Source organism: Acidovorax benzenivorans, assembly GCF_028680575.1.
GTDB lineage: Bacteria > Pseudomonadota > Gammaproteobacteria > Burkholderiales > Burkholderiaceae_C > Acidovorax > Acidovorax benzenivorans.
Window position 1 is genome coordinate 1 of the sequence record NZ_JAPCKI010000010.1, and the last position, 100641, is coordinate 100641.

Annotated in this window: 80 protein-coding genes and 1 pseudogene; 30 read left to right on the plus strand and 51 right to left on the minus strand. The window is 63.7% G+C overall.

From position 1 onward, the window contains the following. Both OIN59_RS16660 and OIN59_RS16665 read right to left on the minus strand, forming a co-directional pair. Positions 1-126 (minus strand): annotated as a pseudogene (locus OIN59_RS16660) (5-dehydro-4-deoxyglucarate dehydratase); the annotation flags it as partial. A 48-nt stretch (positions 127-174) separates the two neighbouring features. Next, positions 175-1146 (minus strand): Bug family tripartite tricarboxylate transporter substrate binding protein, encoded by a 972-nt coding sequence (locus tag OIN59_RS16665; RefSeq protein WP_274112193.1) that lies wholly within the window; start codon positions 1144-1146, stop codon positions 175-177. Between the two features lie 378 nt (positions 1147-1524). Between OIN59_RS16665 and OIN59_RS16670 the strand changes: the two genes are divergently transcribed. Both OIN59_RS16670 and OIN59_RS16675 read left to right on the plus strand, forming a co-directional pair. Then, positions 1525-2622 carry a lactonase family protein gene (locus OIN59_RS16670; protein WP_274112194.1) on the plus strand — a complete coding sequence of 366 codons (1098 nt, stop codon included), beginning with the start codon at positions 1525-1527 and terminating at the stop codon, positions 2620-2622. A 100-nt stretch (positions 2623-2722) separates the two neighbouring features. After that, complete coding sequence (locus OIN59_RS16675; RefSeq protein WP_274112195.1) at positions 2723-3715, plus strand: Bug family tripartite tricarboxylate transporter substrate binding protein; 993 nt, start codon at positions 2723-2725, stop codon at positions 3713-3715. Positions 3716-3785: 70 nt separating this feature from the next. Here the strand turns inward: OIN59_RS16675 and OIN59_RS16680 are convergent, their stop codons facing one another. Beyond that, positions 3786-4085, minus strand: a complete 300-nt coding sequence (locus tag OIN59_RS16680; RefSeq protein ID WP_274112196.1) for a helix-turn-helix domain-containing protein — start codon at positions 4083-4085, stop codon at positions 3786-3788. Between the two features lie 254 nt (positions 4086-4339). Here OIN59_RS16680 and OIN59_RS16685 point away from each other — a divergent pair, with 254 nt between their 5' ends. Continuing rightward, on the plus strand, positions 4340-6376 hold the full coding sequence (locus OIN59_RS16685; protein WP_274112197.1) for a tetratricopeptide repeat protein: 2037 nt from the start codon (positions 4340-4342) through the stop codon (positions 6374-6376). Positions 6377-6410: 34 nt separating this feature from the next. On the opposite strand, the gene OIN59_RS16690 is transcribed toward OIN59_RS16685, so the two are convergent. The 8 genes from OIN59_RS16690 to OIN59_RS16725 all read right to left on the minus strand — a co-directional run bounded on the left by OIN59_RS16690 (position 6411) and on the right by OIN59_RS16725 (position 14261). Then, on the minus strand, positions 6411-6737 hold the full coding sequence (locus tag OIN59_RS16690; RefSeq protein WP_274112198.1) for an EthD family reductase: 327 nt from the start codon (positions 6735-6737) through the stop codon (positions 6411-6413). 114 nt (positions 6738-6851) lie between these two features. Further along, positions 6852-8696 carry an ABC transporter ATP-binding protein gene (locus OIN59_RS16695; protein ID WP_274112301.1) on the minus strand — a complete coding sequence of 615 codons (1845 nt, stop codon included), beginning with the start codon at positions 8694-8696 and terminating at the stop codon, positions 6852-6854. 106 nt (positions 8697-8802) lie between these two features. Next, complete coding sequence (locus OIN59_RS16700; RefSeq protein ID WP_274112199.1) at positions 8803-9270, minus strand: CopD family protein; 468 nt, start codon at positions 9268-9270, stop codon at positions 8803-8805. Positions 9271-9404: 134 nt separating this feature from the next. Then, entirely contained in the window at positions 9405-9728 is a 324-nt protein-coding gene (locus tag OIN59_RS16705) for a hypothetical protein (protein ID WP_274112200.1), read from the minus strand. An 18-nt stretch (positions 9729-9746) separates the two neighbouring features. Next, positions 9747-11144 (minus strand): sensor domain-containing protein, encoded by a 1398-nt coding sequence (locus tag OIN59_RS16710; RefSeq protein ID WP_274112201.1) that lies wholly within the window; start codon positions 11142-11144, stop codon positions 9747-9749. A gap of 105 nt (positions 11145-11249) precedes the next feature. Continuing rightward, positions 11250-12116: an isocitrate lyase/PEP mutase family protein gene (locus OIN59_RS16715; RefSeq protein WP_274112202.1), complete on the minus strand. Its 867-nt coding sequence runs from the start codon at positions 12114-12116 to the stop codon at positions 11250-11252. 35 nt (positions 12117-12151) lie between these two features. After that, positions 12152-13183 carry a Bug family tripartite tricarboxylate transporter substrate binding protein gene (locus OIN59_RS16720; protein ID WP_274112203.1) on the minus strand — a complete coding sequence of 344 codons (1032 nt, stop codon included), beginning with the start codon at positions 13181-13183 and terminating at the stop codon, positions 12152-12154. A gap of 100 nt (positions 13184-13283) precedes the next feature. Next, a complete protein-coding gene (locus OIN59_RS16725) occupies positions 13284-14261 on the minus strand; it encodes a Bug family tripartite tricarboxylate transporter substrate binding protein (protein WP_274112204.1) in 978 nt (325 codons plus the stop codon). Between the two features lie 204 nt (positions 14262-14465). On the opposite strand from OIN59_RS16725, the gene prpR reads away from it, so the two are divergent. Beyond that, complete coding sequence (prpR, locus tag OIN59_RS16730; RefSeq protein WP_274112205.1) at positions 14466-16424, plus strand: propionate catabolism operon regulatory protein PrpR; 1959 nt, start codon at positions 14466-14468, stop codon at positions 16422-16424. A 219-nt stretch (positions 16425-16643) separates the two neighbouring features. On the opposite strand, the gene prpF is transcribed toward prpR, so the two are convergent. Genes prpF through OIN59_RS16750 form a run of 4 tightly spaced genes read right to left on the minus strand, consistent with a single transcriptional unit; the run spans position 16644 to position 22151 of the window. Next, positions 16644-17903, minus strand: a complete 1260-nt coding sequence (gene prpF / locus OIN59_RS16735) for a 2-methylaconitate cis-trans isomerase PrpF (protein WP_274112206.1) — start codon at positions 17901-17903, stop codon at positions 16644-16646. Positions 17904-17913: 10 nt separating this feature from the next. Beyond that, positions 17914-20562 carry a Fe/S-dependent 2-methylisocitrate dehydratase AcnD gene (gene acnD / locus OIN59_RS16740; RefSeq protein WP_274112207.1) on the minus strand — a complete coding sequence of 883 codons (2649 nt, stop codon included), beginning with the start codon at positions 20560-20562 and terminating at the stop codon, positions 17914-17916. A 33-nt stretch (positions 20563-20595) separates the two neighbouring features. Further along, the gene (prpC, locus tag OIN59_RS16745; protein ID WP_274112208.1) at positions 20596-21759 is read right to left on the minus strand and encodes a bifunctional 2-methylcitrate synthase/citrate synthase; all 1164 of its coding nucleotides are present in this window, start codon (positions 21757-21759) and stop codon (positions 20596-20598) included. Further along, positions 21756-22151, minus strand: a complete 396-nt coding sequence (locus OIN59_RS16750; protein WP_274112209.1) for an acyl-CoA thioesterase — start codon at positions 22149-22151, stop codon at positions 21756-21758. Before OIN59_RS16750 ends, prpC begins: the two co-directional genes overlap by 4 nt. Positions 22152-22284: 133 nt before the next feature. Here OIN59_RS16750 and OIN59_RS16755 point away from each other — a divergent pair, with 133 nt between their 5' ends. From OIN59_RS16755 to OIN59_RS16780, 6 genes are all read left to right on the plus strand, one after another. Then, positions 22285-23748, plus strand: a complete 1464-nt coding sequence (locus tag OIN59_RS16755; RefSeq protein WP_274112210.1) for a short-chain fatty acyl-CoA regulator family protein — start codon at positions 22285-22287, stop codon at positions 23746-23748. Between the two features lie 271 nt (positions 23749-24019). Further along, entirely contained in the window at positions 24020-27112 is a 3093-nt protein-coding gene (locus tag OIN59_RS16760) for a bifunctional diguanylate cyclase/phosphodiesterase (RefSeq protein WP_274112211.1), read from the plus strand. Between the two features lie 364 nt (positions 27113-27476). Then, positions 27477-31001 (plus strand): chromosome segregation protein SMC, encoded by a 3525-nt coding sequence (gene smc, locus OIN59_RS16765; protein ID WP_274112212.1) that lies wholly within the window; start codon positions 27477-27479, stop codon positions 30999-31001. A gap of 22 nt (positions 31002-31023) precedes the next feature. Then, complete coding sequence (locus tag OIN59_RS16770) at positions 31024-32142, plus strand: cell division protein FtsZ (RefSeq protein WP_274112213.1); 1119 nt, start codon at positions 31024-31026, stop codon at positions 32140-32142. 14 nt (positions 32143-32156) lie between these two features. Further along, a complete protein-coding gene (gene ligA, locus OIN59_RS16775) occupies positions 32157-34310 on the plus strand; it encodes an NAD-dependent DNA ligase LigA (RefSeq protein ID WP_274112214.1) in 2154 nt (717 codons plus the stop codon). A gap of 115 nt (positions 34311-34425) precedes the next feature. Next, a complete protein-coding gene (locus OIN59_RS16780) occupies positions 34426-36720 on the plus strand; it encodes a penicillin-binding protein 1A (protein WP_407655113.1) in 2295 nt (764 codons plus the stop codon). Between the two features lie 49 nt (positions 36721-36769). On the opposite strand, the gene OIN59_RS16785 is transcribed toward OIN59_RS16780, so the two are convergent. The 3 genes from OIN59_RS16785 to OIN59_RS16795 form a co-directional block, all read right to left on the minus strand. Continuing rightward, on the minus strand, positions 36770-37021 hold the full coding sequence (locus OIN59_RS16785) for a DUF1737 domain-containing protein (RefSeq protein WP_274112215.1): 252 nt from the start codon (positions 37019-37021) through the stop codon (positions 36770-36772). An 8-nt stretch (positions 37022-37029) separates the two neighbouring features. Continuing rightward, positions 37030-37581: an NUDIX hydrolase gene (locus OIN59_RS16790; protein WP_274112216.1), complete on the minus strand. Its 552-nt coding sequence runs from the start codon at positions 37579-37581 to the stop codon at positions 37030-37032. A gap of 110 nt (positions 37582-37691) precedes the next feature. After that, positions 37692-38387 (minus strand): fumarylacetoacetate hydrolase family protein, encoded by a 696-nt coding sequence (locus OIN59_RS16795; RefSeq protein ID WP_274112217.1) that lies wholly within the window; start codon positions 38385-38387, stop codon positions 37692-37694. A gap of 130 nt (positions 38388-38517) precedes the next feature. On the opposite strand from OIN59_RS16795, the gene OIN59_RS16800 reads away from it, so the two are divergent. The 3 genes from OIN59_RS16800 to OIN59_RS16810 all read left to right on the plus strand — a co-directional run bounded on the left by OIN59_RS16800 (position 38518) and on the right by OIN59_RS16810 (position 40687). Beyond that, positions 38518-38973, plus strand: coding sequence for a MarR family winged helix-turn-helix transcriptional regulator (locus OIN59_RS16800; protein ID WP_043566498.1), 456 nt, complete (start codon positions 38518-38520; stop codon positions 38971-38973). A 113-nt stretch (positions 38974-39086) separates the two neighbouring features. After that, entirely contained in the window at positions 39087-39755 is a 669-nt protein-coding gene (gene maiA, locus OIN59_RS16805; protein ID WP_274112218.1) for a maleylacetoacetate isomerase, read from the plus strand. Then, on the plus strand, positions 39752-40687 hold the full coding sequence (locus OIN59_RS16810; RefSeq protein WP_407655114.1) for a polyphenol oxidase family protein: 936 nt from the start codon (positions 39752-39754) through the stop codon (positions 40685-40687). Before maiA ends, OIN59_RS16810 begins: the two co-directional genes overlap by 4 nt. Here the strand turns inward: OIN59_RS16810 and OIN59_RS16815 are convergent. Further along, a complete protein-coding gene (locus OIN59_RS16815) occupies positions 40607-40948 on the minus strand; it encodes a hypothetical protein (protein ID WP_274112219.1) in 342 nt (113 codons plus the stop codon). The genes OIN59_RS16810 and OIN59_RS16815 overlap by 81 nt on opposite strands. Positions 40949-41071: 123 nt before the next feature. Here OIN59_RS16815 and OIN59_RS16820 point away from each other — a divergent pair, with 123 nt between their 5' ends. The 3 genes from OIN59_RS16820 (at position 41072) to phbB (ending at position 45043) form a co-directional block, all read left to right on the plus strand. Next, complete coding sequence (locus tag OIN59_RS16820; protein ID WP_274112220.1) at positions 41072-42775, plus strand: PHA/PHB synthase family protein; 1704 nt, start codon at positions 41072-41074, stop codon at positions 42773-42775. Positions 42776-42845: 70 nt separating this feature from the next. After that, entirely contained in the window at positions 42846-44024 is a 1179-nt protein-coding gene (locus OIN59_RS16825; RefSeq protein WP_274112221.1) for an acetyl-CoA C-acetyltransferase, read from the plus strand. 281 nt (positions 44025-44305) lie between these two features. Continuing rightward, entirely contained in the window at positions 44306-45043 is a 738-nt protein-coding gene (gene phbB / locus OIN59_RS16830) for an acetoacetyl-CoA reductase (RefSeq protein WP_274112222.1), read from the plus strand. A gap of 490 nt (positions 45044-45533) precedes the next feature. Here the strand turns inward: phbB and OIN59_RS16835 are convergent, their stop codons facing one another. From OIN59_RS16835 to dapC, 9 genes are all read right to left on the minus strand, one after another. Then, positions 45534-47573, minus strand: a complete 2040-nt coding sequence (locus tag OIN59_RS16835; RefSeq protein ID WP_274112223.1) for an ABC-F family ATP-binding cassette domain-containing protein — start codon at positions 47571-47573, stop codon at positions 45534-45536. Between the two features lie 151 nt (positions 47574-47724). Beyond that, the gene (locus OIN59_RS16840) at positions 47725-49119 is read right to left on the minus strand and encodes a DUF2142 domain-containing protein (protein ID WP_274112224.1); all 1395 of its coding nucleotides are present in this window, start codon (positions 49117-49119) and stop codon (positions 47725-47727) included. Positions 49120-49170: 51 nt separating this feature from the next. Beyond that, the gene (locus OIN59_RS16845) at positions 49171-49458 is read right to left on the minus strand and encodes a DMT family transporter (RefSeq protein WP_274112225.1); all 288 of its coding nucleotides are present in this window, start codon (positions 49456-49458) and stop codon (positions 49171-49173) included. Between the two features lie 64 nt (positions 49459-49522). Beyond that, positions 49523-50512 carry a glycosyltransferase family 2 protein gene (locus tag OIN59_RS16850; protein WP_274112226.1) on the minus strand — a complete coding sequence of 330 codons (990 nt, stop codon included), beginning with the start codon at positions 50510-50512 and terminating at the stop codon, positions 49523-49525. Positions 50513-50520: 8 nt separating this feature from the next. Then, on the minus strand, positions 50521-51459 hold the full coding sequence (prmB, locus tag OIN59_RS16855) for a 50S ribosomal protein L3 N(5)-glutamine methyltransferase (protein WP_274112227.1): 939 nt from the start codon (positions 51457-51459) through the stop codon (positions 50521-50523). After that, the gene (gene dapE / locus OIN59_RS16860) at positions 51456-52649 is read right to left on the minus strand and encodes a succinyl-diaminopimelate desuccinylase (RefSeq protein ID WP_274112228.1); all 1194 of its coding nucleotides are present in this window, start codon (positions 52647-52649) and stop codon (positions 51456-51458) included. Before dapE ends, prmB begins: the two co-directional genes overlap by 4 nt. A gap of 159 nt (positions 52650-52808) precedes the next feature. Next, entirely contained in the window at positions 52809-53972 is a 1164-nt protein-coding gene (locus OIN59_RS16865; protein WP_056062628.1) for a PilT/PilU family type 4a pilus ATPase, read from the minus strand. A 68-nt stretch (positions 53973-54040) separates the two neighbouring features. Then, positions 54041-54874 carry a 2,3,4,5-tetrahydropyridine-2,6-dicarboxylate N-succinyltransferase gene (dapD, locus tag OIN59_RS16870; protein WP_108625548.1) on the minus strand — a complete coding sequence of 278 codons (834 nt, stop codon included), beginning with the start codon at positions 54872-54874 and terminating at the stop codon, positions 54041-54043. 16 nt (positions 54875-54890) lie between these two features. Beyond that, positions 54891-56096 carry a succinyldiaminopimelate transaminase gene (dapC, locus tag OIN59_RS16875; RefSeq protein ID WP_274112229.1) on the minus strand — a complete coding sequence of 402 codons (1206 nt, stop codon included), beginning with the start codon at positions 56094-56096 and terminating at the stop codon, positions 54891-54893. 159 nt (positions 56097-56255) lie between these two features. Between dapC and OIN59_RS16880 the strand changes: the two genes are divergently transcribed. Continuing rightward, entirely contained in the window at positions 56256-57743 is a 1488-nt protein-coding gene (locus OIN59_RS16880) for a methyl-accepting chemotaxis protein (RefSeq protein ID WP_274112230.1), read from the plus strand. Between the two features lie 71 nt (positions 57744-57814). Here the strand turns inward: OIN59_RS16880 and rsxB are convergent, their stop codons facing one another. From rsxB to OIN59_RS16895, 3 genes are all read right to left on the minus strand, one after another. Further along, positions 57815-58519: an electron transport complex subunit RsxB gene (rsxB, locus tag OIN59_RS16885; protein WP_274112231.1), complete on the minus strand. Its 705-nt coding sequence runs from the start codon at positions 58517-58519 to the stop codon at positions 57815-57817. After that, a complete protein-coding gene (locus tag OIN59_RS16890; RefSeq protein WP_274112232.1) occupies positions 58516-60120 on the minus strand; it encodes a polyhydroxyalkanoate depolymerase in 1605 nt (534 codons plus the stop codon). Before OIN59_RS16890 ends, rsxB begins: the two co-directional genes overlap by 4 nt. Positions 60121-60326: 206 nt before the next feature. Beyond that, entirely contained in the window at positions 60327-61415 is a 1089-nt protein-coding gene (locus tag OIN59_RS16895; RefSeq protein ID WP_274112233.1) for a GTP pyrophosphokinase, read from the minus strand. A 224-nt stretch (positions 61416-61639) separates the two neighbouring features. Here OIN59_RS16895 and OIN59_RS16900 point away from each other — a divergent pair, with 224 nt between their 5' ends. Then, positions 61640-64474, plus strand: a complete 2835-nt coding sequence (locus tag OIN59_RS16900) for a bifunctional diguanylate cyclase/phosphodiesterase (protein ID WP_274112234.1) — start codon at positions 61640-61642, stop codon at positions 64472-64474. Between the two features lie 68 nt (positions 64475-64542). Here the strand turns inward: OIN59_RS16900 and dusA are convergent, their stop codons facing one another. Together dusA and OIN59_RS16910 are read right to left on the minus strand one after the other, a co-directional pair. Beyond that, a complete protein-coding gene (gene dusA, locus OIN59_RS16905; RefSeq protein ID WP_274112235.1) occupies positions 64543-65568 on the minus strand; it encodes a tRNA dihydrouridine(20/20a) synthase DusA in 1026 nt (341 codons plus the stop codon). Between the two features lie 289 nt (positions 65569-65857). After that, a complete protein-coding gene (locus tag OIN59_RS16910) occupies positions 65858-66052 on the minus strand; it encodes a hypothetical protein (RefSeq protein WP_274112236.1) in 195 nt (64 codons plus the stop codon). A gap of 321 nt (positions 66053-66373) precedes the next feature. On the opposite strand from OIN59_RS16910, the gene OIN59_RS16915 reads away from it, so the two are divergent. Beyond that, entirely contained in the window at positions 66374-66961 is a 588-nt protein-coding gene (locus tag OIN59_RS16915; RefSeq protein WP_274112237.1) for a lysophospholipid acyltransferase family protein, read from the plus strand. On the opposite strand, the gene OIN59_RS16920 is transcribed toward OIN59_RS16915, so the two are convergent. Further along, a complete protein-coding gene (locus OIN59_RS16920) occupies positions 66962-67411 on the minus strand; it encodes an Lrp/AsnC family transcriptional regulator (protein ID WP_274112238.1) in 450 nt (149 codons plus the stop codon). A 170-nt stretch (positions 67412-67581) separates the two neighbouring features. Here OIN59_RS16920 and OIN59_RS16925 point away from each other — a divergent pair, with 170 nt between their 5' ends. Further along, the gene (locus tag OIN59_RS16925) at positions 67582-68703 is read left to right on the plus strand and encodes a saccharopine dehydrogenase family protein (protein ID WP_274112239.1); all 1122 of its coding nucleotides are present in this window, start codon (positions 67582-67584) and stop codon (positions 68701-68703) included. Between the two features lie 22 nt (positions 68704-68725). Here OIN59_RS16925 and OIN59_RS16930 read toward each other — a convergent pair whose 3' ends face one another. Beyond that, a complete protein-coding gene (locus OIN59_RS16930) occupies positions 68726-70582 on the minus strand; it encodes an AMP-dependent synthetase/ligase (RefSeq protein ID WP_274112240.1) in 1857 nt (618 codons plus the stop codon). 203 nt (positions 70583-70785) lie between these two features. After that, positions 70786-71421, minus strand: coding sequence for a GntR family transcriptional regulator (locus OIN59_RS16935; RefSeq protein WP_274112241.1), 636 nt, complete (start codon positions 71419-71421; stop codon positions 70786-70788). A gap of 127 nt (positions 71422-71548) precedes the next feature. On the opposite strand from OIN59_RS16935, the gene scpA reads away from it, so the two are divergent. From scpA to OIN59_RS16970, 7 genes are all read left to right on the plus strand, one after another. Further along, the gene (gene scpA, locus OIN59_RS16940) at positions 71549-73717 is read left to right on the plus strand and encodes a methylmalonyl-CoA mutase (RefSeq protein WP_274112242.1); all 2169 of its coding nucleotides are present in this window, start codon (positions 71549-71551) and stop codon (positions 73715-73717) included. 5 nt (positions 73718-73722) lie between these two features. Then, complete coding sequence (locus OIN59_RS16945; protein ID WP_274112243.1) at positions 73723-74451, plus strand: hypothetical protein; 729 nt, start codon at positions 73723-73725, stop codon at positions 74449-74451. Next, positions 74448-75479 carry a methylmalonyl Co-A mutase-associated GTPase MeaB gene (gene meaB, locus OIN59_RS16950; protein ID WP_274112244.1) on the plus strand — a complete coding sequence of 344 codons (1032 nt, stop codon included), beginning with the start codon at positions 74448-74450 and terminating at the stop codon, positions 75477-75479. Before OIN59_RS16945 ends, meaB begins: the two co-directional genes overlap by 4 nt. A gap of 35 nt (positions 75480-75514) precedes the next feature. Continuing rightward, complete coding sequence (locus OIN59_RS16955) at positions 75515-77047, plus strand: acyl-CoA carboxylase subunit beta (RefSeq protein WP_010458871.1); 1533 nt, start codon at positions 75515-75517, stop codon at positions 77045-77047. Positions 77048-77065: 18 nt separating this feature from the next. Further along, complete coding sequence (locus OIN59_RS16960) at positions 77066-77518, plus strand: PH domain-containing protein (RefSeq protein WP_274112245.1); 453 nt, start codon at positions 77066-77068, stop codon at positions 77516-77518. Between the two features lie 22 nt (positions 77519-77540). After that, positions 77541-79589 (plus strand): acetyl-CoA carboxylase biotin carboxylase subunit, encoded by a 2049-nt coding sequence (locus tag OIN59_RS16965; RefSeq protein WP_274112246.1) that lies wholly within the window; start codon positions 77541-77543, stop codon positions 79587-79589. Between the two features lie 119 nt (positions 79590-79708). Further along, positions 79709-80179 carry a VOC family protein gene (locus OIN59_RS16970; RefSeq protein ID WP_274112247.1) on the plus strand — a complete coding sequence of 157 codons (471 nt, stop codon included), beginning with the start codon at positions 79709-79711 and terminating at the stop codon, positions 80177-80179. A 183-nt stretch (positions 80180-80362) separates the two neighbouring features. Here OIN59_RS16970 and OIN59_RS16975 read toward each other — a convergent pair whose 3' ends face one another. Next, entirely contained in the window at positions 80363-80620 is a 258-nt protein-coding gene (locus tag OIN59_RS16975; protein ID WP_274112248.1) for a hypothetical protein, read from the minus strand. Between OIN59_RS16975 and bioB the strand changes: the two genes are divergently transcribed. Further along, a complete protein-coding gene (gene bioB, locus OIN59_RS16980; protein ID WP_274112249.1) occupies positions 80613-81677 on the plus strand; it encodes a biotin synthase BioB in 1065 nt (354 codons plus the stop codon). The two genes, OIN59_RS16975 and bioB, sit on opposite strands and share 8 nt — an antisense overlap. Before the next feature lie 99 nt (positions 81678-81776). On the opposite strand, the gene OIN59_RS16985 is transcribed toward bioB, so the two are convergent. The 14 genes from OIN59_RS16985 to OIN59_RS17050 all read right to left on the minus strand — a co-directional run bounded on the left by OIN59_RS16985 (position 81777) and on the right by OIN59_RS17050 (position 97105). Further along, positions 81777-82967, minus strand: coding sequence for a response regulator (locus tag OIN59_RS16985; protein ID WP_274112250.1), 1191 nt, complete (start codon positions 82965-82967; stop codon positions 81777-81779). Then, positions 82960-86073, minus strand: coding sequence for a hybrid sensor histidine kinase/response regulator (locus tag OIN59_RS16990; RefSeq protein ID WP_274112251.1), 3114 nt, complete (start codon positions 86071-86073; stop codon positions 82960-82962). The genes OIN59_RS16985 and OIN59_RS16990 overlap by 8 nt, the downstream gene beginning before the upstream one ends. A gap of 29 nt (positions 86074-86102) precedes the next feature. Then, complete coding sequence (locus tag OIN59_RS16995; RefSeq protein WP_274112252.1) at positions 86103-86648, minus strand: molybdopterin-dependent oxidoreductase; 546 nt, start codon at positions 86646-86648, stop codon at positions 86103-86105. A gap of 137 nt (positions 86649-86785) precedes the next feature. Further along, complete coding sequence (locus OIN59_RS17000; protein ID WP_274112253.1) at positions 86786-87148, minus strand: carboxymuconolactone decarboxylase family protein; 363 nt, start codon at positions 87146-87148, stop codon at positions 86786-86788. Positions 87149-87206: 58 nt separating this feature from the next. Continuing rightward, entirely contained in the window at positions 87207-87398 is a 192-nt protein-coding gene (locus tag OIN59_RS17005) for a YgaP family membrane protein (RefSeq protein ID WP_274112254.1), read from the minus strand. A gap of 85 nt (positions 87399-87483) precedes the next feature. Beyond that, the gene (locus OIN59_RS17010) at positions 87484-87864 is read right to left on the minus strand and encodes a rhodanese-like domain-containing protein (protein WP_274112255.1); all 381 of its coding nucleotides are present in this window, start codon (positions 87862-87864) and stop codon (positions 87484-87486) included. Between the two features lie 39 nt (positions 87865-87903). Then, positions 87904-88350, minus strand: a complete 447-nt coding sequence (locus tag OIN59_RS17015) for an OsmC family protein (RefSeq protein WP_274112256.1) — start codon at positions 88348-88350, stop codon at positions 87904-87906. 52 nt (positions 88351-88402) lie between these two features. Further along, positions 88403-89263: an MBL fold metallo-hydrolase gene (locus OIN59_RS17020; RefSeq protein WP_274112257.1), complete on the minus strand. Its 861-nt coding sequence runs from the start codon at positions 89261-89263 to the stop codon at positions 88403-88405. A 66-nt stretch (positions 89264-89329) separates the two neighbouring features. After that, the gene (locus tag OIN59_RS17025; RefSeq protein ID WP_274112258.1) at positions 89330-89623 is read right to left on the minus strand and encodes a rhodanese-like domain-containing protein; all 294 of its coding nucleotides are present in this window, start codon (positions 89621-89623) and stop codon (positions 89330-89332) included. 40 nt (positions 89624-89663) lie between these two features. Next, positions 89664-91073: a TolC family protein gene (locus tag OIN59_RS17030; protein ID WP_274112259.1), complete on the minus strand. Its 1410-nt coding sequence runs from the start codon at positions 91071-91073 to the stop codon at positions 89664-89666. Positions 91074-91086: 13 nt separating this feature from the next. Further along, on the minus strand, positions 91087-91296 hold the full coding sequence (locus tag OIN59_RS17035) for a YgaP family membrane protein (protein ID WP_274112260.1): 210 nt from the start codon (positions 91294-91296) through the stop codon (positions 91087-91089). A gap of 77 nt (positions 91297-91373) precedes the next feature. After that, positions 91374-92660: an NAD(P)/FAD-dependent oxidoreductase gene (locus tag OIN59_RS17040; RefSeq protein WP_274112261.1), complete on the minus strand. Its 1287-nt coding sequence runs from the start codon at positions 92658-92660 to the stop codon at positions 91374-91376. 43 nt (positions 92661-92703) lie between these two features. Beyond that, positions 92704-96033 carry an efflux RND transporter permease subunit gene (locus tag OIN59_RS17045; RefSeq protein WP_274112262.1) on the minus strand — a complete coding sequence of 1110 codons (3330 nt, stop codon included), beginning with the start codon at positions 96031-96033 and terminating at the stop codon, positions 92704-92706. A gap of 1 nt (position 96034) precedes the next feature. Further along, on the minus strand, positions 96035-97105 hold the full coding sequence (locus tag OIN59_RS17050; RefSeq protein WP_274112263.1) for an efflux RND transporter periplasmic adaptor subunit: 1071 nt from the start codon (positions 97103-97105) through the stop codon (positions 96035-96037). Between the two features lie 92 nt (positions 97106-97197). On the opposite strand from OIN59_RS17050, the gene OIN59_RS17055 reads away from it, so the two are divergent. Together OIN59_RS17055 and OIN59_RS17060 are read left to right on the plus strand one after the other, a co-directional pair. Continuing rightward, positions 97198-97536: an ArsR/SmtB family transcription factor gene (locus OIN59_RS17055; RefSeq protein ID WP_274112264.1), complete on the plus strand. Its 339-nt coding sequence runs from the start codon at positions 97198-97200 to the stop codon at positions 97534-97536. Positions 97537-98012: 476 nt separating this feature from the next. Continuing rightward, a partial coding sequence (locus OIN59_RS17060; RefSeq protein ID WP_274112265.1) for a M10 family metallopeptidase occupies positions 98013-100641 on the plus strand: 2629 nt, incomplete at its 3' end.

A 100641-nucleotide genomic window follows, 5' to 3' on the forward strand; every position in this document is an offset into this window, starting at 1 on the left:
GGGGGCCAGCCACTCCAGGCGCTCGATGTAGGTCTTGGGGCGGAAGTTGCCCTGCTCGTCAAAGTCGGTGATGGGGAAGGACAGCAGGCCGGAGCCCATGATGGATTTGAGTTCTTGCGGGGTCATGTCAGTGCGGGGGGTTAACAGGAAAATGGAGAAGCGGGAGCAGGGGGCTCAATCCAGCTTGATGTTGGCGGCCTTCACCACGCTGGCCCAGCGCGAGCGCTCCTTGGCGAAGAACTGGTCTTGCTCGGCGGGGGTCATGGTCACCACCTCGGCGCCCTGGCCAGCCAGGCGGGAGCGGATCTCCGGCGCGCGAATGGCGGTGATGAGCGCCTTGTTGAGCTTTTGCACCACGGCTTCTGGCGTGCCACGCGGCACCAGAATGCCTTGCCAGGTGCCCGACTCGAAGCCGGGAACGCCCTGCTCCGCAATGGTGGGCACGTCGCCGATCAGCGGCATGCGCGTGGCCTTGGAGACGCCCAGCACCTTGAGCTTGCCGTTCTGCACCTGGGGCAGGGTGGCCAGCATGCCGTTCATCAGCACCTGGGTCTGGCCCGCCACGGTGTCCTGGATGGCGGTGACGCCGCCCTTGTAGGGGATGTACTGCCAGCGTGCACCGGCGGCTCGCTCCAGTGCCACACCTGCGACGTGGGGGGCGCTGCCGGTGGCGGTGACGGCAAAGTTCAGGTCGTTCTTTTTCGAGTACGCCACCAGTTCCTTGAGATTGCTGACCGGCACCGAGGGGTGCACCACCAGCAGGTGGGGCGAGTAGGCCAGCATGGTCACGCCGCGCAGGTCCTTGGATGGGTCGAACGACAGCTTGGTGTAGACCGATGGGCTAATCGCCAGCGCGCCCACGTCGCACAGCAGCATGGTGTAGCCGTCGGGCTCGGCCTTGCTGACAAAGTCAGCGCCCAGGTTGCCGTTGGCACCGGGTTTGTTTTCGACGATTACCGATTGCTTGAGCGCCTCGGACATGGCCTGGCTGATCGAGCGCGCAATGATGTCCGAGCTGCCTCCTGGCGGGTAGGGCACCACGATGCGCAGGGTCTTGCTGGGCCAGTCGGCGGTCTGTGCCGTGGCGGATGCCGCAGCCAGTGCGGCGGTACAGGCCAGGAGGAGGGCGCGACGTTGCAGGCTCATGAATTGTCTCTGTGTGTTGATGTTGTTAGTCATCGTACAACTAGGCCGAGAAAAATACAACCTATCCTCTGAGTGTTCCTGGTGCATTCAATGGAATTCCAGGGTTTGTACTGAGATTTGCAGGCGTAAATTGCGCTTGAAAGCTCCGTTTGGAGTGGGTTCCAAAGTCCCGTATCACTTCGGGTAATCCCTTTCCCCGTCCATGCCAGACCTGAGTAAGAATGCGAGTCTTGTTGTATGACGACATATCACAAGCGTCTGATGCACCGTCGATTTTCCACCCTTCAGGTGGCTTCTAAGCCGCGCAGCCGAACCACAGCAACCACGATGGCCAGCGCACTTCGGAGCCGCAGTGCAGCCACTACCAGAGGACTTTGCATGACCATCGCATTTCGCATCCGCCGCCGGGCCGCTCCCGTGGTGCTGGCCGTCACTGCCGTGCTGGGCGCGCAGGTGGTGCAGGCCGCCACCTGGGTGTATGTGGCCAATGCCGACAGCCAGGATGTGTCTGTTCTGGAACTGGACCGCACCGCAGGAACGCTCAAGCCGGTGGACACCACTGCGCTGGGCGGTACCGCCATGCCCATGGCCGTCAGCCCGGACAAGCGTGTTCTGTATGTGGCGCTACGCTCGCAGCCGTTTCGGGTGGTCAGCCTGGCCATTGACCCGGCCAGCGGCAAGCTGCGCAAGCTGGGCGAGGCGCCACTGGCGGACAGCATGGCCAACATCGACACCGACGCCACCGGGCGCTGGCTGTTTGCGGCCTCCTACCCTGGGCACAAGATCACGGTCAACAGCATCGGCAAGGATGGGGTGGTGGGGGCTGTGCAGCAACTCATCCCCACCGCGCCCAACGCGCACGCCATCCATGTGGACGCGGCCAACCGCCATGTCTTTGCCACCAGCCTGGGTGGCGACCACCTGGTGGCCTGGAAGTTCGATGCCGAGACCGGCAAGCTCACTGCGCACGAGCCCGCGCTGACCCCGGTGGCGCCCGAAAAGTCCGGCCCCCGCCACTTTGTCTGGAGCCGCGACCAGCGCCACCTGTATCTGCTGGACGAGCTGGATGCCGCCGTGCATGTGATGGCCTACGACAAGGAGCGTGGCACGCTGCGCCCGCTGCAACGCTCCACCGCATTGCCTGCTGGCTTTACCGGCAAGCCCTGGGCTGCAGACATTCACCTGTCGCCTGACGGTCGCACGCTGTATGCGTCCGAGCGCACCTCCAGCACGCTGAGCAGTTTTCGCGTTGATGCCACCACCGGCCAGCTTCAGCCCCTGGGCCAAGTGCCCACTGAAAAGACTCCGCGCGGTTTTGCGGTGGATGCATCGGGCCGCTTCCTTATCACTGCAGGACAGGAGTCTCACCATGTCGCACTGCACACCATTGACGCAGTGACGGGGCTTCCCGGCATACCCACCCGCATTCCGGTGGGCAAGAACCCCAACTGGATCGAGATCGTCGATATGCCCTGAGCGAGTAAGGGCGTGGGTTCACGGGCTGCACCGACAACACGGCCTTCGCAGGCCCCCTCGCTCATCGTCCCCCCTTTTATTACCCCTAGGAGACAAACACATGCAACGCAGAACCCTGGTCCAATCCGCAGCCCTGGCAGCCGCAGGCGCGCTGACGGCGCTTCCCGCCATGGCCCAGACCACCTGGCCCACCGGCAAGCCCATCAGCTACGTGGTGCCCTTTGCAGCGGGTGGCACCACCGATACCCTGGCGCGCCTGATCGGCCAGCAACTCGGCACAGCCCTGGGCACCACGGTGGTGGTGGAGAACAAGGGCGGTGCGGCAGGCAGCATTGGCTCTGAGGCGGCCGCGCGCTCGGCCCCGGATGGCTACACGCTGCTGGGCGGTACCGTCAGCTCGCATGCCATCAACATCAGCCTGTACCCCAAGCTGGGCTACGACCCCATCAAGTCGTTCAGCCCCGTCACGCTGATCGGCACGAACCCGGTGGTGCTGGTGGTGTCCGCCGCAAGTCCCTACAAAACCTTGAAAGACGTGCTGACGGCCGCCAAGGGCAAGCAGGGCGGCTTGTCGTCGGCGTCGGCTGGCACAGGCAGCTCGCAGCACCTAGCGGTGGAGCTGTTGGCCTACAAATCGGGCGTGAAGTTCACGCACATCCCCTACAAGGGCAGCGGCCCCGCCATCCAGGACGTGATCAGCGGTCAGGTTGACATGATGTTCGACACCACCGTGGTGGCCGCCCCCCACATCCAGAGCGGCAAGCTGCGCGCCATTGCGGTCACATCGTCCAAGCGCCTGGCTTCCATGCCCGATGTGCCCACGGTGGCAGAGTCGGGTGTGGCCGAGCTCAAGGACTTTGAGGTGCAGTCCTGGCAGGCTGTCTTTGTGCCTGCGGGCACACCCACCCCTGTGGTCAGCCGCCTGCACGACGAGATCCGCAAGATCCTCGCCCAGCCCGACATGCAGACCCGCCTCAAGGGTTTTGGCATGGAGCCAGCCGACATGAATGTGACCCAGATTGCCGCGTTTCAGAAGGCTGAGGTCGAGAAGTGGGCGCAAGTCATCAAGGCCGCCAACATCAAGGTGGACTGATCGCCCGGGCGACCCCTTTTTTTCCCTGTAGAGACTTGGCGGAACTGCCTTCGGGCCGTTCCGCCTTTTTTTATGGGGCTGTGGTGGGTTGTGCGCGGGCGGGTGCGTCCGCTGATGGGGAGCGCGGGGTGAGCACGAGATCGGGATGCTGCCCGGTGAGCAACAGAAACATCGCGAACACCGGTCCCTGCATGTTGCGCTCGTCGGTCATGCTCTCCAGCGCCTGCCAGGTGCGCGACTGCACGCCGCCCCGGCTGCCGGTCTGCAGTGGGTAGCCCATGAGTTCGGCCGCTTGCGCCTGGCTGAGCCCGGCTGCAACGCGCGCGGCCTTGAGCTGCTCGCCGGTGGGCACAGGCATCGCAAGGGCCATGACAGAAAGTGGTGGTGTGGACATGAATTGCTATAAAAAAAGGAGCTTATGGCGTATGAAATACCGGCGCTACAGCCCATTCTTACCCAAAAAATGGAAGTCGCTATCCGAATGTGGTGCTGACACATCACTGGACAAAACAGAGAAGTGCCGCAGCGCATGCTGGCGGGGGGAGCTTCTAGAATTTGCTCTCATTTGACGAGCGTCAACACCCACAACAAGCCGCATTTCGAGCGGCATCCGAGGAGGGAGCCGTGAGTTACACCATCCAGATCTGGGCAAAGCCCGCCGATTGGCCGTGGCCCACCACCAAGGCCGAGGCGGACGCGCAGTACGAGCGTGCGGAGGCTGGCCCCAAAGTGCCGCTGAACCCCAAGTACGCAGCATGGGCCCAGGCCGTCGAGCAACGCTTTCCCGGGTTCTGGGACATCTACCTCGGCGACCCTGAAATCACCGACCCGACCTTCGGCGTGGGCATCAACACCCGCTTTCCGGATTGGGGTCCGCCGTTTGACGATGGCTGGGAGCAGGCGGCCCGCTTGGGCCTGAATCTGTATGACCCACAAAGTGGCGTGCACTACCTGGCCAATGGCGACGCCCCTGAGGAGCCCGACTTGCAAATGCGCCATGCATTACGTGCGCGGCAGGCGGGCGATGACGCCAAGGCCTGGGCCGAGTACCGGCGCGGGGCCGCGCGGGGCAACTCCCATGCGCTGTATGCGCTGGGCCGGGCCTTGCGATTTGGCACCATGGGCCAGCGCAGGCATTTCGATCTGGCGGCTGCCCTACAGCTCATGGGCGCGCACGATGCGGAGACTCGCAAAGACGCCCAAGCTTTCTACGAGCGCTTTCCGGACAAGGCCAAGGTCCGCGTTCAGGCTCTGATGGCACGGCTGAAGGCCGCCCCGGGCGAGACACTGCTGCAGATCGTGGACGAAGAACGCAAGGCAGTCGATGACGCTGTGGCCCGCAGCGAGCAACTGGCCTTGTGCTCGCGCAAGCGCATTGAAGCTGCAGACGCCCTGGAGCCCGCAGCGGCCCAGGGCCACGAGGTGGCAGCCTTTCTGCAGGCGCTGGAGACTGTGATCGGCTGGGAGCAGCCCAACTACGAGAACGCGCGCTCCTGGTGCCAGCGCGCGGCAGACTGGGACCATGAACCCGCCAAACGCCTGTTGGCCGTGATGTTCGAGCGCGGCTGGGGCGGACCGGCGGACGCCCAGCAGGCCGCCAAGTGGAGCGCCGCCGCGCAAGCGCAGCGGCAGCGAGCGCAACAAAAGAAGCAGGCCCAGGAAGCGTCCGAATCGCCCAGCGGCCTCAGCCTGGCGCCCATGGCTGCGGCCTCGTCTGCACCAGGTACCGCAGCGCCCCTGGTGTGGACTGGCAACCCCTTGCGCGACCTGCCTGGCTGGTACGCCCGCGAGGGAGACCCGCACGCTGCGTTCCACCTGGGCACCAGCGACGAGCATGGCCGCTATGGCGGCCCCGTGAACCTGGCTCAGGCCCGCGCCTGGTACGCCCAGGCGGCCGAGGCAGGCCACGCCGACGCCACCTACAACCTGGGCACGTTCATCGAAAGCGGCAAGGGCGGCCCCAAGGACGCGCTCGTGGCCAAGGCCTTGTTCATGCTGGCCAACACGCGGGGCACCACCATGCAAGTGGCCGACCTGCGCCTCGAGCCGCAAGAGCAGGGGCCCGTGCGGGCGCTGGTGATGGCACTGCGCGAGCCGGGGCGGCTGCGTGCCGTGCTGCAAGAGCGGGGACTCGCACCGAACCTGTCGGCGCCTGGTGGGACAGCCGCCAAGGCGGTGGGTGCAGCGGCAGCGGCGGGTCTGTCCGCAGGCGAGTGGGGGCGGGGTGACGGAGCCCAGCCCTCACCAGCCACAGCCAGGCCGCCCCAGCCCCAGACTTCGCGCTCGCAGGCTCCCAGGCCCTCACGCAGCCGCACGGGTCAGACACATCGCAGCGATGAAGGAGACGAAGACGATGCGTATGAAGATTCCCGCTACGGGCGCTCCACCTCTGCGTTTGCCTGGCACCTGGGTCATGCGGCGCTGGGCATCGGTGTGGCCAACGGGGCATTGCTGATGGCGTTCTTCAAGCCCGGAGCCAGCTTTCGCATGGGCATGTTGGTGCTGGGCCTGATCGCCGCGCTGGGCGCCTGGCGCACGGCGCGCGACTTTGACTGGTCGCCCCTGGCGCGCGCGGTGGTCGCCGCGCTGGCCGCCATCCCTTTGCTGGGCATGGGCGTGTGCCTGGGCCTGCTCTTCAAGGCCTTGCGCGAACGCGGGTAGTGGCGGACCCAACCACCGCATACCCCCGAGGCAGTCAGGCGGTCACAGGGTGCTCCAGCATCTGCGCAAAGTACGATTCGGGCTGGATGTTGGTGTAGTTGGGAATGTCTGCCGACAGTTCGGTCATCGTCGCCTTGGCGGCCGTTTGGGCCTGCTTCAGGTCGCTGAAGAACGCGTTGGTCAGCGCCACGATCTGGCCAGGGCGCGGCTCGCCAGGGTAGAGAACACGGTCGCTCTCCAGCCGCACCAGGCCCAGCGGCTGCAATGCTGCGCGGGCGATGCGCATGTGCTCGGAGTGGTAGTAGTTGTGGTTGAAGGTGGCGCCTTCACGCCAGCGGTAAACGGCGGTGACTTTGATCATCAGTGCGATTCCATCCGGTGGTTGAAACCCGCCACCGTAGGGACAACACACCCGCCGCACAGCCGCGTGCGCGACAGCGTGTCGCCCATGCGGCTCGTGTCCGTCCTCGCCGACTCAGTCTTCTTCCGATTCGCCCAGGAACCCGCCGCTCTGGTGGCCCCACAGCCGGGCATACACGCCGCCCTGGCCCAGCAGCTGCGCGTGTGTGCCTTCTTCCACAATGCGGCCCGCGTCCATCACGATGAGGCGGTCCATGGCGGCAATGGTGGACAGGCGGTGGGCAATGGCGATCACCGTCTTGCCGTGCATCAAGCCGTCCAGGCTTTGCTGGATGGCCGCTTCCACCTCGGAGTCGAGCGCGCTGGTGGCTTCGTCCAGCAGCAGGATGGGCGCGTCTTTCAGCATCACGCGTGCAATGGCCACACGCTGGCGCTGGCCACCCGAGAGCTTGACGCCGCGTTCGCCCACATGGGCGTCGTAGCCGGTGCGGCCCTGCAGGTCGGTGAGTGTGGCGATGAAGTCTGCCGCCTCGGCGCGCTCGGCCGCCTGGTGCAGGTCGGCCTCGCTGGCATCCGGGCGGCCATACAGGATGTTGTCGCGCATGGAGCGGTGCAGCAGAGACGTGTCTTGCGTGACCATGCCGATGTGGCGGCGCAGGCTGTCCTGGGTGACATGGGCAATGTCCTGCCCATCGATGAGAATGCGGCCCGACTGCACATCGTGAAAACGCAGCAGCAGGTTGACCAGCGTGGACTTGCCCGCACCCGAGCGGCCAATGAGCCCGATCTTTTCACCGGGGCGGATGGTCAGGTTGAGCTGATCGATAACGGGCTTGGCCTGTGGCCCGGTGCCGTAGGCAAAGCTCATGTTTTCGAAACGCACCTCGCCCTGCGTCACGGCCAGGGGGCGGGCATCGGGCGCATCGACCACGGCGCGTGGCCTGGTCAGTGTGTTGATGCCGTCCTGGATGGTGCCCACGCTCTCGAACAAGGTGGTCATCTCCCACATCACCCAGTGCGCGTGGCCGGATACGCGCAGCGTCATGGCGGTGACGGCGGCCACGGCGCCTGCGCCCACCTCGCCCGCTGACCACAGCCACAACGCGGTGCCGCAGGCGCCCAGGATCATCGCCACCACCAGCAACTGGTTGACGATCTCGAACAGGCTCACCAGGCGCATCTGCGCGTAGCCGGTGAGCTTGAAGGCGTCCATGGCCGCGCGCGCAAACTCAGACTCACGCCGCGTGTGTGAAAACAGCTTGACGGTGGCGATGTTGGTGTAGGCGTCGGTGATGCGCCCGGTCATCACCGAGCGCGCATCGGCCTGCTGCTTGCCTACCTGGCCCAGGCGCGGCACAAAGTACCAGCAGGCCAGGCCATAGGCCACCATCCACGCGGCAAACGGCAGCAGCAACCGCGCATCAAAGCCCGCCAACAGCACCAGGATGGTCACCAGGTAGATGCCCATGCCGATCACCACGTCGGTCGTCGTGAAGATCATGTCGCGCACGGCCAGCGCGGTCTGCATGATCTTGGTGGTGATGCGGCCTGCAAACTCGTCGGCGTAGAAGGCCATGCTCTGGCCCAGCATCAGCCGGTGGAAGTTCCAGCGCAGGCGCAGCGGAAAGTTGATAGCCAGCACCTGGTGTTTGATGCTGGTCTGAAGCGCCACCAGCACCACGGAGGTCAACAGCAGGGCGGTGATACCGATCAGCGCGCCTTGGCGCTCGGCCCACAGCGCGCCGGGGGCGGTAGTGGCAATCCAGTCCACCACATGGCCCAGCACCGCAAACAGCAGCGCTTCATAAATGGCAATGGCCGCAGACAGGCCCGCCATGGCGGCCACATAGCCTCGCAGGCCACGGGTGCCGTCCCACACAAACGCCAAAAAGGCCTTGGGTGGCAAGTGTGGCTCTGCAGCGGGATAGGGGGGAAGCCGGCTTTCGAAAAAACGGAACAACGTCAAAACTCCTGGGGCCACATAGCGGGTGCCGCCGCGCAGTGCGGCGGCCCGTGGGCCCATCAACATGGGGCTGCTCGGCGGGGGGATGGAGGCTAGCTGGCGGCTAGACCAGCAGCGTGACCACGATGATCACCACGCCCAGCGCTAGATTCACGCCCACCCAGCTGCGGATGCTGCCCAGGGCCTTGGCACCGCTGGGCCAGTCCGACGCCGCCACGGCGTGCTGCAGGCGCCTGAACAGCGCAAAGCGAATGTGGCCGAAGATGGCCATCATCACCAGGCCCAGCGTGGCCATGATGGTCCAGTCCAGCGGCATGGAGAACACCCCGCCGGTCTGGACGGCCTGCTTGGCCGCGCGGCCGATCATCCATAGGCCGCTGACCAACGCCACCGCCACCGCGACGGTCACTGCCGCAAAAAAACGCTGCATCACGTCATGCATCAACCGCACGCGCTGCGGCGGCTCCAGCGCTTGCGCGGCAGGCCGCAGAAAGAAATGAGCGAACACCATGCCCCCCACCCACACGATGATGGACAGGACATGGACAAGCTTCAAGGCGTTGTAGAGCATGGGTGTGTGGCGCTGGGCGCCGAGTGTGGTGAAGTGACCCAGTGATGGGCCAGAGCATCCGGCCGGGGGGTGCGAATGCCAGGCCGCATTGTGCGGTGATATGCCTGCGGCGGTGGGCTCCGGCCCAAGAACCCCTATGTGTCTGCGTGGCCATCTGGCTTGTGCAAGAGTGCCTTGGCCAGGCGCCACAGTGGGGGCAGCAGCAGGGCCGCGGCCATTGGCACCCACACGGCCATGTAGCACCAGCTGGCCGGTCCGCTGTGGCCCACGCTTTCGATGCCTGTCGTGCGCTCCAGCCATGACCACACCGGATAGAGCATCAGCGTGACGGAAAGGGCCACCGGCAAGGCCGCCCCAGCCAGTCCCAACCGCACCGCCAACTGCAGTAAGAGCGCCTTGGTTCCTTTGTATGCCCCCACCGAAGTCGCCTCAGAGCCAGGGGCGGACGTGTGCAACACGGGCTGGCAACATGGACATCAGGAATGCTGGGACACCAGCGCCACCCGCACCTGGTTTCCGCCGTTGCGCTTGGACAGGTACATGGCCTCGTCGGCGTGGCCCAGCAGGTGGTGCTCTTCGCCGCCATGCTCGGGGTAGATGGCCACGCCGATGCTGGGCTGGATGTAGAGGCGCTGGCCTTCGAGGTCGAAGTCCTGGCCAAAGGCGGCGAGTATCTTGTTGGCGGCTGTGGTGGCGTGCTCGCGGGCCTGGCCGCCCTCGAGCAGCACCACAAATTCATCGCCCCCCAGCCGCGCCACGGTATCGGACGCCCGCACGCATTCGAGCAGCCGCTGTGCCACCCGCTGCAGCAGCAGGTCGCCCATGGCGTGGCCCAGCGTGTCGTTCACTTCCTTGAAGCGGTCCAGGTCAATGAACAGCAGCGACAGCAGCGTCTGCTCGCGCCGCGCGCGGGCCAGGGCTGTCTTGAGCCGGTCCAGAAACAACTGGCGGTTGGGCAGGTGCGTGAGCTGGTCGTACTGCGCCATGTGTTCCAGGCGCTCATACATCTGCTTGCGTTCAATGGCGGCCGCCACCTGGGTGGAGACGAACTGCAGCAGCTCCTTGTCCTTGTCGGTGTAGCGGCCTTGTTCGGTATAGCTTTGCAGCACCAGCGCTCCTAGCGGACCGCGCTGCGTCTGCAAGGGAACGCCCAGCCAGTACAGCGGCCCCTGCGCCCCTGGTGCCGCAGCGGTAGCCGCCTGGGCGGCATGCGATGCGGGGCGCCAGTGGGTAGCCTTCGCTACCAAGGCGTCTGGCGTGAGCAGCAAGGTGGCGCCGCCACGGATCACCTCCGCATAACGCGCGTCTTCAGCCAGTGCCATGGGCTCGGGCGCGGGCAGATGCTCGTTCACGTGGTACGGAAAGCTCAGCCGGTCGTCGTGTGGGTCGTACAGGGCCACCGCAAAATTGGTGGCGGGCAACAGGCCGCCAACAATCTGGTGAATATGCAGGAACAGCGCCTGCAGGTTGTGCGTGGTGTGCGCGGCTTCGGAGATGGCATAGATCACCGCCTGCATCGATTCGGTGGCTTTGCGCTCGGTGATGTCATGCGCCACGGCCAGCCGCACCTGCATGTCGGGCAGCCAGCGGGCCGTCCAGCGGATGTGGGCAATGGAGCCGTCCTTGCGCACATAGCGGTTCTCAAACTGCAGCTGCAGCTCGCCCTGTGTCACGATCTGGGCCTGATGCTGCGTGGCTGCCAGGTCATCGGGGTGCACCAGGTCCAGCATGCGCTTGCCGATCACTTCGTCGGGTGCGTAGCCAAAGATGCGCTCGAACGCCGGGCTGACAAACACAATCGTGCTGTCCACCTGGACAACGCAGACGGCATCAAGCAACAGGTCCACCAGGTTGAACGAAGAAATGCTTTGCATGGGGCAGCGCGCACGGTGTGCTGGAAAAGCCCATTGTGCCCGGCCCCGGTGGCTTGTGCGGCCCCTGGGGTAAAAACGCGACGGGTGCTGGCCCCGTGCGCGGCGCTACGGCCTGGCGTACTTTGTCTCCAGCGCATCCCAGTCGGCCTTGCGCACCAGCCGCTGGCGCTCTGCGAACGGCGCCACCAGCACAGGGTCCTCGTCGATGCGCTGGTTGTCGCGCAGCACGGTCAACGCCTTTTGCATGCCCGCCACCGCGCCTTGCAGCGCCGCGTTGGCATACAACACCAGGCCGTAGCCCAGGCCCGCCAGTTCTTCAGCGCTGGTGATGGGGGTCTTGCCGCCGATCACCATGTTCATCAACTGCGGCGCCGCCAGCCGCTGGGGCAGGGCGCGGATCTCGTCCAGCGAGGTGACGGCCTCGACAAACAGGATGTCGGCACCCGCCTCCTGAAAACGCTGGGCACGCTCCACGGCGGCCTCAAAGCCCTGGGTGGCGCAGGCATCGGTGCGGGCCAGGATGAGGGTGTCCGGGTCTCGGCGTGCGTCGACGGCGGCCTTGATCTTGCCGAGCATTTCGTCGGTACTGATCACGTCCTTGCCGTTGAAGTGCCCGCAGCGTTTGGGGCTGACCTGGTCTTCCAACTGAATACAGTCGGCCCCCGCGCGTTCCAGCGTGCGCACCGCATGGTAGGTGTTGAGCGCGTTGCCAAAGCCGGTGTCAGCATCGACGATGAGCGGTAGCTCCACCGCGTCGCGGATGCGCGCCGTGTGGTCGGCAATGTCGGTCAGCCCCATGAAGGCCTGGTCCGGCAGGCCAAACCACATGTTGGTGACGCCCGCGCCGGTGATGTAGATGGCTTCAAAGCCCAGGTCAGCCACCACGCGGGCAGAGAGGGCGTTGAACGCGCCGGGCACGATGACGCCACGGCGGGCCTGGGCCAGGGCTTTGAGTTGTTGTTTGGTATTCATGGTTCTTTGCGAAAAAGGGGTTGATGCGGACTCGCTCAGTCCAGTGAGATCTTGGCCGCCTTGATCACGGGCTCCCACTTGGCGCGTTCGGCATCGAGAAACTTGCCATACGCCTCGGGCGTTCCGCCCGCGATCAAGCCACCGCTGCTTTCAATCATTTCGCGTAGCGCAAGGTCATTCTTGAGGGCGTTGTTGACAGCCTGATTGAGCTTGGCGATCAAGGCGGGTGGCGTGCTGGCGGGGGCGATCATGCCCAGCCAGTTGTACGACTCGAAGCCTTTGATACCGGCTTCATCCAGCGTTGGCACATCGGGCAAAACAGCCAGGCGCTTTTTGCTCGATACGGCCAGGGCGTTGATCTTTTTGGCTTTGATGGACGGCAGGGCCGAGTACCCCATCTCAAACATCATGGCCAGGTGTCCGCCCATCAGGTCTGCCGCTGCCAGCGAGCCGCCCTTGTAGGGCACATGCGTCATCTGCGTGTTTGTCTGATAGGCAAGCAGCTCGCCTGACAGGTGGTGTGCGCCACCCACACCCGACGAGCCAAATGTCAGCTCTCCCGGCTTGGCCTTGGCAAAGGCCACTAGCTCCTGCACGTTCTTGAACGGCTGGTTCAGAGCGGTGGTGAGGAACAGCGGCGCCTCTTCGATCAGGATGATGGGCTTGAGCGCCGTTTTGGCGTCATACGGCATCTTCTTCATCAGCATGGGGTTGGTGACCAGTGGGCCCGGGGAGCCAAAGCCAAAGGTGTGGCCGTCGGTGGCCTTGGCGATGGCATCGGTGCCCGTGACGCCTCCCGCGCCGCCCCGGTTGTCCACGATGACGGGTTGTCCCAGTGCCTTGCCTAGTTGTTCGGCAATCAGGCGAGCGCGCGTGTCTGCATAACCCCCTGCGGCATACGGGACGATGAGGCGCACGGTGCGCGTGGGCCAGGCGTCGGCACCCTGGGCTCTGGCCAGATGGGGTGCGCCCACCAGGGCGCAGGCTGCGATGGCGACAGACAGCGCCGTGGCGCCGCGCAAGGTGGATTGCACGGTTGCGAGAAGTGTGGTTTGGAGCGAAATCATGGATTGGCGCGTCGATTTAATAGCTTTGGGAATCGGGGCGTTTTCGGACTCCAGCGCCCGTGTATGAAGCGTCATGTGCTATATATTTTGATGAATTCGATTATTTTTCCTGCATGCGCGCTGCCTTGACGATTTCGCCCAGTCGCTTGCGCTCGGCGTCCACAAACACCACGAATTCGGCACGCGTGCCGCCGATCGGCTCAATGCCCAGACCGGTGAGTTTTGCGACCGTGGCGGGTTCATGCATGGCTTTGTCTACGGCGGCGGCCACCTTATCCAGCACGGTGGCGGGTGTGCCCGTGGGCGCGTGGATGCCCGCCCAGTGCGCGATCTGCACGTCTGCAAACCCCTGTTCCACGGCGGTGGACAACTGGGGGTAGGCCGAGATGCGCTGCGTCCACGTCGTCGCCAAGGCTTTGAACCTGCCGTCCTTCAGGATATGGGGCAGGGCAATGATGCTGGCCTCGGATGTGCCTTCCACCTGGCCACCCAACACGGCGGTGGTGCTTTCTCCTCCACTCTTGTAGGGCACGGGCTGCAGTTGTGCTCCGTATTTCACGTTCAGCATCTCGGCCACAAAGTGGGGCGTGCTGCCGGTGCCGGCCGTGGCAAAGTTAAACCCTTGGCCCTTTTTGGACGCCTCGACAAAGTCGCGCAGGTTGTTGTACGGCGCGTTTTTGGGCACCACGATCACCGAAGGGGCCAGCCCGATCATGACCAGCGGCGTGAGCGCATCGTCCTTGAAGGGCATGGTCTTCTTGATCATGCTGTTGGAGATCACCCCAGCCGCGCTGACCAGCAGCGTGTAGCCATCAGGCGCCGCCTTGGCCACGATGTCGGCGCCCACGGTGCCGCCCGCGCCCGCTCGGTTGTCCACCACGATGGGCTGCCCGAGAATTTTGGAGGCCCCCTCGGCCGCAGCCCGTGCCATCAGGTCGTTGGCGCCTCCTGCTGCGAACGGCACGACCAGGCGGATAGGCTTGCTGGGCCAGGCTTCTTGCGCCTCGACTCGCGTAGTCAGCAGCCCGCAGGCCGCGAAAGCGGCGCAGACCAGCGTGGTGCGGTGGATCAATGTCATGGGTGTCTCCGTAAAAGGTCGTTGTGTCCGGTCTTTGCAATGCGTGTGCCAAGCATCCAGGGGGGTCTGCGGCGTGGGGTAAGTGCTTGACCGCACAGCATTTTTTCAAAAAGACCCACCGTGATCGGATCTTCTGGATGGGCGTGGTGTTTCAATAATGAAATAATTCATTGCATGAATGAATCAATGTTGCAGTCGCCTGAAATGGCTATGCCCCACATCGTCACCGTGGGGCGCCATCGCATTGGCCGCGTGCTGGAGCGCTTGGCCGGAGGCATTGCACACCAAGCGCGTGTTGCGCACATCAGCGCGTCGTTCGACACCGCTGTTGACGCCCTGCTGGCGCTGCATGCGCGCACGCCGATCGACGCACTGGTGGTGGCCGGGGCCAGTGGCGCCTGGATACGCGAGCGCGTGGACATTCCCGTGGCGATGATCGAGGTGCGCGGCTTTGACTTGTTGGGCGCGCTGGCCAGGGCGCGCGCGCTGTCGCCGCGTGTGGGCCTGGTCACGTTGGACGGGCCGTCGGATCTGCTGGCCCGGTTTGATGCGCAATTTGGTGTGGGCATTGCCCAGTTCAGCTATCACGGGCCAGAAGATGCGCACAGTTGCGTGCAGGCCATGCGGGCCGCAGGCATTGGCGCCGTGGTGGCGCCGGGCCTGGTAGCCGACCTGGCGCAAGAGGCTGGCATAGCCAGTGTGCTGCTGTATTCAGACGATGCCGTGCTGCAGGCCTTGAACGAGGCCGTGCTGCTGGCCCGCCATCGTCTGGCCGAGCGCGCCCGCCACCAGCGGCTGGAGACGATTCTGAGTCAACTGCAAGACGGCGTGGTGGCGGTGGATTGCGATCAGCGCATACAGGCGCTCAACCCCACCATGGCGGCCTTGCTGGGCACACCGGCCGGGCAGTTGCACGGCCGCGCCCTGGACGATGTGGCCCCACAACTGGACATGGCGGCTACGCTGCAGCAGCGCGAAAGCAGCGAAGAAGTAGTGCAGTTGGCTCTGCGCACCCAGGTCGTGCGCCGCGCACCTATTGTTGAAAACGGCGTGCTCACCGGTGCGCTGCTGGTGTGCCGCGACCCATCGGTCATCCAGAACGCCGACCGCCACCTGCGCGCCAACCAGCGCCAGCGTGGCTCGGGGGTGCGCTGGCGCATCGATGACTATGTGGGCGACAGCCCTGCCGTGGTGCGCCTGCGGGCGCTGGCGCGCCAGTGCGCCGGCAGTGATGCCACCGTGCTCATCATGGGCGAGAGCGGCACCGGCAAAGAACTGGTGGCCCAAGGTATCCACCGCGCCAGTCGCCGCGCAGCGCAGCCCTTTTTGGCCGTGAACTGCGCCGCTTTAGGCGAGAGCCTGCTGGAGAGCGAGCTTTTTGGCTACGAAGAAGGCGCCTTCACCGGGGCGCGCCGGGGAGGCAAGACTGGGTTGATCGAAGCGGCGCATACCGGCACCTTGTTTCTCGACGAAATCGGCGACATGCCGCTGGCGCTGCAGTCGCGCCTGCTGCGCGTGCTGCAAGAGCGCGAAGTGCTGCGCGTGGGCTCCACCACGCCCGTGCCGGTGGATGTGCGCGTGATTGCCGCCACCCACGCCGACCTGGGCATGCAGGTCGGCAAAGGACTGTTCCGCCGCGACCTGTACTACCGCTTGGCCGTGTTGCGCCTGGCCACGCCCGCGCTGCGCGAGCGCGCAACCAGCGACGTGGCCCAGCTCGCACAGACACTGCTGCAGCGCCGCCTGAAAGCCTCAACCGCTCATGCCCCCGATGCCGCGCAAGAAGCCAGAAATGCCGCTGTCGCCCACACGCTACTGACCACCGTGCTGCAGCGCACAGTCGCCTACCCATGGCCCGGCAACGTGCGCGAGCTGGAGAACTGGACTGAGCGCTTGCTGGCATGCCAAAACTATGTATGGAGCGCGCAGGGCGGGGTAGACGCTGCGCGGCTGCTGGAGGTGTTCCCCGAATGCACCGAGCCTGTGCCGCTGGCGGCTCCCGACAATGCCCCGGCCATCCCGCTGCCGCTCAAAGACACCCGCCACCGCGCAGAGCAGCAGCGCGTGCGCGAGGTGCTTGCATCGGTGGGAGGTGACCAGCGGCAGGCGTGCGAGATTTTGGGGATCAGCCGGGCGACACTGTGGCGCCGGATGAAGGGGTAGGGCGCGCGCGACACGATGCGCCCCGTGGGTAGTTGCTTCTCTTTTGTGGCTGCCAGCGCTTGACATCAAGCGCGGGGGCATTTTGTGCATGGTTGTAGGGGCGCGCTGCAACGGTCTTGCTACGAGCGCAGGCGGTGTCGCGACACATCCTAGGCACCGGAAAGCCAAACCATCACGTGCCAGGTTTAGGCATCCGGATAACGCCGCAGCGCCAACCGTTCACCTCTCCACCAACACATCCCCCGGCACCCGCACCCAGCCTTCCATCAAAATCCGCGCGCTGCGGCTCATGATGGCTTTGGTGACCTGCCACTGGCCGTCTACCAGGGCGGTCTCGGCGCCCACGCGCAGGGTGCCGGAGGGGTGGCCAAAACGCACAGATTGGCGCGGGGCGCCGCCCCCATGGATCGCGCCTGCGTCCTCCGCGCCACCAGCGGCCCGGTGGACCAGCGTGCCAGGGATGGCTGCCGCCACGCCGATGGCGACCGCGGCGGTACCCATCATGGCGTGGTGCAGTTTGCCCATGGAAAGGGCGCGCACGAGCAGGTCCACATCCCTCGCATTTACCTCTTTGCCGCTGGATGTGGTGTAGCTGGAGGGAGGCGCCACGAAAGCAATTTTGGGGGTGTGCTGGCGGTTGGTGGCTTCTGACTCGTGCTGGATCAGGCCCATGTGTAGGGCGCCCTGGGCGCGAATGGCTTCAAACCGGGCCAGCGCGTGGGCGTCTTCGTTGATGGCGGCTTGGGGTTCGCGGCCGGTGTAGCCCAGGTCTTGGGCGTTCAGGAAGATGGTGGGGATGCCCGCGTTGATGAGCGTGGCGGAAATGCGGCCTACGCCAGGAACGTCCAGCTCGTCAACGAGATGCCCGGTCGGGAACATGGCGCCAGCATTGCCGTCGTTGCCGTCGCCCTCGGCGGCCGGGTCGATGAACTCCAGCGCCACTTCTGCCGCAGCAAAGGTCACACCGTCGAGTTCGAAATCGCCGGTTTCCTGCACCTGGCCGTCTGTGATGGGCACGTGGGTGACGATGGTTTTGCCGATGTTGGCCTGCCAGATGCGGATGGTGGCCGTGCCGTTGGCGGGGATGCGCGCCGCGTCGATCAGGCCCATGTGGATGGCACAGGGGCCCACGGCGGCCGAGAGGTTGCCGCAGTTGCCGCTCCAGTCCACAAAGGGTTGGTCGATGCTGACCTGGCCAAACAAATAGTCCACATCGTGGTCGGGCCGCGTGCTGCGGCTCAAGATCACGGCCTTGCTGGTGCTGGACGACGCATTGCCCATGCCGTCGATCTGTTTGCCATAGGGGTCGGGGCTGCCCAGCACGCGCAGCAGAATGGCGTCGCGCACGGCGCCGGGTTGCTGCGCTGCGACGGGCAGGTCCTGCAGCTTGAAGAACACGCCTTTGCTGGTGCCGCCGCGCAGGTAGGTGGCGGCGATCTTGATTTGTGGCGCGGGGTGGGTGGTAGAGGCGGTTGTCATGGGGGGATTATCAATTTTGATAGCTGCTTGCGCTTTGTGCACATGCGCTGGACCGTGCTTTGGCTAAAAAGTCCTGCGCAAAGCGCTGCAAGACACCGCCCGCTTCGTACACCGAGACTTCCTCCGCAGTGTCCAGCCGACAGCGCATGGGCACCTTCACCACGTCGCCGTGTTTGCGGCGGATGACCAGCGTCACCGTGGCGCCCGCCTGCAGGTCGCCCTCCACGCCAAAAATCTCCGTCCCATCCAGCCCCAGCGTGACGCGATTGACCCCCGCGTGAAACTCCAGCGGCAACACCCCCATGCCAATCAGGTTGGTGCGATGGATGCGTTCAAAGCCCTCGGCCACTACTACCTCCACCCCCGCCAGCCGCACGCCCTTGGCGGCCCAGTCGCGGCTGGACCCCTGGCCGTAGTCGGCACCGGCAATGATGATGAGCGGCTGGCGGCGGTTTAGGTACGTTTCCATCGCCTCCCACATGCGCATGACCCGGCCTTCGGGCTCCACGCGGGCGAGTGATCCCTTTTTCACCTGGCCATCGACCGCGGCCATTTCGTTGACGAGCTGAGGGTTGGCAAACGTGGCCCGCATGGCGGTAAGGTGGTCGCCCCGGTGCGTAGCGTAGGAGTTGAAGTCCTCTTCGGGCACGCCCATGTGCGCGAGGTATTCGCCCGCCGCGCTGTCCGGCAGGATGGCGTTCGACGGTGACAGGTGGTCGGTGGTGATGTTGTCGGGCAGGATGGCCAGCGGGCGCATGCCTTTCAACGTGCGCGGGTGGGCAGCCAGCGCGCCGATGCCTTCCGTGTCCCAGTAGGGCGGGCGGCGGATGTAGGTGGACTGCGCGCGCCAGTCGTATTGCGGCGACACGCGCTGGCCATCGTCGTGGCGTATGGCAAACATGGGGTCGTACACGGCGCGGTACTGCGCGGGTTTCACCGCAGTCTTCACCACGGCGTCGATTTCTTCGTCGCCGGGCCACAGGTCCTTGAGACGGATCTCCTTGCCACCAATGACCGCCAGCACGTCCTTCTCGATGTCAAAACGCACGGTACCCGCAATCGCATAGGCCACCACCAGGGGCGGCGAGGCCAGAAACGCCTGCTTGGCATAGGGGTGGATGCGCCCGTCAAAGTTGCGGTTGCCTGAGAGCACGGCGGTGGCGTACAGGTCGCGGTCGATGATCTCCTGCTGGATGGCAGGGTCCAGCGCGCCACTCATGCCGTTGCAGGTGGTGCAGGCAAAGGCCACGATGCCAAAACCCAGCTTTTCCAGGTCGGCCAGCAAGCCCGCTTCCTTCAAATACAGCTCCACTGCCTTGGAGCCGGGCGCCAGCGAGGTCTTGACCCAGGGCTTGCGCGTGAGGCCCAGCCGGTTGGCGTTGCGCGCCAGCAGCGCGGCGGCGATGACGTTGCGCGGGTTGCTGGTGTTGGTGCAGCTGGTGATGGCGGCGATGACCACGGCGCCGTCGGGCATCGTGCCTTGGCTGGGCGAGGGCATGGTCCACGGGCCTGCAATGCCTCGGGCGGCCAGGTCGGACGTGGCCACACGAGCGTGGGGGTTGGAGGGGCCGGCCAGGTTGCGCACCACGGTAGACAGATCGAACACCAGGTTGCGCGCGTAGACCGCATCTTTGAGGGTGTCAGACCACAAACCCGCCGCCTTGGCATAGGTCTCGACCAGCTTTACTTGGCTTGCCTCGCGGCCCGTCAGTGTCAGGTACTCCAGCGTCTGTTCGTCGATGCTGAACAAGGCTGCCGTGGCGCCGTATTCGGGCGCCATGTTCGAGATGGTGGCGCGGTCGCCAATGGTGAGCTTGGCGGCGCCTTCGCCAAAGAACTCCAGGTACGCGCCCACCACCTTGGCCTTGCGCAAAAACTCGGTGAGCGCCAGCACCACATCGGTGGCGGTGATGCCGTCCTGGCGCTGGCCGGTCAGCTGCACGCCCACGATCTCGGGCAGCCGCATCATCGATGCGCGGCCCAGCATCACACTCTCGGCCTCCAGGCCGCCCACGCCGATGGCGATCACGCCCAGGGCGTCCACATGCGGTGTGTGGCTGTCGGTGCCCACGCAGGTGTCGGGGTAGGCCACGCCCCGGTCGGCATGGACCACGGGCGACATCTTTTCCAGATTGATCTGGTGCATGATCCCGTTCCCCGCCGGGATCACATCCACATTGGCAAAGGCTTTTTTGGTCCACTCGATGAAGTGGAAGCGGTCTTCGTTGCGGCGGTCTTCGATGGCGCGGTTCTTGGTGAAAGCGTCGGGGTCGAACCCGCCACACTCCACGGCCAGCGAGTGGTCCACGATGAGCTGCACTGGCACCACAGGGTTCACCTGGGCCGGGTCGCCGCCCTCCTTGGCAATCGCATCGCGCAGGCCCGCCAGATCCACCAGCGCCGTCTGACCCAGGATGTCGTGGCAGACCACGCGCGCCGGGTACCAGGGGAAGTCGCGGTCGCGTTTGCGCTCGATGAGCTGGTACAGGCAGTCGTTGATGGTGGCCGGATCGGCGCGGCGCACGATGTTTTCGGCGTGGACCCGGGCGGTGTAGGGCAGGGTGGCCCAGGCGCCCGGTTGCAGAGATTCGACGGCCTCGCGGGCATCAAAGTAGTCGAGCTGCGTGCCGTGCAGCTTTTTGCGATACAGAGTGTTCATGAACGTGGGGCAGGGAGCTGGGGGCGTCTTGTTTTACTTGCGGTCCTGGATCGGCACGAACGCCAGGTCTTCGGGCCCGGTGTAGTTCGCGCTGGGCCGGATGATCTTGTTGTCCTGCCGCTGCTCGATGATGTGCGCCGCCCAGCCGCTGGTGCGCGCAATCACGAACAGCGGCGTGAACATGGCGGTGGGCACACCCATCATGTGGTAGCTCACGGCGCTGAACCAGTCGAGGTTGGGGAACATTTTTTTCACCTCCCACATCACGGTCTCCAGCCGCTCGGCAATGTCGAACATCTTGGTGCTGCCGGCGTCTTCAGACAGGCTGCGCGCCACGCCCTTGATGACGGCGTTGCGCGGGTCGCTCACCGTGTAGACCGGGTGGCCGAATCCGATCACGACCTCCTTGGCCTCCACGCGGCGGCGGATGTCGGCCTCGGCCTCGGCGGGGCTGTCATAGCGCTTCTGGATCTCGAAAGCCACCTCGTTCGCGCCGCCATGCTTGGGGCCCCGCAGCGCACCGATGGCGCCGGTGATGGCCGAATACATGTCGCTGCCCGTGCCTGCCACCACGCGGGCCGTGAAGGTGGACGCGTTGAACTCATGTTCGGCATACAGGTTGAGCGAGGTGTGCATCGCACGCTCCCAGGCGGGGCTGGGTGGGGTGCCGTGCAGCAGGTGCAAGAAGTGCGCGCCGATGGAGTCGTCGTCGGTCTCCACCTCGATGCGGCGGCCCGAGCTGGCCCAGTGGTACCAGTACAGCAGCATGGAACCCAGCGATGCCATGAGCCGGTCGGCAATGTCGCGCGCACCAGGCAGGTTGTGGTCGTCCTTTTCGGGCAGGGCGCAGCCCAGGGCCGACACGCCCGTGCGCATCACATCCATGGGGTGGCTTGCGGCGGGCAGTTGCTCCAGCGCGTGTTTCACACTCATGGGCAGGCCGCGCAGGGCCTTGAGTTTGGCCTTGTAAGCCTTGAGTTCGGCGTGGGTGGGCAGCTTGCTGTGCACCAACAGGTGGGCAATCTCTTCAAACTCGCAGACCTCGGCAATGTCCAGGATGTCATAGCCACGGTAGTGCAGGTCGTTGCCCGTGCGGCCCACGGTGCACAGGGCGGTGTTGCCTGCCGTCACGCCCGACAGGGCCACGGATTTTTTGGGCTTGAAGCCCGGGGTGTCTGCGGTGGTGGTAGTGGTCATGCGGTCTCCTGGTTCAAATAAGCGTTGGTGATGGGGACAGGGCGGCCCTTGCCATCCACCGCCACCATTTCAAAAATCCCCTTCAGTACCTCTTCCGGTGGCGAGCCCAGCGTGGCGGCCAGGCCGGTCACACACACGGTGAGGGAGCTGCGGCCGATGCGGGTGACCCAGGCGCGCAGCGTGAGCACATGGCCCACGGGCACGGGAGCCAGAAAGCGCACATCGGTCACACCCGCCATCACCACATCACGGGCTGCGGCCCCGCGCGCTGCCAGAAACGCCGCCTTGGCCATGAGCTGCAGGGCGTTGCCGCCAAACAGCGTGCCGTAGTGGTTGGCCTCTGCGGGGAAGACGATCTCCGTCAGTTCGATGGTGCCGGTGGGGGTTATCATGCTTCGCAATTTACGCAAAATAGCATCCCTATGTAAGGCCTGAATTGGCGAATGATTGCGAATCAAAAATTCATAGTTTGCAAAGTTTGCGAATGGCGACAAAGGCAACACGCGGCAACGCTGGAAAGATGGAATGAAAAAAACCTTCATGGGCGTGCGCTTGCGCCGCCTGCGCGAAGAACGTGGCATGACCCAGGTGGCGCTGTCGCGCGCGCTGGACCTGTCGGCCAGCTACCTCAACCAGCTGGAGCAGAACCAGCGCCCGCTCACGGTGCCTGTGCTGCTCAAGATCAATGCCGTGTTTGGCGTGGATGTGCAGCGCTTTTCGGACGACGACGAGGCGCGCCTGATCACTGGCCTGCGCGAGGTGCTGGCCGATCTGCCCGCCGGTGTGGGCGGGGAAGGCGCGGGTGACGTCGTATCCCTGGCCGAGATCCGCGAGCTGGCCGCCGGTATGCCCGCCGTGGCACGCACGCTGCTGGCGTTGCACCAGCGGCACCGGCAGGCGCTGGAACGGCTGGAGGCACTGGGCAGCCAGTGGGGGGACGACCGCAGCGGGGTGGCCCCACTGCCCAGCCACCCACCCATGGCCTATGAAGAGGTGCGCGACTTCTTCTTCGCGCGCCAGAACCACATTGCCGAGCTGGACGACGCTGCTGAACGCTGCGCGGCCGAGTGGGGTCTGTTGCCCGGTCGTGCCGATGAAGCGCTGGTCCAACGCCTGCTGGTGGCCCATGGCGTGCGTGTGGTGGATGTGGCCGACCTACCCGGGCAGGCGCAGCGCGTGTTCCAGGCCGACGCTGGCGTGCTGCAGCTGGCAGCGGGGCTGGAGCGCGGGCAGCGTGCCTTTCAGATGGCAACGCAGCTGGCGTTTTTAGAGCAGGGCGCGGAACTGCAGCGTTTGGCCAATGGCGCTGGGTTGTCGAGTGACCAGGCCAGGGCCCTGGCGCGTATTGGCCTAGCCAACTATTTTGCGGGGGCGCTGGTGTTGCCCTACACGCCCTTCTTGCGGGCGGCAGAGGCTGCGCACTACGACATTGACCGGCTGGGCCACCAGTTTGGCGTGGGCTTTGAGACGGTGTGCCATCGCCTGTCCACCCTGCAACGCCCTAGCGCGCGCGGCGTGCCGTTCTTCTTCATCCGGGTGGACCGCGCGGGCAACATCAGCAAGCGGCAGTCGGCCACGCACTTTCACTTCAGCAAGATCGGCGGCACCTGCCCGCTGTGGAATGTGTACGAGGCCTTTGCCCAACCCGGCCGCACTGTGCCGCAGGTGGCACGCATGCCCGATGGCCGTGCCTACCTGTGGGTGGCGCGTACCGTATCGCGCAGCGGGGGCGGGTGGGGCGTGCCCGGCAAGGAGTTCTCGGTAGCGCTGGGTTGTGACATCCGCCACGCGCCACAGCTGGTGTATTCACGCGGGCTGGACCTGGCCAACCCTGATGCAGCCGTGCCCATCGGCATGGGCTGCAAGGTGTGCGAGCGGGCCGCCTGCCCACAGCGGGCGTTTCCGCCCATCGGGAGGGCGCTGGATGTGAATGAAAACCGCAGCCAGTTCGCGCCGTACCCGGTCGCGCCAGGGGTAACCCTCGGGTAAATCCGTAGACTTTCGGGTTATGAAATGCGCTCATCATTTCATAGCTTGCGAGGCATGTCACTGTGGCGCTAGAGGCACTTTTTTCTTAAATTTTTCACCGTAACCAAATGTTGGCTCCATACTGGCGGGATTGCCGCTATCCTGCGCAACTTGCATGGTGTCCGGCCCAAACTCTGGCTGGTAACGCAAAGGTGCGTCTCTGACTTCTTTCACCCATTCCCCCCTGGCAGCCCTGGCCCCCCAAAGCCGCTATCGGCATTGGGTTGCGGGCGTGGGCGTGGCCGTTCTGGGGTTGGTGGTAAGCCTGTGGCTGGTGCAGCACCAGGCCGCGTCGATGGCACAGATCGAAGAAGCGCGCTTTACCCAGGAGACGCGGGCGTTTACCGAGGCGCTGAGCCAGCGCATCTTCGGTCACACCGAGGTCGTCAACGGCCTGCGTGGGCTGTTCACTGCCAACCCTCATTTGTCACGCCTGGACTTTGAGCGGGCGGCCAGCGAGATGGAGGTGGGCCAGCGCTACCCCGGCGTGCGCAACCTGTCTTTCACACGCTGGGTGCCGGGGAGCGAGCGCGAGGCCTACGAGGCCAGGGTGCGGGCCGACACCTCGTTGTCGCCCGAAGGTTTGCCCCAGTTCAAGATCCATCCGCCCGGCGAGCGGGCCGAATATTTTGTGGCCGAGTACCTCTGGCCCATGTTTGGCAACGAAGGCGTGCTGGGCCTGGACATCAGTGCCCAGCCCGCCAACCTCGCGGCCATGCGCTACAGCCGCGACAGTGGGCGGACCGTGGTGTCTGCCCCGTTCGACCTGCTGCAGGAGGAGACACACCGCGCAGGCATTGTCATTCGCGTGCCGGTGCTCGACCCTACTGCAGGCTCGGCAGAGCGGCGTTTTTTGGGGGCAGTGGCGTCCACCCTGCGGGTTTATGACCTGGTGCAGGGGTTGGGTAGCCAAGGGTTCCTGAACGGCATCGCCGTCGCCATGGCCGACCTGGGGCCGGTGCGCACCGACTCGGGCGACGCCACGGTGCGCCCCTTGCTGGCGCAGACTGCCCCGGGCCTGCCCGGCGCGAAGCCCCTGGTACGCGAGCTGCGGGTGCACGACCGGCGCTGGCAGCTCACCTTCTACCCGACCCGGTCGTTTCTGACGGCGTCGGAAACGCGCTTGCCGTGGCTGGCCGGACTGGCCGCAGGGCTGGTGTCGTTGCTGCTGGCGTCCACCGTGGCCCTGTTGGTGCGCCAGCGCACCCTGGCGCTGGTGCGCGCCCAACTGTCCGACGAGGCGCGGCGCGAGAGCGAAGAGCGGTTTCGTGCGCTCTTCAACCAGGCCACCGTAGGTGTGGCCCAGGTGGATTCGGCCACTGGCCAGTTTGTGCGGGTCAACCAGCGCTACGGCGACATCCTGGGATATAGCCCGCAGGAGCTGGTGGGTATGACCTTTCAGAGCTTCACCCACCCCGACGACCTGGCGGCAGACCAGGCCCATGCGCGGCGACTGCAGAACGGTGATGTGCCCGAGTACCGGCTGGAAAAACGCTATATCCACAAGGACGGGCACGAGGTTTGGGGCGATCTGACGGTGTCGTCGATGTGGGCGACGAGCTCCGCGCCCGGCTACCACATTGCCGTGGTGCAGGACATCACGGGACGCAAGCGCATGGAAGAAGACCTGCGCGCCAATGAACAGCGCCTGCGCAGCATTCTGGAGCGCCTGCCCATGGGCCTGTGCCTGGTGCAGGACGATGGACTCATCAGCTTCCGCAACAAGCGCTATGTCCAGATCTGTGGATACACCCAGGAGGACGTGCCCGACAGCGATACTTGGTGGAAACGCGCCTACCCCGACGTTGCAGAGCGTGAAGAGATCCGCAAAAGGCTCCTCGATGCCACGCACCAGGGCCTGGTTCCGCTGGCCGAGTACACGATCTGTTGTGCGGACGGCAAGTACAAGCCGGTAGAGATCTCCGGCATTTTTGTCGAGGGTGGCCGCCTGATCACCATGCAGGACCTGAGCGAGCGCAAGGCCGCCGAGGAAGAGATCAACCAGCTGGCCTACTACGATCCGCTCACCCGGCTGCCCAACCGCCGCCTGCTGATGGACCGGCTGCAGCAGGCGCTGGCCACCAGCGCGCGCCACCAGCGCAGTGGTGCACTGCTGATGCTGGACCTGGACAACTTCAAGACCGTCAACGAAACCCGAGGCCACGACCGGGGGGATGCCTTGCTGCTACAGGTGGCGCACCGCCTGCGCGGCTGTGTGCATGAGGATGACACCGTGGCCCGCCAGGGCGGCGACGAATTTGTGGTCGTGCTGGAAGACCTGGGGGATAGCCCCGAGGAGGCCGCCGCGCGTGCTGAGGACGTGGGCCAGCGCATTCTGGGCGTGCTGCGCGAGCCCTATCAGATCGACGGCGACGCGCACCACAGCTCGCTGAGCATGGGCGTCACCATTTACAGCGGCACGCGCGAGACCGTGGACGAGCTGCTCAAGCGTGCCGACCTGGCCCTGTACCAGGCCAAGAACGCAGGGCGCGATACCTTGCGCTTTTATGACCCCCAGATGCAGGCCGTGGTCAGCGCCCGCGCCACGCTGGAGCTGGACATGCGGGTGGGTCTGGCCCAAGGCCAGTTCGAGCTGTATTACCAACCCCAGATCGACCACGGTCGCATCACCGGGGCCGAGGCGCTACTGCGCTGGCGGCACCCGCGCGAGGGGTTCATCTCGCCCGCACATTTCATCCCGCTGGCCGAAGAAACCGGCCTGATCCTGCCGCTGGGCGAGTGGGTGCTGCAGGCGGCTTGTCGGCGGCTGGCCGCCTGGGCGCAGCAGCCCGACCTGGCCTTGCTGAGCCTGGCGGTCAATGTGAGCCCTCGGCAGTTTCACCAGGTCAGCTTTGTCGCCCAGGTGCTCGCGGCGCTGGCCGGTGCGGGGGCCGACGGCCACCAGCTCAAGCTGGAGATGACCGAAGGCTTGTTGCTGCAGGATGTGGAGGACACCATCGACAAGATGGGCCAGCTCAAAGGCTACGGCGTGGGCTTTTCGCTCGACGACTTTGGCACCGGTTACTCGTCGCTGAGCTATCTCAAGCGCCTGCCGCTGGACCAGCTCAAGATCGACCAGAGCTTTGTGCGCGACGTGCTCACCGACCCCAACGATGCTGCGATTGCGCGCACCGTGGTGGCGCTGGGCACCAGTCTGGGCTTGCGCGTGATCGCCGAGGGCGTGGAGACCGAGGCGCAACGCGAGTTTCTGGAACGCCACCACTGCCACGCCTGGCAGGGCTACCTGCTAAGCCCCCCCGTGGCGGTGGCTGCGTTTGAGGAGCTGGTACGCCGCACCAATGGCGCACTGGATGGCAGCCGCTGATAACGCGGGCCCGCGCCGGGTGCATGGGACTGCCCGCATGACCGCTACGCGCTCCAACGCGACTCCCCGCGAGATCGCAAGCACCTTCTGAGAGCTTCTGAGGCCTGTTGCAGATCCATCAAAATTGATAGCAAACAAGCCTTGTTGCACTAGCACATCAGGCCAATTTGACTGAATTTTCCAGTCGAAAGTCTCCCAAGGTGCCACCTGCGCCCCCAGGGCTGCGGGGTCGGGCAGGCGGCGCGGTATCATTCCGGCCTTGCCGACACCCGGCCCTGCCGGTGTGTTTTACGCCGGGACTGCGCACCGGCGCCGTGTCTGTATGACCCCCGCGTCCCTCCTGCTTTTATCCGCCTTCTGATCCGTGCGTCTTACCTCGATCAAGCTCTCCGGCTTCAAGTCGTTCGCTGAACCCACCAACTTCATGCTGCCCGGGCAACTGGTCGGCGTGGTGGGCCCGAACGGCTGCGGCAAGTCCAACATCATGGATGCGGTGCGCTGGGTGCTGGGCGAGAGCAAGGCCAGCGAGCTGCGTGGCGAGTCCATGCAGGACGTGATCTTCAGCGGCACCACCACCCGCAAGCAGGCCAGCCGCGCGAGTGTGGAGCTGGTCTTCGACAACTCCGACCACCGCGCGGGCGGGCAGTGGGGCCAGTACGGTGAGGTGGCCGTGCGCCGCGTGCTCACGCGCGACGGCACCAGCAGCTACTACCTCAACAACCAGCCCGTGCGCCGCCGCGACGTGCAGGACGTGTTCCTGGGCACGGGCCTGGGGCCCCGTGCCTACGCCATCATCGGCCAGGGCACCATCAGCCGCATCATCGAAAGCCGCCCTGAGGAACTGCGCCTGTTCCTCGAAGAGGCTGCGGGCGTCTCCAAATACAAGGAGCGCCGCCGGGAGACCGAAAACCGCCTGTCGGACACGCGCGAGAACCTCACGCGGGTTGAAGACATCCTGCGCGAGCTGAACGCCAACCTCGAAAAGCTCGAAAAGCAGGCCGAGGTGGCCGCCAAGTACAACACCCTGCAGGCCGACGCAACGCTCAAGCAGCACCAGCTGTGGTTTTTGAAGCGGGCCGAGGCAGAGGAGCAGCAGAACAAGGTGCGCCTGGACGGCCTGCAGGCCGTGAACGACCTGGAATCGCGCATGGCCGATCTGCGCGCGGTGGAGTCTGATCTCGAAACCATCCGCCAGGCCCACTACGCCGCTGGCGACCAGGTGAACCAGGCCCAGGGCAAGCTTTATGAAGCCACGGCCGAGGTCGGCAAGCTCGAAGCCGAGATCCGCTACGTGATAGAAGGCCGCCAGCGCGTGGAGCAGCGCCTGGTCACGCTGGCCGAGCAGATCGCCCAGTGGCAGGCCCGCAAGGAAGTGGCCGATACTGAGCTCGAAAACCTGGCCGGTGCCGGTGTGGACGCCGAAGAACGCGCCGAGATGCTGGCCGCCCAGGTGGAAGAGCAGGCCATGCAGCTGCCCGACCTGGAAGAGGCCCTGCGCCAGGCGCAAAGCCGCACGGCCGAGCAACGGACTGCCGTGGTGCAGGTGCAGCAGCAGATTGGCGTGCTCGCTGCCGAGCAGCGCAGCTTTGACGAGCAAAGCCGCCAGCTCGACGCCCGCTTTGAGCGCCTGCGCACCGACCGCAACGCGCTGGCCGCGCCCGACGAAGCCCGCCTGACCAACCTGCGCGAGCAGCTCGAAGAAGCGCAAGAGATCGCAGAAACGACCGCAGCCCGCCTGCACGAGCTGCAGGAGTCCGTACCCCAGCTCGACGACGACCGCCGCGCGCGCCAGCAGGCCGTCAACACCGAAAGCGCTCGCCAGGCCGACCTGTCGGCCCGCATGGAGGCCCTGAAGGCTCTGCAGGAAAAGGTCAAGACCGATGGCAAGCTGCGTCCCTGGCTTGCCAAACATGGGCTCGACGGCCTGCAAGGACTGTGGAGCCGCATCCACATCGAGCCCGGCTGGGAAAACGCGCTGGAAGCTGCATTGCGCGAACGCTTGGCTGCCTTGGAAGTAGGGCGCCTGGACATGGTGCGCGGCTTCCTGGGCTCCGGCGGTAACGATGCTCCGCCCGCCCGCCTGGCTTTCTACAGCGCCCCCGCTGCGGGCCACCCCGAAACATCGTCCCCCCACGCCCGCCTGTCGGACCTGCTGCGCCTGAACGATGCGGGCCTGCGTGCGGTGTTGGTGGACTGGCTGCAGGGGTGCTACACCGCTCCCACGCTGGACGACGCTTTGGCCCGCCGCAGCACGCTGCAGCCCGGGGAGGTAGTGTTTGTTCCTACCGGCCATGCTGTCAGCGCGCACAGCGTGAGCTTCTATGCGCAGGACTCCGAGCAGTCCGGCATGCTGGCCCGCGCGCAGGAAATAGAGCACCTCGAAAAAGAGCTGCGCGCGCAGGCCCTGATCGCGGAAGAATCGCGCACGGCCCTGGTCCGCGCAGAGGCTGCGTATGCCGATGCTTCCCAGCGCCTCGTGGCCGCACGCCGCGAAGCCACCGAAACACAAAGTCGTGCCCACGAGCTGCAAGTCGAAACCCTGCGCCTCACGCAGCTGGCCGAGCAGACCCGCGCACGCAGCCAGCAAATCGACGGCGATCTGGCCGAGGTGGAAGCCCAGCTGGCCGACCTGCAGGAGCGCCGCGTGGCCGCCGAGGCACGCTTTGAAGAACTGGACATGCAGCTGGCCGACAGCCAGGAGCGCGAGGCCCAGCTGGGCGACAAGGTCATCGAAGCCGAACGCAAACTCACCGCCTGCCGCGAGCAGCAGCGCACGCTGGAGCGCCAGGCGCAGGAGGCCACGTTTTCGCAGCGCAGCCTGGAGGCGCGCCGGGGCGAACTCAACCGCTCCATCGAAACCGCCACCCAGCAGGCCAAGGCCCTGGCTGACGAAGAGCAGCGCGCACGCGATGAGCTTGCCCGCCTGTCGGATGCCGCTGCGCAAGGCGGCCTGCAGGCCGCGCTGGAAGTGAAGATGGAGCGCGAAAAGGCCCTTGGTGCCCAGCGCAGCGAATACGACGATCTGACGACCAAGCTGCGCGCCAGCGATGAACGCCGCATGCAGCTCGAACGTGCGCTCGACCCGCTGCGCGCGCGCATCACTGAATTCCAGCTCAAGGAGCAGGCCGCGCGCCTGGGCTTGGAGCAGTACACCACCTTGCTGACCGACGCCCAGGCCGACCTCGAAGCCGTGGCCCAGTCGATCACCGAAGGCAATGTGCGCGTGGGTGGCTTGCAAAGCGAAATCGACCGCCTGCACCGCGAGATCGCCGCCCTGGGCGCCGTGAACCTGGCAGCACTGGACGAACTGAAGCTCGCCAGCGAACGCAAGATCTTCCTCGATGCGCAAACCGCCGACCTGACCGAGGCGATGAACACGCTGGAAGACGCGATCCGCAAGATCGATGGCGAAACACGCCAGCTGCTCTCAGGCACTTTCGATACGGTCAACGGCCACTTCGGGCGCATGTTCCCCGAGCTGTTTGGCGGCGGCCAGGCCAAGCTCATCATCACGGGCGACGAAATCCTCGATTCCGGCGTGCAGGTGATGGCCCAGCCCCCCGGCAAGAAGAACCAGACCATTCACCTGCTGTCGGGTGGCGAAAAGGCCCTCACGGCCATTGCGCTGGTGTTTGCCATCTTCCAGCTCAACCCCGCACCGTTCTGCCTGCTGGACGAGGTGGACGCGCCGCTGGACGACGCCAACACCGAGCGTTATGCCAAGCTCGTGTCCAGCATGAGCAAGGGCACGCAGTTTTTGTTCATCAGCCACAACAAGATCGCGATGGAAATGGCCGAGCAACTGATCGGCGTGACCATGCAGGAGCAGGGCGTGTCGCGCATCGTAGCGGTGGACATGGAGTCCGCGCTTTCGATGGCCGACGCCTGAAAAACTCAAATTCTCTGAACCCATGAGCACATTGCAACTGAGTCTGGCCATCATCGGCGGTCTGGTGCTGGCCCTCATCGTGGCCTACAACACCTGGACCTCGCGCCGCAATGCGCCCAAGCGCGCGCTGCCGCAAGAGCCGGTGGATCCCGCGGGCGAGCCGACCCAGCGCCAGGAGCCCGGCTTCGATGCGGGGGCTGCCGTGGCCGTACCGCCGGGTGAGTTTCACGGCCTCGACCGGGGCCCCGATCCCTCGGAGCATGCGGTCGATGCTGATGAGGCCCTGCAGCTGCCCGTGCCACCGTTTTCGCTGGAGCGCCGCCCCGGGCTCGATCCGCTCATCGATGTCATTGCATCGCTGCAGCCCGAGCATGTGGTGTCGGGCGATGCTGCTCTGGCCGCGCTGCCGCCGACCCGCCGCGCAGGCAGCAAGCCGTTCGCCATCGAAGGCCTCAACGAAGCGAACCAGCAGTGGGAAACCCCTGCACCGGGCCAGCGCTACCAGAGCTTCCAAGCCGGTGTGCAGCTGGCCAACCGCATGGGCGCGCTCAACGAGATCGAGTTTTCCGAGTTCGTCGTCAAGGCCCAGGCGTTTGCCGACGCTATCAATGCCGCCCCCGACTTCCCCGACATGCTGCAGGAAGTGGCCCGCGCCCGCGAGCTGGACCAGTTCGCCAGCGACCACGACGCCCAGCTCATGTTCATGCTGCGCGCCCGCCAGGCCGCCTGGAGCCCCGGCTACGTGCAGCAGAACGCCGCCCGCCTGGGCTTTGTGCCCGGAGCCATGCCCGGCCGCCTGGTGCTGCCTGCCAGCGCACAGGGCTTGCCGCCCCTGCTCACGCTGGGCTACGACACCCAGGCTGCGCTGGCCGAAGACCCCGACCAGTCCGCCATCCGCGACATCACTCTGAGCCTGGACGTGGCACAAGTCCACCGTACCGAACAACCCTTTGCGCGCCTGCGCGACGTAGGGGCCGCGCTGTGCGAGGCCATGGACGGGGTGCTCTGCGACCAGAACGGCCAGCCGCTGCCCGCGATGGCCATGGACCCGATTGCTGCGGACCTGGAGCTGCTGTACGACCAGTTGGATGGACGCGACCTGTCGGCAGGTTCTGTATTGGCCCGGCGCCTCTTCAGTTGAGCGTTGTTGCGGTCATGACCGACAATTTGGACCTTTTTTCGGCTCCAGCGCCCGCAGATCAAGCGCAACCAGCTATCAAAATCGAAGCACTGCGCAACCAGCTCAACCACTGGGCGCACCAGTACTACGTGCTGGACGAACCCACGGTGCCCGATGCCGAATACGACCGTGTGTTCCGCGAGTTGCAGGCGCTGGAGGCCGCGCACCCCGACCTCATCACCCCCGATTCGCCCACGCAGCGCGTGATTGGTGCGGTGATGGAGGGCTTGGCATCGGTGCGCCACGCGGTGCCCATGCTCAGCATCCACACCGAAACCGACACCGAGGCCACCGGCGCGCAGGCGTTTGATGCCCGCGTGCGGCGCGAGCTGGGCCTGTCGGAATCTGACCCTGCCATCGAATACGTGGCCGAGCCCAAGTTCGACGGCCTGGCCATGAGCTTGCGCTACGAAAACGGCCGTCTGGTGCAAGCCGCTACGCGCGGTGATGGTGAGGTGGGCGAGGACGTGACGCACAACATCCGCACGATCCGGCAGATACCCCTCACGCTGCCTGGCGGTGTACCGCCGCTGCTCGAAGTACGTGGCGAGGTCTACATGCGCCGCGCAGACTTTGATGCTCTCAACGAGCGCCAGCGGGAGCAGGGCGGCAAGACCTTTGTGAACCCACGCAACGCCGCAGCGGGTGCTGTGCGCCAGCTCGACTCTGGCATCACCGCCCAGCGTCCCTTGAGCTTTTTTGCCTATGGCCTGGGCGCCATCACGCCGCCCGGCGATGGCGGGCCGGTGTTCCGCACGCACTACGAGATGCTGCAGACGCTGAAGTCATGGGGTTTTCCCGTTGCAGCGCAGGTGCAGATTGCGGTAGGTGCTACTGAATTGGTAGCATTTCACCAGCAGGTGGGAGCCAGCCGCGATGCGCTGCCGTACGACATCGACGGTGTGGTCTACAAGGTCAATTCCCTGCAGTTGCAGCGCGACCTGGGCTTCAAGACCCGCGAGCCGCGCTGGGCCGTAGCGCACAAGTACCCCGCGCAGGAGATGGCCACCAAGGTCGAAGGCATCGACGTGCAGGTGGGGCGCACCGGCAAGATCACACCCGTAGCGCGCCTGACACCAGTTTTTGTCGGCGGGGTTACCGTCACTAACGCCACGCTGCACAACCTATTCGAAATTCGCAAAAAAGGCGTGCGGGTGGGCGATCAGGTGATCGTGCGCCGAGCCGGTGATGTGATTCCCGAAGTCGTGGGAGTGATGCCCCCACTCACGGATGCGACGGAAGTCATTTCTGTTGATGGTGTGCCCGTCAAGCGGCCTCACGGAAACCCTCCTCGCGAGATTTACGTCCCCAACTTCCGTATGCCCAAGGCCTGCCCCGTGTGTGGCAGCGCCGTGGTGCGCGAAAAGGGCGAGGCCAACCACCGCTGCACGGGCGGCCTGTTCTGTGCCGCGCAGCGCAAGGAGGCCATCCTGCACTTTGCCGCGCGCCGCGCCATGGACATCGAGGGCCTGGGCGACAAGCTGGTGGACCAGCTGGTGGATGCCAACGTGATCCGCACGCTGCCCGACCTGTACCGGCTGGGCCTCACATCGCTCATCGCGCTGGAGCGCATGGCCGAGAAATCGGCCCAGAACGTGCTGGCTGCGCTCGAAAAATCCAAGCAGACCACCTTGCCACGCTTTTTGTTCGGCCTGGGGCTGCGTCACGTGGGCGAGGCCACGGCCAAGGACCTGGCGCGGCACTTTGGCACACTGGACGCCATCATGGACGCCAGCGTGGAGCAGTTGCTGCAGGTGAACGATGTGGGCCCTGTGGTGGCACAGAGCCTGCACACCTTCTTTCAGCAGCCGCACAACCGAGAGGTGGTCGAGCAACTGCGCGCCTGCGGCGTGACCTGGCCCGAGGGCCTGGTGGCCGAGCGCGCCCCACAGATTTTGGCGGGCAAGACGGTGGTGCTGACCGGTACCTTGCCCACGCTGAGCCGAGACGCCGCCAAGGACATGCTGGAGGCCGCTGGCGCCAAGGTGGCGGGCTCCGTCAGCAAAAAGACCAGCTACGTGGTTGCGGGCGAAGAAGCCGGCAGCAAGCTGGCCAAGGCCCAGGAACTGGGTGTGCCCGTGCTCGACGAAGCCGGCATGCTGGAACTGTTGTCAGGCCAGGGTGTCTGACGGGGCACGGTGCACCATGCCCGACTCTCTTTTCGCATTCTCCTTCCGACTCCTTCATGACCTGCCCTTGGTGGGGCGGTCCTGAAGCGACCTCTTATCTCCCGGCGATTCATTGATGCACAAGTGGCTGCTTTCTTTCCGGGCCCGCATGGCGGGCCTGTTGGCCTGGGTTCCCCGGCCCGTGCGGCGCCTGCTGCTGTGGACGGTGGTGGCGGTGCCTGCTGCGCTGCTGGTGTTCACGCTGGCGCTGGTGCCTTTCACCCCTGGCATCAGCGACATCCGCAAGGCCAAGAGCGAGCTGCCCGCGCAGCTCATGTCCGCCGACGGCAAGCTGCTGGCCGAATACCGCTGGGCCAACCGTGAATGGGTGGAGCTGAACCAGGTTTCGCCCAACGTGGTGGACGCGCTGATCGCGACCGAGGACCACCGCTTTTACAAGCACTTCGGGCTGGACTGGCGGCGCACGGCGTCGTCGGTGGTGCTGACGCTGCGTGGCGACCCGCAGGGCGGCTCCACCATCACCCAGCAGCTGGCGCGCAACCTGTTCCCGGAGGAAATTGGCCGCTCGCGCACCCTCACGCGCAAGCTCAAGGAGGCGATCACCGCGCTCAAGATCGAGGCGTCGTATTCCAAGGACGAGATCCTGGAGACCTACCTCAACACCGTGCCGTTTCTGTACAACGCCTACGGCATCGAGATGGCCGCGCGCACCTACTTTGACAAGTCGGCCGACAAGCTCAACGTGCTGGAAAGCGCCACGCTGATCGGCATGCTCAAGGGCACGGCCTACTACAACCCGGTGCTCAACCCCGAGCGCGCGCAGGCCCGTCGTAACACGGTGCTGTCGCAAATGGTCAAACGCGGCAAGCTCGATGCCAAGCAGTTCGAGACGCTGCAAAAACGCCCGCTGCGCATCAACTTCGAACGTCAGACCGAGGTCATGGGCCCGGCGCCGCATTTTGCGATCCAGCTGCGCAAGCAGCTCATCGACTGGGCCGACAGCAAGGGCTACAGCCTGTATTCGGACGGCCTGGTGATCCGCACCACCATCGACTCGCGCCTGCAGGCCTATGCCAACCAGGCGGTGGCACGGCAGGGGCGCCAGCTGCAAGGGGTGGCAGACACCGCCTGGTCCCAGCGCAACGGCTGGGGGCCCAAAAACGAGCTGGTACAGACCCTGGTGCGTGAAAGCGCCGACTACCGCGCCGCCGTGGACAAGGGCGACACCCCCGACGACGCGCTGAAGGCGCTGCTGGACGACACCACCTTCATGGCCAAGCTGCGCTCCGACAAGACGCGCGTGCAGGCAGGCTTTCTGGCGCAAGACCCGGTCACCGGCCATGTGCTGGCCTGGGTGGGCAGCCGCGACTTTGCACAAGACCCGTTTGACCATGTGCAGGCTGCGCGCCGCCAGCCGGGCTCTACCTTCAAGCCGTTTGTGTATGGCGCTGCGTTTGCCAACGGCGCCACGCCCGAAGACACGCTGATGGACACTGCGGTGGAAATACCGCTAGGCGGTGGCCGTGTGTGGCGCCCCACCGATGGCGGGCCACCCAGCGACCAGCCCATGACGTTGGCCGACGGCCTGGCGTTCTCCAAAAACACCATCACCGCGCAGGTGATGCAGCAGGTGGGCCCGGCCCGTGTGGCCGAGGTGGCGCGCGCCCTGGGTGTGCGGCAGTCCAAGCTGGAAGAGGTGCCGTCCCTCGCGCTGGGCACCAGCCCGGTCACGCTCAAGGAGATGATCTCGGCCTACAGCAGCATCGTGAACCTGGGTCGCTATGTGGAGCCCGTGCTCATTACCAGCATCGAAGACCGCCACGGCAAGGTGCTGGAGACCTTTGCCAAGCCCGTGCCCGAAGAGGTCTTCCAGCCCCGGGCGGCCCAGACCCTGCGCAACACCATGCGCGGCGCCGTGGACCGGGGCACCGCCACGGCCATCCGCACGCGTTATGGCATCCAGGCCGACGTGGCGGGTAAGACCGGCACCACGCAAGACAACACCGATGGCTGGTTCATTCTGATGCACACCCGCGTGGTGGCGGGCGCCTGGGCGGGATTCAACGATGGGCGCATCACGCTGCGCAGCGACTACTGGGGGCAGGGCGCGCGCAGTGCGCTGCCCATGGTGGGCGAGTTCATGCAGCAGGCCATCCGCAACAAGGTGGTCGACGGCAACGACCGGTTTGTGGACGAGTTCGACACCAGCCCGCCACCGCCGCCTGATAGCTCGCTGAGCACCATGCGCGACTGGATCCGGGGCCTGTTCCGCACCGACCCGCAGCAGGCTCCCGTGCCTGGCATGCCGCCCCGGCCTGCGGGTGCGGGAGGGCTGCCGCCAGTCACCATCGATCCGCCTGGCTCTGTCTCACCGCCCGTGCCTGCGGAAGATCGGGTCGGTGGCGAATGAGCGACCGAGGTGCCGGTTCAGCAAGCGGCCTGATGGGGGCGCTGCGCAGTCAGGCCACTGTGCCGGGCCAAACGATGGCCTGCGCCACGATCACGGTTTGCCCGTTGAAGGTGGCCGCTGGAGATCCGTACAAGCGATAGCCCAGCGCCAGCGCGTCGCTCACGCGGCGGCAAAAGCTGGCGTCGTCAGGGCCGGTGAGCAGGCGGTAGCTGGGCAGACCGCCGGGCGGTGCGCTGGCCTGGGTGGTTGATGCGGGTAATGCTGGTGATGCGGGCGATGCAGTGGGGGTGACGACCGTCATTGCAGCGCCTATTCAATGTCAATGAAATGCATGCCCGTGGCGCCCGTCTTGCGGTCGGCAAAGTAGCACTCCAGCGTTTCCTTGACGGTGCGAAAGGCCAGCTCGTCCCAGGGCACTTCGTCTTCGGCAAACAGTCGCGCCTCAATGGTCTCGTAGCCGGGGTTGAACTGGTCGCTGAGCAGCGTGGCCCGGTAGAACAGGTGTACCTGGCCCACGCGGCGCACGTTCAGCAGGCTGAACAGGGGGCCCATTTCAATCTGTGCACCCGCCTCTTCATCGGTCTCACGCGCGGCACCCTGGGCCGTGGTTTCGTCCAGCTCCATGAAGCCTGCGGGCAGCGTCCACTTGCCCCAGCGGGGTTCAATGTTGCGCTTGCACAGCAGGATGCGGCCATCGGGCAGCGCAGGCACCGTGCCCACCACGTTGAGCGGGTTCTCGTAGTGCACCGTGTTGCAGGCGGGGCACACTGCGCGCTGTTTGGTGTCTCCGTCGTCGGGCAGGCGGTACACCACGGCGGTGCCACAGGCGCGGCAATGTTTGATGGGGCTGCGGTAGGTCATGCAGGGGATTGAGGGTCAAAATGGCTGGTGGCGCAAGTACAACAAGCGCCACCAGCTATGAAAAACGTAGTGAATGATTTGCCGGGGCGATGGTGGTCGCCCGGCGGTCCTCACACCACGGTCAGGCGCAAGGGGGTAAGGCCTTCGACGCCGCCTTCGAGCGTATCGCCACGCACCACGGCGCCCACGCCTTCGGGGGTGCCCGTGTAGATCAGGTCGCCGGGTTGCAGCTCCCACGCGGCCGACAGGTGCTCAATGGTCTCGGCAATGTTCCAGATCAGCTGGGCCACGGTGCTGCGCTGGCGGTCCGCTCCGTTGACCTGCAGCCAGATAGGCGCATTGACCACATCGCCCGCCTGGGCCGCCGGGGTGATGGGGCCGATGGGTGCGCTGGCGTCAAAACCTTTGCCGATGCACCAGGGGCGGCCCTGTTTCTTCATGTCGTTTTGCAGGTCGCGGCGCGTCATGTCCAGGCCCACGGCGTAGCCATAGATGTGCGCCAACGCGTCGGCGGCTTGGATGTTCTTGCCACCCTTGCCAATGGCCACCACCAGCTCGATCTCGTGGTGCAGGTTGGCCGTCAGGCTGGGGTAGGGCAGCTGGCCGGTTTCGCCAGCGTTGACGACCACAATGGCATCGGCGGGCTTCATGAAGAAGAACGGTGGCTCGCGGCCGGTGAAGCCCATCTCCTTGGCGTGTTCTTCGTAGTTTCGGCCCACGCAGTAGATGCGGTGCACCGGAAAGCGCTCGCCGCGGCCCACCACGGGCACGCTGACCACAGGGGCTGGAGAAAACACGTAGCTCATGTCTGCCTTTCAATTGTTCTGGGGTTCTGGGGATGCCATCAAAAAGGTCGGGCGCCATAGGGTGCACGCCCTAGTGTGGCAGTGTGCCATGGGCGCGAGCGCTCTGCTGGGGGGCGCTACACTCGCGCCCATGGCAAAGAGCTTCGATTTCCACAATACGCCGGGCCACCTGGTGCGCCGCGCCCACCAGCGGACCGTGGCACTTTTCATGGAAGAGACGGCCGGATTTGACGTGACGCCGGTGCAGTTCGCCATCCTGCATGAGCTACTGGCCCAGCCGGGCGAGGACCAGGTCACCCTGGCCGCCCGCGTGGCGTTCGATGCGGCCACTTCGGGTTCGGTGATCGGGCGCCTGGAAAAGCGCGGCTGGATCCGCCGCGAGCCCGACACCCGCGACCGCCGCCGCAAGCTGCTGTGGATCACCCCCGAAGGCGAAGTGGCTGCCCTGCAGATGCGTGACGCCGCTCAGCGCGTGCAAGAACGCCTGACAGCACCGCTCACCGCCCAGGAAAGCGCCGACCTGATGGTGCTGCTCTCCAAAGTCGTTTACAACCACCAGGATCCGGCAGGCACCTCGGGCGCCTGACCTTCACGCCCGGATGCTCCCAGGTCCCCGGGGGCATGCCATCTGCGGCGTGTCGGCACCACGATGCGCCTGTTCCGTATCCCTCACTGACTCACAAGAGGCTCCGCTCTTCCATGCAGTTGTACAACTACTTTCGCTCTTCCGCCTCGTTCCGCGTGCGCATTGCGCTGCAGCTCAAGGGCCTGGACTATGACTATCTGCCCGTGCACCTCGTCAAGGGCGAACACAAGGACCCTGAGTACCTGCGCCGCATCGGCGACGCGCTGGTGCCCACGCTGGTGACCGACGGCGGCACGGCGCTGTCGCAGTCCATGGCCATCATCGAATACCTGGACGAAACCCACCCGACGCCCGCGCTGCTGCCCGCCACGCCGCTGGCCCGGGCCCGGGTGCGGGCGCTGGCGCAGATGGTGGCGTGCGAGATCCATCCGCTCAACAACTTGCGCGTGCTCAAGTACCTGGTGCGCGACCTGAAGGTGGATGAGAACGCCAAGAACGCCTGGTACCACCACTGGGTGCGCAGTGGGCTGGAGGCTTTCGAGCGGCAGCTGGAGCTGCTGGCCCAGGAGCGCGCAGCGCAGGGCATGGCGCCCTCGGTGCTGTGCTGGGGCGACACGCCCACGCTGGCCGACTGCTGCCTGGTGCCGCAGATCTTCAACGCCCAGCGCTTCAACGTCAGCCTGGACGGCCTGCCGCTCACCATGGGGGTCTTTGATGCCTGCATGGCACTGCCTGTGTTCCAGCAGGCGCAGCCATCGGCCTGCCCGGACAACGAGGCGTGACCAGTCTGTCGGCGTCCGCGTCAGCATGGCCTGCGGGCCGCATCGCTGACTGGCTGGTGCCCGACTGGCCCGCGCCACCCGGTGTGCACGCGCTGTGCACCACGCGGGCGGGCGGCGTGAGCCGCGCACCGTACGACCAGTTCAACCTGGGCACCCATGTGGGTGACGATCCGCTGTCGGTGGCTGCCAACCGGCAGACCTTGCAGTCCGCCTTGCAGGCCACGACCCCAGGCGCCCGCGCTGTGTTCTTGAACCAGGTGCACGGCGATGGCGTGGTGCTGCTCGACGGGCGTACCTCTGACGGCACCGAGGCCGATGCCTGTGTGGCCAGCGCGCCAGGCGCCGTCTGCACCATCATGGTGGCCGACTGTCTGCCGGTGTTGCTGACCCACCGCTCCGGCCAGGTGGTGGCGGCAGCCCACGCAGGCTGGCGAGGGCTGGCGGGGCATGCAGGGCAGGGGGTGTTGGAGGCTGTTTTCAAGCATTTTTGCCTCCAAGCGCAGGTGGATCATGCGCCAATAGCTATCAAAAGCGGAGCAAGTGCGTCGCCCGTAGCTGCCGCAGCTTCTTCTGACGTGGCTGCCGACACGCTGGCCTGGCTGGGCCCCTGCATCGGCCCAACGGCCTTTGAGGTGGGGGCCGATGTTCGTGCTGCGTTTTGCGACCCCCAGGGCGCCATCCCGGACGCCATGAGCGAGGCTGCAGCATCCTGCTTTGTGGCCCGGGCCGATGCGCCCGGCAAGTACCTGTGCGATCTGGCAGGGCTGGCCCGACTGCGGCTGCATGCCATGGGCATCACCCACATTTATGGCAACGACAGTACCCCGCCGTGGTGCACGGTCACGCAGGGCTCAAGGTTCTTTTCGCACCGCCGCGACAGCGCTACCCTCGGCGGCAGCGGGCGCTTTGCCGCCTGCATCTGGCGCGGCTGACGCTGCCGACTCGGCTCCCGCATCGGCCACGCGGGCTGCAGCCTGCTCCGCGTCATATGCAGCCTGTTCGGACGCCTCCCGTTCCTTGATCTTGCGCTTGCGCGAAGGCGTGCCCAGGATGTACACCAGAATGCCCATGGGCAGCAGGCCGTACAACACAAACGTGATGATGGCGCCCAGTACGGTACCCTGGGGACTGGTGGCCTCGGCCACCGCCATCATGAGCGTGACGTAGGTCCAGGCGATGACGATGAGGTACATTGATTTGTGTGCACTGAAAGCGTTGAATTCGTTGCCATGCACCATGGGGGTGGGCAACAATGAACCTGCGAGACAAAAACCAGGCCCCAGCCGCTGCAAGCGACCAACCATTGAGGAATGAGCATGACTTCTGAATCACCCTGGGCCGAGAGCGCCCAGCAGTTCCAGCAGATTTTCGGGCAAAGCTGGTCGCAGGCGCTGCAATCGTTTCAGAAACTGGACCTGGGGAGCGCGCAGGTACCTGCCGCAGCCCCCCTGAAGCTGTCGCAAACCAAGCTGCAGGCCCTGCAGCAGCAATACCTCAAAGAAGCCCAGGACCTCTGGGCGCAGGGCCTGCAGGGGCCCCCCGAAGTCAAGGACAAGCGCTTTGCCGGCGAGGGTTGGGCCAGCAATCCCGTGGCGGCGTTTTCTGCTGCCGCCTACCTGCTCAACGCCCGCACCCTCATGGGCCTGGCCGAAGCGGTGGAGGCTGACGAAAAGACCAAGGCCCGCATTCGTTTTGGTGTGGAGCAGTGGATGGCTGCCATGGCACCCAGCAACTTCCTCGCCTTCAACGCCGAAGCACAAAAGAAAGCCATCGAGACCAAGGGCGAAAGCATTGCCAAGGGCATGCAGAACCTGCTGCACGACATCACCCAGGGCCATGTGTCGATGACCGACGAAAGCCTGTTCGAGGTGGGCCGCAACGTGGCAACCACAGAAGGTGCGGTGGTGTACGAGAACGAGCTGTTCCAGCTGCTCGAATACAAGCCCCTCACTGCCAAGGTGTACGAACGCCCGTTCCTGCTGGTGCCGCCCTGCATCAACAAGTTCTACATCCTCGACCTGCAGCCCGAGAACTCGCTGATCCGCTATGCGGTGGAACAAGGCCACCGCACCTTCGTGGTGAGCTGGCGCAACCCTGACGACAGCCTGGCCCATAAGACTTGGGACGACTACGTGGAAGACGGCGCCATGGCCGCCATCGACGTAGTGCAGAACATCACCGGTGCCGAGCAGATCAACGCGCTGGGTTTTTGCGTGGGCGGCACCATCCTGTCCAATGCGCTGGCCGTGCTGGCAGCGCGCGGCGACGAGCCCGTGGCCAGTGCCACCTTCCTCACCACGCTGATCGACTTCACCGACACGGGCATTCTGGACGTGTTCATCGATGAAGCCTTCGTCAAGTTCCGCGAGATGCAGATGGGCCATGGCGGGCTGATGAAGGGGCAGGACCTGGCGTCCACCTTCAGCTTTTTGCGACCCAACGATCTGGTCTGGAACTACGTGGTGGGCAACTACCTCAAGGGCGAAACGCCGCCGCCGTTTGACCTGCTGTACTGGAACAGCGACAGCACCAACCTGCCCGGCCCGTTCTACGCGTGGTACCTGCGCAATTTCTACCTGGAGAACAACCTGGTCAAGCCAGGCAAGCTCACCGTGTGCGGCGAAAAGCTGGACCTGGGCAATCTCGACCTGCCCGTGTACATCTACGGCTCGCGCGAAGACCACATCGTGCCGGCCACGGCTGCTTACGCGTCCACCCAGGTGCTTCCGGGCAAGAAGCGCTTTGTCATGGGCGCTTCAGGCCACATCGCCGGGGTGATCAACCCTCCTGCCAAGGGCAAGCGCAGCCACTGGACCCGTGCCGACGGCAAGTTTCCCGCCACGCTGGACCAATGGATGGAAGGCTCCACCGAGCACCCTGGCAGTTGGTGGACCGACTGGTCAGGCTGGCTCAAGAGCCATGCGGGCAAGCAGATTGCCGCGCCCAAGGCCTATGGCAAGGGCACCAAATTCAAGGCCATCGAACCTGCACCTGGCCGCTACGTCAAGCAGAAAGCCTGATACGCAAAAGTCCTGACTTAGGGCGCTGCGAGAATCATTGAACCACCACTAACCACTACAAGGACATTCCATGGAAGACATCGTCATCGTTTCGGCCGCTCGCACCGCTGTGGGCAAATTTGGTGGCGCGCTGGCCAAGACGCCTGCGACCGAACTCGGCGCCATCGTGATCCGCGAAGCCATCGCGCGTGCGGGCCTCTCGTCCGACCAGATCGGCGAAGTCATCATGGGCCAGGTGTTGGCGGCTGGCGTGGGCCAGAACCCCGCACGCCAGGCCTCCATGAAGGCAGGTGTGGCCAAGGAAACCCCGGCCCTCACCATCAACGCGGTGTGCGGCTCTGGCCTCAAGGCCGTGATGCTGGCGGCGCAGGCCGTGGCCTGGGGTGACAGCGAGATCGTCGTGGCCGGCGGCCAGGAAAGCATGAGCCTGGCACCTCACGTGCTGCCGGGCTCGCGTGACGGCCAGCGCATGGGCGACTGGAAGCTGGTCGACACCATGATCGTGGACGGCCTGTGGGACGTTTACAACCAGTACCACATGGGCATCACGGCGGAAAACGTGGCCAAGCAGTACGGAATCACCCGCGACATGCAGGATGCCCTGGCCCTGGCCAGCCAGCAAAAGGCAGCTGCTGCGCAAGACGCAGGCAAATTCGCCGACGAAATCGTGGGTGTGAGTCTGGCGCAGAAGAAGGGCGACCCCATCCTGTTCAACGCGGATGAATACCTGAACCGCAAAACCAACGCCGAGGCGCTGGCAGGCCTGCGCCCCGCATTTGACAAGGCGGGCAGCGTGACCGCCGGCAATGCCTCGGGTCTGAACGACGGCGCTGCTGCTGTGGTGGTGATGACTGCCAAGAAGGCCGCCGCTCTGGGCCTCAAGCCTCTGGCTCGTATCGCCGCCTTTGGCACCAGCGGCCTGGACCCTGCCACCATGGGCATGGGCCCCGTGCCTGCCTCGCGCAAGGCCCTGCAGCGCGCTGGATGGAATGCTGCCGACGTGGACCTGTTCGAGCTGAACGAAGCCTTTGCGGCCCAGGCCTGCGCTGTGAACAAGGAGCTGGCCATTGACCCTGCCAAGGTCAACGTGAACGGCGGTGCCATCGCCATCGGCCACCCCATCGGCGCGTCCGGTTGTCGTATCCTGGTCACGCTGCTGCATGAAATGCAGCGCCGTGATGCCAAGAAGGGCTTGGCTGCGCTGTGTATTGGTGGCGGCATGGGCGTGTCGCTGGCTTTGGAACGCTAAAGCCATTAGCCCGGGCGGGGTCGCATCATGGGGTGCAGCTCCGGCCCTATTGATCGATAGCGCAGCTGTCGATGGTGAGGAGGCCGCATGCTATGCGGCCTTTTTTTTGATGCATCTGCAGGCGCCACTCCGGTGAAGCCTTGTTCAGCTTGCCTTGCGTCAACTGTGCGATGCATGTGGATATGTCAAAAAGGAAAGGGCTTCAGTGTTTTCCTTCACGGCAGTGCCCAATTTCTTCGGTAGAGTGGGTCCTGAGCCAATTACTAACAAGGAGAAATCACATGAGCCAGAAAGTCGCGTACGTCACCGGCGGTATGGGAGGCATCGGCACCGCCATTTGCCAACGTCTGCACAAGGAAGGTTTCAAAGTCATCGCTGGCTGCGGCCCGACACGGGATCACGCCAAGTGGCTGGCAGAACAAAAGGCCCTGGGATACACGTTTTATGCGTCTGTGGGCAATGTGGGTGATTGGGATTCCACCGTGGAAGCCTTTGGCAAGACCAAGGCAGAACACGGCGCCATCGATGTGCTGGTGAACAACGCAGGCATCACGCGGGACCGCATGTTCCTCAAGATGTCGCGTGAAGACTGGGACGCTGTGATCGAAACCAACCTCAACAGCATGTTCAACGTCACCAAGCAAGTGGTGTCCGACATGGTGGAAAAGGGCTGGGGCCGCATCATCAATATCAGCTCGGTCAACGGCGAAAAAGGCCAGGCAGGGCAAACCAACTACTCTGCCGCCAAGGCAGGCATGCACGGCTTCTCGATGGCCCTGGCTCAGGAACTGGCTACCAAGGGCGTTACCGTCAACACGGTGAGCCCTGGCTATATTGGCACTGACATGGTCAAGGCCATCCGCCCGGACGTACTGGAAAAGATCGTGGCGACCGTTCCTGTCAAACGCCTGGGCGAGCCCAGCGAGATCGCGTCGATCATCGCCTGGCTGGCCTCGGAAGAGGGTGGATACGCCACAGGCGCAGACTTTTCGGTCAATGGTGGCCTGCACATGGGCTAGACATCGGCTCAGTCCCTTTGGACCAACAAAAAACCCCGCATCTGCGGGGTTTTTTGTTGGGACTTGCAAGGATTGCAGGGAGATAACCCTGACCTTGCTCTGGTCCGCCTGAGAAATATCGAGCTGAGGTGTCTACATTTCCCACGCTTTGGTATGCGTCTGCGCTCGTTGTGCAATGAGGGATGTCATCGGCTTACACAACAGCGGCTTGGCGGCAGCGCCTTCAGAAGCGGGCGGGGGCGCGTTTACGGTCGCGTTCGTCTTCGGGCCAAGCGGACAAGATTGCGGTGGTATTCATGGTGGAAAACTCCTGTGATGTACCAACAACGTCGGCAGTCCACAGTCCGTTGACAACCTTTCGCAAAAAAATGCAACCGCAATAGCCTGTAGCGTTACATTAAAAAATGCTTCACATTTAATAGCAAAAAAACCATGCTGGTGAATGAGAAATCCTGAAAATTCGGGTGAGTATTTACAGGACTTTACATCCTCAACCCACCGAGGCGACTGAAATTTCTTCGAGTTCGGAAGAAACCTCCAGCCAGCGTTCTTCCAATTTTTCCGTCTCGTCGTTCCCTGCTTTCAAACGTCGACCGCACTCGGCGATCTCTGCCGGAGGCAAGGCTTCCGTCAGTTTTTGCTCCAGTTGAGTGCGTTCTGCGCTCAAAGCAGCCAGACGCTTGTCGATCTGTTCCAGCTCTTTTTTGAGTGGCCGGGTCTTTTCGGCCAGCTGTTGGCGTGTCTGGGCGTCAAGCTTGCGCTGCTCGCGCCCGTCACGCGAAGGAGCGGAGGCGGGGGCTGGTGCAGGCGCGGCAACGGAGGCCACCGTGACCACGGGTGCCGGTGCGGCGACGGGTGCAGCTGCAGGGGGCCGTGACGCCTGTGCCTGTTCGGCGAGCCGTGCTTCTTCGCGCAGGCGCTTGGATTCTTCGAGCAGGTAGCGCTGATAGTCGTCCAGGTCGCCGTCGAAGGGCCCCACAACCCCCCGGCCCACCATCCAGAAGTCTTCGCAGACCGAGCGCAGCAACGAACGGTCGTGGCTGACCAGCATGACGGTGCCGTCGAAGTCGTTGAGCGCCATGGCCAGGGCTTCGCGGGTCGCCAAGTCGAGGTGGTTGGTAGGTTCGTCCAGCAGCAGCAGGTTGGGACGCTGCCACACGATCATGGCCAGAACGAGGCGGGCTTTTTCGCCACCGCTCATCGTGCCCACGGCCTGCTTGACCATGTCGCCCGTGAAGTTGAACGTGCCCAGATAGCTGCGCAGGTCTTGTTCGCGGCTAGGCTGCTTGGCGTCGGGACCCAGCTCCTTGGCCAGGCGGATCATGTGCTCCAGCGGGCTTTCGCTGGGGCGCAGCACGTCGAGTTCCTGCTGGGCAAAGTAGCCGATGTTCAGGCCCTTGCCTTCGGTCACGCTACCGCCCAGGGGCTTCATGGTGCGGGCTATGGTTTTGACCAGCGTGGACTTGCCCTGGCCGTTGGCACCCAGAATGCCGATGCGCTGGCCCGCCAGCACAGAGCGGTTGACGCCCGTGAGGATGGTGGTGGGCGTGCCCTCGTCGTCCACATAGCCGAACGAGGCGTCGCTGATGGCCAGCATCGGGTTGGGCAGGTTGGCAGGCTCCTTGAACTCGAAGGTGAAGTCCGCTTCGGCGAGCACAGGGCCAATCTTTTCCATGCGTTCGAGCTGCTTGACGCGGCTTTGCGCCTGCTTGGCCTTGCTGGCCTTGGCCTTGAAGCGGTCGATGAACTTCTGCAGGTGGGCCATCTTCTCCTGCTGCTTGGAGAAGCTTGCCTGTTGCAGTTCAAGCTGCTGAGCGCGCAGCTCTTCGAACTTGCTGTAGTTGCCACCGTAGCGGTTCAACTCACCTTGCTGGATTTGCAGGGTGACGTTGGTGATGGCATCGAGAAACTCCCGGTCGTGGCTGATCACGATCATGGTGCCCACGTAGCGCTTGAGCCAGGCTTCAAGCCAGACGAGGGCATCCAGGTCCAAGTGGTTGGTGGGTTCGTCCAGCAGCAGCAGATCGCTGGGACACATCAGCGCACGTGCCAGTTGCAGCCGCATGCGCCAGCCGCCGGAGAAGCTGTTAACGGGCTGGTCCAGCTCGCTCACGCGAAAGCCCAGGCCCAGGATGAGCGCCTGGGCGCGGGCCACGGCATCGTGTGCGCCGGCGTCATGGAGGTCAGAATAAGCGTGGGCAATGGCCATGCCGTCGTCGCTGGCCTCAGCCTCTGCCAGCTGGCGCTGCACTTCGGCCAAACGCGTGTCGCCTTCCAGCACAAAATCGGTGGCCGACTGATCGGTCTCGGGCATGTTCTGCGCGACTTCGGCCATCCGCCAGCTCGATGGGATATGAAAATCCCCACCGTCTTCATGCAGCTTGCCGCTGAGCAGCGCGAACAGGCTGGACTTGCCCGCGCCATTGCGGCCCACAAGCCCGACGTTTTCGCCGGGGTTGATGGTGGTGGACACGCTGTCGAGCACGACTTTCGTGCCGCGTCGCAAAATTACATTTTTCAGTTGGATCATTGAAATGAGTCCGCAATCAGAAACCTACGCTGTAGTCACGTCTGAAACGATGCAGCAGTGCACTCTTCAAAACGAGTGCTGTTGGGTTGGACCGACTGGATATCGGGTAGAAGACGGCGGGTGTTCGTAAAAAACGAGAGCCTATCTTTTTTTAAAAGTACAGACTGCCCATTTTATATTGGGCAGCCAGTGTGGTGGTTAGTACATAAAGCGAATAAATTAAAAAGGCAGTGAGTACGACTTTTTCTGCAGGTCGCGATATCCTGCCTCCAGCCTCTACGCGCCCGATGGATGCGGCAATGAAAAGCATTGGTATAAGAAAATAACGCCCCTGCACGCCCCAAATTTTTTCACTTGGATAGTTATTCCAGGATATTGCAAGTGCAAAAAATATAAGCAAAGTGCTAGCAATGCCAATTAATAGAAATGTGGCACGTTTTGGCCATTCGCGGCGCCAGGGCGTCACTGCAATCAATACCAGTGCTGTCACAGCTATTGCGACGGAAAAAACTCTGACTGCTTGACGGGAGATCGGTGTATCCAGCCATCCAAGGATTCCAAGAAATGAATGGCGGTAGAACCTCCGAATTTCAAAGTCGCTGATTGTTCTATTCAATAAATCAAAAAACTCACCTGGATTAATTAAATAATTGATCAGTATATTTACAGTGGTGTAATCACGGACAACTCTACTGTCATGCGTGGTGGAAATTCCGAAAGCAATCCAAGCAACAGTCAATAGGTACATGAACAAGACGGCTGTAATCCGCTGTCGAGTCGGCTGTGACGCAGCAAGTGCGAGCGGCACCAGCAAGGCGGGGAGAAGGTTGGTGCGTGCAGCACAAAGCACAAGTATCAACCCGTAGAGGCCGATTTCTTGCCATGAAAGTTCGCCATGGTTCCTATATCGATCTGAACTTGAGACCTGAAGCCACAAACCAATAGCCAATACAGCCATAGCAGTGCAGAGGCCATCGATGGTCGGAGAGTTCAGTTGAAACAACGCCATGGGCGTTGTAAGGAGCATTATGAAAAGTACGTTGGGCGTATATAAGAAAAAAGCCCCACCCATAATAGCGAGCGATGTCGCAACCACCAGGGCGCGAGTTATCTCATAACTCGCACGCATTGAAAGATCGAGTTTTCGCGAAATAAAAAGCCCAAGTGCATGCGGAGCGTATATTATCGGGAGGTAATACCCTGTTCCTGCTGCATTTGCAAAGTTCTGTTGGTGGGCCCATTTTATTTGACCCAGGTCACTCACTAGCGCAGGGGTATTTTCCTTGCTGGCGCTGTTTCCAGAAATTCCCATCATGGACTCAATGAAAACGATCAAATTAGAGTCCACCAGGCCGCCTTCACGCCCCTTGTTTTCAGTGCCTGGCAGCAGTAGCCACTGCCCATGCGAAATCATGTCTGCGCGCATCAGATGAACATTCTCGTCAGGCGATTGGACTGGCGGGATAAGTCGCGTAATTGCTGTGGCGACCAAAATAACAAGAAAAACAAGAATTATGATTTTGAATAGCTGTTTTTTGAGTATCATGCTTTCATTCAACACCTTAATGTTTGAATTTATGATTTTTGAAATGATTGCTCAAGAAGTGGAGACAATCAGGATCAGCCCGGCAGCGATCATGGCAGAGCCTGCGAAATAGCCGCCGGAAAATTTCTCTCCAAACAAAAAATAACTTGCAATCGGAACAAAAACAAAAGCAAGCGCCATGATGGGGTATATTTTTCCAAGCTCTGCATGCCGGAGTATCAATACCCAGCCAATCGAGGTTATCCCGTAAAGAGCCATTGTGCCACTCAGCAGTAGCAAGGGTTGCATCGAAAATATGCTGCCAGCCTGATTGATGGCGATGGCACTGTACTTGAACATGACTTGTCCAGTAGCAATCCCCAGGACGCACAGGATGGCTAATAGATGAATTCCCGTTACCATATCAAACTCCCTGTTTTGTCGTAATATTCTTCTTTCGCCGAAGGTGCAATAATTTATGCATTGGTCGCTGCGGCTGGTTAGCCACGTCGCTGGCAATAAATGCGAGGAGTAGATGCAGGCCCGCGATCACAGGCAAAGCTGCCAACATCACTGTGCCGGCAGGGGATGGAACGTTGATGGCGGATGATTGAATCCAGTGCGTTATCCCAAAAATTGTGCCAAAGCACATGAGAAAAATACCCGCAGGCAGCTGGAGGGACGCGACCGACATGTCGCGCAAGTAGTAGTTATAAAAAATACGCTTGATGGTGTTTTTGAAATGCTTTCCTAAAAATTCTGGAAGAATTTTTGTGATGCGCAAATTGCTCTCTTCGTCACCGTACATTGCATCCATGGGAATGTCGATGACTGCGGCACGCAAAGTATTCAAGCGAAAGAGCATGTCGGTTTCAAAAAAATAGCGTTTGCTGATTTTTTCCATCGGCAGGTGGCTTGCAACTTTCGCGTGGATGGCCGTGTATCCATTAGTAGGATCAAAAACACCCCAATAACCCGTGGAGAGCTTGCTCATGAACGACAGAACGGCATTGCCAAAAAGCCGAATGGCAGGCATGTTGTGAATTTCTTCGAGGTGGTAAAAGCGATTACCCTTGGCATAATCCGCTTCTCCGGCGAGCAGGGGGCTCACAAATGCGGGCAGAAGGCTTGGGTCCATCTGTCCATCGCCGTCTACCTTCACCAATATATCGTGCCCGTCCGCAATAGCACTTTGGTAGCCGGTCATGACAGCACCACCGACACCTTGATTTTCAGTATGAAAGACGACATGAACCCGGGGGTCAGTGCATTCTGCCGCCACAAAATTCCCTGATTCCTCGGGGCAGCAATCATCCACGACGTAGATGGCCGCTACTTCTGAGCCTATACGGGCAATAACATCCAGAATATGACGACGGACCCGGAAGCAAGGAATAACTACGGCGATAGACATTGAAGGATTCATAAAATCTCTTGTGACTTCAGCCAGTGGCGAAGAGCGATAGCACTCACCAGCAAAACCTGGTCTTCGCCCGCACTGGTATCGAGCCAGAAAACGGGCAATTGCGGAAAGGCCGCCTCAAAGTGCGCACGCTCGTTGCCGATCTCCAGAATGATCACGGCGTCCTCGCTCATGCAGGCGGGTGCGGCGGCAAAGAGCTGGCGCACAAAGTCCATGCCATCGTTTCCACCGGCCAGGGCCAGTTCGGGCTCTGCGCGGTACTCGGTGGGCAGTGCAGCCATGCTGGCGGCGTTGACGTAGGGCGGGTTGCACAGGATCAGGTCCCAGGGGCCGGGCAGGGCAGCCAGGCCATCGGACAGCTGCAGCTGGATGCGGTCTTGCAGGCCGTGTTTGTCCACGTTGATGCGGGCTACGGCCAGGGCGTCGGGCGAGATGTCGGCACCAGTGACCGCCACTTCGGGCCAGGCCATGGCCGCCAGCACGGCCAGGCTGCCGTTACCCGTGCACAGATCCAGCACCTGGCGGGTGCGGTCGCTCAGGTACTCGTCGGCGCCCCCATCGACCAGCAGTTCAGCGATAAAGCTGCGCGGCACGATGGCGCGTTCGTCCACGTAGAACGGTACGCCCTGCAGCCAGGCCTCTTGCGTGAGGTAGGCTGCGGGCTTGCGGGTGCGGATACGCTCTTCAAAAAGAGTAGCTACCAACGCTTGATCGGCGGGCGCTACGGGCTGATTCTTCATGGAATCCGGGGCATCCGACAGATCGCTGTCCAGCGGCAACCCTAGACGCCAGAGCACCAGCCAGGTGGCTTCATCGTGGGCATTGGTGGTGCCATGGCCAAAGGAAACACCTGCTGCTGCAAGGCACTGTGCCCCCGATTCGACCAAGGCACCCACGGTATTGCCCGCGAGCGTGGGGTGCTGTTGTGGTGTGTTCATGCGGGCACCCCGTCGGTAGCCACGGCCTGCGCATGCAGGTTCTCCAGGGTGCGGCGGTAGATGTTCTTCAGGGGTTCGATGTCAGCCACCACCACATGCTCGTCAATCTTGTGGATGCTGGCGTTGGGCGGGCCCAGTTCGATCACCTGCGGGCAGACCTGGGCGATGAAGCGGCCGTCGCTGGTGCCACCGGTGGTAGACAGTTCGGTAGTCAGGCCGGTTTCTGCGGTGATGGCTTGCTGCACGGCGCCCACCAGTTCACCGGGCGTGGTGAGGAAGGGCTGGCCGCCCAGCGTCCAGCGCAGGTCGTATTCGAGGCCGTGGCGGTCGAGCACGGCGTGCACACGCTGCTGCAGCCCTTCAGCGGTCGATTCGGTGGAGAAACGGAAGTTGAAGTCAACCACCACCTCGCCTGGGATCACGTTGGTGGCGCCGGTGCCGCCATGCATGTTGCTGATCTGCCAACTGGTGGGCGGGAAGAACGCATTGCCGTTGTCCCACACGGTGGCGGCCAGCTCGGTCAGTGCAGGCAGGGCCTGGTGGATGGGGTTGCGTGCGAGCTGCGGGTAGGCGATATGGCCCTGGATGCCGCGCACCCTGAGCTTGCCGCTCAGGGTGCCGCGTCGGCCGTTCTTGATCATGTCGCCGGTCTTTTCGACCGATGTGGGCTCGCCCACGATGCAGTAGTCCAGCCGCTCGCCGCGTGCCTGCAGCTGTTCGACCACCACCTTGGTGCCATCCACCGATGGGCCTTCCTCATCGCTGGTCAGCAAAAAGGCCAGTTCGATCAACGGGGCTGGCGTGGCGGCCAAAAATTCTTCCACCGCCACCACAAAGGCCGCGATCGAAGTCTTCATGTCGCTGGCACCCCGACCGTAGAGCTTGCCGTCTTTGTGGGTGGGTACAAACGGGTCGCTGCTCCACTGCGCCAGCGGGCCGGTGGGCACCACATCGGTATGGCCCGCAAAAACTACAGTTTTGATAGCGGATGAGGCATGTTTTGCGGGCGCTACTGGCCGTTTTGCCCACAAATTGCTGACCCGGAAGTCTGCCGGGCCACTATCCAGGCGCTCACACACAAAACCCAAGGGGGCCAGTCGCGCGGCCAGCACATCCAGGCAACCGGCGTCCTCCGGGGTGATGGAGGGCAGGGAGATCAGCTGTTCGGCCAGATGGAGAGTGCGGGACATGGGGCGAGAGTGGAAAGGGAACTTGATCAACGAGTGGTTTCGGGCGCCATAGCACCTACTGACGCAGCCCAGGCGAGGGCGCTGAGCAAAGGCCGCCCCGCAACGAGGGCGTCGTCCCCCTTGGGGGAAGGCGCCGGAGGCGGCTCAGAGGGCATCACATCATGCGGCTGGCTTGACGTCCAGCACGATCTCGGTGAATGAAGGCGCGTCGTCCGGCGCGTCGCGCGCTTCCTTCTGAGCCTTGGCGGCATTGGCGGCCAGGGAGAAATCGTTTTGCAGGCGCCACATCAGGTTGGTGGGCGAATCGGCGTAGGCCATGCCTTCCTTGCGGTCGATCTGCGCATCCATGATGAGGCGGGCCAACGCTTCTTCAAAGGTTTGCGATCCTTCGGCCATGGATTTTTCCATGGCTTCGCGCACGCCCGAGAAGTCGCCTTTTTCGATGAGGTCGGACACCAGCTTGGTGTTGAGCATGACCTCGACCGCAGGCACCCGGCCGCCGTCGGTCTTGCGTACCAGGCGCTGGGACACCACCGCCTTCAGGGCCGACGCCAAGTCGCCCAGCATGGTGGGGCGCACCTCGACGGGGTAGAACGACAAGATGCGATTGAGCGCGTGGTAGCTGTTGTTGCCGTGCAGCGTGGCCAGGCACAGGTGGCCCGACTGCGCATAGGCAATGGCGGCCGACATGGTTTCACGGTCGCGGATTTCGCCGATCAGGATCACGTCGGGGGCCTGGCGCAACGCGTTCTTCAGGGCGGTCTGCAGCGACTGGGTATCGCTGCCGATCTCGCGCTGGTTGACGATGGATTTCTTGTTCTTGAACTGGTACTCGACCGGGTCCTCAATCGTGAGGATGTGCCCCGTCAGCGCCTCGTTGCGGGTATCGATCATCGACGCCAGCGAGGTGCTCTTGCCAGAGCCCGTGGCTCCCACCATCAGGATCAGCCCGCGCTTTTCCAGGATGAGTTCGCGCATCACCGGGGGCAGGCCCAATGAATCGAACTCGGGGATCTGCTGCGAGATGAAGCGGATCACCACCGCGTAGCTGCCACGCTGGCGCATGGCGCTGACCCGGAAGCGGCCCACGCCACTGAGCGGCACACCCATGTTGAGTTCGCCGGTTTCCTCCAGTTCTTCGATGCGGTCCGGGGGGACCACTTCGGAGAGCAGGTTGCGCGGCGCGTCTGGCGGCAGGATCTGGTTGTTGATGGGCACGCACTCGCCGTTGATCTTGATCAGCGCGGGTGCGTTGGCCGACAGATAGACGTCCGAGGCCTTTTTCTCTGCCATCAGGCGAAGAATTCGTTCCATCGTGCTCATGGTGTTTCCCTCTTGTTGTCAGTCTCTGTCGGCGAGGCGGCCGAACTGGCCGCCCTCATGCAGCGAAATCAGTCGCGCAGCAGGTCGTTGATGCTGGTCTTGGAGCGCGTTTGTGCATCCACCTGCTTGACGATGATGGCAGCGTACATGCTGTAAGGCGCGCCGTTGGCGGCCGTTTTGGGCAGGTTGCCGCTGACCACCACCGAGCCCGAGGGCACGCGGCCGTAGCTGATCTCGCCAGTGGCGCGGTTGAAGATGGGAGTGCTCTGGCCCAGGTACACGCCCATGCCCAGCACGGAGTTTTCTTCCACCACCACGCCTTCGACCACCTCGGAGCGGGCGCCGATGAAGCAGTTGTCTTCAATGATGGTAGGACCGGCCTGCAGGGGCTCCAGCACGCCGCCAATGCCCACGCCGCCGGACAGGTGCACGTTGGCGCCGATCTGTGCGCACGAGCCCACGGTGGCCCAGGTGTCGACCATGGTGCCTTCGCCCACATAGGCGCCGATGTTGACGTACGAGGGCATCAGGATCGCACCCTTGGCGATGAAGCTGCCACGGCGAGCCACAGCGGGGGGCACCACGCGCACGCCGGTGGCCTTCATTTCTTCTTCGGACAGGTGGGCGAACTTGGTCTGCACCTTGTCGTAAAAGCCCAGGTCACCAGCCTTGACGACTTCGTTGTCCTTCAGGCGGAACGACAGCAGCACGGCCTTCTTGATCCACTGGTGCACGGTCCACTGGCCCACGCCTTCACGGGTGGCCACACGCAGCTTGCCATTGTTCAGCTCGGCGATCACATGCTCGACAGCGTCCTGGATCTCCTTGGGGGCGGCGGCAGGCGAGAGGCTGGCGCGGTTGTCCCAGGCGTTGTCGATGAGGGTTTGGAGTTGTTGGGTCATGTTGTTGTCGATCAGATCAGGCAGTACGGGATTGGATGAATTGCACGATGCGCAGCGCAGCTTCCGCGCATTCTTCGGCCTCGGCCACCAGGGCCATGCGCACGCGTTGGGCGCCGGGGTTGCTGCCCTGGGCCTCGCGGGCCAGGTAGCTGCCGGGCAGCACCGTGACATTGTATTGAGCCAGCAGGGCGCGCGCGAACTCGGCGTCGTCCATGCCCAGGGCTTCAGGCACCTTGGCCCACAGGTAAAAGCCGGCATCCGGCAGGGCGACTTCCATCACACCTGCCAGCAGTGGCGTGACCTGGGCAAACTTCTTGCGGTACAGCGCGCGGTTTTCCACCACATGCTTTTCATCACTCCAGGCGGCGATGCTGGCGGCCTGCACGATAGGGCTCATGGCGCTGCCGTGGTAGGTGCGGTAGAGCAAGAACGATTTGATCAGTGCCGCGTCACCGGCCACGAAGCCGCTGCGCATGCCGGGCACGTTGCTGCGTTTGGACAGGCTGGTGAAGGAGATCAGGTTCTTGAAGTCGCCACGCCCCAACTGCGCCGCAGCCTGCAGACCACCCAGGGGAGGCTCGTCGCGGAAATAGATCTCGCTGTAGCACTCGTCCGAAGCAATTACAAAACCGTAGCGGTCGCTCAGCTCAAACAGCTTCCTCCACTCGCTCAGCGGCATCACTGCACCCGTGGGGTTGCCGGGGGAGCAGACGAACAACAGCTGGGTGCGCTGCCACACGGTATCAGGCACGGCATCCCAGTTCACGGCAAAGTTGCGGCTGGGGTCGCTGGCTGCGTAGTAAGGCTGGGCGCCAGCCAGCAAGGCGGCACCTTCGTAGATTTGGTAGAACGGGTTGGGGCAGACCACCAAGGGTTGGCCCTGTGAGGGGTCGATGACAGTCTGCGCAAACGCAAACAACGCCTCGCGCGAACCGTTGACGGGCAGCACCTGGGTGCCGGGATCCAGGGTCAGTGCATAGCGCTGGTGCAACCACTGGGTGAAGGCTTCGCGCAGCTTGGGTTCACCGGCGGTAGCGGGGTAACTGGCCAGCCCGCCCAGGTTGTTACTGAGTGCATCTTTGATGAACTGCGGTGTAGGATGGCGTGGCTCACCCATGCCCAGGCTGATGGGGCTGTAAGCCGCCGGGGGGGTGACTCCCGCAAAAAGTTGCCGCAGCCGCTCGAAGGGGTAGGGCTGGAGTTGGGAGAGCAAGGGATTCATGGAGCGACATTATGGGCGAAGGGCATGGGCGCACGGGTCTGCGCCGTGCATGGCGTCCTTGGGGCGAAAGGTGCGGTCAAGGGCCGGATTGCGTTGTCAATCCGACGTAAGAGCAGGCACCTAGCATGGGCCACTTGCAAAAACGATAACGGAGACAAGATGTCTGGATTCCTACCGCTGCGCCCCGGGCTCTGGTGGATGCGCAGGTGGCATCTGCCGGGCAAACTGGTGACCCTGGGTGTGTTGATGGGGGGCGCCCTGGCATTGGCGGCCCTGGATGCGCCGTGGTGGGGTGTGGCACTGGCTGCCGCCGTGGTTTTGTACGCCCTGTGCGCGTTGTATGTAGGGCTGGCATTTGACCTCAGAGGACTGGCGCATGCGATGGAGCAGACCACGCGCGGAGACCTGTGCGCCCGGGCGGGTGTCTATGGGCGCGACGAGATCGGGGCCATGGCCCAGTCGCTCGACGACATGGTGCTGACGCTGTCGTCCATGGTGGCCGATATCCGCAGCAACGCCGCGCTGGTGGCCCATGCGGGGCAAAGCCTGGCACAAGGTAACCGGTCGCTGGCCGACCGCACCGAACAGCAGGCGGCCAACCTGGAGCAGACTGCCGCCAGCGTGGAGCAGTTATCGTCGGCCGTCCAGAACAATGCGCAGACCGCGCGCAGCGCTGATGCTCGCGCCGCCGAGGTGCGCAAGGCAGGCGACACCGGAGCCGAGGCCATGGCCCGTGCAGTGCAGTCTGTGGAAGCCATCCAGCAAAGTGCGCGCCGAATGACCGAGATCATCGGCGTGATCGACGGCATTGCTTTTCAAACCAACATCCTGGCCCTGAACGCTGCCGTAGAGGCCGCTCGCGCCGGTGAGCAGGGCCGGGGCTTTGCTGTGGTGGCGGGCGAGGTGCGTACGCTGGCCAAGCGCTCGGGCGACGCGGCGCGGGAGATCCGCGAGCTGATCGGCGCCTCGGTGAGCCAGGTCGAAGCCAGCGCTGGCCTGATTCGGTCGGCGGGTGAAGGCATTGCCAACATGGCCAGCGGCATCCGCAGTGTGGCGGCCAGCATGACCGAGATCTCCAGCTCCAGTGTCGAGCAAAGCACCGGTTTGAGCGAAGTCAGCTCGGCGGTGCAGCAGCTTGACCAGATCACGCAGCACAACGCACAGATGGTAGGCCATGCCGTCTCTCAGGCCGAGGCACTGGAGCACCGCGCGTCCACTCTGTCGCAAGCGGTGGCGGCGTTTCGCCTGCAGCAGGGCACGGCAGATGAGGCGGTAGCCCTGGTGAACAAGGCCGTGGCGCTGCACAAGACCAATTCGCGCGACCAGTTTCTGCGCAGCATCACCGACAAGGCCCAGCCCTACCACGACCGCGACATGTACGTGTTTGTGCTGGACACGGCGGGCACCTACCTGGCCTTTGGCGGCAACCTGGCCAAGGTCGGGACCCGTGTGCAGGACATCCCCGGCATTGCAGGCGACCGACTGGTGAACGACATCGTGACCCAGGCCGACCGCGCTCCGGGGTGGGTGGAGTACGACATCAACAACCCAGCCACCGGTGCGGTGCAAACCAAGATGTCTTACGTAAGCCGCGTGGGGGACTGGTACGTGGGCTGCGGGGTCTACAAGTCGCTGGCCGCCCGGTAAGCGGTGGGTAGGACTGCTGCCGCAAAGACTGCTTCATCGCGCCAACCCCGCACCGCCCCACACCGGTGAGGTCAGTGCGGGCCCTGGCCGCGTAACTGACGGGCTCGCTCCATGGCAGCGGCGATGGCTGCCTTGCGGGCTTCGATTCCCTCGACCGCCACAGTGGCTGCTGCACCGCTGGATGTAGGCGGTGTGGATTGTTCGGGCGCGCCGGAGCTTTCATCCTCCACATCTTCCAGCGGCACCCGCTGGCGGTGTTGTTGATACCGCTGCTTGGCTTGGTGCGCGAGCGAGTCAGACCATGCGGCCCATCCGGTCGCCGTGCCGCTGGCACTGTCGAGCTGGATGCAGTCCACCGGGCAGACGGGGATGCACAGCTCGCACCCCGTGCAGTACGGCTCGATAACGGTGTGCATCTTCTTGTTGGAGCCCACGATAGCATCGGTCGGGCAGGCCTTGATGCACAGGGTGCAGCCAATGCACCACGCCTCGTCAATGAAGGCCACGCTGCGCGGTGCCTCCACCCCGTGGTCTGCACTCAAGGGCACTGCAGCCAGACCGGTGATGGCAGCCAGGCGAGCGACGCCCTCTGCGCCCCCCGGAGGGCACTGGTTGATGGCCGCCCCCCCCTGGGCGATGGCCTGTGCATAGCTGGCGCAGTCGGGGTAGCCGCAGCGTGTGCACTGCGTCTGGGGCAGGGCGGCATCAATCCGCGCTGCAAGGTCGGTGAGGGCAGCGTGGGGTAGAGCGTTGCTGGTGGAAGCGGGGTGGCTCAAGCCTTGCGCGCCTTGCTCTTGCTGCCGCTGCGGGAGGACGGAGCCGCTGTGGCGCTGGTCTGGGCAGTCGCCAGATCGACGGTGGGTGCCTGTGCAGCACCCGTGGGGGCTGCGGCGGGCTGCACCCAGCGGGTGGCCACGGTGGTGGCAGCCACGGGCTTGGCAGCGGCGCGCGCCGGAGCAGGCTTGGCGGCGGGCTTTGGCGCAGCCTTAGTCACGGCGGTTTTGACGGCGGTTTTGGCTACCGGTGCAGCCTTGACAGGAGCCGGAGCCGGGCTGGCGAGCTTGGGCGCAGGCGTGGCAACGGAAGTTGCAGCCGCAGCGACTGGCTTGGCGGGTAGTTCGTGCTCCAGAATGAATGCGCGCACCTTGGGATACACGATGTCACGCCAGCGGCGGCCGCTGAAGATGCCGTAGTGGCCAGCGCCCTTGGCTTCGAGGTGGCGCTGCTCCTTGCGCACGATGCCGCTGCACAGGTCGTGGGCGGCTTCGGTCTGGCCCGAGCCAGAGATGTCGTCCAGTTCGCCTTCCACGGTGAAGAGGGCGGTGGTCTTGATGTCTTGCGGACGCACGCGCTCCAGCTTGCCCGCGGGCGATCGCACGTCCCAGGTGCCATTCACCAGCTTGTAGTCCTGGAACACAGTCTGGATGGTTTCGAGGTAGTAGTCCGCATCCATGTCCAGGACGGCGTTGTACTCGTCGTAGAACTTGCGGTGGGCTTCGGCACTGGCGTCGTCACCCTTGATCAGGTCCTTGAAGTAGTCGTAGTGGCTGGTAGCGTGGCGGTCCGGGTTCATGGCCACAAAGCCGGTGTACTGCAAAAAGCCTGGGTACACGCGGCGGCCTGCGCCTGGGAATTTCTCCGGCACGCGGTAGATCACGTTGTTCTCAAACCACTCGTAGCTGCGGTTGGTCGCCAGGTTGTTCACCGCAGTGGGCGACTTGCTGGCGTCGATGGGGCCGCCCATCATGGTCATGGTCAGGGGTGTTTTTTCGCCCCGGCTGGCCATCAGCGATACGGCGGCCAGCACGGGCACCGTAGGTTGGCACACGCTGATCACGTGGCAGTTGCCGTAGATGCCCTGCAGGTGGCGAATGAACTCCTGCACGTAGTTGACGTAGTCGTCCAGGTGGAACTCGCCCTCCGACAGCGGCACGAGGCGTGCATTCTTCCAGTCTGTGATGTAGACCTTGTGGTCCTTGAGCATGGTGCGCACAGTGTCGCGCAGCAGCGTGGCGTAGTGGCCCGACAGCGGCGCCACGATCAGCACCACGGGCTGGCCCTTGAGCTTGGTCAGCGTGGCGGGGTCGTCCGAGAAGCGCTTGAAGCGGCGCAGTTCACAAAACGGCTTGTTGACCTCGATGCGTTCATGGATGGCAACGCCGATGCCGTTCACGTCCACGGTGGGGATGTCGAATGCTGGCTTTTCGTAGTCCTTGCCCAGACGGTAGAGCAGGTCGTAACCAGCGGCCATGCGTTGGGACATCGAGGACTGGCTCAGCGGCGACACGGGATTGCTGAACAACTTGGAAGCCGCCTGCGCAAAATCTGTGAAGGGCTCCATCAGGGAGCGCTGGGTTTCGTAGAGGTGATACAGCATGGGGCGAAACTCCGTTTTGTTGCAGTGCAATATAGCAGCACTTGGTAACAAGCGCATGGAGTAAAACCACCAATGTCCAGTCGCCTATGCGACAAGCGAAGATGGGCTCATGGCGCCGTCCTGCTGTCTATCGATACTCCACATGGGGTTATCAAAAAAGATAGCAGACTGGGCAATAAACACGGGCGCCTGCGCTGATTTCTGCCTTATCCCTGCACTTTGGGCTCCGCGTTGTCGCTCAGCCAGGCCTCGAACGACTCGCGGGCCGAGTTGCGCAGTGCGGGGCGAAAGGCGGTTTTATTGTTCAGGTACAAGCAGTGGCGGATCACGGTGTAGGGGTTAAAGCTGCCCTGCGGATTTTGTTCTTCAAAGTGCAGCTTGTAGCGCTTGACCACACCGATCGTCTCGCGCATCAGGCTGTTGAAGCGCGCACGTGTCATGCCCGCTGACCAGGCCTGGATGTCGTCCACAAACCCATCGACCTTGGACGGGTCGAACTCAAAGTCCTTGAAGAAATGTGTGGCGATCTTCAAGAAAGTGAAAGCGTTCAGCTCGCTGCTGGTGGCCGCAGCGCGGGTGGGGGCCTGTAAATCTGCCGCCACATCGAGTGCGGGCTCGGCGGTTTCGTCGGGCGCCTGCAGCAGTTCGGCCGCCGTGGCATCGCGGATCTGGCGGAACTCGCGGTCGGCCAGCTCGAACAGCGCCGACAGCACATTGATGCGCCGCTTGAGCTGACCCGGAATGGATTTTTTGTACTTGATCTTGTGGTCCAGCACGCTCCAGGAGTCCTGGATGATGGTGCGTACCTGTAGCTCAAAGGCCCACTGGGCATAGGCGGCGTGCTCTGGCAGGTCGCGCTCGGCAGCGCTCAGCCTCAGGTCCAGGTGCAGCCCCTTGTAGCCAAATGAGGCCTCGGTGCTTTCCACTGCCGTCACCTTGTCGGTCACATCGATCACGGCGAAATGTGCGCGCACGATCTGGGCGATCTTCTCCAGCTCGTCTTCGTACAGACACACCACCCGCACTCCAATGAGGTCGGTAATGTAAGTCTGGATGTCGTAGGGCGTGTTGCTCTCTTCCAGCGTTGGCCGGTACTTGCGCACGAACTTGCGCACGCATTCGTCCACGTCCTTCACGCGGCCCTCTACCTTTGTGACGTCCACACCGCCCGCTTGGGTCACCACCGCCGCCACCCGCGCGGTAAGCGCCACGCATGCGTCTTCCAGCGCTGCGGCCTGCGCGGCGTACCAGGCGCGAAATTGGGATTCCTCCAGGTCGAAATCAAGCGATGCCATGCCGGGCCTTTGTGGTGGGTGTTGCCGGGTTGATAGGGGAGATGGGCACGGGCACGCAGGCCCACAGTGCTGCCGACGCGAGCATAAACGGCCCGCAATGACCCGCAATGGACCGCCCTGTGCAGTTTGCGCGCAAATGATTCTTTTCAGCACAGGGCAGATACACATAATGGTGTTGCACCGCCGGTGCACGATGCCTGTGCACCCAGGACCTGCCACCCACCATGACACCCCACCCCGCCTCCCACGACGAAGCCCCCTCCGCACCGGGGCGGGCTCCGTGGGCGTCAGGTGAGGTGGCAGGCACCAGCAACCACCGCTGGCTGCCCGTGGTACTGCCTCCGCTGATTGCGCTGCTGACCCTGGGTTTGACCTTCCTGTACTGGCAAAGCGAAGAGAAGAGCGCACGGACCAAGCGCGAGCAGAACTTTGAGGTGGCGGCGGACCAGATTGCCTACAACCTCAAGGACCGCATGGCGACCTACGAGGTGGTGTTGCGCGGCGTCAAGGGTTACTTTGAGGGCTCGGAGCGCATCGACCGGGCGGAGTTCCAGGCTTACGTGCGCGCGCTGCAGTTGCAAGAGACCCGCCCTGGGTTGCAAGGGGTGTCGCTGATCGTGCAGTTCCCTGGCAAGGCGCTGGCCGCGCACCTGGAGGACATGCGCCAGCGCGGCTTCGACCAATATGCCGTGCGCCCGCCGGGCGAGCGCGAACTGCTGGCCCCCATCACCCACATTGAACCGCTGGAGGGGCCCAACCTCAAGGCCCTGGGTTTTGATGTGCTGACCATTCCCCCCGCCAAGGAAGCGCTGGACCGGGCCCGCGATACCGGCACATTGGCGTTGTCCGGAAGCCTGACGTTGATGCAAAACGGCACCCCAGGGCTGGTGATTTACATGCCCTTGTACGGTGTCAAAGCAGATGCAAGCACGGTGGAAGGGCGGCGCCTGGGGTTGGCGGGATGGGTGTCCGCTCCGTTTCGCTTGGAAGATGTGATCCTCGGCATGTCCCGCGAATTCGATGCTGACATTGGCCTGCAGATCACCGACAGCACCCCTGGCGGCACCACGGCGTCCCCCGGCACCGATGGAGCAGACCCAAGGGCCGCTGCAGGCACGCTGCTGTTCAGCAACCTGAAGACCTCTGCCCAGGAGGCAGGCGCCCCGGCCCTGCAGGCGCGGCGTGAACTGGAGCTGGGGGGGCGCCGCTGGACGCTGCAGATGTCCCCCCAACCGGGCTTTGCCCTGCGCTTCCAGGACGAGGGGCACCACGCGGTGGCGTTGCTGGGCACGGTGCTGAGCCTGATTCTTGCGTGGTTCACCTGGCTGCTGGCCACGGGGCGCGAACGTGCGGTGGCCCTGGCGCGCGACATGACGGCCGAACTGCGCGCCGCCCGCGACGACCTGGAGAGCACGCTCAGTGCCATCCCCGATCTGTTGTTTGAGCTGGGGCTGGATGGGTGCATCTACCACTACCGGTCGGCACGGTCTGGAAAGCTGGCTGTGCCGCCCGAGATGTTTCTGGGTCGCCGTCTGAGCGATGTGGTCCTCCCCGAGGCCGCCGCCGGTTGCCGTGCGGCGCTGGAGGCCGCGCACCACACCGGGTATTCGTCCGGCCACCAGTTCCGGCTGGAGTTGGGCGGTACCACCCACTGGTTTGAGTTGTCGATTGCGCGCAAGGAGAGTGCGGTGCCTGGCGACGAACCCCGGTTCATCGCGCTCTCGCGTGACATCTCCAAGCGCAAGCAGGCCGAGGCCCGATCGCACCAGCTGGCGTACTTTGACGCACTCACCGGCCTGCCCAACCGGCGCATGCTGCTGGACCGCATGGAACACGCCCTGGTCAACGCGCAAAAGGCCGCGCAGGTGGGGGCGGTGCTCTACATCGACCTCGACAACTTCAAGCAGATCAACGATGCGCGGGGGCACACCGTGGGCGATATGCTGCTCATGCAGGTGGCTCAGCGGCTCACCCAGTTGCAACGGCCGGGCGACATCGTGGCGCGCCTGGGCGGAGACGAATTTGTGGTGCTGGTGCACAACGTGGCGTCAGACATGGAGTCTGCCGGGCGCGCTGCGCTGTTGGTGGCCGAGGAGATGCGCACAGCACTGGAAGCCCCCTACACCATCGACACCCACCTCTACAGCACCACCGGCAGCATCGGCATCACGCTGTTCCCCAAGCGCGGTGAGGGTGTTGAAGACCTGCTGCGCGAGGCCGACACGGCCATGTACCGCGCCAAGGACCTGGGCCGCAATCGCATCCGTTTTTACGAAGCCGCCATGCAGGCCGACGTGCAGGAGCGCCTGGCGCTGGAACAGGACCTGAAAAAAGCGCAAACCTTGGGCCAGTTGGCCGCCTTTGTGCAAAACCAGGTGGACGCGGCGGGCAACGTGGTCGGCGGCGAGTTGCTGATGCGCTGGGACCACCCCGTGCGCGGCAACGTGCCGCCCAGCCGCTTCATCCCCATCGCCGAGGCCTCGGGCCTGATCCTGCGCATGGGCGACTGGATGATCCAGCAGGCCTGCGAGACCCTGGCCCGACTGCAGGCTTCAGGGCATGAGCTGTCGCTGTCGGTCAACGTGAGCGAGCGGCAGTTCCGCCAGGACGACTTTGTGGAACGCGTGCGCCACATACTGGCCCACACTGGCGCCAACCCTGCTCACCTGATCCTGGAAGTGACCGAAGGCCTGCTGATCGAGAACCTGGACGACACCATCGCCCGCATGACCGAGATCGTGCAGTTGGGCGTGCGGTTTTCCATCGATGACTTTGGCACTGGCTATTCGAGCCTGGCCTACCTCAAGCGGCTACCGCTTTACGAGCTGAAAATCGACAAGAGCTTTGTCCAAGATACCCCCGACGACCCCAACGACACGGCCATCGTGCAGTCCATCATCTCGGTGGCCCGCCACCTCAACTTGCGCGTGGTGGCCGAGGGCGTGGAGACACGCGCCCAGGCAGATTTTCTGGTGGAGAGCCGGTGCGAATGCCTGCAGGGCTACTTGTTTGGTCGGCCCGAGCCATTGGCGGCGTGGCTGGGGCGGCTGACTGCCTAAGGATCCTCTGCGCGAATCACCGCGCCGAGTGCCTCTGCGGTCTCGGGCGGTCTGCGGCGCCCACTGGGTCAGCTCGATGCGTGCAGCGCATCCCTGGCCGCAGCGACCTGCGCATGAGGCTCTGTCTGCGGCTCCGGCGCCGAGCTCGCATACGACTGCATCGCCAGCGCATGCACCTCGCGCGCGGGGCGGTCCTTGAGCAAATGGTTGCTCCACACCTGGCGCCAGATGCGGGCGCCGGGCAGGCTGTGGCGCAGGCCCAGCATGTGACGGGCGATGTGGGGCCAGGGGGTGCCGTATTGGGCCGCCTCGCGTTCCATGTATTCGACCATGGCCAGCTCTACCTCTTCGCGGGTCAGGGGGCAGTGGGCGCCACCGTAGTACAGCTGGTCCCAGCGGGCCAGCCACCACGGGTTGTGGTACGCCTCGCGGCCGATCATCACGCCGTCCAGGTGTGCCAGTTGCTCCTGCACCACCGCGTCGGTGGTGATGCCGCCGTTGATGGCGATGGTGAACTGCGGAAACTCGGCCTTGAGCTGGTGCACCACCTCGTAGCGCAGGGGCGGTACATCGCGGTTTTCCTTCGGACTCAGGCCCTGCAGCCAGGCGTTGCGCGCATGGACGATGAACACGGTGCACCCCGCCTCAGCCACCGTGCCGATGAAGTCGCGCACAAAGCCGTAGTCCTCCACCTTGTCGATACCGATGCGGTGCTTGACCGTGACGGGCACATCCACCACGTCTTTCATGGCCTTCACGCAGTCGGCCACCAACTGGGGCGACTTCATCAGGCTGGCACCAAACGCGCCACGCTGCACGCGGTCGCTGGGGCAGCCGCAGTTGAGGTTTATTTCGCCATAGCCCCACTGCGCACCCAGGCGTGCGGCCTCGGCCAGCTTGTCAGGCTCGTTGCCGCCCAGTTGCAGGGCCACGGGGTGTTCTTCGGCGTTGAAGCGCAAATGCCGCTCGGTGCCGCCATGAATGATGGCGCCCGCGTTCACCATCTCGGTGTACAGCAGTGTCTGGCGGGTCAGCAGCCGGTGAAAGTAACGGCAGTGGCGGTCGGTCCAGTCCATCATGGGGGCGACGGACATGCGCCAGGGGCTCAAGGTGGGTTCCACGGGCAAACAACGAAGGGCGGGGAGGAGGTGTTCTGCAGCAGAGCGCCCCTTTGGTCGGGGGCGCTGCGGGGCGGCAGTCGCAAAGTCGTGATTATCCCACTGCCTACACAGGGGGTGTTGGCGCAGGGTTTTGGGTAAAAACGGGCGCAAGCGCTAGTGCGATTTGCGCTAGTTGCTATCAAAAGCGGAGTTCATGAGGCGGTGTGTTGTGGTTAGCAGGGTTCATGTACCTGGTCGCCAGCGCATCAACACCCGCTCTGCCTCAGCTCTTGCAACCCGTATTTCCGCACGATCTTTGCTCGCTGGCGCGGGTCGATGCTGAGGCGGGTGGCTCGCCCGTCCACCACATCAGTGCCGGGCCCACGCCCATGGTGCAGGGCACCACCAGAGACAGCAGCCACGCATACCGCTTGCGGTCGCGGTAGTGCGGGGCGGTGGGCAGGCGGGCTTGCAGCATGGGGGCAGCGGTGCGAACACGCGCCGCTGCAGAGGCATTCTGGACTTGGGGGGCAAACGCCAGCGTTATTTGGTTTTCCACCTCAGCCATGGAAAATGAGGCCAAAACGACCGGTAGCGCCCGTGTTGATTGATCTGGCTGCTATCAAATAGTGATTGCTCTGCGTGGCACGCGTACACACGGCAGCCGCCGCACTTTGCCTTGCGTCAAGGCGGGGCATTGGCCCTATCAGCGATACTCACGGCGCTCTCGACGCCTGCGGAGCCACGGGCCCACCGCCTGTTTCAGCGCCCCAGGCTCCGTTCCGTCACGCCATTTCCCATGCACCACACCATTTTTGACACGCCGGTTGTCAACACGCTCCTGCGCGCTTTTTCCCGTTTCGCGCTGCGCATCACCGGCTGGAAGATCGAAGGCGCCTTGCCCGCCCATGCAGCCAAAAGCGTGCTCATTGCCGCACCCCACACCAGCAACTGGGACCTGCCGTACACGCTGATGCTGGCGTTTTCGCTGCGCTTGCGGGTGTACTGGATGGGCAAACACAGCCTGTTCAAGGCGCCGTTTGGTGGCGTGATGCGCTGGCTGGGGGGCATCCCGGTGAACCGTGAGCAGTCCAACAACCTGGTTGCCAGCTCGGCCCAGGCCATGCGGGATGCGCAGGGGCCCATGCAACTCATCGTGCCCCCCGAAGGCACGCGCGGCAAGACGCGGCACTGGAAGACGGGTTTCTATTACATCGCCCAACAGGCGGGTGTGCCCATCGTGCTCGCATTTGTGGACTACGGCCGCAAAGTGGGCGGGCTGGGGCCGGTGTTCGAGCCCACGGGCGACCTGGACGGCGACATGGCGCGCATCAAGGCGTTTTATGCACCCATTCAAGGCAAGAACCCGAAGCAGTTCGAAGCCTGATCACCCTACCTGTCGGCGGTCAATCTTGCGGCTGAGCACGATGCTGGTCTGCGTCTGGTGCACGCCGTCCAGTTGCCCCACCTTGTCGAGCAGGGTGTCGAGCTGCTCGTGGCTGGTGCAGCGCAAAAACACCAGGTAGTCAAACGGCCCGCTCACGGCGGATACCTCTTCGACCTCGGCCATGGTCTCCAGCGCGCGCAGCACGGCGGGCGCTGTCTTGGGCAGCACGCTGATGCTGCACCAGGCCCGTACGGTGGTGGCGTCAAGCCGCGTACCCAACCGCACGCCGTAGCCCGCGACCACGCCCGAGCGCTCCAGCCTTGCGATGCGCGCCACTACGGTGGTGCGGGCCAGGCCCAGTTTGCGTGCCAGCGTGGCCGTGCCCTCGCGGGCGTTGGCTTGTAGCAGGCTGAGCAATTGGCGGTCGGTGTCGTCCAGGGTCGGGGTCATCGGCACATCCTCAAAAAGTCATAACGCCCATCATATTCGCCGTTATGGCAAAACAAAGCGCAGTTTTCGACGTTCTAGGCGCTACACATTGACAGTGCCATTGCCTAGCATCAAGGCATCTGCAACACCTCTCACTACCGCACGCAGTGAGCACCACCGGGAGCGCCGCCATGACCACTCTTTCCACCACATCCAACACCACCGCCCGCCGCGCCATCACCATCCTGGGCGCAGGCCACATCGGCTTTGCCATGGCGCTGCTGCTGCAGCAGGCAGGCGACTACGACATCCTGGTGATGGACCGCGACCCGGCACGCCTGGCCGAAGTGGCCGCATTGGGCGTATCCACCCGGCTGGCGACGGACGACGCAAGCCTGCAGGCCGCCATCGACGGCCGTTTTGCCGTGCTGAACGCGCTGCCGTTTCACCGTGCCGTGCCGGTTGCGACGCTTTGCGCCGCAGCCGGAGTGCATTACTTTGACTTGACCGAGGACGTGGCCAGCACCCAGGCCATTCGCGCACTGGCCGCCAACGCCCGCAGCGTGCTCATGCCCCAATGTGGCCTGGCACCCGGGTTCATCGGCATCGTGGGCAACGACCTGGCCCGGCGGTTTGACACCCTGCACACGCTGCGCATGCGTGTGGGGGCGCTGCCACGCTACCCGCAGGGCGCCCTGCGCTACAACCTGACCTGGAGCACCGAAGGCCTTATCAACGAATACTGCAACCCTTGCGAGGCCATTGTGGACGGCGTGCGCACCACGGTGCCCGCGCTGGAGGGGCTGGAGACCTTTGCGCTCGACGGTGTGGAATACGAGGCCTTCAACACTTCGGGCGGGCTGGGCACGTTGACCGAAACCCTTGCGGGCAAGGCGCGGCAGGTGGACTACCAGTCCATCCGCTACCCAGGCCATAACGCCATCCTCAAGCTGCTGCTCAACGACCTGCGCCTGCGTGATCGGCGCGATTTGCTCAAGGACATTCTGGAGACCGCCATCCCCACCACCGATCAGGACGTGATCGTGGTGTTTGCCACTGCGTCGGGCCTGAAGGGTGGGCGGCTGGTGCAGGACTCGTACTCGGCCCGCATCGTGGGCACGCAGGTGGCGGGGCATACGCTCAGCGCCATCCAGCTCACCACGGCGGCAGGCATCTGCACGGCCCTGGACTTGGTGGCGCAGGGCCAACTGCCGCAGCAGGGCTTTGTGGGGCAGGAGGCTGTCGCGCTGGGCGACTTTTTGGCCAACCGTTTTGGCTCCGCCTACGCCCGGGAGGGCGAGCTGGTGCTGTGAAGACCTTTGAGCAAACCCAGGCTCAGCGCCCCGGCTTCTGGTACATGCCTTCAATCGCCTCGGCAAAGTGCGCCATCAGGTTGTTGCGCTTGAGCTTGAGCGTGGGCGTCATGAAGGTGTTTTCAATCGTCCAGGGCTCCAGCGTCAGGTGCACCACACGCGGCACGGCATAGCGCGCAAAGCTGGCGGTGTTTTTCTCGATGCGCGCCAGCACGGCGCGGTGCACGCTGGGGTGGTTCGGGCTGTCAGCCGCCTGGGGGTTCAGGCCCAGGTCGGCGGCCAGGCGTTGCCATTCGTCCAGCTTGAGCACGGCCACGCAGGCGATGAAGGGGCGGTTTTCGCCCACCACAAAGGCTTGCTCCAGCAGCGGGTCGGCCAGCAAGGCCAGCTCCAGGTCGCCAGGGGGGATCTTTTCGCCGGTGGAGGTGACGATGATTTCCTTGATACGGCCCTTGATATAGATGCGGCCGTTCACGATGTCTGCCTGGTCGCCCGTGCCCAGCCAGCCGTCGGGGCTCAGGATCTTGGCGGTGTCTTCCGGCCGCTTCCAGTAGCCCTTCATCACGATGGGGCCACGCACCTGCAGCTCGTGGTTGTCGCCAATGCGCACTTCCACACCGGGCAGGGCCTTGCCTACGCAGGCAGGGTCGTTGTCGTGCAGTGCGTTGACCGACACCACGGGCGCGGTTTCGGTCATGCCGTAGCCCTGAATGAGCGGCAGCCCCAGGCCCAGAAAACACTTGGCAATGGTGGGCGACAGCGGGGCGCCGCCGCTCACCGCCACGCGCACGCGGCCGCCAAACTGGGCCAGCAGGGGCTTGGCCACCAGGGCCTGCAGCACCGGCCAGGGCAGGGCGGCCATCCAGCCAGCAGCCAGGCTGCTGGCGTCCGGTGTGGGAGCAGCCAGCCCCTGGGCTGCACAAAACCGGGCCCAGCCCTTGTTCTGCGCGGCTTCATACAGCTGCATTTTCCAGGGCGTGGGAGACAGCTTTTCGAGCAGCTTGGCGTGGATGCGCTCGTAAATGCGCGGCACCGACACCAACACAGTGGGGCGCACGGTTTTCAGGTCTTCCGCCAGTTGGGGCACCGAGCGGGCATAGGCCACGCAGCTTCCTGCAGCGATGGGCAGGTAGTAGCCGCCCGTGCGCTCGAAGGTGTGCGACAGCGGCAGGAACGACAGGAACACATCATTCACCGTGGGCGCAATGCGCTCCAGCACCGCCTTCACATCGCTGACCACGTTGCGGTGCGTCAGCATCACGCCCTTGGGTTTGCCCGTGGTGCCTGATGTATAGACGATAGCCGCCAGGTCGTCCGCCTGCGGGCCTGTGACCTCGGCAGACGCGCCCGTTTGCGCCGCGCCGGTTAGCCACTGCGTGAGGGAGCCCACGGCGGGGCCGTCTCCGGACGCCGGGGTGGCCTTGAACGCGTCGTCGTCATCGGTGATCACCACGGCGCGCAGGGCCGGAAACGGCGTACCCACCGCACGGATCTTCTCCCACTGCTCGGCCTGGGTCACGATCAGCATCGATGCCTCGCAGTCCGCCAGGATGTAGGCGATGCTGCCGGGGTTGTCGATGGCGTGCAGCGGCACAGGCACGCCGCCAGTGGCCAGCGTGGCCTGGTCAGCGCACATGGCATTGAGGCCGTTGGGCAGCAGGATGGCCACGCGGGCTGCTGGGGGCAGTTGCATGGCGGTCAGGGCCTGCGCCCAGGTGTGTACGCGGGCAGCGGTCTGCGCCCAGGTCAGGCTGGCCCAGGCCTGGCGGTCGGGGTCAAACGCCCGGTAGGCCTCGGCGTGGGGGGTGCGGGCGGCGCGGTAGGCCAGGAGCTGGGGCAGCGTTTGCACGCTGCCGATATCGGCGGGGGTAGATGTCATCAAACTCGGCGGTAGAGGCTGCGGTGGCGAGTGACGCCACGGCCTCGGTGGAAACCCGAGGGATGATAACGAGCGAAGCCTTGGCCGGGCCGTGCACGATCACCTCATGTGTTGCAAATGGTGCGTTCCTGTTTGCGGAATGATCGCGGTGGCACCGGTGTGGTTCAGCCCGGCCTGGCGAGTGCTGGCTGGATTGCCGGGCCTCAGGTCGCGGCTTCCAGCCCCTGCGCAAAGTGCGCCTGCATGGCCTTCGCCGTGGCCTTGGTATCACGCGCCAGCATCGCGGCCAGGATGGCGCGGTGCTCGCTCAGGGAGTCTTCAATGCGGCCTTGTTTGAACAAGGAGTTGTGGCGGTTGAGCTTCATGACCTTGCGCAGGTCGGCCACCATCTGGCTGCGCCAGCGGTTGTCCGCCATCTCCAGCACCAGCATGTGAAAGCGCTCGTTGATGGCAAAGAACTTTTCGCGGTCGGCCACTGCGGCCTCTAGTTCGGCGTGCAGCGCTTTCAGGGTCTGCTGCTGCTCGGGGGTGGCGCGCTCGGCCACAACGCCCGCGGCGTCGCTCTCCAGCAGGCTGAGCAGGTGGTACACGTCGCGCAGGTCTTTTTCGCTCATTTCGGTCACATAGGCGCCACGGCGCACCTTCATCGTGACCAGGCCTTCGGCGGCCAGCACCTTCAGCGCCTCGCGCAGGGGGGTGCGGCTGATGCCGAATTCCTCGGCAATCTTCAATTCATCGATCCAGCTGCCGGGCTCCAGCTCGCGGCGGAAGATGCGCTGGCGCAATTGCTCGGCCACTTCTTCATAGAGCGCGCGGGGAGTGAGGGTGAGGGCAGACATGGGCGGATTGTAAGCTGCATGGAATATTTTGAATCAATAATTATGAATGATGTAAACTCGCCGCCACATCGGGACCAGCCCTCGCGCCGTTTTACGCACCTACGCCATCTTCGGAGAAGCTTTCGCCATGAGTGACAAACCCCACAACAACGCCCCCGAGTTCGCTGCCGCTTCGCTAGAGGCATGGGCCAAGGCCGCAGCCAAGTCGGCCCCCGGTGGCGATGTGAACGCCTTGAACTGGGTGACACCCGACGGCATCACCGTCAAGCCGCTTTACACCGCCGAAGACACGGCCAGCCTGCCGTACGCCAACACCTTGCCCGGTTTTGAGCCCTACCTGCGCGGCCCCCAGGCCACCATGTATGCGGTGCGCCCCTGGACGATTCGCCAATACGCAGGCTTTTCGACCGCTGAAGAATCCAACGCCTTCTACCGCAAGGCCTTGGCCGCAGGCGGGCAGGGCGTGAGCGTGGCGTTTGACCTGGCCACCCACCGTGGCTACGACAGCGACCACCCGCGCGTGACCGGCGACGTGGGCAAGGCCGGTGTGGCGATTGACTCGGTCGAAGACATGAAGATCCTGTTCGACCAGATCCCGCTGGACAAGGTCAGCGTGTCGATGACCATGAACGGCGCCGTGCTGCCCGTGCTGGCGGGCTACGTGGTGGCGGCGGAAGAGCAGGGCGTCTCGCAAGACAAGCTCAGCGGAACCATTCAGAACGACATTCTGAAAGAGTTCATGGTGCGTAACACCTACATCTACCCGCCCAAGCCCTCGATGCGCATCATTGGCGACATCATTGGCTACACGGCCAAGAACATGCCCAAGTTCAACTCGATCTCGATCTCGGGCTACCACATGCAGGAGGCGGGCGCTAACCAGGCGCTGGAGCTGGCCTTCACGCTGGCCGATGGCAAGGAGTACGTGAAGACGGCCATCGCCTCGGGCCTGGACGTGGACGAGTTCGCCGGGCGCCTGAGCTTCTTCTGGGCCATCGGCATGAACTTCTACCTCGAAGTGGCCAAGATGCGCGCTGCGCGCCTGCTGTGGTGCCGGATCATGAAGGAGACCGGTGCCAAGAACCCCAAGAGCCTGATGCTGCGCACGCACTGCCAGACCTCGGGCTGGTCGCTCACCGAGCAAGACCCCTACAACAACATCGTCCGCACCACCATCGAGGCCATGGCGGCCGTGTTCGGTGGCACGCAAAGCCTGCACACCAACGCGCTCGACGAAGCCATCGCGCTGCCCACCGAGTTCAGCTCGCGCATTGCGCGCAACACGCAACTCATCATCCAGGAAGAGACGCACATCACCAACGTGGTCGACCCCTGGGCCGGCAGCTACATGATGGAGAAGCTGACGCAAGACATGATGGACGCCGCCTGGAAGATCATCGAAGAGGTCGAAGCCATGGGCGGCATGACGCAGGCCGTGGACAGCGGCTGGGCCAAGCTCAAGATCGAGGCCGCCGCCGCCGAAAAGCAGGCTCGCATCGACAGCGGCAAGGACGTGATCGTCGGCGTCAACAAATACAAGCTGGCCAAGGAAGACCCGGTCGACATCCTGCAGATCGACAACGTGAAGGTGCGCGACGGGCAGATCGAGCGTCTGAAAAATATCCGGGCAAAACGCGACCCAGCGCTGGTCCAGCAAGCGCTGGATGCTCTCACTTCTGCAGCAGAAGACGGCAGCGGCAACCTGCTGGATCTGGCCATCAAGGCGGTGCGCCTGCGCGCCACGGTGGGTGAAGTGAGTGACGCGCTGGAGAAGGTTTTTGGGCGCCACCGCGCCGATACGCAAAAGGTGACCGGTGTGTACGCAGCTGCTTATGACTCGGCCGAAGGCTGGGACAAACTCAAGACCGAGATCAACGAATTCGCAGAAAACCAGGGCCGCCGCCCACGGGTCATGATCGCAAAATTGGGCCAGGACGGCCACGACCGGGGCGCCAAGGTGGTGGCCACCGCATTTGCCGACTTAGGGTTTGACGTGGACATGGGCCCGCTGTTCCAGACCCCCGAGGAATGCGCCCGCCAGGCCATCGAAAACGACGTGCACGCCGTGGGCGTGAGCACCCTGGCTGCAGGCCACAAGACGCTGGTGCCCGCCATCATCCAGTCGCTCAAGGACCAGGGCGCAGACGACATCATCGTGTTTGTGGGCGGCGTGATTCCGGCGCAGGACTATGAGCACCTGTACGAAGCGGGTGTGAAGGGCATTTACGGCCCCGGCACGCCAATTCCGGCCAGTGCGAAGGATGTGCTGGAGCAGATTCGCAAGGCGGTGGCGTAATTCTCATGCGCGCTATTGATCGTCTTTTCTGGGCAAAGCTCGACTTTGAAAACGCATGGCGTGCACACGCTGTTGCGCTTCGTTCGGTTCAGGTCGTCTTGGAGCTTCCCACGGAAAACGATCTCGCTTTAAGTGAAGCGTTAAGTAGAACGGATGGATTCGAAGCAGGCTTCGACGGCATTTATCCCCTAGAGGGGTTGCGCTTTGAAGCCCAGCAGGTTCAAGACAGTGAGTATTTCTGGTTGCGCAGGAATTGCTTACTGGGCATTTGTGCTTCGTTTGAAGACTATGTAAAAACTGTAGCGGCAGCCTTGTCCTATGAGCCGGGTTGGCGAGGTTTAAAAGAGGGTGCGCGTCTCCTCCAAGACACAGAGGCTGATTTTCATCAGCGATTCGCAGACCAGGACCGCGCATGGTTCAACGTAACAATTGGGAAGCCGCAAACGTATTTTTTTCCACGTCAGTTTGCGGATTTTCATGGGCTGAACGAGTACGTTGAGGAGCGCGTGAGAGAGGTTTTTTGGTTCCGAAATCAACTCGCACACAACGCGAACACGGCAGGAATGAAAGCTGGTTCGACAGGCAAGACGTTGGAAATTCTTGGCCTAACCGCTTTTCCAGGTGATCGATTGCAATTGGACTCTGCAAATCTCACGGCACTGACTCAATATCTCAGAAGCATTGTCATGTCCATTTCGGACGACTTGCCTTTTTTTGAGGCACGCCTCCCATGAGCTACTCAACCACGTTGTTGGCTGGGGTTCTCGGTTCGGACTCGTTGATCCAGCGCCGCGCCATGTCCAAAGCCATCACGCTGCTCGAATCGACGCGAGCGGACCACCGCGCACAGGCCGACGAGCTGCTCACCGCGCTCCTCCCGCACACCGGCAAATCGTTCCGCCTCGGCATCAGCGGCGTGCCCGGCGTGGGCAAATCCACCTTCATCGAAGCCCTGGGTCTGTACCTGATCGGCCAGGGCCACCGCGTGGCCGTGCTCACCATCGACCCCTCCAGCACCGTCTCGGGCGGTTCCATCCTGGGCGACAAGACGCGAATGGAGCATCTGTCGGTGCACGAAAAAGCCTATATCCGCCCCAGTCCGTCCAGCGGCACCTTGGGCGGAGTCGCAGAGAAAACCCGCGAGGCCATGCTGGTCTGTGAGGCCGCAGGCTACGACGTGGTCATCGTCGAGACCGTGGGCGTGGGCCAGAGCGAGATCGCGGTGGCGGGCATGACGGACATGTTCGTGCTCATGCAGTTGCCCAACGCGGGCGACGACCTGCAGGCCATCAAGAAGGGCGTGATGGAGATTGCCGACCTGGTGGTCATCAACAAGGCCGACATCGACAAGAACGCCGCCACGCGTGCCGAGGCGCAGATCACGTCGAGCCTGCGCCTGCTCAGCCAACACGGCAACCCCGAGAACGCGCACCACGATGAAACGCTGTGGCACCCGAAAGTAGTGCAGATCAGCGCGCTGCTGGGCCAGGGCGTGGACAGCTTCTGGGTCGCCGTCACGCAGTTCCGCCAGTTGCAAACCGCCAACGGCCGCCTGGCCACGCGGCGCGAAAAGCAGGCACTGGCCTGGATGTGGGAGCGCATCGATGCGGGCCTCAAGCTCGCGTTTCGTCAGCACCCGCAGGTGCGTGAGCTACTGCCCCAGATGCAGGCCGACGTGGCCGCCGGGCGCATTGCAGCATCCACTGCAGCACGAAATCTGCTGCTAGCGCACACCCATCAAGCGCAAGCAGCTATCAAATAAATAGTAGACACCAACCCATTCACCAAAGGACGACCATGCAAGACATCCTGGATCAACTGGAGAAAAAGCGTGCGCTGGCACGCCTGGGCGGCGGGCAAAAGCGCATTGATGCGCAGCACGCCAAGGGCAAGCTCACGGCGCGCGAGCGCATCGAGCTGCTGCTGGACGACGGCACGTTCGAAGAATGGGACATGTTTGTCGAGCACCGCTGCACCGACTTTGGCATGGAGGACAACAAGATCCCCGGCGACGGTGTGGTGACAGGCTACGGGATGATCAATGGCCGTTTGGTGTTCGTGTTCAGCCAGGACTTCACCGTGTTCGGCGGCGCCCTGTCTGAAACGCACGCAGAAAAGATCTGCAAGGTGATGGACCAGGCCATGAAGGTCGGCGCACCGGTCATTGGCCTCAACGACTCGGGCGGCGCGCGCATCCAGGAAGGCGTGGCGTCCCTCGGCGGCTATGCCGACGTGTTCCAGAAGAACGTGCTCGCCAGCGGCGTGATTCCGCAGATCAGCATGATCATGGGCCCGAGCGCTGGCGGCGCGGTGTACTCGCCCGCCATGACGGACTTCATCTTCATGGTCAAGGATTCGAGCTACATGTTCGTGACCGGCCCCGAAGTGGTCAAGACCGTGACGCACGAAGAAGTGACGGCCGAGGAACTGGGCGGTGCCGTGACGCACACCACCAAGAGCGGTGTGGCCGACATGGCGTTTGAGAATGACGTGGAGGCGCTGATGATGCTGCGCCGCCTGTACAACTACCTGCCGCTCAACAACCGCGAAAAAGCCCCGGTGCGCCCCAGCAACGACCCGGCCGACCGCATGGATCGCAGCCTGGACACCCTGGTGCCCGAGAACCCCAACAAGCCCTACGACATGAAGGAGCTGATCCTCAAGACCGTGGACGATGGGGACTTCTTTGAGCTGCAGCCCGAGTACGCCAAGAACATCCTCATCGGCTTTGCTCGCATGGAAGGCCAGACCGTGGGCATCGTGGCCAACCAGCCGCTGGTGTTGGCCGGTTGCCTGGACATCAAGTCGAGCATCAAGGCCGCGCGCTTTGTGCGCTTCTGCGATGCGTTCAACATCCCGGTCGTCACGTTTGTGGACGTGCCCGGCTTCATGCCCGGCACCAGCCAGGAGTACGGCGGCATCATCAAACACGGCGCCAAACTGCTGTACGCATACGCCGAGTGCACCGTGCCCAAGATCACCGTCATCACCCGCAAGGCCTACGGCGGCGCGTACGACGTGATGAGCTCCAAACATTTGCGCGGCGACGTCAATCTTGCCTGGCCCAACGCCGAAATCGCGGTGATGGGCGCCAAGGGCGCGGTGGAAATCATCTTCCGCGAAGACAAGAACGACCCCGTGAAGCTGGCTGCGCGTGAGGCCGAATACAAGCAGCGCTTTGCCAATCCGTTTGTGGCCGGTGCACGCGGCTTTATCGACGACGTGATCCTGCCGCATGAGACGCGCAAGCGGATTTGCCGGTCGCTGGTGATGCTGCGCGATAAGAAGCTGGAAAACCCATGGCGTAAGCACGGGAACATCCCTCTCTGATCACAGAGCGAAAGCGCCATGACCTTCGTGTTGCCAGTGCCGCGCGCATTCTTTGTGTCCAAGGTGGATGCCTGGATTTCTGGCATTGCCGTGGCTGCGGGTTTCACGTGCTTGAGCATTGCGGCGCCGATGGCGCTGTTCTCCACGTCCACTGCTGAGATGGCAGTGCTAGCCGGCATCGTCCTGCTGACGCTTGTGTTGCCGATATGGCTGCTGCTGGACACGAACTACACAGTGACGGGCGAGGAGCTGCGCATCCGCAGCGGCCCGTTTCGCTGGCGTATCGCCTTGAGCGAGGTGCGGGAGGTTTCGCCGTCTCGCAGCTGGATGTCGTCGCCCGCGCTGTCGCTGGACCGCATTCGTGTTCAGTACGGCATTGCTCGCAGTGTGCTTGTGTCGCCGCGTGAGAAACAACGGTTTGTGGACTGCCTGCGCGAGCGCTGCCCTGCGGCCCACATCACTGGTTTTTGAATTCCGTTTCGAGGAACTTGTTATGTTCACCAAAATCCTGATCGCCAACCGTGGCGAAATCGCCTGCCGAGTGATTGCAACGGCCAAGAAGATGGGCATCGCCACCGTCGCCGTCTATTCCGACGCCGACAAGGAAGCCCGCCACGTCAAGCTGGCCGACGAGGCCGTGCACATTGGCGCCGCGCCGTCGCGTGAGTCCTATCTGCTGGCCGACAAGATCATTGCGGCCTGCAAGCAAACCGGCGCACAGGCCGTGCACCCCGGCTATGGCTTCCTGTCTGAGAACGAAGCCTTTGCCAAGCGCTGCGAGGACGAGGGCATTGCCTTCATCGGTCCCAAGGCGTTTTCGATTGCCGCCATGGGCGACAAGATCGCGTCCAAGAAGCTGGCGAATGAGGCCAAGGTCAACACCATCCCCGGCTACAACGACGCGATTGCTGGCCCTGAGCAAGCGGTGGAGATTGCCAAAGGCATTGGCTACCCCGTGATGATCAAGGCCTCGGCCGGGGGCGGCGGCAAGGGCCTGCGCGTGGCGTTCAACGACAAGGAAGCGTTTGAAGGCTTTGCCAGCTGCCAGAACGAGGCGCGCAACAGCTTTGGCGACGACCGCATCTTCATCGAGAAGTTTGTGCAGGAGCCGCGCCACATCGAGATCCAGGTGCTGGGCGACAGCCACGGCAACGTGATCTACCTGAACGAGCGCGAGTGCTCCATCCAGCGCCGCCACCAGAAGGTGATCGAAGAGGCTCCATCGCCCTTCATCAGCGACGCCACCCGCAAGGCCATGGGCGAACAGGCCGTGCAACTGGCCAAGGCCGTCAAGTACCAGAGCGCGGGCACGGTGGAGTTTGTGGTCGGCAAGGACCAGGACTTCTACTTTCTGGAGATGAACACCCGCCTGCAGGTGGAGCACCCGGTGACGGAATGCATCACTGGCCTGGACCTGGTGGAGCTGATGATCCGCGTGGCGGCGGGCGAGAAGCTGCCCCTGACGCAAGCCGATGTGAAGCGCGACGGCTGGGCCATCGAGTGCCGCATCAACGCCGAAGACCCGTTCCGCAACTTCCTGCCATCCACGGGCCGTCTGGTGCGCTTTCAGCCGCCGGAGGAAACCATGTTCCAGTCCGACACCAGCAAGAAGCTGGGCGTGCGGGTGGACACGGGCGTGTACGAGGGCGGCGAGATCCCCATGTACTACGACTCGATGATCGCCAAGCTCATCGTGCACGGCACGGACCGCAACGACGCCATCGCCAAGATGCGCGCGGCGCTCAACGGCTTTGTGATTCGCGGCATCAGCAGCAACATCCCGTTCCAGGCCGCGCTGCTGGCGCACCCCAAGTTTGTGACGGGCGACTTCAACACCGGCTTTATCGCCGAGAACTACGGCAAGGGCTTCCATGCCGAAGACGTGCCGCACAGCGACCCGCTGTTCCTGGTGGCGCTGGCCGCCTACATGAACCGCCGCTACCGCGCTCGCGCCTCGGGCATCAGCGGCCAACTGGCCGGGCACGAGGTGAAGGTGGGCGAGCAGTTTGTGGTGGTCACGCTGGGTGCCGAAGGGCAGAACCAGCACCATGAAGTGATGGTGTCCGACTTTGAAGATAAATCGGGCTCTAGCGCAGTATCCGTAAGCGGTAACAGCTATCAAATTAGCAGCAATGCCACGCTGGGCCAGATCCGCGTGCAAGGTGCGTGCAATGGCCAGGGCTTCACCGCCCAGGTGGAGCGTGGCGTGGGCAAGAACCCGCTTGCGCTGCGCATTGCGCACAACGGCACGCAGATCGACACGCTGGTGCTGTCGCCGCTGGGCGCGCGGCTGCACAAGCTCATGCCCTTCAAGGCGCCGCCGGACCTGTCCAAGTTCCTGCTCTCGCCCATGCCCGGTTTGCTGGTCGATGTGGCGGTGCAGCCCGGCCAGAAGGTGCAGGCCGGTGAAAAGCTGGCCGTGATCGAAGCCATGAAGATGGAGAACATCCTCTTTGCCGCGCAGGATGGCGTGGTCGGCAAGATCACGGCGGGTAAGGGAGATTCGCTGGCGGTGGACCAGATCATTCTGGAATTCCAGTGATTCGTCCCGCCATCGGGTAAGCGATCCATTCAAGGGGCTTTGCGCCCCTTTTTTTTGAGTGTTTTTTCCCTCTTGCGCTTATGCACTGGGCGCGAGCAGCTATTAAATCAGGAGTAAATATGACTACCTCTCAACGCCCGTTCAAAGTTCTGGGTATCCAGCAGGTCGCCATTGGCGGCACCGACAAGCAGCGCATGAAGACCCTGTGGGTGGACATGCTGGGCCTCACGCAGACCGGCACCTTTCAGAGCGAGCGCGAGAACGTGGACGAAGACATTCTGGCCATGGGCCGGGATGCGTTCAAGGTGGAGGTGGACATCATGCAGCCGCTCGACATCGACAAAAAACCCGCCGTGCACACCACACCGCTCAACCACATTGGCCTGTGGATCGACGACCTGCCCAAGGCGGTGGAATGGCTCACAGCCAAAGGCGTGCGCTTTGCACCCGGCGGTATCCGCAAGGGGGCAGCGGGGTATGACATCACGTTTTTGCACCCCAAGAGCAACGACGAGTTTCCGATTGCAGGGGAGGGCGTGCTGATCGAGCTGGTGCAGGCACCGGCTGACGTGATTGCGGCACTGGGCTGAGCATTTGGCTGCGCGGCGGGCGGCCAAAGGGCCCAAGCCTGCTGCAACGTCGCTCATCTTCAGCCGACTGCGGACGCTGTTGAGCGACAGATGGCCACAGATGGCGACTTGTTGCAAGCAGGTGAGCAGGCGCTGCTGGGTGGCAGCCTGCAACGACGGCCAAATGTGCGAAAAACGCCGTCTTCAGCGCTCAAAAACATGGGCTTTTGCCAGCTGTTGTACCCACCTTTTAATTGGCACTTTTTGTGACCCTGTAGCGTGCGTTTGTGCCTTTTTCTGCTCCAGAATCCGCCCCAGCCGCTGCGCACCCCACCCCAATCCCATGAACTGGGTGGTGCGTGCCGAAGGATCGATGACCGAGTAAGCAAACCCTGGCCCACCGGTGGCAACCCGCCGCCGCAGGGCCAACGCCTTGATTGAAGGAAACCACCCGATGTCCACCACCCTGGCTCCTACCGCTGCCCCTGCCGTGCAGTCCGCGCAACCTGTTCAGTTGCACCGCCGCCCCCCAGCCCCTGCGGCGCAAGGCCCCTGGTCGGTGGATGCCATTCAGGCCCTGCTCGACAAGCCCTTGATGGACCTGCTGTTTGAAGCCCAGACGGTGCACCGCCAGCATTGGCCCGCAGGCGACATTGAGCTGGCCACGCTGCTGTCGGTCAAAACCGGCGGCTGCCCCGAAAACTGCGGCTACTGCCCTCAGGCAGCCGAGTTCGACACCGGCGTGAAGGCCGAAAAACTGATGGAGGTGGACGAGGTGGTGCGCGCCGCCCAGGCCGCCAAGGACGCAGGCGCTACCCGTTTTTGTATGGGCGCCGCCTGGCGCGCGCCCAAGGACCGCGATATCGAAAAAGTCAGCACCCTGATCGGCGCCGTGAAGGGCCTGGGCCTGCAGACCTGCGCCACGCTGGGCATGCTCGAATCGCACCAGGCACAGGCGTTGAAGGACGCCGGGTTGGACTACTACAACCACAACCTGGACACAGCCCCCGAGTACTACACCGATGTGGTCAGCACCCGTGCCTACCAGGACCGGCTGGACACGCTGCAGCATGTGCGCAGCGCGGGCATCAGCGTGTGCTGCGGCGGCATTGTGGGCATGGGCGAGGCGCCCGTGCACCGTGCGGGCCTGATCGCGCAACTGGCCAACCTGCAGCCGTACCCTGAATCGGTACCCATCAACAGCCTGGTGCGCGTGCCGGGCACTCCGCTGGCCGACAGCGAGCCCATCGACCCGTTTGACTTTGTGCGCGTGATTGCCGTGGCACGCATCACCATGCCCAAGGCGCGCGTGCGCTTGTCGGCTGGGCGCCAGCAAATGGGCGAAGCCGTGCAGGCGCTGTGTTTCATGGCCGGGGCCAATTCCATCTTTTACGGCGACAAGCTGCTGGTGACGGGCAACCCCGATGTAGATGCAGACGTGCAACTGCTGGCCAAGCTGGGGCTGAACGGCCACCGTACCACGACCACCACCCTGGACGGGCACAGCCACAGCGCTTGATGCCCCCGGCGCGGCGGCGTGCTTCTGCTGGAGCCCGCTGCGGAGCCACCGAACGCCGTGCCTCAGTGCCGCGCTACGTACGGCGCGGGGCACCGCCATTCAAAGCGGCTCTTCGCGCGAGGTCAGTTCGATGCGCTCCAGGGGCAGATCGGCTGCCAAGCGGTCCACCTGGGCCAGCCGCGCGGGCTCGGCATCGGCAAATTGCTGGGCAATGCGCCGGAACTCCTCGGACAGGGTCAGGAAGGCATCGACCATGTCGGGGTCGAAGTGGCTGCCTCGGCCGTCACGGATGATCTCCACGGCCTGCTCGTGGGAATACGAGGGCTTGTAGACGCGTTCGGAAATCAGCGCGTCATACACATCCGCCACGGCCATCAGCCGCGCTGACAGCGGGATGGTGTTGCCCACCAGGCCTTCGGGGTAGCCAGAGCCGTCCCATTTCTCCTGGTGGCTGTAGGCGATCTCCTTGGCGTAGCGAAAAAACGGGTTGTCCAGTGTGGTGCCCGTCTCGGCCGCAATGATGGCGTCACGCCCCAGGGTGGTGTGCGTCTTCATGATCTCGAACTCTTCCGGCGTGAGCTTGCCGGGCTTGAGCAGGATGCGGTCGGGGATGCCCACCTTGCCAATGTCGTGCAGCGGGGCCGACTTGAAGATGGTTTCGATGGCGGCGTCGGTCAGCTCGTCCTTGAAGCGCGGGTGGTTTTGCAGGTGGCGGGCCAGCGTTTCCATGTAGTGCTGTGTGCGGCGGATGTGGTTGCCGGTTTCGTTGTCACGCGTTTCGGCCAGCGAGGCCATGGCGCGAATGGTGGCGTCCTGCAGCTCGGCCATGGCACGCGTGCGGTTGGTCACCTCCTGCTCCAGAAACTGGTTGTGCTGGGCCAGAAAGTCGCGGGCGCGCTTGAGCTGCAGGTGGTTGCGCACCCGGGCCATCACGATGGCGGGGTTGATGGGCTTGGTGATGTAGTCCACCGCGCCCAGCTCCAAGCCGATACTTTCGTCCTCGGCAGCGCTCATGGCCGTGAGGAAGATCACCGGGATGTCTTCGGTGTCGGGGTTGAACTGCAGGCGGCGCAATACCTCGTAGCCGTCCATGTCCGGCATCATGATGTCCAGCAGGATCAGGTCGGGCTTGCTGTCGCCCGCCACGATCTGCAGGGCACGTTCGCCACTGGGCGCCAGTTTGACCTTGTAGTCGGTGCGCAGGAGGTCGCTCATCAGCGACAGGTTGTCGGGCGTGTCGTCAACGACCAGCACCGTGCATTTGCCGCTGGGCGCGAAGGGGCTATTCATGAACCGGGTCCTCCCTGTTGTTTGTGTAGGCGATGGAAGCCTGGCGCAATACCGCCAGTGCCCCCACAAAGTCGTAGCTGTCCAACGCCCGCTTCATCTGGCCATGCACCGGCCCCAGCAGGGCCTGCAGAGCGGGGGTGGATTGCTTGAAGATTTCGATGGCGTCGGAGTCGTCGTCGGCCAGCAGCGCGTCCAGTTGCGCCACCAGCTGGCGCGCGGTTGCGGCGTCGATCTGCGGGCCTTCGGCGGCACCCGCACTGGCGAGGTCCTCGGTGGGTAGCGCTTGTTGCAACGCCGCGACCAGCGCCTGGCAAGCCGCGTCCACCGGCTGCAGCAGCGGCTCCACCACATCGGGGGCAGCCTTGAGGGCAATGGCTTCTTCAACCTGCTGGGCCTGGGCCGCGAGGGCCGTGGCGCCAATGGTGCCTGCCGTGCCTTTGAGCGTGTGCATGGCGCGCAGGGCTTCGTCGTGCTGCCCTGCGGCCAGGGCAGCACGGGTGGTCTGCACGGCGTCGGCTTGCCCGGCGACAAACTTGCGCAGCAGGCCCTCGTAGGCCGCGCGTTTGTCCAGCACGCGCCGCAGCCCAGCGGATACGTCGAGCCCGTCGATCTGGCGCAGGGCGTCGTCGGCTGAATGCGCGGGAGCGGGGCGGGATGCTCCATCTGCGTTGGTGGGCTGCGCCACTGCCTCACCCTGCGGTTCAGTGCCTGCAGTGCCTGCAGTGCCTGCGTTGCCCGCGCCGGTGGCCACGGTTGCATCAGCAGCGCGCGGCACAATCCACTGCAGCAGGGCGGCAAACAGTTCATCCGGGTCGATGGGTTTGGCCAGATGGCCATTCATGCCAGCCTCCAGGCACAGGTCGCGGTCGCGGCTCATGGCGTTGGCGGTCATGGCCAGCACCGGCAGATGGGCCCAGGCAGGGTTCTGGCGCAGGTGCCGCGTGGCGGTCAGGCCGTCCATCACGGGCATCTGCATGTCCATCAGTACGAGGTCGTAGGGGGTCTGGGCCAGCATGTCCAGCGCCATCTGTCCGTTGCGGGCCACGTCCACCACCAGGCCCGCGCCGCCCAGCAACTCGACGCCCACCTGCTGGTTCAGATCGTTGTCGTCCACCAGTAATACCCATGCACCTGCAATGGCAGACAGGTGGCCCGCGCGGCGTGGCGCCTGCGCGGTGCGCCCATCGGAAGACCGTGCCTGCCCTCCCAGCGCACGCATGGCGGCATCAAACAGTTGCGAGGGGCTGACGGGCTTGGACAGCATCAGCGCCAGCCCGGCGTGCTCCAGTTCGTGCTGCACGTCGTCGCGGCCAGCGGCGGTCACGATGACCGTGTGGGGCGGGTGCTGCAGGCCAGCCAGCGCGCGGTGGGTGTCAAACCCGTCCATGCCGGGCATCTTCCAGTCCACAAACGCAATCTCGCAGGGGCGACCGGCCTGTTCGGCGGCGCGCGCCTGGGCTACGGCCTCCTGGCCTGAGGAGGCCGTGGTGACGGCAAAGCTCATGCGGGCCAGCATCTCGCCCAGAATGTGTCGCGCCTGCTCGCTGTCGTCCACCACCAGCACATGTCGCCCCCGCAGGTCGGGGGTGGGCAGCAGCGGCGCATGGTGCGCGGTACCCAGGCCCAGGCGGGCGGTGAACCAGAAGGTGCTGCCCACGCCGGGATGGCTTTGCACTCCTACCTCGCCGCCCATCAGCCCGGCAAGCTTCTTGGAGATGGCCAGGCCCAGGCCCGTGCCGCCGTATTTGCGCGTGGTGGAGGTGTCGGCCTGCTCGAACGAGCGAAACAGCCGCGCCTGCTGCTCGGCCGTGAGGCCGATGCCGGTGTCCTGCACCTCAAACCGCAGCAGCACACCGGAGTCATCGCGCAAGGTTTCGGTCACCCGCACGATGATTTCGCCCTCTTCGGTGAACTTGACCGCGTTGTTGGCGTAGTTCACCAGAATCTGCCCCAGGCGCAGCGGGTCGCCGCGCAGGTCGTCGGGCAGGGCAGGGTCCACATCGAACAGCAACTCCAGACCCTTGTGCGCGCATTTGTCGCTGACCAGGTTGGCCACGTTGTCCAGCACGCTGCGCAGGTCAAAGTCCAGCACCTCTACTTCGAGCTTGCCCGCCTCGATCTTGCTGAAGTCGAGGATGTCATTGATCAGGCCCAGCAGGTGCTGGCCGGAGCGCTGGATCTTCTCGACATAGTCGCGCTGGCGGGGCGTGAGGTCGGTGCCCAGCGCCAAGTGGCTCATGCCGATCACGGCGTTCATGGGGGTGCGGATCTCATGGCTCATGTTGGCCAGGAAGTCCGACTTCATCTGCGAGGCGTCTTCAGCGCGGGCGCGGGCAATCTCCAGCTCGTCCTCGTGTTCGCGCAGGGCAGCGTTGACCTTTTGCAGCTCGACGGTGCGCTCTGCCACGCGGGCTTCCAGGGCCTCCTCGTTGCGCTGGAGGGCCTCTACGAGCTCGTTCTGCGCAGCCATGGCCTGGGAGGTTGCCTTTTCGCGCTGCAGGAACTGCCGTGCCATGGCAAAGGCCAGCAAGAACGTGAGCAGCGCCTGGAACGCCGTGAGCCCGGTGGTCAGCAAGGTCTGATGCTTGACCTCGGCATTGCGCGAATCGCCCAGCAGTGCGGAAACGCGCGAGGCGTTGAGCGAAAGCTCCTGCACCGTATCGCGCAGGCCGTCCAGCTCGGTGCGCAGCCGCCGCATATGGGTCTGGCTGGAGGTTGCATCCACACTGGCGCCAAAGTAGCTGTCGCCCGCTGCCACAAACCGCTGCAGGGCTGCCAGCGCGTCGGCATAGATGGGCTCGTCCTGCATCAGCGTGCGCGAGGTGCCGCTCTCCAGCGCGCTGAAACGGCTCAGGAACAGGTCGTACCGCAGCTCCAGCTTGTCCATGGAGATACTGGCGGGGTTCAGCTCGAACTGGTGCAGCGCATGGTCCAGCTTTTCGTATTCCACGTTGAGCTGCAAAAAAGACCATAGCGCGTTGACATCGCCGCGCCGCATGACGGCCTCCACGCTGCGGTATTGGCTGTACTGCACGGCGGCTATGGCCACATAGGCCAGCACCAGCCCCGCAATGATGAGCCGCAGGATGTGTTGGCTGCGCAGCATGCGTGGGGGCCCGGGGCAGGGAAGGGCGGTTACCGGATGTGCAAGGCGTTGAGCTGCCAGGCCGCCCGGTTGTAGTACAGCTCGCTGCGCAACTCGGCCTTGGCATCAAATGGGAACACGATGAACAGCGGACCTTTTTCGCGGATGGGCATGGGCCGGTTGTTCATCAGGCGCGCCACGATCACGTCATGGCGCGTGGCGTCGTCCGCCGGGATCTCGGTTTTGTAGTCATTCAGGGCCACCGCCGTGATCTTGGTGCCCTTGGCGCCCACCGCTGCCAGCACATCGCGCAGCAGGGGACCGGTGAAAGTGACGGCGCTGGGGTACCAGGGTGTCTGGGTAGAGAAGCTGTGCTGCGGCAGCTTCTCCAGCATCTTCATGTCGAACTGCGCCTGCGCGCCCCGGTTGGTCTGCGTGATGGCGCCATCGATGGTCAGCACGACGGGGCCTGTAGGTGGCTCCAGGGCCTGTGCGGTGCTCGCTGCTAGCGCTGCCGCCCCCACCACCCATGTTGCCAATACCGCGAATGCCTTGGACAACGCCAATTCCAGCCCATAACGCCGATGAGATTGCATGGACATCCCCCTCCTGTTTGGCAACAGTCTCGCGGATAGACGCCCAAAATGTAAACTGATTTATTACCGCCGGTCTGCCTGAAGGTGGTTTTTGCGTGACGAGCGGCGACGGCTGGGTGGCAAAGCAGGCCAGTGCTTCAGGCGGTGGTGGTGCCGGTAGCGGCCATGGAGTCCCAGGCCTTGAGCGCCTCGGCGGTGTACATAAGTGCCGGTCCACCCCCCATGTAAACGCATACGGCCAACATCTCCTCCAGTTCCGCACGGGTGGCGCCCAGCTTTTGCAGCGCCTTGACATGGAAACCGATGCACCCAGAACAGCGCTGGGTTACGCCAATGGCCAGGGCAATCAGCTCCTTGTGTTTGCTGGTCAGCGCCCCTTCTGCCATGGACGCCTGCGCCAGCTGTGCAAAGCCGCGCATGGCTTCGGGCTGGGCCTTGCGAAAGCCCGCCAGGTTTTCGTTGATGTCTTGAATCAGACCCTTGTGGTCAAACGTGCTCATCCAGAGTTCCTCATTGGTGGGTGGCGAATGCCAGCGGTGGCAGGCGCCCGCCACGGGTTCATTTCTTCATGGGGCAGGTATTGATGCCGAGCAGCGTGTAAGCCGGGCAAAACCGAAACAGGCCCGTGGCCAGTGGCACCACTCCGAGCCACCCCCACCAGCCCACCGTGCCGGTGGCAGCCAATGCGATCAGGATCAGGCCGGCGACGACGCGCAGCACGCGGTCTATGGTTCCTACGTTGATTTTCATGATGGTTCCTTGCTCTGAGGTTGCGGTCCTTAGACGGACCTTTCTTGCACAAGGGCAGTGAACGCGGGATGCGTTCACTGCCCGGTCAATCGAAAGAGGGCGACGAAGGTGCCGCCACGGGCTTGCCCGCAGCCGCCCACGCGTCAAAGCCGCCCGTGATGGACTGCACCTGCAGGTAGCCCATCTCGTGCATGGCGCGTGCGGCCAGTGCGGCCCGGCCACTGGTCTTGCAATACAGCACTACCTTGAGGTCGCGGGCAGTGAGCTCGGGCATGCTGCTGAGCTTGAACTCCAGCGTTCCCCGAGAGGCGTGAATAGCGCCAGGGATATGTCCGGCCTGGTACTCGTCGGCCTCTCGCACATCGATCAGCACGTCGGCCGCGCGGATGGCTTCGTCGGCCTGGTCCAGCGGAATCTCCTGCACCAGGGCTTTGGCTGCAGTGACCAGATCGTGGGCTGTTTTCATGGGTTGTGTCCTGTAAAAAGAATGGGCGGGGCAGCTATGTCAGTGCAGTGCGACGTTCTCGGCGTCCAGTACGGTGAGCCCGATAGGGATGCTTTGGCCCACGCTCTGCGTGACCGTGCAATAGCTCTCGAACTGGCTGAGCACACGGTCGAGGTGTTGCAGCTGCGACGCAGGAACCCCCAGGCGCAGGGTGGCGTCCATGCGCAGAACTCGCAAGCGGCCTTCGGGGTTACGTCCTACCTCGGCCACCACTGTCGTGCGCAAGGGTTCGGGCGACTGCTTGAATTTCCGCAGGGCAAAGAGCAAAGAGTCGCTCAGGCAGTTGCCCACCGCCGCGCACAGCAGCTGCACGGGCGATGGCCCCATGCCGGAGCCCAAGGGCGCTGGCTCGTCTGCGATCAGAGTGGGCACGTCGCCGCCGAACGTGATCTCAAAACGGTAGTCCTGTTGTTGGACCAACTCAATGGCGATTTTTTCATTGCTCATGGGAATCTCCGGTGCACTCCATGCCAGAGTGAAGGGTGCCGTTCGTAAGGTGTCACAGTGCGTTGATCGGTATCTTGAGATAGGTCACGCCGTTGTCTTCGGGTGGGGGCATCTCCCCAGCGCGGATATTGACCTGCACCGATGGCAGGATCAAGACCGGCATTTCCAGCGTCTCGTCGCGCCGGGTGCGCATGGCGACAAAGTCGTCCTCAGACACGCCGTCGTGCACGTGGATGTTGTGGGCACGCTGTTCAGCGACGGTGGTCTGCCACGCAATGGCACGCCCGTGCGGCGGGTAGTCGTGACACATGAACAGACGGGTTTCACCGGGCAGGCTCAGCAGTTTGCGCACCGACTGGTACAGCGCGCGTGCATTGCCGCCTGGAAAATCGCAGCGCGCAGTGCCTACATCGGGCATGAACAAGGTGTCGCCCACCAGCACAGCATCGCCAATCTGGAAGGCCATGCAGGCTGGGGTATGACCGGGCACCGCCAATGCCCTGGCCTCCAGCCGGCCAATACGGAACACCTCGTTGTCTTGCAGCAGGTGGTCAAACTGGCTGCCGTCGGGGCGAAATGCAGGCTCCAGATGAAAGAGCTTCTGGAACACGCCCTGCACCTGGGCGATGGCCGAGCCAATGGCAATGCGGCCCCCGAGTTTGCTGCGCAGATAGTGCGCAGCCGACAGATGGTCTGCATGGGCATGGGTCTCCAGAATCCATTGCACCGTGAGACCATGGGTCTGCACAAACTCAACGATGCGCAGCGCAGAGTTCGTGTGGGTGCGACCGGACTTGGGGTCGTAGTCAAGTACCGAATCGACCACCGCACAGTGCCCACCGGGCTGGTCAAAGACCACATAGCTCACCGTCCAGGTGGCGTCATCGAAGAAGGCTTGGATCTGGGGTTTCATGGGTTCTTCCCTGCAGCGTTGTCAGTGTGCGCTGCCTGGCGACAGCGGCTTGATGCGGCGGGCACGTCAGCCGCGCTCCATAGGCAAGCCCAGGCGCAGGGCCACACTGCTGACCCCACCGCCATTCGCCACCTGGGTGTACCCCTGTGCCTGCAGCCACTGAGCAGCCATGCCAGAGCGCGCACCCGACAGGCAGCAGAGCACCAGGGGGCGGTTTCGATCCGGCAGGGCAGATATGGCCTGCTGGGTGAAGGTGTCCAGAGGCAGGTTGATCGATCCAGCCACGTGGCCAGCGGCAAATTCGCCCTGTGATCGGACGTCAACGACCAGCGGAGTGTGTGAGGTGTTAGCGGTACTCATGGTGGTGAAATGTTGCGGTCTGCGCGGTTGTGCAAATGGGTTAGTGAAGGGCGGGGGCCGAAATCTGCTGGGCATCCGTGGCAGCCTGCAGTGCTGCCTCATCCAGTCGGTTGACCAACGCCATCAGTTGCAGTTGCTCTTGCGCCATGCGGACCTGGTGCTGCAATAGCCTGGACTGGGATTGCAGCGCGTCGTTCTGGGCCTGCAGCAGATCTAATGTCGTTCGGTCACCCACCTGGCGACCCAATTGGGTGGCGTCGAGCCGCATCTGGGAGGCAGCGCGCGCAGCCTCCAGCGCCTGGGTCCTGGCCACCCCCGACTGAAGCTGCAGCCAGGTGGCGCGCACCTGTTGGGCCACTGTCAAGCGGGTGCTGTCGAGGTCGGCTTGCGCTTTGTCCTGCATGCGCAACAGTTCCTGTTGGCGGGCTTCCAACTGCCCCCCAGTGGACAAGGGCACCTGAATCTGCACGCCCACCAGGTACTGGCTGGCAGAGTTGCTGGCAGAACCCCAGCGCCCCGATCCAGACAGCCTGTCCGCGCCCGCCTGGGCCACCAGGTCCACCTTGATGCTGGCCGAGCGTGTGGCTTTTGTGGCTTCCTGTTCGGCCAGGGCCAGCATCTGGGCCTGGGTGCGCACCTGAAGGTTGTCTTGCGTGGCCGTGTCAAGCCATTGGGTGAGGGGAGGGAGTGCTGTGCTGGCACTGGCTGGCACGGTTTGACCCGAGAGCGGGGCGGGCCCCTGCAGGGGGGGCAGTGGTTTGGCATGCCAGCCCGTTGCCTGGGCCAGCGCCTGGAGCGCAGTCTGCACCTCTACGTCTGCGGCCTGCACTTGCGCGGCAAGTTCCAGTGCACGCGCCTGGGCTTCACGCACATCGGTGACGGGGGCGTCGCCCAGCGCAAAACGGTCCTGCGCCTCCTGCAGTGCGCGGTCCGTGGCCTCCTGTTGGCGCAGCAGCAATGTGTGCTGCTGCTGTGCCAGCACTGCAGCGAAGTATTGTTGAGCGGTCTTGAGCATCAACTGCTGTTGCTGCGAGGCCGCCTGCAGTTCGGCCAGGTCGGCGGACAGCATCAGTTGGCGCCCTTGGGCACTGCGCTCCGGGTTGTACAACGGCATGCGCGCCTCGATGCCCAGACGCGCGCCCGGCCCGCTGTGGACCGATGTATCAAACCCGACGCCAGGGGTCTGGGCAGCGCCTGGCATGGAAAAAGCAGCGCCCTGAGCGGAAGTGCGCGACCCCATGGCGCCACCGGTGGCCTGGGCGGACACCGTGGGGTTCCACAATCGGCTGGCCTGCATCCGGCGCGCCTCGCCAGCGGCCCGCGTTGCATCGGCCGCAGCCATGTCTGGGTGCTGCTGTCTGGCGGCAAGCCATGCTTCTCGCAAATCTGCAGCCTGGGCGGCACCCAGGCCACAGGCCAGCAAGGCAGCGCTCAGCAGTAGTTTGCGCATGATGTGCTCCTTTTCAGCAGCCAGGCCGAACACCCAGTTTGCGCAAGATGGTTTCCATGAGGCACCATTTGGTCAGACCGCTTTGCAGAAGGTTGACCCCTACGAATGCCGTAAAAGCCAACCACCATTGACTCACGAAGATGGGGCTGCCTGGGATGCCCAGCGCCAGGGAAAGCAGGATGAAAGTGCCAGCAACCACGCGAACGACTTGCCATGTTGTCATGATGAACTCCTTGATGAAAAAATGAATCTCTGCCTGCCTGTGCGCCCCGCCTGACGGGGGGCAAGGCAAGCCCAAGCTCAGGGTGATTTGGGATCTTGCAAACGGGTGATTCCCAGCAGCTTGAGCACGTATTTTTCGTAGATGGGCTCTGAGTTGCCGGATTTCATCTTGTTGATGAAGTATTTCTCGAAGGCGATCTTGCCCAGGTGCACCCATTTACCTTTCTTGAACCAGTTGACATTGCGCGGCGGTATCTGCGGCAGCGCCACAAATGCCGCACCGGTATCGCCCATGTCGGCCAGACAGATGGCGTTCCAGGTGGCGGTCGCGGTGGCTGGTTGTCCCGCTATCTCGGCGGCAATGTTGTGCACGATGGCCGACACCATGGTTTCGATCATGTAGCCCGTCTTGGGCGCTCCGGTGGGTACCGGTGTGACCTCTACCGGCGGGATCGCGACACAAACACCGGCCGAGAAGATGTTGGGGTAGGCCTTGCTGCGTTGGTGCTCATCGATCAACACGAATCCACGGGGGTTACAGAGCCCAGGAACGGACGCCACGGCGTCCACGCCCTTAAAGGAGGGCAGCATCATGGAGAGCTTGAAGTCCAGCTCATGCGCCTGGTACACCTGGCCCTTGTCATCCAGTTGCTCGACGAACATCTTGCCGGCATCGACCCGCGTGGTGCGCGCGTTGGTGATCCACTTGATATCCTGACCGCGCAGTTCGCTCTCCAGCATGCTCTTGCTGTCGCCCACGCCCCCAAGGCCCAGGTGCCCGATGTAGGGCTCACTGGTCACAAAAGTGATGGGCGCCTTGTGGCGCAGCTTGCGTTTGCGCAGGTCGGCCGCCACGATGAAGGCAAACTCGTAGGCAGGACCAAAGCAGCTCGCACCCGGCATGGCGCCAATCACCATCGGACCGGGCGCTTCCAGAAATTTCTGGTAGTCCCTCCAGAAGTGCTCGGCATGGTCCACCGAACACACGGAGTGGGTATGCCCGTGAACAGGGCCTGCGCCGGGCACTTCCTCAAAGGCGAGCCGGGGCCCGGTGGTGATGATCAAGTAGTCGTACGCAACGGTGTTGCCGTCCTCCAGGGTCAAACTATTGCCGGGCGCGTCAATGGATTGAACGGCCTTGGCGATGAAGTCAATCCCTTTGCGTTCCAGCAGGGGCCTGATTTGCAGCACGATGTCATCGCGCTGTCGCCAGCCCACTGCAATCCAGGGGTTGGAGGGGACAAACTGGAAATAGTCCACTGCGCTGATGACGGTCACTTTGTCCTGCGGGGCGAGCTTGCTGCGCATCTCATACGCCGCAGGCATGCCGCCGATGCCTGCTCCAACAATCACAATGTGTGCCATGGTTGTCTCCTGGGGGTGAACGTGGGTGTTGACCTCTGGCCGTTCAATGTTGAACGGGCGCCTCTGGAGGGCTGTACTCAGGGGGTTCTGCGGGCCCGGAACCGCCGGGTTCGGAGTCCGTACCACGGTGGCGATAGGCCGCGTAGTACAGGGTTGGAATCACCACCAGGGTCAGCATGGTGGAGACGAAGATGCCGAAGATCAGCGAGATGGCCAGGCCATTGAAGATCGGGTCGTCCAGGATGAAGAACGCACCGATCATGGCTGCCAACCCGGTCAGGACAATGGGTTGCGCCCGCGTGATGGCCGAGTGGACGATGGCCGTCTTGAGAGGCACGCACTCGCGCACCTGCAGGTTGATGAAGTCCACCAGCAAAATGGAATTGCGCACGATGATGCCGGCAAGCGCGATCATTCCGATCATGCTGGTAGCGGTGTATTGCGCGCCCAGCAGTGCATGGCCCGGCATCACGCCAATGATGGTCAGCGGAATGGGCGCCATGATGATCAGTGGCGTGAGGTAGGAGCCAAACTGCGCGACCACCAACAGGTAGATCAGTATCAAGCCCACCGCATAGGCAGCTCCCATGTCTCGGAAGGTCTCGAACGTGATCTGCCATTCCCCATCCCACTTGAGCGCGTAGCCCCTCAGTGCATCAGCGGGCTGGCGCACAAAGTATTCCTGCACCGACCCACCGTCGGGTGCAACGATACGGGCCACGGCACTACGTGCCTGGAACATGCCGTAAAGTGGGCTATCCACGCGGCCGGCCATGTCGGCGACCACAAAATTCACGGGCAAAAGATCCTTGTGGTAAATAGGCTGCTCACGCAAGGTGTCTGTCACCGTGACCAGCTCGCGGATCGCCACCAACTGGCCTTGAGAGCCCTTCACTGTGAGCCGTAGCAATGCTTCAAGATCGCCATGGCTTTCGGCGGGCAATTGCATCAGTACCGGTGCGGGGTACTTGCTGCCATCACGCAGCCAGGTGGCTGCTTCACCGGCAAGGCCCGCATGCAGCGTGCTCACGATCGCCTGCTGAGGAATCCCTAACAGCGATGCCTTGCGCCGGTCCACGATGAGCAGCTTGCGGGGCGCGTTGGCTATGCTGCTGTCATCCGCATCCACAATGCCTTCTGTACCTGCCAACGCGGCGCGTACGGCACGAGCCACCTCACGCCGACCTTCGGCTTCCGGGCCATACACTTCGGCGACGATGGGGGACAGGACCGGCGGACCCGGAGGCACTTCCACCACCTTCACATTGGCGCCGTGGCGCAGACCGATCTGCTGCAGCGCAGGGCGCACACGCATGGCAATGGCGTGGCTCTGATCCTTGCGGTGGTGCTTGTCCACCAGGTTCACCTGGATATCGCCCACATCACCGCCTGAACGCAGGTAATACTGCCGGACCAGGCCATTGAAATTGATGGGGCCCGACAAGCCCGCATAGGCCTGGTAGTCGGTCACTTCGGGCACCGTGGCTAGATAGGCGCCCAGCTCGTGCAGTACGGCGGCCGTGCGCTCCGCCGGCGTGCCCGCAGGCATGTCCACCACAACCTGGAACTCGGACTTGTTGTCGAAGGGAAGCATTTTCAGCTGCACCCAACCCAGGACTGGCAATGCGACAGAAAGGGCTATGAGCGCAGCCACCCCCAGTCCCAGGCGGCGGCGGTTGCGGCCACCGTGGTTGTCGTCCAGCAGGGGGGTGAACACGCGTTCGAACATAGGCGCGATACGCGCGCTCAGACCGCTATGCGCAGAGGTGGCCTGCCCCGTCTGTGCTCCGGCATGCTCTTTCATCCACAGGCGGGCCAGCCATGGCGTGATGACGAAAGCAACAGCCAGCGATAGCAGCATGCCCATGCTGGCGTTGATGGGGATGGGACTCATGTACGGCCCCATCAGCCCACTCACAAACGCCATGGGAAGCAATGCAGCAATCACGGTGAAGGTCGCGAGGATCGTTGGGCCGCCTACTTCGTCCACGGCATGCGGAATGATCTCGCGCAGGCTGCGGCCAGGGTGCAACTGCTGGTGCCGATGGATGTTTTCCACCACCACAATGGCGTCGTCCACCAGTATGCCGATGGAGAAAATCAGTGCAAACAGCGACACCCGATTGAGCGTGAACCCCCACGCCCAGGATGCAAACAGTGTGACCGTGAGGGTAAGCACCACCGCCACGCCCACGATGGCAGCTTCGCGCCGCCCCAAGGCCAAGAAGACCAGGGCAACCACCGAAGCCGTGGCGAACAGCAGTTTCTGAATCAGCTTTTGCGCCTTGTCGTTGGCGGTGGCTCCATAGTTGCGGGTCTCGGCCACTTCGACACCCTCGGGAATCACGGTGTTGCGCAACTGCTGCACGCGCTGCATGACTGCATTGGCCACATCAATGGCGTTTTCTCCAGCCTTCTTTGTGATGGTCAGTGTGACGGCAGGGTATTCATCCACGGTGCCTTCCTCGCCAGCGCGGCTGGCCTCAGCACGGCGGGGCACGCCGTGCCAGACATAGCGGCTGGCGGGTAGCGCACCGTCCTGCACTTCGGCCACGTCTTTCAGAAACACCGGTTTGCCAGAGCGCACGCCCACCATCAAATCCGCCACCTCGTCAGCGCGTGCCAAAAACGGGCCACTGTCCAATTGCACAGACTGGTCTGCGCCCAGCAGTTCACCCACGGGCAACCCCATGTTGGCGGACTGAAGCGCCCGCCGCAGGTCGTCCACCGTGGTGCCGGTGGCGGCCATGCGATTCGTGTCGATCTGCACCAGGATGGCGCGACCGGGCCCACCCAGCGTCTGAACCTCTCGCGTTCCGGGTACACGCTTGATTTCAGCTTCCAGGCTATGCGCCACGCGCTCCAGCGCGAAAGCGCCCGAGGTTTCATCGCGTGTGTGCAGGGTCAGCGTCACCACGGGCACATCGTCAATGCCCTTGGGCTTGATGATCGGGTCGAGAGCGCCCAGTCCTCGCGGTAGCCAGTCAGCGTTGGTGCGCAGGGTGTCGTGCAGTCGTACCAGCGCCTGGGTGCGTGGCACTCCCACCTTGAACTGCACCGTCATCACCGCCATACCGGGCCTTGATACCGAGGTGACGTGTTCCGTGCCCTGCATTTGCGACAACACCTGCTCGGCGGGTATCGCGATCATTTGCTCGACATCGGACACCGCAGCGCCTGGAAACGGCACGATGACATTGGCCATCGTCACATCGATCTGAGGCTCTTCCTCACGGGGGGTCACCATCACCGCAAAGACGCCCAACAAAAAGGCCACCAAGGCCAGCAGCGGCGTGATTTGAGCACTCAGGAACAGCGCCGCAATACGCCCTGAAATACCAAGCGAAGGGGAGGGGCGGGGTGTGTGGTCCATTTCAGCGCACCTTGGCCGCAGCCTGTGGTTGGACGGCAACGCGTTCGCCAGCACGCACGCCGCTGAGCACTTCGACCAGATCGCCCACGGGTCGGCCCAGGCGCACCTGGCGCAGCAAAGGGCGCCCTTGCTCGTCAAGGACATAAAGCCCGGTCATTTCGGCGCGGCGTACGACGGCACTGGCGGGAACAAGCAGTGGCACGTGGGCCTCGGTTGCAGCGTTCATTGGAGCGGATGCGGCCTCGTTGAGCCACAAACGGGCGAACATGCCCGGCGCTGCGCCGACAGTGCCTGCTGGGAGTTCAACGCGTACCTGGCTGGTGTGGCTCTGCGGGTCGACAGTGGGCAATACCTGCGCCTTGGACAGCGGCACGCTGATGCGGGATGGCGCCAGCCCAGGCACTTCCACTTCCACATTGCCTGCAGCGCTGCGCACGAGTGCCGCCTGCAACTGGCCCAGGGAGGCGGTGACGCGCATCTGAGTGGGGTCGTACACAGTCAAAAGCGGCTTGCCGGGCATGGCCATATCACCGATGGTGGTCGGCACCTGGCCAACCACCCCGCTGAACGGGGCCTTGATGACATAGAAGCCGGACTGCGTGATTGCTGCGCCCGACTGTGCTTGCGCGGCCTGAACCTGGGCCTGGCTGGCGCGCCACTGCGCCTCTGCCCGATCCAGCGCCGCCTGGCTGATGTATTGCTTTTGGAACAGTTGCTTCTGGCGGTCGTATTCCTTGGACGCCACCTGCTGGGCGGCACGCGCGGCCTCCACCTGGGCCGCACTGGCCGTCGCGCTCTGCTGCGCTGCACGCGCATCGATGCGCACCAAGTCCTGGCCCGCCGTGACGCGGTCGCCAGCCCGCACATTCAGCTGTATGACAGCCCCTTGCACTTGGGCCGACAAGGTGGCGTCGCGGACAGCCTCCACCTGGGCGTCGATGCTGCTGGCCCACTGCATGGAGGCAGGTTTGACCACGTAGCTGGCGATAGGGGGCTGTGTGTTGTCACCCGCAGCCCAGGCGCTGGATACGCTCAGGGCAAGCGCTGCGGTCAACATGTGCGAGGACTTCATGCAGGACTCCGGTAGGACTTTCTTTGATTATTTAACTAATCAATTAATTAGTCAATAATGTATCATGCACAACATTGCACGGAGGTCCAGTGATGAAAGAGATGCCCCCCGAAGCCCTTGAACAGGTTGCTTCCTATTTCCAGGTTCTGGCCGAACCTACGAGGTTGCGCATCCTCAATCTGCTGCGCACCGGAGAGCGCAACGTGGGTGAGCTGGCGCAGGCCTGCGGATACACAGCCGCCAACGTATCGCGCCATCTATCGCTCATGACCCAAAATGGGCTCGTCTCCAGGGAGGGGCGGGGCACCAGCGTGTACTACCGGCTGACGGACGAGTCTGTGGATGCGTTGTGCGACCTTGTCTGCGACAACATAGCCCGCCGCTTGGAGCGCGACACTGCGGCGCGGGCGCTTTTCAAGACGCCGCGGTGACCGGCCGGCTTCACTGTTTGTTCCACGCGGTATTGGGGCATGTCATCAATCAATCCTGAAAGCGTGGAAGTGTTGTTCCGCCCAGGCCAACTGCATCGTGGATGCAGCCAGATGGATGACTGCTAGGAAGTTGCAGCAAGCGACACCAGAAGCCGCTGGGCCGTCTTGCACGCTGCCGCGTGCCAGGAGGGCGAAGCCCCAACGTGACTAGCCGCATCCATTCCCCCACGCTGGAGAACTGCAGTTCACGCGGTTATCGCCGTTGCTGGTGGGCCTGGAACACCTCGTCGACCCAACTCGTCGGCAGTGCCCTGTCTACCCCGGGGAATCAGCAGCTTAGATGGTCAAGCTCTAAACCCCTTGAAATGGATGCCACCAAGGGGGCTCAAATATTTCTTGCCATGTCTCTTGAAACAACATAGGCAGTGGTGCCCCTATCCGATAATTGAAATAGTTTTTATATCTTTGGTGCAGGCATGAGCAGTCCGTCCCCTTCGCTTCAGTACGTCCCTCTGTACCCCACCGACAACGACGACGCGCTGACAGCGCTAAAGTCGGAAGAGAGTTGGTTCGGCCAAAGCTTTTCGGGGGGCGGCAACGGTATCGGCGCAAGTGTCTTGGGGGTGTATCAATTCGATCCATCCACGGACATCGGTAACTTTACGGTCCAGGGTTTATCGGTTCGCAATTTGGCAGGAGGCGTGAAGTGGGGCATCGAAGGGCTCGAGAGCGGGGCTTCCTTGACCTACAGCTTTCTCGTGCAGGGCGTGTCGCTGTACGAAGAGGATGAAGGAAACAGTGCCATCACCTCGTCCTTCAGCGCGGCACAGAAAGCCGCCGCGCAGACGGCCATGCAGAAATATGCCAACATAGCGAACCTCACTTTCACGCAAGTGACGGACACGGCCACCTCGGCGGGAGACATCCGCTGGGGCAATTCAGACATGCCACCGACTGCATGGGCATACTTTCCGTCCACATCGGGGGCTGGGGGGAACATCTGGTTTGGCACGGCCTACAGTGACTACCAGAATCCCGTGGTCGGCGGCTACGGGTACCACACGTTCATCCATGAGCTGGGCCACGCGATGGGCTTGAACCATCCGCATACATCCACGGCCAACACGCCTGTACCTGGGCATGACGTGTTGCAGTACTCCATCATGAGCTACCGCGGGTATGTGGGGCAAACCTTGGGTTCGGGCTACAGCCTGAGCTACTTCCCGACAACGCCGATGATCGACGACGTTGCCGCGCTGCAGGCCATTTATGGCGCCAATATGACCTACAAGGCGACGAATACCGTCTATTCGTGGGGAGCCGGCGCCCAGATATTCGAGACCATTTGGGACGCGGGTGGCATCGACCACATTGATGCATCTAATCAGACCCAGAGCGCCATCATCAACCTTCGTCCCGGCACGCTGTCGTCCATTGGCGCGTCCATCTGGAACGGAAGCTTCTATATGCGAGACACGCTCGGCATCGCCTACGGTGCGGTGATCGAGAACGCCACAGGTACGGGCTATTCAGACATCATCTACGGCAACTCGGCAGCCAACTCGCTCGCGGGTGGCGCTGGCAACGATACTTTGGATGGCGGGCAAGGCAACGACACCCTCAGCGGCGGGGCGGGGACGGACACGATCGTGCTGGCTGGCGCCCGCAACGCCTATGGGGTCACCATGTCCACCTCCGCAGAAGTTGTTCTCACGGGCAACGGACAAATGGTGACTGCACGTGATGCCGAGCAATTCCAGTTCGCCGACGGCACACAAACGCTGAGTGAACTCCTCGGAAATACGCCAACTTCCGGCCCAGATCAGATCACCGGCACCGCCGACGCCGACGCCATCAATGCACTGGCGGGCAATGACAGAGTTCTTGGATTGGACGGCAACGACACCCTGATCGGCGGGACAGGCAACGACACGCTGGAGGGTGGCGCGGGCGACGACACCTATGAGGTGGATGTGACCGCAGACGTGATCGTGGAGACGGCTGACAACGGAACGGACCTGGTGCGCGTGCACCTGGCTTCGGGCGTTTTTACGCTGACTGATAACCTGGAAAGAGCCATCGTCACCTCTGCTGCAGCAGTCGGCATCACAGGCAACGGCCTGGCCAACCTGCTGACCGGTAACGCCGGGGCCAACACTCTCACAGGTGCCGAGGGCAACGACACGCTGGATGGCGGAGCGGGCGGAGACCGCCTGGTGGGCGGAGCAGGGGACGACAGGTACATCGTGAACATGGCCAGCGATGTGATCGTGGAAGCTGCGTCGGAGGGGGTTGATCGCGTCCAGGTCAGCTTCACGACGACAGGCACTTATGTGCTGTCAGCCAATGTGGAGAACGCCACGGTCGTCAATGCGCTGAACGTGAACCTGACGGGCAATGCCGAGAGCAACCTGCTCACCGGTGGTGACGGCGTCAACCTGCTCAGTGGTCTGGCGGGCAACGACACCCTCGTGGGCGGGCTGGGCAAAGATACGCTGGATGGCGGGACTGGTGACGACACGGGGATCTTGCTGGGCAATCCGGGAGACTACACAGTCAGTCGGACCGCCACTGACGTGATCCTCACCCGCACTGGCCAGATCGTGACCACCCGTGGTGTTGAGAATTTCGTGTTCGACGGCGCCGTGACACGCACATTGGCACAACTGCTCGGAAACTCCATCAGCGCTTTTGCCGACACGGTGACTGGCACCACAGGCGACGACACCATCAACGGGCAGGCCGGTAACGACAGCATTATCGGTCTGGACGGCAACGACACCCTGATCGGCGGGACAGGCAACGACACGCTGGAGGGTGGCGCGGGCGACGACACCTATGAGGTGGATGTGACCGCAGACGTGATCGTGGAGACGACAGACAACGGCACGGACCTGGTGCGCGTGAACCTGGCTTCGGGCACCTACACGCTGAGTGCTCATCTGGAAAACGCCATCGTGACCTCAACCGCTTCTGCGGGCATCACAGGCAACGGCCTGGCCAACCTGCTGACCGGTAACGCCGGGGCCAACACTCTCACAGGTGCCGAGGGCAACGACACGCTGGATGGCGGAGCGGGCGGAGACCGCCTGGTGGGCGGAGCAG

Coding starts and splice junctions, on each gene's coding strand:
- OIN59_RS16720 (WP_274112203.1), bottom strand. CDS start 13,183: ATGATTTCGCTCCAAACCACACTTCTCGCAACCGTGCAATCCACCTTG.
- OIN59_RS16865 (WP_056062628.1), bottom strand. CDS start 53,972: ATGAGCACGATGGAACGAATTCTTCGCCTGATGGCAGAGAAAAAGGCC.
- OIN59_RS16690 (WP_274112198.1), bottom strand. CDS start 6,737: ATGATCAAAGTCACCGCCGTTTACCGCTGGCGTGAAGGCGCCACCTTC.
- OIN59_RS16880 (WP_274112230.1), top strand. CDS start 56,256: ATGTCTGGATTCCTACCGCTGCGCCCCGGGCTCTGGTGGATGCGCAGG.
- OIN59_RS16915 (WP_274112237.1), top strand. CDS start 66,374: ATGCACCACACCATTTTTGACACGCCGGTTGTCAACACGCTCCTGCGC.
- prpC (WP_274112208.1), bottom strand. CDS start 21,759: ATGACCACTACCACCACCGCAGACACCCCGGGCTTCAAGCCCAAAAAA.
- ligA (WP_274112214.1), top strand. CDS start 32,157: ATGACCGACAATTTGGACCTTTTTTCGGCTCCAGCGCCCGCAGATCAA.
- prpR (WP_274112205.1), top strand. CDS start 14,466: ATGGCTATGCCCCACATCGTCACCGTGGGGCGCCATCGCATTGGCCGC.
- OIN59_RS16895 (WP_274112233.1), bottom strand. CDS start 61,415: ATGGCATCGCTTGATTTCGACCTGGAGGAATCCCAATTTCGCGCCTGG.
- OIN59_RS16820 (WP_274112220.1), top strand. CDS start 41,072: ATGACTTCTGAATCACCCTGGGCCGAGAGCGCCCAGCAGTTCCAGCAG.
- OIN59_RS16800 (WP_043566498.1), top strand. CDS start 38,518: ATGGCAAAGAGCTTCGATTTCCACAATACGCCGGGCCACCTGGTGCGC.
- OIN59_RS17050 (WP_274112263.1), bottom strand. CDS start 97,105: ATGAAGTCCTCGCACATGTTGACCGCAGCGCTTGCCCTGAGCGTATCC.
- OIN59_RS16795 (WP_274112217.1), bottom strand. CDS start 38,387: ATGAGCTACGTGTTTTCTCCAGCCCCTGTGGTCAGCGTGCCCGTGGTG.
- OIN59_RS16710 (WP_274112201.1), bottom strand. CDS start 11,144: ATGCAAAGCATTTCTTCGTTCAACCTGGTGGACCTGTTGCTTGATGCC.
- OIN59_RS16815 (WP_274112219.1), bottom strand. CDS start 40,948: ATGTACCTCATCGTCATCGCCTGGACCTACGTCACGCTCATGATGGCG.
- prpF (WP_274112206.1), bottom strand. CDS start 17,903: ATGACAACCGCCTCTACCACCCACCCCGCGCCACAAATCAAGATCGCC.
- scpA (WP_274112242.1), top strand. CDS start 71,549: ATGAGTGACAAACCCCACAACAACGCCCCCGAGTTCGCTGCCGCTTCG.
- OIN59_RS16970 (WP_274112247.1), top strand. CDS start 79,709: ATGACTACCTCTCAACGCCCGTTCAAAGTTCTGGGTATCCAGCAGGTC.
- OIN59_RS17040 (WP_274112261.1), bottom strand. CDS start 92,660: ATGGCACACATTGTGATTGTTGGAGCAGGCATCGGCGGCATGCCTGCG.
- dapD (WP_108625548.1), bottom strand. CDS start 54,874: ATGACCCAACAACTCCAAACCCTCATCGACAACGCCTGGGACAACCGC.
- OIN59_RS16995 (WP_274112252.1), bottom strand. CDS start 86,648: ATGCAATCTCATCGGCGTTATGGGCTGGAATTGGCGTTGTCCAAGGCA.
- acnD (WP_274112207.1), bottom strand. CDS start 20,562: ATGAACACTCTGTATCGCAAAAAGCTGCACGGCACGCAGCTCGACTAC.
- OIN59_RS16900 (WP_274112234.1), top strand. CDS start 61,640: ATGACACCCCACCCCGCCTCCCACGACGAAGCCCCCTCCGCACCGGGG.
- OIN59_RS16890 (WP_274112232.1), bottom strand. CDS start 60,120: ATGCTGTATCACCTCTACGAAACCCAGCGCTCCCTGATGGAGCCCTTC.
- OIN59_RS16665 (WP_274112193.1), bottom strand. CDS start 1,146: ATGAGCCTGCAACGTCGCGCCCTCCTCCTGGCCTGTACCGCCGCACTG.
- OIN59_RS16785 (WP_274112215.1), bottom strand. CDS start 37,021: ATGACGGTCGTCACCCCCACTGCATCGCCCGCATCACCAGCATTACCC.
- OIN59_RS16985 (WP_274112250.1), bottom strand. CDS start 82,967: ATGAATAGCCCCTTCGCGCCCAGCGGCAAATGCACGGTGCTGGTCGTT.
- OIN59_RS16845 (WP_274112225.1), bottom strand. CDS start 49,458: ATGTTCAAGTACAGTGCCATCGCCATCAATCAGGCTGGCAGCATATTT.
- OIN59_RS16910 (WP_274112236.1), bottom strand. CDS start 66,052: ATGCTGCAAGCCCGCCTGCCCACCGCCCCGCACTACCGCGACCGCAAG.
- dapE (WP_274112228.1), bottom strand. CDS start 52,649: ATGTCCCGCACTCTCCATCTGGCCGAACAGCTGATCTCCCTGCCCTCC.
- OIN59_RS16835 (WP_274112223.1), bottom strand. CDS start 47,573: ATGATCCAACTGAAAAATGTAATTTTGCGACGCGGCACGAAAGTCGTG.
- OIN59_RS16850 (WP_274112226.1), bottom strand. CDS start 50,512: ATGTCTATCGCCGTAGTTATTCCTTGCTTCCGGGTCCGTCGTCATATT.
- phbB (WP_274112222.1), top strand. CDS start 44,306: ATGAGCCAGAAAGTCGCGTACGTCACCGGCGGTATGGGAGGCATCGGC.
- OIN59_RS17010 (WP_274112255.1), bottom strand. CDS start 87,864: ATGAAAACAGCCCACGATCTGGTCACTGCAGCCAAAGCCCTGGTGCAG.
- OIN59_RS16755 (WP_274112210.1), top strand. CDS start 22,285: ATGAAAAAAACCTTCATGGGCGTGCGCTTGCGCCGCCTGCGCGAAGAA.
- OIN59_RS16935 (WP_274112241.1), bottom strand. CDS start 71,421: ATGTCTGCCCTCACCCTCACTCCCCGCGCGCTCTATGAAGAAGTGGCC.
- OIN59_RS16725 (WP_274112204.1), bottom strand. CDS start 14,261: ATGACATTGATCCACCGCACCACGCTGGTCTGCGCCGCTTTCGCGGCC.
- OIN59_RS16925 (WP_274112239.1), top strand. CDS start 67,582: ATGACCACTCTTTCCACCACATCCAACACCACCGCCCGCCGCGCCATC.
- OIN59_RS16680 (WP_274112196.1), bottom strand. CDS start 4,085: ATGGCCCTTGCGATGCCTGTGCCCACCGGCGAGCAGCTCAAGGCCGCG.
- bioB (WP_274112249.1), top strand. CDS start 80,613: ATGTCCACCACCCTGGCTCCTACCGCTGCCCCTGCCGTGCAGTCCGCG.
- meaB (WP_274112244.1), top strand. CDS start 74,448: ATGAGCTACTCAACCACGTTGTTGGCTGGGGTTCTCGGTTCGGACTCG.
- OIN59_RS17020 (WP_274112257.1), bottom strand. CDS start 89,263: ATGAAACCCCAGATCCAAGCCTTCTTCGATGACGCCACCTGGACGGTG.
- OIN59_RS17015 (WP_274112256.1), bottom strand. CDS start 88,350: ATGAGCAATGAAAAAATCGCCATTGAGTTGGTCCAACAACAGGACTAC.
- OIN59_RS17000 (WP_274112253.1), bottom strand. CDS start 87,148: ATGAGCACGTTTGACCACAAGGGTCTGATTCAAGACATCAACGAAAAC.
- OIN59_RS16780 (WP_407655113.1), top strand. CDS start 34,426: ATGCACAAGTGGCTGCTTTCTTTCCGGGCCCGCATGGCGGGCCTGTTG.
- OIN59_RS16965 (WP_274112246.1), top strand. CDS start 77,541: ATGTTCACCAAAATCCTGATCGCCAACCGTGGCGAAATCGCCTGCCGA.
- OIN59_RS16675 (WP_274112195.1), top strand. CDS start 2,723: ATGCAACGCAGAACCCTGGTCCAATCCGCAGCCCTGGCAGCCGCAGGC.
- OIN59_RS17055 (WP_274112264.1), top strand. CDS start 97,198: ATGAAAGAGATGCCCCCCGAAGCCCTTGAACAGGTTGCTTCCTATTTC.
- OIN59_RS16920 (WP_274112238.1), bottom strand. CDS start 67,411: ATGACCCCGACCCTGGACGACACCGACCGCCAATTGCTCAGCCTGCTA.
- OIN59_RS17025 (WP_274112258.1), bottom strand. CDS start 89,623: ATGAGTACCGCTAACACCTCACACACTCCGCTGGTCGTTGACGTCCGA.
- OIN59_RS16825 (WP_274112221.1), top strand. CDS start 42,846: ATGGAAGACATCGTCATCGTTTCGGCCGCTCGCACCGCTGTGGGCAAA.
- OIN59_RS16700 (WP_274112199.1), bottom strand. CDS start 9,270: ATGCTCTACAACGCCTTGAAGCTTGTCCATGTCCTGTCCATCATCGTG.
- OIN59_RS16670 (WP_274112194.1), top strand. CDS start 1,525: ATGACCATCGCATTTCGCATCCGCCGCCGGGCCGCTCCCGTGGTGCTG.
- OIN59_RS16930 (WP_274112240.1), bottom strand. CDS start 70,582: ATGACATCTACCCCCGCCGATATCGGCAGCGTGCAAACGCTGCCCCAG.
- dusA (WP_274112235.1), bottom strand. CDS start 65,568: ATGTCCGTCGCCCCCATGATGGACTGGACCGACCGCCACTGCCGTTAC.
- OIN59_RS17005 (WP_274112254.1), bottom strand. CDS start 87,398: ATGAAAATCAACGTAGGAACCATAGACCGCGTGCTGCGCGTCGTCGCC.
- OIN59_RS17035 (WP_274112260.1), bottom strand. CDS start 91,296: ATGACAACATGGCAAGTCGTTCGCGTGGTTGCTGGCACTTTCATCCTG.
- OIN59_RS17030 (WP_274112259.1), bottom strand. CDS start 91,073: ATGCGCAAACTACTGCTGAGCGCTGCCTTGCTGGCCTGTGGCCTGGGT.
- OIN59_RS16960 (WP_274112245.1), top strand. CDS start 77,066: ATGACCTTCGTGTTGCCAGTGCCGCGCGCATTCTTTGTGTCCAAGGTG.
- OIN59_RS16790 (WP_274112216.1), bottom strand. CDS start 37,581: ATGACCTACCGCAGCCCCATCAAACATTGCCGCGCCTGTGGCACCGCC.
- OIN59_RS16750 (WP_274112209.1), bottom strand. CDS start 22,151: ATGATAACCCCCACCGGCACCATCGAACTGACGGAGATCGTCTTCCCC.
- OIN59_RS16770 (WP_274112213.1), top strand. CDS start 31,024: ATGAGCACATTGCAACTGAGTCTGGCCATCATCGGCGGTCTGGTGCTG.
- maiA (WP_274112218.1), top strand. CDS start 39,087: ATGCAGTTGTACAACTACTTTCGCTCTTCCGCCTCGTTCCGCGTGCGC.
- OIN59_RS16715 (WP_274112202.1), bottom strand. CDS start 12,116: ATGAATACCAAACAACAACTCAAAGCCCTGGCCCAGGCCCGCCGTGGC.
- OIN59_RS16840 (WP_274112224.1), bottom strand. CDS start 49,119: ATGATACTCAAAAAACAGCTATTCAAAATCATAATTCTTGTTTTTCTT.
- dapC (WP_274112229.1), bottom strand. CDS start 56,096: ATGAATCCCTTGCTCTCCCAACTCCAGCCCTACCCCTTCGAGCGGCTG.
- OIN59_RS16945 (WP_274112243.1), top strand. CDS start 73,723: ATGCGCGCTATTGATCGTCTTTTCTGGGCAAAGCTCGACTTTGAAAAC.
- OIN59_RS17045 (WP_274112262.1), bottom strand. CDS start 96,033: ATGGACCACACACCCCGCCCCTCCCCTTCGCTTGGTATTTCAGGGCGT.
- prmB (WP_274112227.1), bottom strand. CDS start 51,459: ATGAACACACCACAACAGCACCCCACGCTCGCGGGCAATACCGTGGGT.
- OIN59_RS16955 (WP_010458871.1), top strand. CDS start 75,515: ATGCAAGACATCCTGGATCAACTGGAGAAAAAGCGTGCGCTGGCACGC.
- OIN59_RS16990 (WP_274112251.1), bottom strand. CDS start 86,073: ATGCTGCGCAGCCAACACATCCTGCGGCTCATCATTGCGGGGCTGGTG.